This is a genomic window from Pseudoxanthomonas sp. SE1 (genome assembly GCF_029542205.1).
GTDB lineage: Bacteria > Pseudomonadota > Gammaproteobacteria > Xanthomonadales > Xanthomonadaceae > Pseudoxanthomonas_A.
This window is the reverse complement of the sequence record NZ_CP113783.1, coordinates 282,242-395,005: the sequence shown is the minus strand read 5'-3', so window position 1 is coordinate 395,005 and position 112,764 is coordinate 282,242. Positions and strand designations below refer to the sequence as shown.

Here is a 112,764-nt window from a genome sequence, read left to right as displayed (position 1 = left end):
CTTCAAGTCCGCGCTGCAGGCGGGGCTGGCGAAGCTGGACCTCGTCACGCGCGAGGAGTTCGACGTACAGCAGGCCGTGCTGCTGCGCACGCGCGAGAAGCTGGAAACACTGGAACGCACCGTGGCCGCGCTGGAAACCCAGCTGGCCGACAAGCCCGCGCAGTCCTGACCCCGCCGCCATGAGTCTGGCCCTGGTGAACAGCCGGGCACGGGCGGGCGTGTCCGCGCCACCCGTGCGCGTGGAAGTCCATCTGTCCGGCGGCCTGCCCTCCACGCAGATCGTCGGCCTGCCCGAAGCCGCGGTGCGCGAAGCGCGCGACCGCGTGCGCGCCGCCATCCTGTGCGCGCAGTTCGAGTTCCCGACACGCCGGATCACGGTGAACCTGGCACCGGCCGATCTGCCCAAGGACGGCGGCCGCTTCGACCTGCCCATCGCGCTGGGCATCCTCGCCGCCAGTGGCCAGATCCGCCGCGAGACGCTGGCCGACTATGAGTTTCTCGGCGAGTTGAGCCTCACCGGCGAACTGCGTGCCGTGGACGGCGTACTGCCGGCGGCATTGGCAGTCGCGGCCAGCGGGCGCACCCTGGTCGTGCCGGAGCCCAGCGGCGCCGAAGCGGCGCTCGCGCAACAGGGCCGGGCGATCACCGGGCGCACCCTGCTGGAAGTCTGCGCCATGCTTGAAGGACGCAAGACCCTGCCCACCGCCGAGGCGCCGCCCGCCCTTCCGCCCACGATCCCCGACATGGCGGACGTGCGCGGCCAGGCGCATGCGCGGCGGGCGCTGGAAGTCGCTGCGGCGGGCGGCCACCACCTGTTGCTGATCGGCTCGCCCGGGTGCGGCAAGACACTGCTGGCCTCGCGCCTGCCGGGCCTGTTGCCGGAGGCAAGCGACGTCGAAGCGATGGAGGCTGCGGCCATCGCTTCGGTCAGCGGGCGCGGACTTGACCCGGCCCGCTGGCGACAACGCCCGTATCGTGCACCCCACCACACCGCCAGCGCGGTAGCCCTGGTCGGCGGCGGCGCGCAACCGCGTCCCGGCGAGATCTCGCTGGCCCACCATGGCGTGCTGTTCCTCGACGAATTGCCCGAATGGAATCGCGCCGCACTGGAAGTGCTGCGCGAACCGCTGGAGTCCGGCACCGTCACCGTCTCGCGCGCGGCGCGGACGGCGGAATTCCCCGCGCGGTTCCAACTGGTCGCGGATAATTAATGTAGCTTTGGAAACGCGTACCTGATAGCAAAGCCGGAAAATTCCAGCTATTTGGCCCTCTTCACCATCAGGATCAGGGATGACAATGGGCAAGCGGCTGATTCGAATTGCTACCTGGCGCGGCAGGCATGGCCTGCGTGCGCCCGCCACCATTGAAATCGATGTTAGTAGGTGGCCGCGAAGGTCCATCGCTCATGAGGCACTCGTTACGGCACGGAGCCGAAGCTCTGTTGAACCGCTCTCTCACGCCATCCTTCACAAGATGAAGCGAGCGCTTCACTTCATTTCGGGCGACGGCGTCAACTTTCTGCAAGCACCAATCGGTGAAATCAGCCAGCAGCGCTTAATAGACTTCCTCGAAACCATGGACCGCTATTTCGCCGGCACTAGCCACGTCGAATCCACGAAGCATACGTACGCCACCGTAATCCGCGCGTTGCTTCAGTACGCGCCCGATCGCCTCTCCGACGGCGAAAGCGTAAGAGAGACATTGATTGAATTTGTCCCACGACAAAGGCGTCCCCGTAGACTTCGAATTGACAGAATCCCCGAAGAAATTGGTCACATTCGACACCTTGACCTCAAAGACCTAGAGAACAAAGCAAGCTCAGCACTCAAAACCAAACTGACCGCCATTGAGAACGCAGTCGAGCACGCCTTTGAGACCTATAACTTCGTCCGCGATTATCAACAATCAATACTACCCGACTCTATCGATGCAGTCGAAGAGACGAACCTCCGCAAGTGGATTTTTAACAACCGAAACTACGATTTTTTATTCCGCAAGATCGACAGGAGACCAACGCACCTCGCGGGCAACATCCTGCGGATACTGCATTCTTCCGAAATCGAATTTTCAAACAGCGGCTGGCCGCTCTTCAGGTTCCCCACCCACCGGCGCCTTAAGGGTGTACCCCAAGTGCGCGAATACATTTGTCACGACAGCGCCGCACCCTGGTTCTTCTCCAGCTTGCGATTACCGAATCCAGTACTTACAGCGATCTTTGTACAGCTTGCGGCCCACACAGCGTGGAACATCGCCTCGGTAGCCAACCTCACTGCCAGGGGCATAACGCTTGATGCAGACAAGAACGAATACCGCATTCAGTCATACAAGTCGAAATCGGACGACGATACACCTTTCATTGATGTACCGGCATCATCACGACTGACGCACAAAGCAATTACACTTCTTCTGTGGAACCAGAGCCAACTGAAGAGGCTAGGTCTCATAACGCCCAATGAAGAGCGCCTCTGGTTTGGATGGGGACACAATCAGCGCAAACCCCAAGATCCGGCAGACAAGTACAAGCTTCGTCGATTCTTTCAATCAGCCGGAGTAGAGAACTTTACGCTTGCTGAGCTGCGTCCGATAAAAGCGGCTCTCACATATCTCTCTCAAAAGGACATTGAGGCAGTTCGCGTACTGCTTGGACACACTCACCTCGCCGTTACAGATAGTTACCTTCGCGACTCGATCTTCTTCCGGCTCAATGAAGCCAACATACTTCGCTTTCAGCGCCAGATCGAGGCCACCATCATGTTCGTTGATGGCGGGGATGCAGCGTTAAGAAGAATCGGGCTCGATCAAGAAGACGTGGCCAATGCAAATCTTTGGAGCACTGGTGACGGCGGCACCTGTACAACGCCTATGGGGTCACACCCCTCCTCTCGCAACAAAGAGCCACAGCCTTGCGCCGGAGTGCTTTGCCAATATGAGGGAGGCTGTCCGTCCTACAAGCTCTACGTCAGCCCCACTTCAATTGAGATCGCACTAAGGACCGTTGAGTTCTACCGCGCCCGGTGGACTGACCTCTATCATCGCAACTCGGAGATGTTCTGCAAAGTTCATCTGCCCCGACTTCTTTACATCCGAGTACTCCTTGATGTCATACATGATCGGCGCCCCGACTTGCTCATGGAAGCAACGAGTCGACTCTCATGACACGCACTCATCGCACCACCATTGAGCGAGTTGAACTCGCAGCGTTGCAATCCCCTTACATTCCGTCTACTCGGGAGATCTACTGGGCGGACCCAGATCTCGTCTTCAGCGATGGTCGTTGCTCGCAGAAGATTGACCTCCGAGCATTCTTTCTACCGCCAACCCCAGCGCACCCGAAAGTCTCAACGCTCGCTGACCACGAATGCCACCTGCATACGCTCATCGCTTTAGTTGATCGATTAGCGAAGAAGTCCAGGTTGAACTCTCCAAATCGCATGCTTGTGGGCAGTCGCGCCATCGCCTTCCGGCACTTTGTGGATTGGTGCAGATCACACGGGATCTACAGACTGACCGACTTCGACTCAGATGCCGCAAGCAAACTTGCTCGTGCGTACGCAGCCGGAGGCTGGCCCGGCGCACTTCATGTAGAGGAAAGGTAATCCCCCCATTTTTAGCAGTCGCCAAAAGTGGAGCTATGCGGCCATCGCCAGCCTCATGGCTGGTGTGATGCCGCCGAGCGCCATGTTCGGGCGCTCATGGTTGTAAGTCCATAGCCAGCGCGTGGCCTTGTCCTGCACCTGCTCGATGGTGTCGAACAGGGTACGGGCCAGCCAGGCGTAGCGGACCGTGCGGTTGTAACGTTCAACGTAGGCGTTCTGCTGTGGCTTGCCCGGCTGGATGTGCTCGATCCGGATGCCGTTGCGTTCCGCCCACGCCAGCAGTGCCCCGCTGATGTATTCAGGTCCGTTATCGCAGCGAATGACACGCGGCTTGCCACGCCATTCGATGATCTGTTCCAACGATCGGATCACCCGGGCAGAGGGCAGCGACAAGTCCACCTCGATGGCCAGCCCCTCGCGATTGAAGTCGTCCAGGACGTTGAACAACCGGAAGCTGCGGCCATCGGCCAGCTGGTCGTGCATGAAGTCCATCGACCAGATCTGGTTGATCGACTCCGGCACGGCCAGCGCCTCGGGCCTCTCGCGCACAAGTCGCTTCCTTGGCTTGATCCGCAGATTCAATTCCAACTCCCGGTAGATGCGGTACACCCGCTTGTGGTTCCAGCCCAGGCCCTTCACGTTGCGCAGGTACAGGAAGCAAAGACCGAAGCCCCAGTCGCGATACGTCGTCGTCAATCGCACCAGCCAGTCCGCGATCCGGGCGTTCTCGTCCGAAGCCTTGGCCTGGTACCGGTAGCAGGTCTGACTCACCTCGAATGTCCGGCAGGCGTGCTGGATGTTCGTGCGTCCGCCTTCGACCGTTGTTCGGGCCATCTCCCGGCGTTGAGATGGCCTCACCATTTTTTTGACAGCGCCTCCTTCAGCAGGTCGGCGCTGAGCTGGGCGTCGGCGTACATCTTCTTCAGGCGCCGGTTCTCTTCCTCCAGCTCCTTCATCCGCGCGACCATGGACACCTCCATGCCGCCGAACTTGCTGCGCCACTTGTAGAACGTCGCCGAGCTGATGCCGTGCTCGCGGCACAGCTCAGGCACGGGCGTACCGCCTTCGGCCTGCTTGAGCACGGCAATGATCTGGCTGTCGGTGAATCGGGACTTCTTCATGGAACCTCCTCGGGAAAGCGTACGAGAAAATTCCACTTCTGGTGTCAGCTAATCCGCGGGGGGATTACCGAAAGATGGCACTCAGCGATCGATAGCGTCGTCTTGTCGTCCTTCGATCCCAGCCAAGCGTTCCACTTCTGCAAGCGAGCAGGGGGCATGAACTTTTTGGAATCAATACGCGCACCATTCTGGATACAACGCATTGGCTGGGGAGGACGCCTTCCCGTATCCAAGGCCATACGGGAGCGGCTCGAGCACATTGCAGGCGCGCCCATTGGGCCTACTTGGCTTGAACGTCGAGACTCAGAGGTCTCCGCTCCAACAGAGTTCTCATTGCGAAACACACTGAGTCACATCAATGACTACTGCAGCCTGCCGAAGTCCGTCGACCGACCCCTTGTACGAATCTCACAGTCTCCGAACATCGATGCTCGCCGCCTCGCTTCTACGCCTTCGGAAAGAACTCCGAACCTAAGCATCGAACACGCAGCTAGTCTAATTGGAAAAGCCATTAGAGTTCTTTACGAGCTTGCACCTGCACTGATAGAACTGCTCGCAGATGCGGCCGAAGCATGTGCAGGGAGGGCTAGTGATGAACCATTGCAGGGCGAGTGGCTTTCCCAACAGAAATCAACAATTCTGTTGGAGGCAATCCTGGGAAAGCCGCTACAGCGCTGGGTCGCCAGTGGTGTATATGGGAAGACTGACGAGAGCTGGACAGTCGATCAAGTTATTGGAATCGTTCAAGGCGGATGCGCGATCATCATAGCCGCAATGAACGCGCGGCGTAGTCGTGAGGTTTGCGATCCTATACTGGGAATTCGCGTTGGCGATTTGCTTGTTGTGGATGAGGCACTCTCTGTTTTCCGTGCGAACTTCTATATTGAGAAGACCTATTGCGCTCGACATGAGTTCTATGTCAACCGCACTACGGCGGATGCCTTCAGATGCCTGCAATCCATCAAGAACGTGTTGGCATCAACGACCGACGGAGAGCAAACCAATAGCCTGTTCGCGTGCGGCAGGCGTTCACCAGCGCGCCGAAACAAGAATGAGCATCACTTCTCATTCATCGTTGAGTCCTCCAAGACGCGCTCACTCGCAACCTTCCTTGCATTCGCTTACGGCGACAATCAAAGCCCTCACATCACTTCTCACATGTTTCGCCGCTTTTTTGCGATTCTCTACTACCATCAATACGATCAACCTGACCTTCGAGCATTGAAGCAGCACTTGCGCCATCTAGACGTAGCCATGACACGCGTGTACGTCACAGACAACTCCGCACGACCTCTCGCCGAGCGGATAAGGAGAAAGCTTGGCGGTGATCGCCTATCCATTGCCACAAGCTCTATGAAAGCGTCACTGGACGGCACTTTTGAAGACCTGCAGAGTATCGTCAGCGCGGTTGGAAGAGAGAAATTTCGGCTGACGGTAGAAGCAATAGTCTCGGGCAAGCCCTGCTCGGGGGGCTTTGGCCGTCTTGTGCGCTCTATGTATCGGCGGCTAGCGCTTTCAGCGACATTTGTAGCCGATGAGGCGAGCGAAGACATAGTCAAGCGGCTGGAGCACGGCGGCTATTCGATTCATCCAATGGAGCACGGCCAATGTCATTCCCCGGCGCACACCAGATCGCTCCGAGGAAAATGCGGCACAGGCAGATCGCCCGCCAGAGAGCATGCGTCATCGGTTTTGTGTAGCAGTTGTCCTTTCCATTACAGTGACGACAACTATTTTCCCAACATTCTTGCGGAACTTGCTCGTATGGAATCGGATGCGGCATCCAAGCTGCTTCCGGGGATGATGCACGCGCGCGCCGAGCATGATCTCAACAATCTCCGTGCGCTTGTTGCGATGCTGGAAAAGAATATGGGTGGATCAAAGTAGAGTGGCCAATTTGGAGATTAGGAAGAATGGTCAGCAGAACTCATCGATCAGTTGTTGCAAGGGACGCCGCGCAGAGGTCGATTGACAACAAGCTTATGATTCTTAAGGCGTGGGCGGAGAATGGCATTCCGACGTCCAGAGACTCCGACGGCCGTGAGCTTCTTGACCATCATGATCTCAAAGTTCTCGAGTTTTTCCCGACTAGCGTTAGACAATTCAAGTTGTGGGATGGATCTCAGAACTCGCCGTCGATCGTCGAGTCATTGCCTAAGTTCACTTCTACAGGCAATGACACTCTCTCCAAACGGCCTCAAAGCGTGGAACTTGTACTCAAAGCGCTAGCTGCGATTAGGGCGCGCGCAGAGGTTCAAAGGCTCTCTGGCCGTCCCGCTCGCCTTCGAGAACTTGAAGCAAGAATTCGGGCGCTGGAGTCGACACTAAAGACTCGGATTACTGAGATAAGAGAGCAACAGCGCGCTGTTCGCCAGCTTGTCCTTGAGCGCGATTCGCTGAGCACAAAGCTTGAGCGAGAGCGTAATGAGTTTGAACGTGTCTTTAGTTCCTTGTCCGAGCAACTTCACCTAGAGAAGGCTCGGTGCGCTGAGCTAACTGCCGCACTTTCGAAGGTGGCTCCGCTAGTTTCCGCGCGCAGTCCGTCCATCGGGAGCTAGCCGCCTGGAATTAGACAGAGAGACCCTTCGTGAAAATTGTCGATTCCCGCCAGCTGCCCAGTCTTGCCAAGGATGCCGACACCCGCGGCCGCGTCTATTGGCACCTCTTTGACGGATCGGGACGGTCTGTGTGGCATTTTCTAGACTTCATTATATTCAGTGTGGACGTAGCGCAGCTGAGCGCTAAGACGGTTGAAGGGCGTGCTTACGCGATCTTCAAGTACTACGAGTACTTGGAATGTAACCACATAGAGTTTTGGAAGTCGTCCGATCATGTACTCAAGTCTTACCGGGATTTCAGGGTTGGCGTTTTTGGCAAGAACTCAAGCGGCGATGAAAGAGCTCGACTAAGGTCTGTCAATCTCGAACTGCGCACTCTGTATATCTTCTTCGCTTGGCTGCAAAAGGATGTGCACTATGGACAATGCCGATCGCTGATCGGCGCACATGGGTACCCGATTACCAGCAGTCTCCTGCTAGACCGCTCTGGCCTAAAGCGATCACGTAGGCTAGGTCATGCCACCAGGTACCCCCTCTGCTTTCGGAACGCCGGGGAGGCCAGCAAGCATCGAATGGCGTTTGTTCCATCGAACAAGCATCGATCTGAGCTGGCGTCTTACTTTTACTCGATGCTTGATGAACCCACAGCACGGCGTAACTGTCTAATTTTCGAGCTCGCATGGAATGTAGGGTGGCGACGCGGATCAATCATGAGCCTTACAGTCGAGGACTTTGCGCAGGCGACAGACGATATGGAAGAGTTGTGGGTGAGGCCGCGCGAGCAAAAGTTTGGCTACAGCAATTCATTTTCCGTTCCGCAGCGTACGGCGGTGCAAGTTCTAGAGTTCATCGGAACAACTCGCCGTTCCTTCGTAAAGGATGGCGTGGAGCATGGTTCAGCACTCTTTTTAAGCAAGAAGACGGGCAGGCCTTTGTCGCCACATTCAGCATCGGCCATCTTCTGCAGGGCTGCGCGCGCCCTTGGTTGGCCGAGAGGCTCTGGCCTGCACTCTTGGCGACGTGGGTACACGAATGAGTTTATTGCTCGCGAGATTGATGCGAGACTTGAGCTTGGGCTCGACACTGGCGGCGATTCGATTGCGTTGTCTCTAGCAGCCGCCCTCGGCCATGCGAATGTCACGAGTCAAGCAGCATATATAAGAGACTCTCAGCGGCGAGTAACTTCGAGTCGCGCGTCGGCTGCGGCCGATGAGATTTCACGGCTTCACACCGAGAACCTCGAGCTAAGGCTTGAGGTGGAGCGACTGCGAAACAGATCTGATTGAGGTATCGCCGCGGCTAGCAGAGCAAGCAGAGAGGTAGGCCGAAACGAGAAGCTTAGGCCGTAGCCGCTGGGAGTTGTTGTAGCGTAGTTGAGTAACTGCCAGACGTTGCGCCTTGCATGTTTTTGCGACCGCTAAACCTGCAGGGGTGTCAACTTCATAGAGCCGGCCGCAATTGCCGTGGACAGAATGTGGTAGCTGTCCCGATCAAAGTCGCCGGCCTTTCCACTGATTCGACGGGCCTCACGAAGGTTTCCAGCCGTTGCCAAGTACGTCCACCGATCGATCACGTGGAGCTTGCGGAATGACCCGTCGCGCTCCTCAATCGCCACCCTGCCCTCATAGGGCCATCGCATAACCTCCATCGTTTGGAGGGCAGCAAAAACTCTTGCGTCATGTTCGGCGCCTTCCTCTTTGCCGGCGCACACACCCCCGCATCGGCCTATCGAGTGCCGGAAGCAGGGGCGGCCTCCAGGGGTCCTCTCCAAACCTAAGCGCGCATAGCAGAGCTCATGCTCGTCGGCCAGCGCTCGTAAAGCTTCCTGAGCAGTAGCCTTACTGCCGAATAGGCCGTACAGACTTGGTCGATGCCGGAAGTCTGGCTCATTGGAGAAGGCATAGCGGACTTCGCCCAGATCCAAGGCGATAGAGCATATCCGGTGAGTCCGCCGAAGCTTCTTGTTGTATAGGGGCTGCAGCGCCTTTATTTGCTGCGCCTCAAGCAGCCTTGCCCCGATGTCGCCCGCCATACGGACGTGCGTGATGGACCGCGTTTGAGCCAGCAGCCGAGCCTCGCGCGGCTCCCTCAGATGGCTCATCACCCGGGTCCGTATGTCGACGCTCTTACCGATGTACAGAGGGACGGACTGCCCATCGCCGTGGAATTGGTACACGCCGGGCGCCTTAGGCAGTCCTGCGACCATCTCAAGCAGATGTGTTGGGTACTCGTACGGAAACTTCTCTCGTTCCTGGCTGCGAAAGAGCATGTGTAACCTAGCAGGCGGCGCGGGGAAGGTCGCGGAATGACGTGGTGTAGTTGGGCGACAGCATCTGTTGGCGCATGCCCCAGGCAGGCTTAGGTTGCCATGCGCTCGCCCCGAACCCTGCAGCTCCACGGCCGAAGCGGCGATTGATCCTGTCGACCACGCTCATGAGCTCGTCGTCGCCGGCTATCGTTGGCGCGAACAGGTCACCCTGCAACTCACTTGGACGCCCCAAGTCCATTAGATTCACGCCAGCCTTCTTGTAGCCATAGCCAGGCCGGAGCATTCCCCTCAGCAATTGGCGGACGGTGGCCAGGACAATTCGGGTGTCTCCCGTGGACGTTGGAAGGTTCACGGTCCGCGCCGGATGGTGCTGCTTCAGTTCCGGGCGGAAGCTATCTGTACTGGCGAACACGCCTATGGCGGCGGTCACCAATCCTCGCCTTCGCATCTTCTCGCAGGCCCGCACGGCAAAGGTCGCCATGGCTTGAGCAACAGCTTCGTGGTCCTCTACCCGTGCTGCAAAGGAACGGCTCACCATGATCTGCTTGCGATCGGGCTCGATGTCCTCAAGGCCCACGCAGGGAGTTCCCCGTAGTTCTCGTTGAGTTCGGGTCATGACAACGCCGAACTTCTCCAGGATGAGGTCCGTGGGCGCATCCCGAAGGTGGCCAGCCGTCGTGATACCCAGCGGAGCTAGCTTGGCTGTCCACTGGTGTCCCACTCCCCACACGTCTGAGACGGGGAAGTCGTCCAATGCCGACCGCTGCGCCTCGCGGCTCGACAGCATGACCACGCCATCACCTTTCTTAGCCAACTTGTTGGCCAGCTTAGCCAGTGTCTTGGTAGGGGCGATACCAATGCAGTTAGGGATTCCCGTCCATCGTTGGACACGCTCCCGGAGATCCCGCGCGAATGCCTCGCGGTCACGTATCCCCGCCAGGTCGATAAAAGACTCGTCGATGGAGTACACCTCAACCCGCGGCGCAGACTCACGGAGAATGGCCACAACGCGATCGCTCATGTCGCCGTACAGGGCGAAGTTGGCCGAGCGCACGACCAGCTGCCTTCGCAGAGTCGGTGGTACCAAGTGGATCGGCTGCCCCATCTTGATGCCCAGCGCTTTAGCCTCAGCACTGCGAGCAATGGCACAGCCGTCGTTGTTGCTCAGGACAATAACGGGCTTTTGCCTAATGGCCGGATCGAAGACCCGTTCACAACTGGCGTAGAAGTTGTTGCCGTCAACCAGACCGAACACGCTGGCGGCCTCTCTGAATCTGCCGGGCCACGCTCACGACGGCGAAGACCTCGGCTTCTGTGCCCGGCGCAAGGACGATAGGCTGGAAGTGCGGGTTGCGGCTATGGAGCTCGAGGTGGTCTGCACAGACCTTCAGCACTTTGCAGGTCGGCTGGTTACCGTCCCAGGTGGCGATCACGAGATCCCCATCGCGCGGGGTCACCGAACGATCGACTACGAGAATGTCGCCATCGCAAATACCTGCATGCAGCATAGACCAACCTTCAGCCCGGTAGAGAAAGGTCGCGGGCGCGTTCTTCACCAGCAGGCCGTTGAGATCCAGCGCGTCGTCTTGGAAGTCTTCGGCCGGCGATGGGAAGCCGGCACGAGCCGCCACAGCCCCCATCGGCAAGAAGAGCGCGATCGGATCGATTGCGGCAGGACCCAACAGATGGGCGGTGGTCTCGGTGGCGATGAACATGGCGCGCATCCTCTGGCGACCTAGTCGCACGGGATGCGACCGGGCATAAAAGCCTAGTCCTGCAGCTGCTGCCCTCGCTATTAGTATTTCGCTGAACAGCCGAAACCCATTGATGCATCTGGCCTGGAGAAGTCGTGGAACGGCAGAGCGCATCGGTCCGCTTCTGTTTCACGCGCGGACATCCCGTCTAGAAGCTGAAGAATCGCGAGGGCTAGTAGCCGTCGTTGACGGGGTTTCGACAGGCAATCCGTAATCTTCGCGTCCGTTCGCCATCGAAGGGCGTGCGTACGACGAACTAGCAGGACCGATATGTCTTTCTCGATGCAGCAAGGCTTCCACTGGCGCGAAACACCGCACCAAAGTGATCTGTTTCAGATCAATCCGCACCGCAAGGTCTACAGCTACTTCTACGAAGATTACATACCGCCAGGCAGCTGCACGCCGTCGCCAGCGAAACTGACCAGCGTCGCCAGCTCAACTGATCACCGTTTTCAGAACTGCTCACCGTCGCCAGCCAGACCGGTGTTTTCAGAACTGCACAGCGTCGCCAGAACTGATCAGGACATTCAGGGTGGCCAGTGCTTCTTGACTGACCACCCTGGAGACCTTTAGCCGCTGGCTTTCTGCTTGCGCATGGACTCGCCCTTGAGGGCCAGCTTGTGGCTGCTGTGGATGAGGCGATCGAGGATGGCATCGGCCAGGGCCGGATCGTTGATGAAGGCATGCCATTCTTTCACCGGCATCTGGCCCGCCACGATGGTGGCGCCGCTGCCGACGCGATCATCCAGCACTTCCAGCAGGTCGGCGCGACCCCGCGAGTTCAGCGGCACCAAGCCGAAGTCATCGAGCACTAGCAACTGCATCTTGGCCAACTGGTTGCGCAGCTTGCCCAGGGAGCCGTCCGCGTGGGCGATCTCCATTTCCTCCAACAGGCGGCCGACACGCTTGTAGCCGACGGACATGCCCTTGCGCGCCGCCTGCATCGCCAAGGCGCAGGCCAGCCAAGTCTTGCCCGTGCCCGTCTGGCCGGTGATCAGCACGTTCTGCCGGCGCTCGACCCAGCCGCAGGTCAGCAGGTCGGCGACTACCGCGCGATCCAGGCCGCGGCCCGGCCGATAGTCGATCGCCTCCGGCTCGGCCTGCACCTTGAGCTTGGCGTTGTACAGCAGCCGCTTGAGCCGCTGGCTGTCGCGCTGACTGGCCTCGGCGTCCACCAGCTGGCCGAAGCGCTGCTCGAACGGCAGCTCGGCGTAGACCGGCTGCGTCAGCTGGTGTTCGAGTCCCGCGCGCATGCCCGTCAGGCGCAACTGGCCAAGCAGGTCCATGGTTTGTTCGATCGACATCGTTATTCTCCTTCGTCGGGGGTCTGGAAGTACTCGGCGCCGCGCACGTTGTCGTGCGTCGGCATGGGGGTGTCGTTGGCGGCCTGGTCGACGGCCACCGGGGCGTTTTCCAGGCCCCGCTGCAGCATCGATTCCACGGAGTGGACGCTGGGGGCGCCGATGGCGTTCGCGCGACCACAGGCGGCCTGCAGGCGCGCCATGCCGTACTGCTCCGCCATCCGGCGCAGGCCCTGGCAGGCCCGCACCGAGAGCGTCGGCTGCCGGTGGCGTTCGATGTGGTGCTGGATGAACGCATGCACGGCGCCGCCCTGGGCCGTCGCCCAGCTCAGCAGCGACGCCGGCTTGTTCTCGGCAAACACCCGATGCGCCGCCGGCCGGTGTTCGGCGAGAATGCTGTAACCACCTTTCTGGTGGGAACGCGGGTGCGTGGCTACGCGGCGATCGCGGTGAAGGACAGCCACTTCTCGCGGCGAGACGCGGACATTGACCTTCGCCCCGACCAGGTGGAACGGCACCGAGTAGAAGTGCTCGTCGACCATCACCAGGTAGTCCTGCCCCACCCGGACATTGAGCAGCCAGTCGGCGAACTCGTAGGGCTGGGGTGGCAGGGGCGTGAGCGCCGGCCGGTCCAGGTCGGCGAACAGCTGGTTGCGGGTCTTGCCGCCGGCCGAGCGCATCGGGCGGTCATTCAACGTGTCGAGCAAGGCGCGGATGGCGGCGTTGAGCTCCGTCAGCGAGTAGAAGACGCGGTTGCGCAGTCGGGCGAGGACCCAGCGCTGCGCCACCAGCACGCCGACCTCGACACTCGCCTTGTCCTTGGGCCGGCGCGGCCGGGTCGGCAGCACCAATACCTCGTAGTGCCGGGCGCATTCGCTGTAGGTGGCGTTGATCAGCGCGCCGTCGTCCTTCGAGCGCTTGGTGACGGCGGACTTGAGGTTGTCCGGCACCCAGTAACGCGTGCTGCCCCCGAAGAAGCGCATCGCCTGCGTGTGCGCCTCGATGAAGTCCGGCAGTTTCTGGCTGTCGGTGGCCAGGGCGAAGGTCTTGCGACTGGCCCCCATCACCGCGACGAACAACTCCACGGGCGTTGCGATGCCGGTGGCCGAGTCGGTGATCGACGGCCGCTTGCCCGAGTAGTCGATGAACAGCGATTCGCCCGGCGGGTGGATCTGCCGCATCACCAGGCCATGGGCCCGGCGGTGCTTCTCGTAGCGTCGGCGGAACTCCGATTCCGACATCGCGCCCGACGTCAGGCTCGCGGCGTATTCCTCGTGTAGCAATCGGATCGTGACGCCGACCTTGCGCAGCTCGCGGTCGATGTCGTTCCAGTCCGGCTCGATGAACGCCTTGAGCAACTGGCTGCGGCCCGTGTTGAGCCGCCGATCAATCTCCTGGTCATCGAGGGCGCCAATGGCCTCCCAGTCCAGCCCCTTTTCGCTCAAGACCTCGCGGTAGCGGCAGACCGTGTTCGGCGAGACATGAGTGGCGTCGGCGATGCGGCGATTCGACAGCGGCGTGGTCAAGATCAAACGACACACGTCTTTCAGGCTTTTCATCCTTCCTCCTGCAGTCCGTAGTGGCCCGACGGCGACGCTTCGGCCGAACGCAGGCAACGGTTCCCTCTGAACCGGGCTTGCGCGCCGGTCCGGCTTGACGGTCAGGGGAAAATCACGGAGGATGCAGGCACCAACTGCTTCTGCTTCCTCAGGCCCTCGGCGCTCGACACGTCGGGGGCTTGTGCTTTTCCCGCCTAGAATGTCTAGGTCATGGCGGGTACTCCCTCATTGGCTGGTGCCCGATGCCGTTCGGGCCAGAGCTGCTCGGCCGTCATGCCTAACTTGCCGGCGATGGCCAGCTCGATCCGCTGCGACCGACAGCGCCCCTGGCACACCGCGGTGACCGTGGTCCGCGTCACTCCCAGCTCCCGAGCGACTTCCGCCAAGGAGCTGCCGCGCAGCCGGAGCTGCATTTTTATGCGTTCGTGCTGTCGCTGGGCCCGGGTCATGTGGTAGCGTCCGCGTGACAAGTGAGGCCAACGCTAGCACAAATGAGTAAGCTGTCAAATAGCGATGACAATCTCGCCGTGGGCGAGCGCCTGGCGGCGGTTCGCGAAGACCAGCGCTTGTCCCAGATCGAGTTTGCCGAGCGACTCGGCCTGTCGCCGCGGGCCTATCAGAACTACGAGCGCGGCGAGCGCGAACTGCCGGCGGCCGTGCTCACCACGCTGCACGCCGTGTTCGGCCTCGACCCTCTGTGGGTATTGATCGGCCCTGGCCGCGATCCCCGCAAAGCCGGCGCCTCGGTCAAGCCCGATATTCTGGAGGCGGTGATCATCGGGGTCGAATCGCATCTGCAGCGCACCCACAAGAAGCTGGCGCCGGCCAAGAAAGCGCGGCTGATCAAGGTGCTGTACTTGCAGTTCAGGGACCGAGCCAAGGTCGATCCGGCGCAGATGGCTGATGTTTTGTCGCTGACGGCGTAGGCGGGCGCGGTGGACGAGTTCCGCGACGATCCGAAAATCACCCGCCTGCCGGTGCGCGGGCCCGTTCTGGAGCACGCATCTGCCGCCGCCGTTCGCAAGGAAGTGGAGGAATTGCTGGCCGAAGCCGAGCCGGAGACAGCGCCGGAGCCGCGTCCAGCGCCGAGGCTGCCCGATCCGGCACCGCCGGTCGTCGTCCTGGTGCCGGACACACCCAAGGGGCCGCCGCCGCATCATCGCAATGGTCGGATTTGTCCGCAATGCGACCGCTGGACTTGGCAGGCGACGCGAGAGTGCGTTCACTGCGACTACGACTTGTTTGCCCACGAACAGCGGTTGGTGCAGGAGCGGCAGCGGCAATGGCATGCGCATCGGCAGCGACAGCTGTTGCGCTGGGCGATGGGACTGATCGGCGGTGGCTTGGCGGCGATCTACTTTGCCCCGAGCTTGCCGTCGGCCCTGCGGCCGACACTGGCGGCCGGCGGTGTGATCGCCCTCTTCGCCGGCTACGTTTGCGGGAAGATGCTGGATTGATCAAAGTTGCGTGCGCTGGTTAACGTTGACCACAGTTCCGGCGAGAAGTGATCGGAATGCTGGTGTTGACCAGAGTCCGCTTTCATCCAAAGCGGACGTACGCGTGGGACCACCCCATTCGACCTCGAAGTGACGCACGGCCGACTCATGGCTGCGGCGGGTGATTCTTGCGTGTAGTGGCGTCGCGATAGCGATCCAGTTTCGTCATGCGGCTCAGTGCAGCGCGGCGATAAGCGGGCAGGACACTTGGCCCCGGCTCGTGCTGCACTCCTTCACCAGATTGGAGAGCGCCGACTCCATGCGCATGAGCATAGCCAGACGGGCGCGCACATCGACCAGACGCAGGGAGGCGAGTTCGGCCGCCTCGCTGCAATGCGTGCCGTCCTCCAGCTTGAGCAGTTGTGCGACTTCGTCCAAGCTGAAGCCTAACTGCTGCGCCGATTTCACGAATTTCACCCGCGCGACATCCGCCGCACCGTAGCGGCGGATGCCGCCATAGGGTTTCTCCGGTTCGAGCAGCAGCCCCTTGCGCTGGTAGAACCGGATCGTCTCGACGTTGACCCCGGCCGCCTTGGCGAAGGCGCCGATGGTCAGGCTTTCCGGATTGCTCGTCATGTCACTTGATTCCGTACCTGACTACGGAGGTAGCTTACGGCCATTCGGCCCGTCCGGAGAAGCCTATGCCCGCGTTCGTTGGTTTCTACTCAGCTCCCTTGGTGTGCGAGGCAGTCCCGCAGATCGGCTGCGGTTGCCGCGCCAAACCCGTGCTGGCGCGCTTGGAAGAGCAATTCGACATCGAGTGTGCTTGGCTGCACCGGCACGGTGACGTGATAGCGGTCGAATGGCGGCGCACACTCGACGTCGATCAGCAGGTCGGCCGGCTACGGACCGCCCTCGGTGGCATCAGCGACGTTGCAGCCGTCCCCGCGGCGCCGTCATCGGCGCTGCTCACGACCTTTCCGGACCCGCAGCACTGGTATCGACGCGAGACCGTCGATCAGCTCAGCGAGGAAGAGGCGCACACCATCGCGGCGCGGCTCGTACTGCTCCTGTCGCGTGAGCGCGTGCCGTTGCCCGACGGATCCGCGCTGCAATGCGATCTGGCGTGCGCGTTCCGGGATGTGCTCATCGCGGAGGAGGAAATTCCCATCGAAACCCGCCTCACTCGGCTGGTGGCTGGCGCGCGAGATGTGCTGCAACAGCATCTCGGATCGCAGGCGCAATGGGAGACCGTAGTGACCCCCGCCACGTTGCTGCCCGCGGGCGCAGTTCATCCCCACGCTGGGCAGGCCACCTCTGAGCAGGATGCTTGACTCCGTACTGAAGTACGGCAGTAAGGTGCAAGCGTTGAATCGTAATGGAGCTCGACATCTCGATGAAAAACACCAACAAAACGGGCTCTGGAGCCCTTCTCGCCGGGGGCATCACGGCAATCCTGGCCTCGGCGTGCTGCCTCGGCCCGCTGGTGCTGGTGGCCCTGGGATTCAGCGGCGCGTGGCTGGGCAACCTGGCTGCGCTCGAACCCTACCGTCCGATCTTCATCGGCGCGGCGCTGATCGCCATGTTCTTCGCCTGGCGCCGCATCTACCGGCCGGCGGCCGAGTGCGCGCCGGGCGACGTCTGCGCCGTGCCGCAGGTCAAGACCGCCTACAAAGTGTTGTTCTGGATCGTCGCCGCCTTGGTTCTGCTGGCGCTGACGTTCCCTTACCTCGCACCGTTGTTCTACTGACCCTTCTGGAGGATCCGCACATGAAGAAACTTGCCGCCGTTCTCGCCCTGGGCCTCGCGTTCACCGCTCCGGCTTGGGCCGCCATCAAGACCGTGACGCTCGCCGTGCCGGGCATGACCTGCGCGACCTGCCCGATCACCGTCAAGAAGGCGCTGCAGAAGGTGGATGGCGTGGTCGAAGTCAAGGTCACGTGGGAGCCCAAGGAGGCCGTCGTGACCTACGACGACACCAAGACCACGCTCAAGGCGCTCACCGACGCGACGACCAACGTGGGCTATCCGTCCACTGCCAAGAACTGAAGCTCTGGAGGCCGTCCTGATGCCCACCATCAATCCTGATCCCGTCACTCGCGCCGCCGATAAAGCGGGTGTCATCGGCGCCATCGTTGCGGCGATCGGTTGTGCCGCATGTTTTCCCGCCCTTGGCAGCCTCGGCGCCGCCATCGGCCTGGGTTTCTTGAGTCAGTACGAAGGGCTGTTTATCCGCTTCCTGCTCCCCCTGTTCGCCGGCATCGCGCTCCTGGCCAACGTGATCAGTTGGCGTCGTCACGGGCAATGGTTCCGGGGAGCACTGGGCGTGGCTGGCCCGCTCCTGGTGTTGGCCGCCGTGTTCGTGATGCGGGCTTTGGACCAGCGAAGCGGCTTCCTGCTGTATCCCGGCCTGGTGCTCATGATCGTGGTTGCGATCTGGGACTTGATTTCCCGGCCGCGCAAAGCCGGCAGCAATTCAAGCCATGACCAGACAGACTGCTGTTAATCCCTGTTAATCCGACGACGAGACGTTGCAACCCATGAAGGCGTGGCTGTTCTCAAAGAAAGACGATTTCTATGCGATTGGGATCATCGTCGGCATCGCGCTTTTGCTGATAGTGGCCGCGCCGTATTGCTGCTGATTACGAAGGCGTCTCCCGTGCCACGACAGGCGGCTCCTCTCATTTCGCCACGGCTCGCAGACGCCGTCGCCTCCGACATCGGACCCGATTCTTAGTTAGGAACACCATGAACGAACTCATCTTGAACGTGACCGGCATGACCTGCGCGGACTGCGCCAACCACGTGGAGAAGGCACTGCAATCGGTGCCGGAACTCATCGGGGTCACGGTCAGCTATCCCAAAAAGGAAGCCCGCGTGCGCAGCGCGCAGCCGCTGACGCTGGAGCAATTGAACGCAGCCTTGCCGCGCAACTACCGGCTCGCGGAGCCTGTGGAGCGCGAGGCCATAGCAACCTCAGATACGAAGCCCTCTGGCATCGGCAAGGTGCTGGGTTCCCTGGGCGGGCTGCTCAAGTCGCGCAGCCCATCGAACACTGCGGATTCGGCGGAAGCGCCGGCGCGCCTGCGGATCGCCGTCATCGGCAGCGGCGGCGGCGCCATGGCCGGCGCGCTCAAGGCCGCCGAATTGGGGGCCCAGGTCACGCTGATCGAACGTGGCACGATCGGCGGCACCTGCGTCAACGTCGGCTGCGTGCCCTCGAAGATCATGATCCGCGGGGCGCACGTCGCGCATGTGCGGCGGACCAGCCCCTTCGACGATGGCATTGCCGCGGGCGAACCCGCCGTTGATCGCACGCGTCTGTTCGCCCAACAGCAAGCCCGCGTCGACGAGCTGCGCCATGCCAAGTACGAAGCCATCCTGGATGGGAACCCGAACATCGAGCTGGTGCGGGGCGAAGCGCGCTTCCGCGACGGCCACACGCTGCTTGTGCAACTGGAGGATGGCGGTGAGCGCGAAGTGGCATTCGACCGTTGTCTGATCGCCACCGGCGCCAGCGCCGCGGTGCCGCCGATCCCGGGTCTGAAGGACACGCCGTATTGGACTTCGACCGAGGCGCTGGCCAGCGACACGATTCCCAAGCGGCTGGCGGTCATCGGCTCCTCGGTGGTGGCGGTGGAACTGGCGCAGGCCTTCGCTCGTCTGGGCAGCCACGTCAGCATCCTGGCGCGCAGCGCCTTGTTCTTCCACGAAGACCCAGCTATCGGCGAGGCCGTGACAGCGGCCTTCCGCGCCGAGGGCATCGACGTGCTGGAACAGACCCAGGCCAGTGAGGTGGCGTACCAGGACGAGGAGTTCGTGCTCGCCACGACCCACGGCGAACTGCGCGCCGACCGGCTGCTCATCGCCACCGGACGCTCGCCCAATACCCGCAGCTTGGACCTGGAGAATGCCGGCGTGACACTGGACGAACGCGGCGCGATCGTGGTCGATCGCACACTGCGCACCAGCGCAGCCGACATCTACGCGGCCGGCGACTGCACCAGCCAGCCCCAGTTCGTCTACGTGGCTGCCGCGGCCGGCACCCGTGCGGCGATCAACATGACCGGCGGCGCGGCGGCATTGGATCTGAATACCGTGCCGGCGGTGGTGTTCACCGATCCGCAGGTGGCCACCGTCGGCTACAGCGAGGCGGAGGCGCACCACGACGGGATCGAGACCGACAGCCGTACGCTGACGCTCGACAACGTGCCACGTGCGCTCGTCAACTTCGACACACACGGCTTCATCAAACTGGTTGCCGAGGCCGGCAGCGGCCGGCTCATCGGCGTGCAGGCGGTCACCCCGGAAGCGGGCGAACTCATCCAGACCGCGGCGCTCGCCATACGGGCGCGGATGACCGTTCAGGACCTTGCTGATCAACTGTTCCCCTACCTGACGATGGTCGAGGGATTGAAGCTTGCCGCGCAGACCTTTACCAAGGACGTGAAGCAACTGTCGTGCTGTGCGGGCTAGCCGCCGGGCGCAGATATGAACGCCTACACGATATCCAGATTGGCCGAAGACGCAGGCGTGAGCGTGCACGTGGTGCGCGACCACGTGCTGCGCGGTCTGCTGCACCCGACGCGGCGCACGGAAAGTGGCTACGGCATTTTCGACGAGCAATCGTTGGCGCGGCTGCGCTTCGTGCGAGCCGCCTTTGAGGCCGGTATTGGCCTGGACGAGTTGACGCACCTGTGCCGGGCGCTTGACACAAACGACAGGTCGGACGTGACCGGCTGCGCGCAGCGCCTACTCGCGCACGTTGCGGCGAGGCAAGCGACGTTGTCCGCGATCAAGGCCCAGTTGACTGAGCTGGCCTAACGAAGGAAGTTCCCCATGAACGCCGCCGGCACCACCCTTGCCAGTTGCTGTGTCTGCTGCAAGGAAATCCCGCTTGCCGCCGCGCTGACACCGGAAGGCGCCGAATACGTCGGGCACTTCTGCGGCCTGGAATGCCTGCAGCGCTTCAAGGCACGCGCCGAAGGCGAGGCCACAGCGACGACACCTTCCGCAGAAAGAGGCAAAGCAGACCAGGTCCAAGCGCCTCGTCGGCCATGAACCCTGGGACGCCCCGATTCCCACAGGCCGGCGCCCCAGCCGACACACCGCAGACACCGGTAAATTCACTCAGGAGGTTTCCAATGAGCACAGCACCCGTGGAGCAGTTCGACCTGATCGTGATCGGTGGTGGCATGGCGGGCGTCCCATTGGCCCAGAAAGCCGCGCTGAAAGGCCGAAAGACGGCGCTGGTCGAGAAAGAACTGCTTGGCGGCACGTGCCTCAACCGCGGCTGCATCCCGACCAAGACCATGATCCACTCGGCGAAGATCATGCACCAGGTTCGTCGCGCGGCCGAGTTCGGGATCGTGGTCGGAGAGCCGAAAGCGGATCTGCGGGCGATCGTCCAGCGCAAGGACGACGTGGTGAAGCCGATCCGGGACGGCGCGTACCACGGTGTCGGGAAGATCAAGCGCCTTCACTTGATCGAAGGCGATGCGCGGTTCAAAGCGCCTGGGCGAATGGCCGTCGGTGACCGATTGCTGGAGTCCGCGATGATCGTCATCAATACGGGCACGGAAGCGACGATCCCACCCTTCGACGGCCTGGCCGATGTCGACTATCTGACCAACCGGTCTGCACTCGACCTCACCGAACTGCCGGAATCCTTGATCATCGTCGGCGGCGGCTATGTCGGCGTCGAGTTCGCCCAGATGTACGCACGGTTTGGTTCGCGGGTCACGGTGCTTCAGCGCGCCGAACGCCTCGTGCCGAACGAGGAGCCGGACATCAGCGCGGTCCTCCTGGACGTGTTTCGACGTGAAGGGATTGAAGTTGTCACTGGCGCCGCGGTGGTGGGCGTCCAACAGTCAGGCGGCACCGTTGTGGTCAGCGCTCGGGTGGGCGCTGAAGAGAAGACCTTCCGCGGCACGCGTTTGCTGGTCGCCACTGGGCGCACGCCCAATACGGCGAGCTTAAACCTGGAGGCGGTCGGTGTGGAAACCGATCGTGCCGGTTTCATCAAGGTTGACAATCGATTCCAGACTTCGACTGCAGGCATCTGGGCGATGGGCGACGTGAAAGGTCCACCGATGTTCACGCACTCGGCGCGAGACGATGCGGAGATTCTCTATCGCGCCCTCATCAAGGGCGACGCCACCGCCACGGCGGATCACCGGCTCGTGCCACACGCCGTGTTCACCGACCCTGCCATTGGATCCGTCGGACTGACGGAGGCCGAAGCGAGGAAGCGGGGCTACGCGCTCAAGGTCGGCGTGCAGCCCTTCAAGGCGGTGGCGAAAGCCCGCGCCATCGGCGAAACGGATGGCTTCATCAAGATCATCGCCGACGACAAAACCGACCGAATCCTAGGCGCGCACATCATCGGCCCCGAAGGCGACAACCTGATCCACGAGCTGATCGCCGTCATGCAGGCGGGTGCCACCTTCCAGGATGTCGCCCGCGCCATCCACATCCATCCGACTCTGGCGGAAGGGGTGAATGTGGCGGCTGGCGGCGTGCATCGTGAGGAAGGGGCGGGTTGAGCTGCAAGAGGAGGCTTTCGGGGCTCAATGCATCGCCTCTGTCGGCGCATTCGTGCCGAAAGAAGGACGTCTTACAACACCGAACCCGGCTCAGGCGGGATACCAGACGCAGGGAGGCGAGTTCGGCCGCCTCGCTGCAATGCGTGCCGTCCTCCAGCTTGAGCAGTTGTGCGACTTCGTCCAGGCTGAAGCCTGGCTGCTGCGCCGATTTCACGAATTTCACCCGCGCGACGTCCGCCGCACCGTAGCGGCGAATGCCGCTATAGGGTCAAGCTCTTAGGGATCCTCTGAACAAGTCCGCGCCAATCGGCGACACTGTCGATCACTGATCGGATCCGCGAATCGATGACGCAACTGAGCTTCTCCGACGCCGAGCATGCCGGCAAGCGCAAGCAGACCCGGCGCGAGTTGTTTCTGGCCGAGATGGAACGCGTGGTGCCGTGGACGTCGCTGTTGGCGCAGATCGCGCCACACTATCCGAAGTCCGGGCGCGGCCGGCAGCCGTATGCGCTGGAGACGATGCTGCGCATCCACTTCCTTCAGCAGTGGTATGCGCTCAGTGATCCGGCGATGGAAGAGGCGTTGTACGAGATCGCCTCGATGCGGCAGTTCGCGAAGCTCTCGCTGTTGGCGGGGATTCCGGACGAGACGACGATCCTCAACTTCCGTCACCTGCTCGAGCGTCACGGCTTGGCAGCGAAGCTGTTGCAGGCGGTGAACCGGCATCTGCAAGACAACAGACTGCTGCTGCGTACGGGCACGATCGTGGACGCGACGATCATCGACGCACCGAGCTCGACGAAGAACAGCAGCGGTACGCGGGATCCGGAGATGCACCAGACGAAGAAGGGCAATCAATGGTTCTTCGGCATGAAGGCGCATATCGGCGTGGACCGTGATTCTGGCCTTGTGCACACGGTGGTTTCGACGGCGGCAAACGCGGCCGATGTGACGCAGACCGGCAAACTACTGCACGGAAAGGAAAAGACGGTGTATGCCGATGCCGGCTACACGGGCGCGGACAAGCGCGAAGAACTGAAAGACAAGAAGATCTACTGGAACATTGCTGAGCGGCGAAGCCGGATCAAGGCGCTGCCCGAGGGCGAGCTGAAGGATGTGAGCGAGTTCATCGAACACCTGGTGGCGAAGGTGCGCGCACGCGTCGAGCACCCGTTCCGGGTGATCAAGCGGCAGTTCGGTTACACGAAGGTGCGCTACCGCGGTCTGGCGAAGAATGGCGCACAGGTGGCCACGCTGTTCGCGTTGTCGAACCTGTGGATGGCGCGCAAGCGATTGCTGGCGATCGCAGGGAAGGTGCGTCCGCAGAACGGAAAGCAGGCAGTTGTTCAGGTGATTCCGGCCTGAAAAGGCCGAACTCACAAGGATTCATGTGTTCGGTTCGAGGCCAGTGGGTTGATTGCTGCGCATCATTCGGGCGGGGCTGTTGTTCAGAGGATCCCTAGGCACCATTTTTCGCAAAAGGGCTGCACCGCTGTGATGGTGGCGCGCGGCACGTTCGGCGTGCTCGGGAGCTACGGCCGGGTTCTACCCCACCTTTGCCGCAACCGTCTTGGCCGAGATGATCGGCTGCTAGCTGCCATCCTTGCGCAGCGGCCGCTGATGCGCCTCAACCTTCGTAATAAGCGGCGGAATCCGGGCCTAGCAAACCAATCAGCCAGTAGGCCTGCCGGGCAGATTCCCTTCGAAGCCAAGTGCCATGACTGTCACAGCTGCAGTGCTCGGTCGATGCTCAGATGTCAGGCTTCTGATCAGTTCTGGCGACGCTGTGCAGTTCTGAAAACGCCGGGCAGGCTGGCGACGGTGCGCAGTTCTGACAACGGCGATCAGTTTGACTGGCGACGCTGGTCAGCTCCGGTGAAAACGGTGTGCAGTTGGTTGGCTATACGCAAAGATCTGGTGATCGCCAAGATTGAGCCCGACGGCCGGGGGCTAGCAGTGCGCTTTGTGGCAGACGGGGTGGACGACCCTGGCCGCCCCGTCACTGTTCCGAGCGTACCGCGCGGCAAAACCTTCGTGCAGAACTGGATCCTGCCGCGCCAGATACAAGTGATCGCCTCGTGTCGCTTGGCGCAAATGATGGAGCACATGCCCGGCATTGGCCCCGGGGTCGTGCCATCACATCCGGAAAACACGGCGAGCCTATAGTCGGCTCATGCTCAGTCGGGACGAACTCCAGGCGCGTCTAAATGAAGCCGAGAATGCCATCCGCGATGGCCAGGTCGGCAGCAACCCGCGTGAGTTTCTGGACGCCCTCTGGGCTGAAGTGGAGGGGCAGGCCCCCCAAGACATGCGAAGTGAGGTCTATGAGCGTCTCCTCGACTTCGGCGGCCTGTTAGGCATCCGCCATACGACCGTGGCCCAAGAGCGCCTGAGTGGTCCCCGCTGGGACATGTTCCTGGCAGCCTTGGAGGAGTTGCCTGACGCCACCGAGGGTGAGCGGGCATTCTGGAGGGCAGTGGATGACGCCAAGGCCCCTCTATTCGATGGCTGCACGGAAGAATGCGGCGCTGAGATCGAGAGAGCTGTCCAAGCCGAGCTCAATCGCCGCGGCTTGGCTACCCCAGGGGACTTCGAACCCTAAGGCCGGAACAGGCCTGCAACCGCGGAAACCGCCTCGCCGCGCTCGATTCGCACGTAGGCGCTCTTCCGCTCCTTGCGGTCCAAGGGCCGTCCCAGTTCTGCTGCCACTTGGCGCACGCCGATAATCACGGCCATACGCCTGAGCAGGTGCTGGGCGTCTTCGCCCGTAAGGCCATGTTTGGCCATGAGGGCGGTCAGTTCGGCTTCGAACTCGGGCGTGAGGGCTGGCTGGCTCATGGAGTCAATGCACGCTTAGATGGGCACCAAGCGAATCAAATTCTGGTCGCGCAGGATCCACCAGCAGCGCAAGCGCCCCCTGCATCTGCTGGAGCGCCAAGCCCCACGGGCTGGCAGACCCGAACACCGCAGCCAGGCCAGAGTCCAGCACCGGAAGGGTGCCAATTGGCGGGTCGATGTCGTCACTTGGCTCGTTCATTCGTTGCAGGATAGCCTTAGCACGTAGACGCCGCGAGATTGCCCTCATGTGCTACTCCGCCCAGATCAAGTCTGACTACAACAAGTTCCTGCGCCACAACGGCCCAGTGATGGACCTGAAGGCCTTCGCCTTGCTCTGGCTACGAGAGAACGGGCTGGAGCGAGAGAAGGTCCCCAAGGGCGTGATCGATACGGTAGGACCCATGCTGCCACCTGAGGTGCGAGCGGTGTTTGACGAGAAGTTCGCCGAGGACGAGGCCCAGTGGCAAGCCGAAGTCTTCAAGCAGGCCAAGCGCAAGGCGGACAACGAGCGGAAGCTGCAGACCAAGGTCACGAAGGCCGCCAGCGAGCACGTCCGCATCGCCGGCAACAAGATTGAGCAGCTGAAAGGCTGGATCGCGGACCTTCACCGCACCGAGTTGAAGAGCCGCGATTGGCAGTTCTTCCCGCAGTGGTGGGTGCCACTGATCGTGCGCGATGGCGATGACTACGTGGTACGCCCGATGCGCTATCAGCTAAGGCAGCCCGGGATGCCGGCATCCAGCGACTTCACCCGGACCCGGGAGATGAGCGGAACCTACAACGCCCGCCGTGACAACCTCGAGCGCTTCTGGCGCAAGCAGTTCGGCTACACGCACGCGCTGATGGTGATTGACGAATTCTGGGAGAACGTCGACAAGCCGGGTGGCGGCAGTCAGCGCATCAAGTTCCGTCCGAAGACAGGCGAGCCCATGCTGGTGGCCTGCCTTTGGGCGAACTGGACCGATCCGGCCGGGATCGAGCCGGACCTGCCTTGCTTCGCCGCCATCACCGACGAGCCGGAGCCTGAGGTTGCCGCTGCCGGCCACGATCGCACGATCATCAATATCAAGCCGGAACACGTTGAGGCGTGGTTGAACCCGGATCCGAACAACCTGCAGGCCCTGTACGACATATTCGATGACAAGCAGCATCCGTACTACGAGCACCAGATTGCGAAGGCAGCATGAGCATGAATGAGATGCAGCAGAAGAGGTACGACAGATTAGGCGCTATGGATTAACCGCCACCTGATCTCGACTCAGCTGCGTACTTGCGGACCACAAGATATGGCCGAGACAGAACAGGCAGTAGGTTCGTCAAGGATCGAGGCGACGCGGCCTGCGGAGGCCCAAGCCATGGCTCAGTGCCATGAACCCTAAAGCGGTTGGAAGATTAACTGCGCCGCGAGGTGGCGGACTGCAGAGCTAGAGCTCTTTCTCGAGATCATCGAGGTTCGCCGACTCCCATCGGAAGCACCGCTTTGTGGGGCGATGGTTCGATGCTTAGGAGCCGCGTCGCCGCGGGACAGCCAGGAGAATGGCTTCTTCGGGCGTCAGTCCTAGCGCGTCAGTAAGGCTCAAGAACTCGATGACGTCGAGTCGACGCGCGCCAGCCTCTACAGCCGATAAGCGCTGCTGCGGCCATCCCAGGGCTTTGGCCAGGTCGGTCTGGGAAAGGCCTGCGTCTTCGCGAAGGGCACGCAAACGCGAGACGAGCTTGCGGTGCGAGGTAGAGTAGATCGTCTTGGCAGCCATGGTCGCGCCTTTGGAGCGACCTGAAATCTATGGCAGGGATACCGATTACATGAAAATCATGTGGAATGACGATAGGATCACGAGAGTCCGCTGCCTCGGGTCCTCCCATGACGTTCTACTTAGTCGCGCCATCGCTTGAGATGGCTATCGAACTGCCTCTGTCAGAGGATGTGCAAAGCGCGATCGTCCTCCAACTCACCCGGCTCCAAGACCGCCGTCAGATAGCTACCTTTGCCGAGCGATTGGCGCAAGAGATGGAAAGCGGCATTTCGGAAGTTTTGGATTGGGACATCAAGAAGCCCACCGCAGCGCAAGCCTCCTTCGCCCTTGCACTTTCCAAGGAGCTGGATGTTGCTATTCCGGCAGAAGCTATGAATTTCCGTGGCCAGATGCACGCTTTCATTAATGAGTACGCACCGTTAGCCAAGCGAAGGTGGGCTGCCAAGCCGAAGACTAGGCGATAGGGCTGAAATAGACTGGGTGAGCAATGAATGACAGTGGCTATATCCTCTACGAGCTGGCTTGCCATTGCATTGGCATCCGGATCTCGGAGCTTAGTGCTCAGCTTGCTGATGCTCGCCACGGAGCTGAACCCGATCTTCTACTGATCGGTGATCTGAAGCGAAGATCGTCCTTGCTCTGGGACGAGCGTAATGAGCTCTCTTGGCGCGACGATGCTGCCATTAAGGCATGTTTGCTTGCTTACAGTCCCCGCCCAGATCGGATATCTGAGTTGATCGCGAGTGTGAATCGTATGAAGACCGATAACGCCCAACTCCAAGTGCTGGGCGTGACCGCTGACTAGGCGGCCAGCAACCGAACGCTACGGTCCGGTGTAGTAGGGAATGAGGCTGGGCGCTTCCGTCTCCCCGGCCAAATGTTCATGCCTAAAGTCCAAAGCCCCATCTTGGGGCATGACGAGGTCAGAGTCGATCAACAAGAACTGGATCTCCCCCTCCCTCATCGATGCCAGTCGATAGATCTGATGGTAGAGCGACTCGACAAGTTCAGGGTTCTCGTCATCACTTATGTTCTTCGTCGGGCTGTCGATCACCAATAGATTCGGCACTGGCAGGTTTCGCTCAAGTGCAACTTCGTGGACGGCAAGTGCGTAACAGACATTGAATAGCGTCTTCTTACCGCCGCTCCCCGCATCCCAGAACGTCCACTCTTGCCCCCGATGGTGGATGGTGGGTTTCCAAGTGCGAGGGTCTAGCTCCACCGTGTCGTCTGCTGAAACGCCCGGAAAACCGACGGCGATCAATATCGTCCTGAATCGGTCTGCTATGGCAGCCACGTTTCCGTCAGCCCTCTTCAAGCGACCGACTTCTAGATCAACTGCTTCGCGAATTCTCTCAATCTTCGCCTGGAGCTCAGCAGCTTGATCCTCAAGTTCAGCAATCGCCTTTGGCATCTCACGAAGCTTTTCCAAAGACTTTATGCGCTCAACAAGCGTTGCCTGATGGCGATCTATCGACCTTATCTTCTCGATGAACGCGGAGTCGTACCTTGCCAGCTCGTCTTGCAGCAAGCTGTCCGCCTTTGACTTCTCAACGCGAAGTCGTTCCAGCAATCGCTGGCCTTTTTCCAAAGCTCTTTCCCTTCTTTGAATCGAATCCCCAATAAGATCAATCCTATCGTTAAGCTCCCTCCGCATAGACTCGAGCTCAAGGCTAGGGACGTGCTCAGTTTTCCTGAGATTAGAGCAGCACAAACTGCATGCGCCGACGACATGCGGTCGCGCAGAGATATCAGACGAGCACTGCGGGCATCGCTCGTAGCTCACTCCCGAAAGAACCACCGCGGCCTGTTCGGCACGACTAGCTTTGACTTTCGCAGTAATGAGTTCCGCCTTGAGTGCGCGCTGCTGAGATATTGCAGAAGCAGTATCTTCAATCGATGACTCTAGCGCTGCAACTTCGGAGCTCAGTTCGCGTAAACGCGTTCGCAGCTGATCTGTAGGATGCAGTATGACCTCACGATCACGCTCGATCTCTCGCCGCTGCGAATTAGCGGTCTCTAAGTCACGACGAGCTGCCTCTATCCTACTTCCGACGTCGAGTTCCGTGCCGAGTTCGAAGCGACTCATGAATATCTTGATCTGATTTGCCGCCTCGCGCTTACCCTTCTGTTCGTCAATCCCCCGATACAGATCCGCCTCAAGTTGACTTAAGCGCTCAGAGTGCAGGCCCGTAAAGAAGCGCATTGCATCCTGGCTCTTTCGCCCTTTGAAAGGCTCTTCAAGCTTGAAGAATGATGAGTCGAGGTGGGTCTGCTCTAGATAGCAGTACCACCAGATATCTCTAAAGCTAAGCCGAATCATGGGCGAATCTGGATCACGCACACGCTGTCGAACTTTGATCGGGCGGACGCCCGATAGATGGAAAAGGAGATCACTAAGGTTGTAGACATCCTCGCCAAAGATCGGCTCGTCAGTTGCATCCAGTGGAGCATTGACCGACTCTGTCTCTATCAACTCCTCAGTAGCCGCTTCGTCATCACGACGATCGCCCGAATCATCTCCGACGTCTTTCAGCTGTTCTCTTGACCACGATACCCTTACGCTTTGGGTATCTGTCGCAGATCGCTCCAAGGTACAACTGTACTGCCCAATTCTAAGGTTCAACTGCACAGCAACGAACTCTTGCCGGACGGCTGGCGTACGCTCAAGATCACCCCCAAGACAATAGTCGACAAGTCGCGCAACTGTCGACTTTCCCGTTCCAACTGGACCATATAGAAACGTCACCGAGCGGGAGAAGCGCAGCTCCTCGACTGACTTCCTGAAAGTGATCTGGAGTTTTTCTAGCTTGAGCCTCACGTGGGAATAGCCTCATTCGTGCGGAGCGATATAACCTCGGGAAACGTCTGGTAGATGAACTTCATGAGATTCGTAGCGGTCAGATTGAAGTTCCTCTTAAGTAGCCCTGCGCGCCGCGAGTACTGCTCGAATTCAGGTTCACTCGCCAGTCTTCCCGCAACATCGCGACCGCGCGGAGTAAGGAAGATGACCACTTTTCGCCCCTCTACTGAAACTTTGGCAAGTCCTTTCGCTACTAGCACATTGAGGATTTCTCGATACCTATGGTCCCATGGCCCGAACCTGTATCTCACCATCTCAGACTCGACGCTTTGCCGCTCGTGATCTTCAAGCAGGACCTCGCGAGTCGTCTTTCCCTTGGTTGCGAGTGCCCGATCGAGCATGACTGGGTAGCGCAACAAGAAATCTAACTTCGCAAGCTTCGTCAGCCCTTCAATCGCGCCCTGTTCAGCCGTGTCGAACGCGTTCAGCAGCAGGAGAATGCGCGCCTCATGAAGCTCAGAATACTCGTCGAGGTCGGCAATGGCTTTGACAATGTCCATTATTCCTCCTCCCATGGCCTAGCGTTGCTCCATTGCACCTGGCACTCAGCAGTGAGCGAGTACGCGACCCCTTCAAGGTGGTCGTCTGAGCAGTCGAATAGTTGCTCACCTCCGGCTCGCCTCGCACTTATTCGCTGACGTAGGTTTTCTCGCATTGCTGGCCCAAAGTCATCCTCTGGCGTAGTGGTGTCCTCAAATGCGCGGGCAGCTTCGCTCAACGCAAGGGAACGGACATGGTCATAACGCTCCAGACCGACTTCCCTTCCATGCTTCTTCGTCCAGCTCAAAGCAAGGTAGTCTGCCTTGTCACGAAGATTCACTGCGGAATTGAGCGAGACTGAGGAGAAGCCGCCAGCATCGAGCTTCCTATACAGAAGCTCAGAGCTACCTTGACCTGGCGGAACCTGCTTTGCTGGCTCACCAGAGAGGATGGCTGTCGACACAAGCCCTTCCTCAAGAACTTCCAAGATCCGGGCTATCGAGAGTCTCTTCCCCTCAACCCGAACTATGATTTCTTGCTTTAGATCATTAATGGCCTGGAGATATGCGGGCAGCACCTGCTCATGATGTAGTGATGACGCACGGCCGCACTCGTCAGCAAGTCGTATCGCGGCCTTCAGGACGCGCGCATGGGTATGCTCTGATGACTTCTCCCAAGATGAGCTCAACGCGTGTACTAGCCGCATCGTGGCGTCCTGCAGCTTGGGCAACTCGTCTGTAGCCGAGCACTTCCTCAGCGTGCTCAAAACACCAGCTTCACTGACTTTCGCCAGCTTGGCCAATCGGGAAATCCATCTCCGCTCGGGTGCGGACAGATCCGCTGGGCTGGACGCTTGCTTTACAGCTGCAAGGATGTGCCGCACGCACTGCGAATTCTTCGCAGAGTAGAGCGCGTGGTTGGATGCGAATCGAAACGCTCTGAAGCGCTGCGGATAATCGACATCAAGTTTGACGAATCTAACGAACGAAGCGACTACAGCTTGATCGCCAGCCTTCCAAGGAGGTTGATCTATTTCTCGCGTTTTGACTTGTTCGCCGGTGAATGTCCCGTCCGAGTGCTTGATCAAAATATCTTCGTGGTGCTCGCAAAACACCTCTATGATCTCGTGCGTCTCGTCCAGGATGGCGCAACAGATGATTGCCGCCCACAAGTACTGGAATCGGAATCGGCGCCCTACCTCATCTCCTGGGTCCGAAGCCGCGAGAACGGCTTCGGGTGATGGAGTGACACTCATGTTCACCGACATCGCCTCGCTCAGCATCATGCCGGATGGCTGCATCCGGCAGCACGGATCCCATTCGATCCCCAGTCTCAGGATAGTCGCCCCCTATCCCCGCCTCACCCTACGCCCTGGAGGCATACCTATTTAACTCCAAAGCCACGTCTTGACAAGCACCGGCAATAAGTCGCGCGGTGGCGACGCTCACAGAACCGACGTGGATGTCGACTCAACTACAATCGGCCGCATGCGGGTATGCCCGCCCCCATATGCTTTCGGCTTGATGGCCCGAATAGGCCGCCCTAAGATCAATGCGATGGGGACCTACCACCCCAGATTTGTTGGCTAGGCGGCGGACTTGAGGCTGCCAGCAATCAGCGGACCTACTGGGGATAGAACGTGGTCAATTTGCGCAGAGCATCGATCGTGGTGATTCTTGGCGTGACCGTCACGGTGGCTGCCTATGGGGGGCTCGTACTAATTTTGACGTGGCCCGTGACCGAATTTTCCATCGCGAAGGCCGGAACGTTTGGCGACAGCTTCGGAATTGTTACTTCTCTATTCTCTGGACTTGCTTTCGCAGGCGTAATTCTAACGCTCATCCTGCAAAGACAAGAACTTACAGAGTCTCGAGAGATCTTTCGAACACAAAGATTTGAGGGATCGTTCTATCGACTTCTGGAGTTGTATCGACGCAACTTGGAGGACATTCGCATAGTCGAATCGACCACGGACGTCCAGTACGTGGGAGTGCATGCTTTGAGCTTCATCTGCAAGAAGCTGAACTCGACGATGCAGAAGTACAATCGATTTCTCGAATCTGAAGAAGATCGAATGGTCTATGAGGTTCAGCTTTTCATCGAGGTGCAGAAGCTCTTGCGAAGGCAAGCGAGATATCTTGGAACACTTCAGAATCTCCTAGAACTTATAGAGCGCGACCTTAACACTGAGGATGATCGAGCCCCCTACTTGGAGATCATTGCTAGTCAGATTACGTCCGTAGAGGCAAAGTACATCTTCTACTGCTGTCTAGTATCAGAGGAGAATGATCGGTTCCGCGAACTAATGCATCGGTCAGGGATGATCAGTACTCGAATCCGGAATGGAAGTCTAAGCACCACCCACCGTGAGCTCTACAAGCGTATACACGGCGTCGATGTAGCCCGCACGAAGACTCAGCTTGTCATGCCATATCCCCGCAAGCAGTTTAGGAAGATCAAGAGAAGAGCGCGAGAAGAAGTGCGCGCCTAGAGTTCTTAGTTCGACCTGGGACATGACGAGCTTCAGCGAAGATTCTTATCCGACCGCACAAGGGCTGTTGTGACATCAAATGAACTAGTTGGTCGCGTTGAGTCGGCGGCCATTGAATGGGCAGGCACGTTGGCACCCTTTTTTGGAAACTCAATCAGATCGTTTGTCGATGCAGAGGGCTTCGGCACTGGGTTCGTAGCAAAGCACCAAGGTGAGTTTTTCCTCATCACTGCTGATCATGTCGTCGACGACATAGATCGATACGAAGCCTGTGTTGCAAACGTTCTCGGCAGATCGCTCGACGTGAAAGCCCTTCGATTTAAGCGAGATGCTAGTAGAGACATAGCCTTCGCAAGGCTCACCGAAGATTACTTGGCGCGTTCCGAGATCGACTCTGTTAGATACTTCGACCTAGGAAGGAGCTGGACGGCCTGGCAGGGTACCGGGATCTATGTTGTATCTGGCTACCCCGCATCGCAGAATCAGCTGAAGCTCAAGTTCGGAAAGACAGATCGACATGGATTGAACATATTCTGTTCAGCGTCGTCTGCAAAGCCAAAGAGCGCGCTGACCAGCTATCTGGCGTTCTCCTACGACAGGAAGAAGTTGAAGAACGCTCAAGGCTGTAGCTTCAACTCACCTAAGTTGAACGGTATTAGTGGCGGACCATGCATGGAGCTAATGGTCGATACCCGTAGGACCCTTTCTTTCCGACTGGTCGGCCTGGTGTCGGAATTTCATGCCAAAGAGGCCGTCATCCTTGTCTCTCCACTCGTTGGGCTCGTATGAGAGCTCAGCGATATCAAACGATTGGCGAGGATGCTCTGCCGGAATCCGTGCCACCGTCCGTAGCTCATGTGCTTCAACGCTATCGTGACGTCTGGGTTCCGATGGTAATCCCCCCGCGGATTAGCTGACACCAGAAGTGGAATTTTCTCGTACGCTTTCCCGAGGAGGTTCCATGAAGAAGTCCCGATTCACCGACAGCCAGATCATTGCCGTGCTCAAGCAGGCCGAAGGCGGTACGCCCGTGCCTGAGCTGTGCCGCGAGCACGGCATCAGCTCGGCGACGTTCTACAAGTGGCGCAGCAAGTTCGGCGGCATGGAGGTGTCCATGGTCGCGCGGATGAAGGAGCTGGAGGAAGAGAACCGGCGCCTGAAGAAGATGTACGCCGACGCCCAGCTCAGCGCCGACCTGCTGAAGGAGGCGCTGTCAAAAAAATGGTGAGGCCATCTCAACGCCGGGAGATGGCCCGAACAACGGTCGAAGGCGGACGCACGAACATCCAGCACGCCTGCCGGACATTCGAGGTGAGTCAGACCTGCTACCGGTACCAGGCCAAGGCTTCGGACGAGAACGCCCGGATCGCGGACTGGCTGGTGCGATTGACGACGACGTATCGCGACTGGGGCTTCGGTCTTTGCTTCCTGTACCTGCGCAACGTGAAGGGCCTGGGCTGGAACCACAAGCGGGTGTACCGCATCTACCGGGAGTTGGAATTGAATCTGCGGATCAAGCCAAGGAAGCGACTTGTGCGCGAGAGGCCCGAGGCGCTGGCCGTGCCGGAGTCGATCAACCAGATCTGGTCGATGGACTTCATGCACGACCAGCTGGCCGATGGCCGCAGCTTCCGGTTGTTCAACGTCCTGGACGACTTCAATCGCGAGGGGCTGGCCATCGAGGTGGACTTGTCGCTGCCCTCTGCCCGGGTGATCCGATCGTTGGAACAGATCATCGAATGGCGTGGCAAGCCGCGTGTCATTCGCTGCGATAACGGACCTGAATACATCAGCGGGGCACTGCTGGCGTGGGCGGAACGCAACGGCATCCGGATCGAGCACATCCAGCCGGGCAAGCCACAGCAGAACGCCTACGTTGAACGTTACAACCGCACGGTCCGCTACGCCTGGCTGGCCCGTACCCTGTTCGACACCATCGAGCAGGTGCAGGACAAGGCCACGCGCTGGCTATGGACTTACAACCATGAGCGCCCGAACATGGCGCTCGGCGGCATCACACCAGCCATGAGGCTGGCGATGGCCGCATAGCTCCACTTTTGGCGACTGCTAAAAATGGGGGGATTACCCGATCAGGAGTTTTCCTTACCTTGCTGTAGACTTTGCGAGAGTTCTGGAGTATTGCGATGCTCTAGGCGAGTTCACAGTGTTTTCAACTGGTCGCCTGGTACAGAACCTTAAGCCAGACGAGGGCACGAGGATGATGTCTGCGCTGCTTGGCCCCGGGATTGATGCCGGTATGTCGCCGGACGCCAGGGTCGTTGTGGAAGGAAGGGCCAATCCACGTGCGAACTGGATCATGAACTTCAACGATCCTCTCGCCATCGGAATGCATCCATTTGCGGCGCTGCAGACACACTACATCCATGTTGACAGCATTGGCATCTATCAGCGGAGGTTCGCCGAGCTAGTCGTTGTTGACCGGAACAGTCGTCCGCGCTGTTCATTTGTTGACTTCGATCCTCTAGCCGACATGGCACTCAGATTCCATGTTGAATACATTGATGGACTTGGCGGAGCTCCCTGCAATACTGGAGCTTTGACAGACCTTCTCGATGCGATTTTCGCGGAGAATGAGAAGGTACTAGCTGCCGCTACGGCGCACCACAAGGAGCGTGCGCCTTTTGAGAAGCCATTCGACTATGTTGCACCCACCCTATCGCGCTATGGACGATTGGTCCACGACGCTAGTGGCGCACCACGAATAGAGCTTTCATTCGCCCTCGCGCACTATGAAAAGGCGCTACACGAATTTGACAAGCTGAAAGCTGCCGTAGTCTGTAAGAACGTCGAAGCCGCCTTTCTACACGGCATCTATTGCGTGGTCGCCGTGGCTGCATGCGTCGAGGCAGTGGGAAATCGACTAGTGTTCCTACATGTCGGCGCTCACCCAGACTACCGAGATAGGCGCCCCCCTCTGCAAAAGATCAATGAAGCTGGAGTCGCGCTAGCTCACGCGACCGGCAAGATGTTCGCTCCACTTGTGAAGGGTCAGCCGACATATGACGCGCTGGAGCGTGTTCGTAGCCTTCGGAATGCGTTTATGCATGCGAATGAGCGCGATGAGGAAGTTGACCCGATCGCTCAGACATCCGCCTTGTTGTCCGCCGTGGACGAGACCCATTGCCGAGGCTACTTGCGCAATCTGCGCCTGAGCGTAGGTCACGTATTTGAGCAGCTGGCTCCCCAGTATGCGGCACCCATCGTCACCAGAAGCAACGTGAAGTGGCTTGGGGAAATTGAGGTCCCGTAACATAAGAGCGCAACCTGACTACGGGATATGTATGCTGAAGTTACAGATCCACCCCGAGTGGAGGGCCGTACATATGTGCATCTATCGCTCTTAAGGCCTTTCTCGCTGCCGTTGACGGCGCTGCTGCAGCACGGTCGCGTGCAATTTGGGTGAGGAATGCGCGGTCATTCGGCTGATACGACGCTTCGGCGAGCAGTCGCGTCCAGTACCTCAGCGTTGCCGATCTACGTGACTCAGGAATTAGTGCTGCGTAGTCGGCGAGAATCTGCCGAGTCTCGCTCGCGTCGGACAGCCCAATAGAGTAGGAAGCAATCCAACTTCCTAGCGATTCTGGCAGCTCGCGCTGGCCTCCTACATTTCTCCTAACCACCTCAGCTAGATCAGATCTGGCCTGCTGAGCGGCAAGTAGGGCTCTTGTGATCTCCACCACCCACGGTGAGTTCGAAGGCGGGGATGTGCCATTTGCAATGTGAGCGATTCCAGAGATAGCTTCAGCAAGTTTCTCTGTAAACGAAGGCCTGGCCGCTACGGAAGATGCACGATTGAGGTAGCCGACCAGATGTAGGAGTTGTTCTCGCGGCACCAGCCTGGTCAAGAACCAGTATGGACGGGGGGTTGCCCTTGGGTCGGCTAGCGCGGCAGCTATAAAGGGCCAAGCTTGCTGGCCCGTTAAGAACTGATAACCGAGTTGCTCTTGTAGCTGTGGCGCAGGCAGCTGGAACATCTCCATCAAGAAGTCAGCGGGTGGTAGATGGAGAGTTCCATCGTTTAGCCGCCCATTTGCGGAAGCCGAGTCATGGGCGAACTGGTCTGTCAGAGAATTGAATTCACGCCTGAGATGAACTGCCGCAACTGGGATTGCCCCGGGCGTTTGCGGACGAATTGCTATCCCGATTGCGGCACCACCGCCTGCCACACGCCGCAGTCGGGCGGGTATAGCTTGCTGCAGAGTAGTCATTAGTAAGGCGATGTCCCCTGCGGTAGGCACTACTGACACCTTATTGAGTGCCGACACCCAGTCGGGCTGCTCCTCGGGTACGTCTGGTAATACGAGGAATATTGATCGAAGGTAATGCGCTTGCTCAGGAACAGTCTGCGCTTCATTTAGCTTTGAGATTAGGTCCTGAAGTAGAACTTCTGTCTGCTGAGCGCGAGACGGCAAGGCTGGCATCGTTTCGAGGTATGGCTTTATGCGGTTGGACTTAGCCAACAAACACATGAAATCGTGAACACGAGATACCATGGAAACGGCAACGTCCAAGCTGATGCCGCGTCCACCATGTAGCCCTGCCGCCCTTAGTGACATCAGTGTTGTGAACCACCTAGTAGCCTCAAGAAGCTCAGCCCGATGACTCTCACTATCGGGTAAGCCCGCTACAAGAAACGAAGCCCGTGAAACTGGACGCCGAAGTAGATCTTTTACCTCAGCTAGAACTTGAGAGGCGGACTTGAACAGGGATGCACTAGCGTATGCCGCTTCGTCTCCATGCACTTGAATCAGAATGGAAACCAGCGCTTGCTCAGCAGCGGTACCAACTATGCCGATTACTGAGGCGTGCTTTGCATCGTTAGACCTTGATTCATGCCGCACGGGCAGCGCTAAAGCGACGATAGCTAAAGCGAGACTATCCATGCTTGCTTCGAGAAGACGAACGCTGCTTTTGCTCAAATACTGTGGCATTGCTTGCTCCCCCTTCTGGGCCCGCATGGCGCACCTTTGCAACTTGGGAGTGCAGCCTCAGTTCATTCTGTAGCATGGTGTTTACACCTAGCAACGGGATAGGGTGCTGAGTCCTTCTCGCCCTTTCCTGAAACGGGGTTTCCCCACCTCTCGTCAGGAACATTTTCGGCCCTGCTTGCCTTGACAACCCTTGCGATGAATCCCTGCCCCTGTGGGTGGGCCGGCGATCCCAGCGGGCGGTGCCGCTGCGGCCCCGATCTCGTCCGGCGGTACCGCAGCCGCGTTTCCGGTCCGCTGCTGGACCGCATCGACCTGCATGTGCACGTGCCCCGGCTGCCGCCGCAGGACTTGCGCCCGGATGCGCCGGACGGCGAGGGAACCGCCGTGATGCAGGCACGCGTGGTCGCCGCGCGCACCCGCCAGCATGGGCGCTGCGGCAAACCGAATGCACGGATGGGCCAGGCCGAGACGATGGCGCATTGCCGCCTGTCAGCACGCGACCAGGCGCTGCTGGAGCGCGCGGTCGAGCGCCTGCAACTGTCCGCGCGCAGCCTGCACCGGATCCTGCGGGTCGCGCGCACCATCGCCGATCTCGCGGGCAGCGACGCCATCACCACCCCGCATCTGACCGAAGCGCTGGGCTACCGGGGCATGGACCGCGGCAACCCCGCATGACCTCTGGCCACGGCGGGCGAAGGAACGGTGTGGTCTACTCGGGTCACACCTACGGCTGGCGGACGTCCTGTCCGCTGTCCTTCCTTGCATCCAGGAGTCTTCCCATGCGTCATGCCGCATTCCGTCTCACGCTGTTGGCCTCGACCGTCGCCGTCGCGCTTGCCGCGCAGGCGGCACCGTCTGCCGCCGATCGCATCGCCGGCACCGAACTGATCGCGCGCGACGCCCTGTTCGGCAATCCCGAGCGCGCCAACGTGCAGACCAGCCCCGACGGCAAGTACCTCAGCTGGGTCGCCGCGGTCGATGGCGTGCTCAATGTCTGGGTCGCCCCGGCCGACAATCCGGCGCAGGCCAAGGCCGTCACGCAGGACAAGGCCCGCGGCATCCGCAGCTACTTCTGGTCCTACCAGCCCGACACGCTGCTGTATCTGCGCGACAGCGGTGGCGACGAGGATTTCCACCTGTACGCGGTCGACCTGAAGACGGGCCAGGCGAAGGACCTGACGCCCTTCCCGAAGACCACCGCCCAGGTCGCCGGCGTCAGCCCCAAGCATCCCGGCACCATCCTGGTCGGAATGAACGACCGTGACGCGCAGTGGCACGACATCTACAAGGTCGATCTCGCCACCGGCGCCCGCACGCTGCTGGAGAAGAACGACGCCAAGATCGCCGGCTACATCGCCGACGCCGATTACACCCTCAAGTACGCACAGCGCTCGCGCCCGGACGGCGGCGCGGACGTGCTGAAGCGCGGGGCCAACGGCGGCTGGGAGAAGTTCGACGACATCCCGTTCGAGGACGTGCTGACCACCGGTCCCGGCGGCCTGACGCTGGACGGCAAGACGCTGTACTTCACCGATTCGCGCGGCCGCAACACTGCCGCGCTGTTTGCCGTCGACGTGGCCAGCGGCAAGCGCACGCTGGTGCTGGAAGACGCACGCGCCGATGTCGGCGGCACGCTCGCTGATCCGGCAACCGGCAAGGTCCAGGCGGTGTCGGTGGACTACCTGCGCGATGAGTGGAAGGTGGTCGATCCGTCGATCCGCGCCGACCTGGAGAAGCTGGAGGCGATCGGCCCGGGCGATGTGTCCGTCAATACGCGCACGCTGGACGACAAGACCTGGATCATCGCCTACTCGGCGGCCGAGGCGCCGCTGGTCTACTACCGCTACGACCGCCCGGCGGGCACGCTGACCAAGCTGTTCTCCGCGCGACCGAAGCTGGAAGGCAAGCCGCTGGTCCCGCAGTGGCCGGTGGAGATCACATCGCGTGACGACAAGACGCTGGTCAGCTACCTGACCCTGCCGCGCAGCGCCGACGCGAACAACGACGGCAAGGCCGATGCGCCGGTGCCGCTGGTGCTGCTGGTCCACGGCGGCCCGTGGGCGCGCGATTCCTACGGCTACGGGGGTTACAACCAGTGGCTGGCCAACCGCGGCTACGCGGTGCTGTCGGTCAACTTCCGCGGCTCGACCGGCTTCGGCAAGGCCTTCACCAACGCCGGCAACGGCGAGTGGGCCGGCAAGATGCACGACGACCTGATCGACGCCGTGCAGTGGGCGGTTAAGCAGGGCGTCACCACGCAGGACCAGGTCGCGATCATGGGCGGCAGCTACGGCGGTTACGCCACGCTCGCCGGCCTGACCTTCACGCCGGACGCGTTCGCCTGCGGCGTGGACATCGTCGGCCCGTCCAACCTCAACACCTTGCTCAGCACGGTGCCGCCCTACTGGGCCAGCTTCTTCGAACAGTTGGCCAAGCGCATGGGCGACCCGCGCACCGACGCCGGCAAGGCGTGGCTGACCGAACGCTCGCCGCTGACCCGCGCCGACCAGATCAAGAAGCCGCTGCTGATCGGACAGGGCGCGAACGACCCACGCGTGAAGCAGGACGAGAGCGACCAGATCGTCAAGGCGATGACGGCGAAGAACATCCCGGTGACCTACGTGCTGTTCCCCGACGAGGGCCACGGCTTCGCGCGGCCGGAGAACAACAAGGCGTTCAACGCGGTGACGGAAGGCTTCCTCGCGCAGTGCTTGGGCGGTCGTGCCGAACCGATCGGCAAGGACTTCACCGGTTCGAGCATCAGCGTGCCCACGGGGGCGGACGGCGTGCCGGGCCTGGCCGAGGCGCTGAAGGGGCATACGCAGGAAGTGAAGAAGTAAGCGCGCTGCTTCCCGCAACGCTGAAAGACGAAACGCCGGCGAAAGCCGGCGTTTCCTTTTGTGCACCCTTGCGAGCAGCGATCAGGCCGCCTTTTCCTTCTCGTAGAACTGCTCTTCCTCGGTCGATCCCTTCAGCGCGGTGACGCTGGAGCTGCCGCCCTGGATGACCGTGGTGACATCGTCGAAGTAGCCCGCGCCCACTTCCTGCTGGTGGGACACGAACGTGTACCCCTTCTCGCGCGCGGCGAACTCCCGCTCCTGCACCTGCTCGACGTAGTGCTTCATGCCTTCGCCCCGCGCGTAGTCGTGGGCGAACTGAAAACTGTTGAACCAGTTGATGTGGATGCCGGCCAGGGTGATGAACTGGAACTTGTAGCCCAGCGCCGACAGGTCGTCCTGGAAGCGGGCGATCTGCGCGTCGTCCAGGTTCTTCTTCCAGTTGAAGCTGGGCGAGCAGTTGTACGACAGCAGCTTGCCCGGGTGCTTCGCGTGCACGGCCTGCGCGAACTCTCTGGCGAAGCCGATGTCCGGCGTGCCGGTCTCGCACCACACCAGGTCGGCATACGGCGCGTAGGCGATGCCGCGGCTGATCGCCTGCTCCAGGCCGTTCTTCACGCGGTAGAAACCCTCCGCCGTGCGCTGGCCGGTGACGAAGGGCTGGTCGTTGGCGTCGAAGTCGGAAGTCAACAGATTGGCGGCTTCGGCATCGGTGCGCGCCAGCACGATGGTCGGCACGCCCAGCACGTCGGCGGCCAGGCGCGCGGCCTGCAGCTTCTGCACCGCTTCCTGCGTGGGCACCAGCACCTTGCCGCCCATGTGCCCGCACTTCTTCACTGCGGCCAGCTGGTCCTCGAAGTGCACGCCCGCGGCACCGGCGACGATCATGTTCTTCATCAGCTCGTAGGCGTTCAGCACGCCGCCGAAGCCGGCCTCGCCATCGGCGACGATCGGCAGGAAGAAGTCGATGGCGTCGGCCTCGTTCGCCTTGCCGTCGCAGAGGTTCTTCCACTGGATCTCGTCGGCGCGCTGGAACGTGTTGTTGATGCGGCGGACCATCGTCGGCACCGAGTCGTACGCGTACAGGGACTGATCGGGGTACATGGTCTCAGAGGTGTTGCCGTCGGCGGCGACCTGCCAGCCGGACAGGTAGACGGCTTCCAGGCCGGCCTTGGCCTGTTGCATCGCCTGGCCGGCGCTGATCGCACCGAAGGCATTGACGTAGCCCTTCTTCGCTTCGCCGTTGACGAGCTTCCACAGCTTCTCGGCGCCGCGGCGCGCCAGCGTGTACTCCGGCTGCAGGCTGCCGCGCAGGCGGACGACATCGGCGGCGGCGTAGTCGCGCTTGATGCCGGTCCAGCGCGGATTGCTGTCCCAATCTTTCTGGATGGCGTCGATCTGCTGTTGCTTGGTGCTCATGGCGGACTCTCTTTTCGTCGTGGGGCGTCGTGGGTGGGGGCGGGGTCAGTCGATGCGTTCGTAGGCGGGCAGGGTCAGGAAGTCGGCCAGCTCCTCGGCACGGCTCAGGGCGTCGAGCAGGGCGATGGCTTCGGAGATCCGCTCGCCGCCCGGCAGCCGGCTGTGGTCGCCCAGCTTCGCGGGCAGTGCGGCCAGCGTGCGCTGCAGCAGCGCGTAGTCGATCTGGGTGCCATCGCACAGGTGCACGTCGGGCGTGTGCAGCCACTGCCAGATCTGCGTGCGCGAGATCTCGGCGGTGGCGGCGTCTTCCATCAGCCAGTGGATCGGCACGCAGCCGTTGCCATCCAGCCATGCCGCCAGGTAGCGCACGCAGACTTCCACGTTGCCTTCGAAGCCGGCGCGCGTGATGGTGCCGGTGGACGGACGGATCAGGTCGTCGCGCGTCACCGCCACGTCCTCGCGCAGCACGCCGCGCTGGTTGGTCTGCGGCATGTGCTCGTCGAAGATCGCCTTCGCCACCGGGATCAGCGCCGGATGCGCGACCCAGGTGCCGTCGTGGCCGGCGGTGACTTCGCGCAGCTTGTCGGCGCGCACGCGGGCCAGCGCCTGTTCGTTGGCGCCTTCGTCGTTGCTGATCGGGATCTGCGCGGCCATGCCGCCCATCGCATGCGCGCCACGGCGGTGGCAGGTCTGGATCAGCAGTTCCGAATACGCCTTCAGGAACGGCTGCGTCATCGTCACCTGGCCACGTTCCGGCAACACCTTGTCGGCGTGGCGGCGGAAGGTCTTCAGGTACGAAAAGATGTAGTCCCAGCGGCCGCAGTTCAGGCCGACGATGCGCTCGCGCAGCGCATGCAGGATCTCGTGCATCTCGAACACGGCCGGCAGTGTCTCGATCAGCACGGTGACCTTCATCTGTCCGTGCGGCAGGCCCAATGCGGCTTCGATGTGCGACAGCGCGGTTTCCCACAGCGCGGCCTCTTCCATGCTCTGCAGCTTGGGCAGGTAGAAGTACGGACCGCGGTCGCGGGCCTGCAGCGCGCGGGCGTTGTGCCAGGCGAACACCGCCACGTCGAACAGGCCGCCCGCGATCGGCGCACCGTCGATCAGCACGTGCTTCTCGTCCAGGTGCCAGCCGCGCGGGCGGACCAGCAGCACGGCCTGCTCGTTCTGCGGCTTCAGCGCGTAGTGCTTGCCGGCGTCGGAGGTGAAGGCCAGATCGCCCTGCACGGCGCCGATCAGCGCGCGCTGGCCGGTCAGCAGGTTCTGCCAGGTCGGCGAGGTGGAATCCTCGAAGTCGGCCATGAACACCTTGGCGCCGGAGTTCAGCGCGTTGATGACCATCTTCGGATCGACCGGGCCGGTGATCTCGACGCGACGGTCCTGCAATGCGGTCGGCACGGGGGCGACCGTCCAGTCGCTGTCGCGGATCGAGCGCGTATCGGTGCGGAAGTCCGGCAGGCCACCGGCATCGAAGAAGGCCTGGCGCTCGCGGCGAGCCTTCAGCCGAGCCTGGCGTTCCGGCTCGATCGCACGGTGCAGCGAGACGAGCAGGGCCAAGGCGCCGGGGGGCAGCAGATCGTCCTGACCCACCACATTGGCGGTCAGGGCGATGCCGGGGGTGGGACGGTCGCCGCGCGAATCGCGTGGCGGCAGGGCGAAAGCGGTGGCGGACATGGCGGTCTCCTAGCGTCTTGCTGGAAACGCACAGTGCTCCCGGCCGCAATTATTTGACAAAACAGTTTTGGCAATGCATTAAATAAGTTCTGCTTATATTTGATTAGAACGTGAGCTCTAAAGAAGCGCCAACCCCCAGATTTCCCTACAAATCCGACCGGATGAAGCCGCTGCGCGCCTTCTGCCAGACGGTACGGTTGGGGTCGGTTTCGCGGGCGGCGGAGGCGCTTTTCGTCAGCCAGCCGGCCATCACCCTGCAGTTGCAGGCGCTGGAACGGGAGCTGGGGGTCACCTTGTTCGAACGCAGCGGGCGCCGCCTGTCGCCCAGCCGCGAGGGCCAGGTGCTGTACGAGATGGCCCAGCCTCTGGTCGCCGGACTGGACGGGCTGGATGCCAGCTTCCGCGAGAAGGTCAGCGGGCTGGAAGCTGGCGAACTGAACGTGGCCGCCAACAGCTCCACCATCCTCTACCTGCTGCCGAAGATCGTGGAGCACTTCCGCCAGGAACATCCCGATGTGAAGCTGACCCTGCACAACGCCGCCAGCGCCGACGGCACCGACCTGCTGCGCTCGGATGCGGTGGACCTGGCGGTCGGCTCGGTGCTCGATGTGCCGGCCGACCTCAGCTACGCGCCGGTCTACCGCTTCGAACCGATGCTGATCACGCCGCCGGACCATCCACTGGCGAAGAAGCGGGACTTGCGGCTGGAAGATCTCTCGCCCTACGGCCTGATCCTGCCGCCCAAGCGGCTGGTCACCTACCGGCTGGTGGACCTGGTGTTCCAGCAGGCGCGCGTGCCCTACACCGTCGCGCTGGAGGTGGGCGGCTGGGAGGTCATCAAGCAGTACGTCAGCATGGGCATGGGCATCTCCGTCATCGCCTCCATCTGCCTGACCGACAGCGACCGCGACCGGCTGGCCGCGCGCTCTCTGAGCCAATGGTTCCCTTCGCGCAGCTATGGCGTGGTGGTGCGCAAGGGCAAGTTCCTGTCACCGCAGGCGCGCGCCTTCATCGAACTGATCCAGCCCCATCTGTTCGAGCGCCGCGATTACGATGAGAGCGGGCATTCCGAGCGCTGACGCCACGCCACGATGAGCGGCCGCTACCGACAACACGACCTCGCACCCGGCCAGTCGCTGCTCTGTCGCTGGGACTACGTGCAGGGAACGGAGGCGAGCGCCGCGCTCGTACTGCCCGATGCCTGCGTCGATCTGCTGTGGGACGGCGTGCGGCTGAGCATCGCCGGGCCGGACACGCGGGCGCAGTACGCCCACATCGCGCCCGGTCGCCGGGTGCAGGGCCTGAGGTTCGCGCCCGGCGCGGCAACGCGTTGGCTGGGTGTTCCATTGCATGCGCTCGCCGACCAGCGCGTGGACCTCCGTGATCTCGGCATTCCGCGCCTGGCGACGCTGGCCGACCGGATGGCGGAGCGCGATGCCGATGCGACGGCGTGGCTCGCCGACCGGATCCTGACCGACACACCGCTGCGTCGCGACGCGATGTCGGCCGTACATGCACGGCTGTCGCGCGCACGACCCGAGACGGTCGCGCACCTGGCGCGCGACCTCGGCATCACCGAGCGCACCCTGCTGCGCCGGTGCGATGAGACATTCGGCTACGGGCCGAAGCTGCTGGCGCGCATCCTGCGGCTGCAGCGCTTCCTGCGACGGCGGCACCACCGCGTCAACCTCCTGGAAGCCGCGCTCGACGCGGGCTACTACGACGCCGCCCAACTGGCCGGCGACACGCGCCGGCTCACCGGCCTCACGCCCACCCAGCTGATCGCACGCGTCGCGGACTGACTGTCCGATTTCGCCAAGACAGGCCGCGAGGACTTCGCCAGACTGGCGGCCTCTTCCACGGACACCCGCCATGAGCACCGCCGAAAAGCACCACCGCATCGACTACATCGAGTTCACCGTCGCGTCCATCGCCGCCTCCAAGGCGTTCTACGGCGGGGCGTTCGGCTGGACGTTCCAGGACTACGGCCCGGACTACTGCGAGTTCCGCGATGGCCGGCTGACGGGCGGCTTCGCACACGGCATGCCACAGCCGGGCGGCGCGCTGGTGGTGCTGTACTCGACGGCACTGGAAGACAGCCTGGCGAACGTCGAAGCCGCGGGCGGGAAGATCACCAGGCCGATCTTCGCCTTCCCCGGTGGGCGCCGCTTCCAGTTCACCGATCCGGACGGCTACGAACTCGCCGTCTGGTCCACCCCCTGAGTCAGCGCGCGTCGTAGCGCGCGAGCAGGGCGCGGTGGCCGGATTGCCAGCGTGCCAGCTCGGCGGTGGATCGGCCGTAAGCCGTGTCGATGAACGCCAGCGACAACGCTTCGGTCGCCTGCTTGACCTGCTCGCTGACCTCGCGCGAATCGAAGTAGCGGTGATCGGTGAACACGTTGTGGGTGCCGTGCCGGTACACGGCCAGCACCTTGTGTGCGCCACCAATGGCGTCGAACACCTTCAGCCGGTCGTCCACGCCGGAACCGAAGCCGGGGATGCGGATGATGTCGTCGGCCGTGGTCACGTGCAGGGTGGGGATGGTGATGCCGGAAAGGATGGGGCGGAAATCGTCGTCGCCGTAGAACGGTGGCGCGGAGATCACGATGGCGGCACTGAAGCGCGGATCGCGGAGATCGATCGCCTTGCCATCGCGCACCACCCGCGCGCCGGCCGACATCAGCGTGGTATTGGCGCCGTAGGAATGGCCGGCGGCGACGATGCGTGCGCGATCGACATGCGTGCCCCATTCGCCCGCGAGCAGTTGGTCGAGCGCGAACCGCTGGTCGCGCACGCGCGCCACGGCTTCGGCTTCGCCTGCGGCCTGCTGGAAGCGCGACACCAGCGTGAGCGGATTGCCCTGCCACAGCGCGCGGTCGCTGCCGACGTGCTGCACGTGGATGCTGGCGATGCCATGCCGCGCCCAGTAGTGGCCCAGGTAGGTGTAACCGTCGCGCGCGCTGCCGATGCCGTGCGAGAACACCACCAGCGGCACCTTGCCGCTGCGCGCCGCGTCTGGCCAGAACAGCTTCACCGGCACGGCGCGACCGCGCCCGGCATCCGTCCATTCCAGGTCGCGCACGCTGTAACCCGGCTGCGCCTCCTGCGTCTCCACGCGCACCGGCGCATGCGTCGACGCCACCAGCACCGGGGCCAGCAGCAACACGGACAACAGGACCACCCAGCGGTGGCGGCGGAGGATCGCGGCAAGGTTCATCGATGGCACTTCAGGCAGGAACGGGAGGACGGCACGCCGACTGGCGGATGCCGTGATCAGGTCAACGCACGCCGCGCGGAGGCGGCGTCTACTTCTTCTTCGGACGACCGGCCTTGACCGGCGCCAGCGCATCCAGCGCCTTGGCCAGCGCCTGCGGCGACAGCGCGGACAGCGCATGCAACCCCGCTCGCAGCAACTCGCTCTTTTTCGCCGGCCGCTGCATCTGCAGCGCACGACCTTTCAGCACGGCCACCAGCGCGAAATCGCCGGCCGGCATGGTGAAGCTGTCGCGCACCAGCTTGGCGGGCGCTCCGGCGCCGTCGGAGCGGTCGTCGGCAGCACCGGCGTCGCGCGTCTTGCGGGACTTGACCATGGCACGCCCTTTAATCGTATAAACGATTTATACCTTTTCCGTCGTCCGCCGCCAAGTACGTGCGGACCGACGAACGGTAGACGTTCAGGCAGCGCGAGGGGGATGGCGGGCGGCGACACGGCCGTAGACTGGCCGTCCCCGCCATGGATGCCGCCCATGAGCCCCCGCGCCACCTCCCGCACCGGCGAACGTGCCGCCGCGCTCGCGACCGACGAAGCGCGGGCGCTGGTCGCGGCCCTGGCCATCGCGCCCGGTGACCCGGCCGGCGTGCACGAAGCGCGCAAGAGCCTTCGCCGCCTGCGCTCTTTGCTGGCGCTCGCGCGCAGCGCGCTCGGCAAGGAGGTGGTGGACCCGGTCGACAGCGAACTCCGTGCATTGACCAAGAGCCTCTCCGCGCTCCGCGACGGGCAGGTGGTGCTCGACACGGCACAGCGCATGGCGCGCGATGCCCGCGCCGCCGACGAAGCGGCGAGCTGGGACGCGTTGCTGCCGCTGTTGTCGCAGCAACAGGAGCACCGCCTGGCCGACGCCCTGCACGACGACCCCGGCTTCATGCGCCGGCAGGCGCAGGCGCACCGGCAGGCGGAACGCCTGCAGCAGTTGCCGTGGCACCGGCTGCATGGCGGCGACCTGCGCAATGCGCTTGCCCGCTCGGTCCGCCGACAGGAACGCTCCCAGGCAGTGGCACTGGCCAGCGGACGCGTCGATGACCTGCACGTCTGGCGCCGCCGGTCGCGCCGGCTGCGGATGCAGCTGGCCGCGTTCCGCAAACTCCACCTCCGCCTCCAGATGAACGGGCATGCCCTGGCCATCGCACCCCGACACATCGCCGAACTGGTCGATCAACTCGGCGTGCTGCAGGACCTCGCCTTGCTGCAGCAGGCACTCGCCATGCTGGAGCGGACACAGGCACGCGCGGCCCCTGTCGCGAAGCGCCGGCGCCCGGCCATTCCGTCGCCCATTCATCCGCTGACGTAATCCGCTTTACTTCCGCTTCCCGCCGTCGACCACGTCCGTCAAGTCCGCCCCGCCGGGGCCGATAGTGACCCATACGGTCCCTTTGATCGGCGTATGGAATGCCGAGCAAGGCCGGAAGCCCCGGAAATCCGGTATTGCCGCACGCGGGACGCTTGGCACGAAGTCTGCATTCCTTTCGTGGATCGATCCCGTCGCAGCTGGAACACCCTCTCATCACGCAGGATCAAGGCCCGCAGGTGGACTCCCTCCACGCAGCAGACTCCGGAGACGCCATGGCGGCTCCGGGTTCGAATTCCCGCCGCGTCGGCCTGCCGCCGCTGGTGTGGGCATCGGCCGTCCTGCTGGTGGGCCTGCTGTGCACGGTGCTCGTCGCCCACCGGGAGTGGCGCGGGCTGCAGGAGAGCGCGGAAGCATCCCGGCGCGCGCTGGCGGATGCCGGCGCCACGCGCCTGCGGGTGCCGCTGGAACAGGCCGCCTCCACGCTGCGTGCGATGCAGACCGTGTTCCTGTCCAACGACCAGATGGACCAGGCACGCTTCAGCCAGTACCACGCCAGCCTGCGCAGCCCGCTGCCGCCGACCGCCTATACCTCGGTCGCGTTCGCACGCCGCTCGCCCGCCGGACAGCCGCTGGCCGACCATGTCTCCTATCGGTACGAGTTCGTTACGCCCTACGAGAGCAACTCGGCGCTGGTCGGCTTCGACATGGTCACGCAGCGGGCAAACCTGAGCGCCCTGCTGCGCGCACGCGACACCGATACCGTGGTGATCTCCGCGCCGTTCGCATTGCGCCAGACCACGCCAGTGGGCCAGAACCCGCTGGGCATCACCCTGCGCCTGCCGGTGTACTCCGACGGCCCCACGCCCACGTCGCCGAACCAGCGGCGTGCACGCGAGATCGGCGCGCTGGCCATCGGCATGCGCCTGCAACCGCTGGTCGAAAGCGCCCTGGCGGGGTCGGTGCTGGAAGGCTTCCGCGTGCGCATCTACGACGCGACGGCGCAGGCGCACCCGTTCTACGACTCCGGGACGCCGGTCGAGCCCGGTCTGCCGGTGCAGGTGCGACGGCTGGACTTCGGTGGACGGCAATGGCGCATGGAAATGGAGCCGCGCCCGCGCCCGATGGATCTCGGACGACTGCAGACCATCCTCGTCGGGGGCTTCGTCATCAGCCTGCTGCTGGCTGCACTGGTGTGGTCGCTGGCCACCACGCGGCGGCGGGCGATGGCGCTGGGCGAACAGATGAGCCGGCGCTACCGCGAGAGCGAACTGCGCTTCCGCGCGCTCAACGAACTGTTGCCCGCGCTGGTGCTGCTCGCCGACGCTCGCGACGGCCGCATCGTCTACGCCAACCAGGCGGCGCGCCTGCGCCTGGGCGATCCCACCGGCCTGCCGCTGTCGGCCCTGTTCTCCGATCCGCAACTCCAGCACCGTGCCCGCGACGCCGATGCCATCGGCAACGACTGGGGCAACCTGGAAGCCGTGTTGATGAGCCCTGCCGGCGACGCGTTCTGGGCGAGCGCCTCGATCGCGCAGGTGGACATGGACGGTGAGGCGCACCTGCTGATGGTGGCCACCGACATCTCCGAGCAGCGCGAGCTGACCGAACGCCTGAGCTACCAGGCCACGCACGACGCCCTGACGGAACTGTGCAACCGGCGCGAGTTCGAGCGGCGCGTGGAAGAAGCGCTGCACGAACGCAAGGGCCGTGCGACCAGCGACCCCTGCGCCCTGCTCTACATCGACCTGGACCAGTTCAAGCTGATCAACGACGTCTCCGGCCACATGGCCGGCGACCAGCTGCTCGCACAGCTCGCGCTCGCCATGCGCCAGCAACTGCGCGGCGGCGACGTGCTCGCGCGGCTGGGCGGCGACGAGTTCGGCCTGATGGCGTTCCACGTGGATGCCGAAGGCGCGCGCGCACTGGCCGAGCGCCTGCGCGAATGCATCGAGGCGTTGATGTTCGTCTGGCAGGACCGCACCTACACCGTCAGCGCCAGCATCGGCGTGGTGGTGGTGGACCAGCAGGAGCCCACCCTGAAGGACCTGCTGGCATGGGCGGACACCGCCTGCTACCTGGCCAAGGAAAACGGCCGCAACCGCGTGCACCTGTACCGCGAGGACAACGAGACCACGCGCCGCCACGGCGAAATGGAATGGGCCAGCCGCCTGCGCTGGGCGGTCGAGCAGGACCGCCTGCTGCTCGACTACCAGGAGATCGTGCCGCTGGATGGCAGCGACACCGCGACCAGCATCGAACTGCTGCTGCGCCTGCGCGACGAGGATGGCGGCGTGGTGCCGCCCGGCGCCTTCCTGCCCGCCGCCGAGCGCTACGGGCTGATGCCCGCGATCGACCGCTGGGTGATCCGCAACGCGCTTGCCCATTTCAGCCTGCTGCACGAATCCGGCATGCGCCTGGGCACCTGCGCGATCAACCTGTCCGGCGCTAGCATCGAGGACGAAGGCCTGGCCGACTTCATCCTCGCCCGCATCACCGAGTACGCGGTGCCCGCGCACACGCTGTGCTTCGAGATCACCGAAACCGTCGCGGTGCGCAACCTGCTGAAGGTCGTCAGCGTGATCGAGCGGCTGCGCCGCGCAGGGTGCCGCATCGCGCTGGACGACTTCGGCGCCGGCATGTCGTCCTTCGGTTACCTCAAGAACCTGCCGGTGGACCTGATCAAGATCGACGGCAGCTTCATCCGCGATCTGGAAACCGATCCGATGAGCCGCACCATCGTCAGCGCGATCGCGCAGATCGGTCACCAGCGCGGCCTCAAGGTGGTCGCCGAATGGGTCAGCAGCCCGCGGATGTGCGAGGCGCTGCGTGCGCTGGGCGTGGACTACGGCCAGGGCTATGCCCTGCACCGCCCGGAACGTGTGCTGTTCCAGCGCGAAGAGCCGCCGCCGCGCCGGCTGGCCGTGGTGCGCTGACGTCCCACCCAGGGGAAGCGACACCCGTCGTCGTCATGGGGCCCGGTTCCATCCGGTTCACGGCGTCACCTCGCGACCGGCATCGCTCCTCCACGACGTGGCCCGCATGGATGATGTCGGCAGCGAGACCCGCGCCCGCCCGCGCACTCCTCGTCAATGCGACGTGCGATCGCCCTCCACCGCCAACGGCCGCACGTGCTCCAGCAGGCTGACGAGCGTCCTGCCCGGCTCCTCCCACGGGATCATGTGGGCGGAACGCTCGAACCACACGCCCTGCTTGTATGGAGCGCGCACCTTCGCCAACCATGCCGCGGTGGGTTCCGAGGGCGTGGTGTAGTCGTGGCGTCCCATGAACATCACCACCGGGATGGGGAATGCCTCCACGCCGGTGAAGTCCACCCGCAGGAACTCGTCCAGCAACCGCCCCAGCGTGAACACGCTGCCGGCATTGATCGCACAGCGCGCGGCATCGTCGTAATCGGGTGACAGGCGCGGGCCCTGGAAGTAGTAAGTCGACGCGTCCCGGTACGCAGTCAGACCACCATAGAACTGCGGCCACTTGCGGGCGATGATGATGCGCTCGCGCGTGATCGGCTTGTCGCCGGGATACGGCGCGATGGATTCCATCTCGCGCACCGCCTCGGCATTGCCCTGCGCACGCGCGGTGCGCAGGCCGTAGTCGAAGCTCACCTGCTCGTTGGTGCGCACGTTGATGACCTGGCCGATGCCGACATAGGCATGGAACAGGTCCGGCCGCTGCAACGCCGCGTGCATCGCCACCACCGTGCCCCAGCTGTGCGCCATCAGCACCAGCTTGCGCTTGTGGTAGCGCGTGCGCAGGTACTCGGCGAGCGCGATCGCGTCGTCCACGTAGCGCTGCACGTGCAGGGTGTCGGCGACGGCCTCCTGCGGGTTCAACGTCAGCGTCTTTCCCGCGCCGCGCTGGTCGTAGTTGACGACGGTGAAGTATTCCTCCAGCGGGCGCTGGAACTGCCACAGCGTGGGGATGACTGGCGACGCCGGCCCCCCGTGCACGAACAACACCATCGGATTGTCGCGATCCTGTCCGCGCACGTTCACCCACTGGCGGATGCCGCCTATCTCGACGGCGTAGTCTTCCTGCACGCCGGTGGGCGCGACGATGCGACCGAGGTCGGCGACGATCTCCCGCGCAGGCGCATACGCCGAGCGATCCGGACAGGCGTCCTGCGCGCGCGCGGCGTGCGGCGCGCACAGCGCGGCGACCATCACCAGCGCGGACACGGTGTTCCTCACAGGCATTTCTCCAAGCATCACGGGGACATGACCAGTTTCATCGCGCCCGCACGCACCGGCGTGTGTCTTTGGTCCTGCCCGGGTGGCGCGCCGTCACGCTTCCTGCGCGGACGTGGCGCACGCGCGGATTCCGCCGCCCGCCCGATTGCGCTCTAATGCCCATGGGAGCAATGGGGGCATGGGTGCGGATGAAGGCGTGGATAGGGGCGGTCCTCCTGGTGGCCGCAAATCATGGCGTGCTGGCGCAATCCGCCACCTCCACGGCCGCACACGACGCGCATCATCAGCAGCCCCCCTCGCCGTCGACCCTCGGCAAGCACGGCCCGGCGCCGCGCGAGAAGCGCAAGCAGGGCGTGTCGCCCGGTTACGCGCGCCAGTGGCGTGCGGCGCTGGCGATGGGCGACCAGGGCGACGCAGCCGATGCGGACCGCGCACTCGCCCGGGTGATGGCGCATCGGGAGTTCACCACCCTGGTTGCGGGCGACCAGCGGGCGACCTGGTCGCGCGCGGCGTGGATGGCGACGCGCCTGGGCGACAACACGCGTGCGCGCCGCTGGGTCACGCGCGCCGTGGAGGCCGGCTCCGATGATCCCGACGACGTCTACCTGCTCGCGCAACTGGACGACCGCGACGGCGCGCACGAAGCTGCGGCGCGCCACCTGCGTGACTTCGCGGTGCGCTGGCCGCGCATGCTCCGCTATCTGGATACGGACTTCGTGCTGGGCGTCGCCCGGCAGGCGCCGCAGGATGCGCCCATCCGTCTGCACCTGCTGGAGGCGCTGCTGCAGTCCGGCTGGGATGCCAATGGGTTGGGTATCGGCGATCTGGGGTACCAGCTCGCCCTGCTGTACCAGGCGCGCAACGACATCGCGGGCGTCCGCCGCGCCATCGCCCTCACCACCTCGCCCGACGTACTGGTGAAGTTCCGCGTGGACCGGCGCTTCGATGGCGTCGTCGACCGCGACACCGAGGCACTCGACATCGAAGCCGCCGCGCGCCGGCGCGTGGCATCCCTGCGCACGCTGGCCGACAGGCGGCCACGCAGTCTCGAAATCCGCATGGAGCTCGGTTACGCGCTGTTGGCGACGGGCCAGCATGCAGAGACGGTCACGCTGGCGAACCAGACCCTGGCCGCACTGTCGGCCGCACCGGCGGACGCGCCCGCGTTCGAGGATCCGCACTACGCCGTGTGGGTGCTCAACAACCGTGCCATCGCACAGCGGCGGCTCGGCAAGCTGTACGACGCGCAGGCCGACCTGTTCCGCGGCACGCTGATGGCCGAATCGGGCGGCGCCAACGTCAGCCAGGTACTCAACCTGGGCCAGTTCCTCTGCCAGCGCGGCCGTCCTGACGAAGCCCTCGCCGCGGTCGGGCGGGTCGGCAACATGAGCGGTTACGGTCGCATGGTGCAGGCCTCCGTCGAACACTGCGCCGCCATCCAGCAACAGGATGGCACCGCCGCACGACGCGCACTCGACTACCTGCGCGACCATCGCGACGACGCGCAGGAGATCTGGATCCGGGCGCTGGTCGAAGCCGATCGCATGGACGACGCGGCGCAGGCCCTGATCGCCGCCCTTGCGGCACCCGCGACCCGCGGCGACATGCTGGCGGCCGTGCAGGACTGGCGCGAACCCGCCGCACTGCCCGCGTTCGTCTCCGTGCAGGACCGCTGGCGTGCCCTGCTGTCCCGCGAAGACGTGCGCCGGGCGGTGGCGGCCGTCGGCCGCATCGAACGCCAACCGATCTTCACCCACGGCGGCATCTGACGCGACGCGCCCGCTTCAGACGTGCGCCATCCATTGCCGCAGCACGGCCTGCAGCGCCGCAGCGCGCGTGTCCACGTCCTGTGTGCCGACGAACGAAACCGTTGCGCGGTCGGCGGCCATCCAGGTCAGCAGTCCGTCGGGATCGTGGATGGCGCCCTCGGGCATCGTGCGCTTCGCCGCGCCCAGGTGCAGCACCAGCAGCACGCTGTCCCGCCGGCGCAGCTGCATCGTGGCGAAATGACGACCGTCCACGTGGAAACTCGGCGCGTTCCACTTGATGCCTTCGCCGATGCGCGGATCGGCCGCCTGGATCACGGCGCGCAGTCGGCGGATCGCGGCGTCCTGCGGATGCTCCAGTTCCCTCAGGAAGGTATCCACATCGGTCGATGGCGTGCGTGCGGGCATGGGGAATGGCCTTGCTGTCGTCGCCGCGCGGATGGCGCCAGGACGACCGTACAGCGTGTTGCAGCGGATGCCCAGCGGGATTCCCGTCCGACGGGCGGCGGCGGATGCGCCAGTGGAATTGATCGGAATCAACGTACCCGTCTCGCCGCCGGCGTACGGTGAAGCTTCATCAGGTACGGGAGCATCGATATGGACAGCACCATGAAGGCCGCCGTCGTGCGGGAATTCGGCAAGCCGCTGGTGATCGAGGAAGTGCCGGTGCCACGCCCTGCGGCAGGCGACATCCTGGTGAAGATCGAAGCCTGCGGCGTCTGCCACACCGACCTGCATGCGGCCGAAGGCGACTGGCCGGTGAAGCCCAGCCCGCCCTTCATTCCCGGACACGAAGGCGTGGGCCACGTGGTCGCGGTCGGCGCCGGCGTCAGCCACGTGAAGGAAGGCGACCGCGTCGGCATTCCGTGGCTGTATTCCGCGTGCGGGTATTGCGAGCACTGCCTCGGCGGCTGGGAGACGCTGTGCGAAGCGCAACAGAACACCGGCTATTCGATCAACGGCGGCTTCGCCGAATACGCATTGGCCAACGCCGGCTACGTCGGCCACCTGCCGGAGAACATCAGCTTCGTCGAGATCGCGCCGATCCTGTGCGCCGGTGTCACCGTGTACAAGGGCCTGAAGGTCACCGACACCAAGCCGGGCGACTGGGTGGTGATCTCCGGCATCGGTGGACTCGGCCACATGGCCGTGCAGTACGCGAAAGCGATGGGACTGAACGTGGCCGCCGTGGACGTGGACGACAGCAAGCTCGATCTCGCACGCCGGCTCGGCGCGACCGTCACGGTCAACGCGATGACCGTCGATCCGGCCGCCTTCCTGAAGAAGGAGATCGGCGGCGCGCACGGCGCGCTGGTCACCGCGGTGTCGCCGAAGGCCTTCGAACAGGCCATCGGCATGGTCCGTCGCGGCGGCACCGTCTCGCTCAACGGGCTGCCGCCGGGGCAGTTCCCGCTCGACATCTTCGGCATGGTGCTCAACGGCATCACCGTGCGCGGTTCCATCGTCGGCACGCGGCTGGACCTGCAGGAGTCGCTGGACTTCGCCGCGAGGGGCAAGGTGGCGGCGACGGTGGCGACCGAACGGCTGGAGAACATCAACGACGTGTTCGCGCGCATGCATGCCGGCACCATCGAAGGCCGCATCGTGCTGGACATGGCGGCCTGAAGCACGCGGCATTCACTCCGCCGGTGGCACCACGCTGGCGGGCTCCGCCTCGCTGCGCGTGGCGACGGCGGTGCTGCCCTGCCGTGCCGCCGGCAAGGGCTGGATGCGCAGGCCGCGATGACGGCACACGTCAACCGCCTGATACAGCGCGCGCCGGCCGTTGGCGAATTCCACCCGCACGTCGTGCAGGCACTGGTCGCTGGCCAGCTGCACCGTCACCGCGCCCCCACCGCCGGCAACAGGCTCGCCCTGCAGCAGTTCTTCCCAGGCCGTGCCTCCGGCGGGCGCGGCCGAGACCGATACCAACCGGTCGTGCGCGCGGTTGATGAGGTCCAGGTAGTGCATGCGTTCGCCTGCGAAGGCGGACGTGGCGGAACAGGCAGCGATGACGGGGACGATGACGGACAAGCGGCGCATGGCGTGATCTCCGAGGGGATGGGTGCCATCGGACATGCGGGTCACGCGCGCCGGGGCCACGCCATCACGCGCCGCGTCGGCCCGCGCGACAACGGATCCGTGACGGATCGTCGTGCCGGCGGGGCGAATCGTAGTCCGTGACGTTCGCGCCTTTCCGGCCGTCGCGGCGGGGCCTACGATGCCCGCACCTTCCGGGAACACGTGCATGAAGATCCGACTCGGCAGCATGGAGGTGCGACTGTCCCGCTACCTGGGTCTCTGGGCGGTCGTGGTTGTCGTGTTCGCTGCGCAGGGCTGCGTCAACGATGCCGTCAACGGCCATCTGTGGTCGCCCGGCGACTACCTGCGCTGGTGGTCGATCCAGTGGCTGACCTGGGCGGGACTCGCGCCGCTGGTGTTCCGCCTGGGCGAACGCCATCCCATTCCGTTCCCGCCCCGGCTGAGCGCGCTGGTCCGGCACGTGGGCTACAGCCTGGCCGTGACCCTGCTGGCGGTGGTCATCGGCGCCCTGGTCTCGACGCTGTTCGAACCCAGCAGCTTCGGCCAGCAACTCATACAGTTCATCAGCAAGCATTACGCCATCGGCCTGCTCGCCTACTGGACCCTGTTGGCCGTGCAGCAGCTGCTGCATTTCCAGGCCGAGAAGGCACGGCGCGAGATCGAGGCCACGCGCCTGGCCACCGAGCTGGCGCAGTCGCGGCTGCAGGTGCTGAAGACCCAGCTGCAGCCGCACTTCCTCTTCAATACGCTGCACGCCATCATCACCCTGCTCGACGAGGACACGCTGTCGGCGGAAGACATGCTGCTGCGGTTGAGCGAACTGCTGCGCGCATTCCTGGAGGACTACGACGGCCAGGAAATCCCGCTGCGGCGCGAACTGGAACTGCTCGAGCTGTATCTCGGCATCCAGCGGCGACGCTTCAAGGACCGCCTGACCACGCGCATCCACGTGGCGCCGGACGTGCTGGACGCGGCCGTGCCCAGCCTGGTGCTGCAGCCGATCGTGGAGAACGCGATCCGTTACGGCATCGGCCAGCACGTCGGCGACGATTGCGTCGAGATCGACTGCCGGCGCGAAGGCGACGCGCTGTGCATCGACGTACGCAACTACAACAGCACGCTGGACGAAGGCGGCCATGCCGGCGGCCATGGCATCGGCCTGTCCAACACGCGGCTGCGCATGCGCGAACTCTACGGCGATGCCGCGAGCCTGCGCCTGGACCTGATCGTGCCGCGCGGCGTGGCCTGCCGCCTGCGCGTGCCGTTCCACGAGATGGACGAAGATCCGTTGCCGGAGCATGTGCCCGCATGAGCCTGACCGCGCTGGTGATCGATGACGAACCGATCGCGCGGCACGCGGTGCTGCGGCTGCTGCGCGAAGACCCGGACATCGAGGTGGCGGGCGAATGCGGGGACGGCGTTTCCGCGGTGGCGGCGATCCGCGACCTGTCGCCGGACCTGGTGTTCCTGGACATCCAGATGCCGGCGATCACCGGCCTGGACGTAGTCGCCACCATCGGTGCGTCGCGCATGCCGGCGACGGTGTTCGTGACGGCATACGAGCAGTTCGCGGTGCGCGCCTTCGAGGCGAACGCGGTGGATTACCTGGTCAAACCGTTCAGCCGCGACCGCTTCGCCGACACACTGCGCCGTGCGAAGCAGCGGCTGGCCACCGCGCGCGGCGCCGATGCCGACGCCACCGCCCGCATCATGCAGGCCCTCGCATCGCTGCAGCAGCGCGATGCCTACCTGGAGCGGATCCCCGTGCGCGAGGACGAGCGCGTGGTGCTGGTCGACGTGGACGACATCGTCTGGATCAAGGCCAGTGGCAACACCGTGCGCCTGCACCTGGCCGACCGCGTGCACGAACTGCGCGAGACCATGGCCGCGCTGGCCACGCGACTGGACCCGCGCCGCTTCGCGCGTGTGCACCGCTCGGCCATCATCAACATCCGCCGGGTGAAGGACATCCATCCGTGGTTCAACGGGTATCACGTGGTCACCATGGATACCGGCCAGCAGTTGCGCATGAGCCGCTACCAGCACGACGCCTTCCTGAAACTGGCTACCCTCCGGCGCGAGGACTGACCGGCGCATCGCCGTCGATCATGCGTGCTGCCTGCGCCTTCCCCGCGGCCAGCGCGTCATGGCAGGTGAAGTAGCCGCGGCTTCCATCCACCCAGGCATCGCTCCATGCACCGCCCTGCACGGCGCGCACGCGCACCGCGAGCGACCATGGCTGGCGGTCGTCGGGCCGCTCGATCACCACTTCCACCAGATGCCCGCGAAGGGTCGACAGGTCCACCTTCTTCTGCATGCGCGTGTTTCCGGCAACGTGAGGTTCCGCCCTGCCTGGCCTGCGCTCCGGTCCACCCTGGTTCATCGGGACCAACGCGGAAACCCGGCGCCGCGGGCCAGCTATTCCGATGCCACGCCCGCCAGCGCCAGCACCCACCCGGACACCACTGGCTCGCCGGCATAGAACTCCTTGGGTTTCTTCTCGGCCATCGCCCAGCGGTGCAGCCAGCTGGGGCCGAAGCGGCCGTTGTAGCCCTCCTCGCCGCGGGCGTACGCGGGGTCGCGCAGCGCTTCGTCCAGCGTCACCACCCGGTAGCCGCGCCGTTGCACGCCGGCCACGAGTTCGGCGTAGGCCACCGCGTTGAGCTCGTTGGCATGCAGCAGCCACACCTGCGGCAACGCATGGCCCAGCAACGCCTGCGATTGCCGTTCGTAGTAGTCGACCTTGTTGAGCATGTAGGGGATGTAGCCGCGGCGCAGGCGCTCCAGCGTGGCGGCGCGCGCCGGCGTATCCGGCTGGCCGTCCAGCACGTTGGCATAGGCGAAGGCCCAGACCCATTCGCCGTTGTCCACCGTCACCGGCGCGATGCGGTAGCCGTGTTCGCCGAGGAACGCGGACAGCGTGGCACGGTCTTCCGGCGTGCGTCCCGCGCGCAGATAGGGATGGCGGAACCAGCGCGGCACCTGTCCGCGTTCCGCCAGCAGCGGGCGCAGCACGCGCTCGCCATCCAGGATGTCCTGCTGGAACGCAGGCAGGCCGACCGCATGCAGGTCGAGGTGGCCATGGGTGTGGTTGCCCAGTTCGAAGCCCGCCTCCAGCCAGTCGCGCAGCATCGCCACGCGCGCGGGCTGCACCTGGCCATCGATCTCCAGCTTGCCTTCGTTGACGAACCCCACCACCGGCACGCCGGCCTGCTCCAGCTGCGCCATCAACTGCGCGTGCCTTGCCGGCAATTCGGCTTCCGGCGTCTTGCCCATGCGCTGCCATGGCAGGTCGTCGATGGTGATGGCGATGCGGCGATCAGGTTCGGCGGCGTGCGCGCTCAACGCAAACGCAGACACCAGCAGTACACGCAGGAGGAAGGACACGCACGATCCAGGGCAGCCGGCGGAGCGGCGAGCTTACCGTCCGCCATGGCCCTACCGCCAGACGGCTCAGGACGTGACCGTTGATTCCGCCCGCAGTCGCGCATCGAGGGCGGCACGCAGGCCGGGATGGTCCGGCACGCGGATGCCGAACTCATCCTGCAGCACCGCGATCACGGCATCGGCATCCGGCAGGCTGCGCCGTTCGCTCGCATGGCCGAGGCGATGGAGCGCGAAGCTGCCGTTGTTGAGCGTCCTGCGCCAGCCCGGCCCGGTGCGCGCGGCGCGCAGCTGGCCCAGGAACGGCGAGTCCGGATGCGTGCTGACGTACCAGTTGCCGACGATGTAGTCGATCTCGGCCTGCGGTTGCAGGTCGAACACGTACATCGCCCGCCACTCGCCGGCCACCTGGGCGCGCAGGGTGTGCAGACCGTCATGCCGGGTGATGCGGTATGGCTCGTGCGGCGTGGTCTGCACGTCCTCGGTGTCCAGCCGCAGCGGTGCGGTGGGCACCATGCCGCCGAAGCCGACATCGGCGATATGGCGCTGGCCGTCCACGGTGACCAGCACCAGCAGATGGGTACGCGCGGTCAGTTCGTCCTCCGGCCCTCCCATCACCACGCGCGCCGTCAGGCCGCGTGCGTCGAACCCCAGGTGTTGCAGCAACGCCAGGAAAACGCGGTTGAGTTCATAGCAGTAGCCGCCGCGACCTTCGTGCAGCAGCTTGTGCTGGATGGCCGGCAGGTCGAGCGGCACGGGCAGGTGCAGCAGGGTGGACAGGGTTTCGAACGGGAACGTGGCGGTATGCCGCTGCTGCAGCGCGCGCAGGGTTTCCAGCGTGGGCGGCGGCGCGCGGTCATGACCCAGGCGTTGCAGGTACAGCGCGATGTCGGTGAGGGTGTCGGTCACGGCGGTCTCCTTGTTCGGCAGGCGGCCACTGTGCGACCTCAAGCGCGATTGAGGTCAAGGCGTTCCGCCGGACGCATCCTCCACGGCGTCCATCGCCGACCATTTCCATACCTTCATGCCGCGTGATGACGCCGTGTCCTGCGGATGCGGCATCATGCGTAGGTAAGGATCACCGACTCTCAGGATCATCTGATGCGTGCATGGCTGTTGCTGCCCTTCCTGCTGCTGACCTCCGGTGCCGTGTATGCGGCCGATGCCTGCCCGCAGTTGGCGCAACAGACACCGTCGGACGTCGCCACCCGCATCGCCGCGGTCGCTTGCCGCGAGCACCTGATGTGGTACCGCCCCTTCATCGACCGCGAGGGCAAACTGGCGAACGCGCCGATGGCGGAGGCGGAGTCCTCGTTGTTGTCGCTCGGCGATGACCGCGCCTGGCAACGCGTCGCGCGCTACTGGCGCGACAGCGGCCTGCTCGGCGCCATCGGCCACCGCCGCGGTGCGACCGAGTGCCTGTACGCCTCCGCCACCGGTCCGCAGGCCGAAGCCTGCCGCGGCTTCGTGGTGGACACGCCGTGGTCGGCCGCCTTCATCTCGTGGGTGATGCGCGAAGCCCGGGTGCCGGGCTTCCGCGGTTCCAGCCGCCACTTCACCTATGTGCAGGCGGCGTTCCAGGACCCGTCGACCAACGCCTTCGACGTCATCGACGTGGCGAAGGCCAAGCCGATGGTCGGCGACATGATCTGCTACGTGCGCCAGTCCGGCCGCCTGTTCGGCCATGAGGGTCTGCTGCCGGTGCTGCGCAGCGGCGGTCCGCTGGACATGCATTGCGACATCGTGGTGGCGGTGAACCCGAACAACGACAGCACGGCGTACGCGATCGGCGGCAACGTGCAGCAGGCCGTGACCATGCGGATGCTGCCGCTGAACCGCAATGGCGAGTTCTGGGGTGGCCTGCCGCTGCGGATCGGCGACGGCACGCTGTGCGCGCCGGACAACGAGGCCGCATGCAGCATGAACCGCCAGGACTGGGCGGCGATCCTGCGGCTCAAGCCGCCGGCGGAACTGGCGAAGCTGCCGAGTGCGCTGCCGCCGGTGCAGGACGCGCCGGGCAGTGGATCACCCGAGAAGGCGGAATGCTGCATTCACTGCGTCGTCGGGTCGGGCGTGCCAAGGTGCCCGGCGGAAGCCACCTCGCCCGCCACCACGGACACCCCATGAAGACCCTGCCCCGCCTCCCCGTCGCTCGTCTCGCGACCCTCGCCGCGACCGTGATGCTGGCCGCCTGCACGACCACGCCACCCACCTCCAGCCCCACGCTCGCGGCCGGCCAGCAGGCCACCGTCAACGGCACCGTCGTCAGCGTGGACACCACGCCATGGACCTACGACGGCAGCGCCGTGGTGAAGATCGCGGCGACCAATGGTCAAGTCGATGTGCATCTGCCCGCCCGCTGGAACCTGTGCAAGGCTCCGCCGCCGGACGATGTGCAAGCGTTGAAAGCGGGCGATCGCGTGCAGGCCACCGGTACCGTTACCGGGGATGGCGCGCTGGTGGTCTGCGAGAACGCGGAACACGTGCTGCGCAAGGTGCCATGATTCCGTAGGGCGGGCCCCGGCCCGCCACTCCGGGATATCAAACTGGCTGAGCAACCCGATCCGGCGGAACCACATTTCCAGCGGCACGGTCACCAGCCGCCGCTCAGTAGGTCGTCTGCTGTCGCTGCAATCCCGCGCCAATGACGGGTGCAAACAGATCCACTATCCTGGAAAGCGGGGTCGGGAGTGGACGCATGGCAATCGAAGACGGTGTAGCTGGGGAGTCGTGGTCGGCGGCTGAGGTCGAGATCACGGTCCTTGCCTACTTGCGCATGCTTCGAATGCAAGAACTGGGACAGACCTTCGTCAAGGCTGAGGTCATTCGACAGCTTGCCAGCCAGATCCCGGCACGGAACACGGGCGCCATCGAGTACAAGTTCCGCAACATCAGCGCTGTCCTTCATGCACTGGGCGTGCAGTCCGTGTCGGGCTACAAACCGCTCGCAAACGTTCAGAAGCTTCTGATCGATGTGGTCGGCGAGCTATTGCCGCGGGATGCTGTGTTAGACCAAGCCGCCATCCGAAGCGTTGAAACCGCTGCCGAACCACCCTTGATAACTGATTTCTCAGATTTCGTGGTCGGGGTTCCGGCGCCGAGGTATCGCGTCAACGATGCAGCCGCCGCAGCCATTCAACGCATTGCGATCAAGCGGGATTACCTGGAGCGAGAGGCAAGGAATCGTTCACTTGGGCATGCAGGCGAACTACTTGTCATGGAGTTTGAAGCCCGCAGACTCTTCGATGAGGGCGCCAAGCAACTCGTCGACCGGATTGAACATACGTCCAAGGTGAAGGGCGACGGGCTCGGCTTCGACATACTTTCATACGATGTCGACGGCCGCGAAAGGTTCATTGAGGTAAAGACCACGTCCTATGACCCGGAAACGCCCTTCTTCGTGAGTTCAAACGAGGTTGGCTTTTCGGAAGAGGCTGTTGACCAGTTCTACCTCTACCGCTTGTTCAACTTCCGCAAGAGTCCAAGCATGTTCTCGCTCAACGGTCCAATTTCGGCAAGTTGCCTGCTCGATCCGGTGAGCTACCGCGCAACGCTCGTGGGCAATTGAGCGCGGCAGCGACGTAGGGCGGGCCCCGGCCCGCCGCTTGGGGACATCACGTACGCACGCTGAGCAACCCGATCCGCCGGAACCACATCTCCAGCGGCACGGTCACCAGCGGCGGCACGGCGGCGATGACGGCCAGCAGCGTGGCCCACCACGGCCAGCGCAGGCGCAGCGCCGACAGCACGGTGACCACGACGTAGAACAGGAAGGCGCCACCATGCAACGGGCCGAAGATCTTCACGCCCAGTTCGTTGCCCACCGGGCCGTACTTGAGCCACATGCCGATCAGCAGACCGGCCCAGGTGAAGCCTTCGATGAAAGCAGCGACAGCGAACAGGCGCCCGGCGGGCGCGAGGGGACGGGACATGCAGAGCTCCAGTGAGGGGTGCCGGATGCGATGGCGGCTGCGACGCTCGCTGGCGGTTGGGATTTTAAAGGCTTGAGTCCGAGACATGCATGAAAGCCAGAACTATCCGCTTGATCAGTATTGCGATGCCCATAAATTGAGCACGAGGTGCACTCATTGATAGTTCTGTCATTGGCTAAATCAACCTCGAAGACTCAGAGCGATCTTGGCATGACGGCGCTCGACTTCTTTCCGCCTTTCATGAACCAGCTAAACATGCAGACAACTTCAAGGACTCAACATGAAGTTGGACAAACTTCTCGTAAGTACGTTTACGTAAGCCTTGCCGTGTAGAGTGGCCTTGTTGCAAGAGCAACGAGCGAAATTACTCTTCAAAGCATTACGATAAGTGATCTTTCCACTAAAGCAAGGAGAGCCAACAATGAATCCAAAAAAACTTCCCGGCCTCGCAGCCGCACTGCTTTGTCTGGCGCAATTCTCTATGGCGCCCACGGCGACGGCGGCCAATTCAGTTGCAACCTGCGACACATGCCAAACCATTAACGATTGGCAATGGAAAGCTATAAGTCTTGGGTCTGGCTATCACTACATAATAAACAACAACAGTTTAAGCGTTCGCCTTTTTCATGTTTACCCACAAGCAGGGGAAGGCGGCACACTAGTTGCTTCTCGACAGACTGTTCCCGCAGGAATTACTTACTTCTATTTGACCGTAACCGACTATAGAACTCAAGGCTTGGGCAACGTAACTATTGTTAGCTCCCCTCGAGACACGGGATATCCACGTGGGATTTTCTATGCAAACCCGTATGGTGGCTTTACTGGCTCTAACGCATACGAAGTCGCGAGCTCAAATACTGTAAGGACCAGACTCGGCCAGAACATCGCGTATGCCATGACAGGAGGAACTGGAAATGCGGAACTTGACGCACTTGGCCTAACGTTTATGTCCGCAGTGCTTTCGGCACCCCAGCTCTTTGGTGACTTCGGCATAAATGTTGTAATTACCTGGAATGACGGAACCTCAAGTACGTTCACGCTAACTGCGAACAACGTTAACGAAGCACAGCTCGTCCCCGGCACAAGTCGAGATGCCGAGGGAAATAGAATTCCAGACGTATCTGTGAACACTTCAGCCGGCGGACCTGATTTCAGCGGTCAGTACTTCTTCAGCAACTCGGACAGCCTTCTGAATTGGATTAGAGCTTTGCAAGCGCAGGGCATTCCCGTGACGGGTTCAAATACGAGCAATCGCCTTGAATGCACCTGGGATGGACAAACGCTCAAATGCAAGTACGTCTCCAATTCGCAGCCCAACGGCTAGGGAATGCTCGAGTTTCAGATAAACCTGTTTGATGGTGGTGCTTAGCTCGATAGAAAACGCGCGACAGCTAGCTACCGAAATGCGGAGGGACGGGCGACCGAAAGGTTGCCCGTCCCTCTCAATACTTAGAGGCATCACTTCATCTGCCCGACATTAAGAAGGCGCGCATTCGACCCAACTCGGTTTCAAGTGCAATGCGAAAGGCGATACATCTCGGCCAACGCCCATCGGTAATCCCCCCATTTTTAGCAGTCGCCAAAAGTGGAGCTATGCGGCCATCGCCAGCCTCATGGCTGGTGTGATGCCGCCGAGCGCCATGTTCGGGCGCTCATGGTTGTAAGTCCATAGCCAGCGCGTGGCCTTGTCCTGCACCTGCTCGATGGTGTCGAACAGGGTACGGGCCAGCCAGGCGTAGCGGACCGTGCGGTTGTAACGTTCAACGTAGGCGTTCTGCTGTGGCTTGCCCGGCTGGATGTGCTCGATCCGGATGCCGTTGCGTTCCGCCCACGCCAGCAGTGCCCCGCTGATGTATTCAGGTCCGTTATCGCAGCGAATGACACGCGGCTTGCCACGCCATTCGATGATCTGTTCCAACGATCGGATCACCCGGGCAGAGGGCAGCGACAAGTCCACCTCGATGGCCAGCCCCTCGCGATTGAAGTCGTCCAGGACGTTGAACAACCGGAAGCTGCGGCCATCGGCCAGCTGGTCGTGCATGAAGTCCATCGACCAGATCTGGTTGATCGACTCCGGCACGGCCAGCGCCTCGGGCCTCTCGCGCACAAGTCGCTTCCTTGGCTTGATCCGCAGATTCAATTCCAACTCCCGGTAGATGCGGTACACCCGCTTGTGGTTCCAGCCCAGGCCCTTCACGTTGCGCAGGTACAGGAAGCAAAGACCGAAGCCCCAGTCGCGATACGTCGTCGTCAATCGCACCAGCCAGTCCGCGATCCGGGCGTTCTCGTCCGAAGCCTTGGCCTGGTACCGGTAGCAGGTCTGACTCACCTCGAATGTCCGGCAGGCGTGCTGGATGTTCGTGCGTCCGCCTTCGACCGTTGTTCGGGCCATCTCCCGGCGTTGAGATGGCCTCACCATTTTTTTGACAGCGCCTCCTTCAGCAGGTCGGCGCTGAGCTGGGCGTCGGCGTACATCTTCTTCAGGCGCCGGTTCTCTTCCTCCAGCTCCTTCATCCGCGCGACCATGGACACCTCCATGCCGCCGAACTTGCTGCGCCACTTGTAGAACGTCGCCGAGCTGATGCCGTGCTCGCGGCACAGCTCAGGCACGGGCGTACCGCCTTCGGCCTGCTTGAGCACGGCAATGATCTGGCTGTCGGTGAATCGGGACTTCTTCATGGAACCTCCTCGGGAAAGCGTACGAGAAAATTCCACTTCTGGTGTCAGCTAATCCGCGGGGGGATTACCCATCCACATACCCAAACGTCGACCGCAACTCCCCATCCACCACACTGAGATTCGCCCACCCAATCACCCGGTCACCCCACAGCACCGGCAGCGCGTAATACCCCAGTTTTCGCTTCGGCGCTGGCGTGTACGCCTCGAACCGATACGTCCACCCCCAGAACAACTCGAACCGCCGCCGGTCCCAGACCACAGGATCAAACGGCGTCAGCAACCGCACCTGGTCATCCGGCCTCCAGCGTCGCGAGCACGGATCCTCGTCCGCCGGCCAGTACCAGTCCACCCCATCGACCCGCGCCGTGCCCAACCGCTGGCGTGCCCGCTTCAACGCCCCCGCACGCAGGCCTTCCCACTGCGGCACACCGCGACGCAGATAGGCCAGCAACTGGCCCAGACTCGCCGCCGGCAACGGCGCGTACTTGCGCACGATGATGTCGAGCAACGCATCCAGCCGCGCCTCCGCATCAGACATCGCGACAGGTGTCGCATCACCGATGCGCGGCGCATAGACCCGCGTACCGCCCTCGCGGCGCGCCACCCGCAGCAGCCCGCGGTAATGCATGCCGTCCAGCAATTGCGTGCTCGCGTTCGACGAACCCCCGAACCAGTTGGTCGTCTTGCCATGCCCGAAGTGCGCATCCACGTCGCGCGGATGCGCCGTGCCGCGCTCGCTGACGAAGGCCAGCACCGCCTGCGCCTGCTTCCAGCGCGCAGGCGTCCACGCCTCGCGTGCCTTGCGCGGGTGCATCAGTTGGTGATGCTCGCGTGGCAGGAAACCGTAGTTGACGAAGAAGTCTTCTTCCAGCGGCAGGCGCGGGTACCGCCGTTCCAGATCACCGGCACGATAGCCGGCGACACGATGGCGCAGCGTCAGGTCCTGCGCGCGCGCCGGCGCCCGGATCGGGTCCGCCTGCACGAACCCCAGCCGCTGGATCGCACGCGGCAGGGTGGTCGGCTTGAACAGGCTGCGCGCGACGGCATACCGGCGCAGGTGATCGAGGGTGAGCATCATGCGGAACGGATACGCTGCCGGACGGTATTCGCGCTCATCCCTGCTTGGCCTGCGCGACACGCCGCTTGCGTGCGCCGGTCGGCGCGTCCTGCGCCACGGCCCGCTTGCCCGCCCTGAGGCTTGGTTTTGACCGCTTGCTGACCAGTGCAAACCGATAGCCCATCGCATCGGCCACTTTCAGTACCGTGCCGAAGCTGGGATTGCCGTCGCTGGACAGCGCCTTGTACAGGCCTTCGCGCGTCAGTCCCGTGTCGCGCGCCAGCTGACTCATGTTGCGTGCGCGCGCCGCCACACCCAGCGCATGCACCAGGAAGGCTGGATCATCGCCAGCCTCTTCGAAGCACGCGTCCAGATAGGCGGTGATGTCCGATTCGGTTTTCAGATACTCCGCCGAATGCCAGAGCGTGGTCTTCAGTGCCATGTCAGGTCTCCAACTTTCTCGCCAGCGCTAGCGCCGCCCCGATGTCCGCGCGTTGCGATGCCTTGTCGCCGCCGCACAACAGCAGCAGCACCCACGCGTCGCCATGCCGGCTGTAGTAGATGCGATAGCCCGGGCCACAATCGATCTTCATCTCGCCTATGCCACCCGCCAGCACGCGATGCTGACCCGGGTTGCCGAATGCGAGCCGATCGATCCTCGCCTGGATGCGCATCCTCGCGTGCCGGTCGCGCAGCGAAACAAACCAGTCCTCGAATATCCGCGTCTTCCTGACCTCGATCATGCAGCGTCATCCATGACGTCGACCTCGCGGGAACTGTGAACCTTGGTTCACAACGTGTCAACCGGTCGGCCAACAAAAAAAGCGGCCGAAGCCGCTTGCGTGATCGAGGGCGCGCTGGCCGTGCCGGCCGCCTTGCCTCACTTCGTCAGGGCGCACTCACGCCGCGACGTCGATGTACTCCACCTGGCTCGACGGTACCGGTATCGCCAACCCATCCTCGCGCATTCCCGCGAGGTGCAAGGCGATAGCATCGTGGATCAACGCTTCCACCTCGGCCTTGGTCGCGCCGGTGGCCACGCAGCCGGGCAGGTCCGGCACATAGGCGGAGTAGTTGTCGCCCGCTTGCTCGATGACGATGGCGTAGCGCATGGAAGTCACCTTTTGATGGCCCGGCTCACGGCACGGAGTACCTAACTTAGAGTCGAGCTTGCTCGACTCCGCGATGGCGTCCCGGACGCTGAGGGATCGCGAAGCAGCGGAGCAAGCTCCGCTCTACGACAGCGAGCCGGCGGCATGTTCGCATTCCGTGCGAAGGGCTTGCATCATCCTGACCAACCACCTTCCACTCCTCCCTCTCCCGCATGCGGGAGAGGGAGTGCGCGACATCACACGGTGACCGGGTTCGCCTTGTCCACGTCGATCTTGTACTGCTTGATCGCGCGGGACACATCCTTGCCGGTCATCTTGCCTTCCTTCGCCAGGGCGGCGATGGCGGCGTGGGCGATGTAGTAGCGGTCCACTTCGAAGTGGCGGCGCAGGTTGGCGCGGGTGTCGCTGCGGCCGAAGCCGTCCGTGCCCAGCACCGTGTACGACCCCGGCACGAACGCGCGGATCTGGTCCGCGTACGCACGCACATAGTCGGTCGCCGCGACCACCGGGCCCTGGCGGCCTTCCAGCAGCTCCGTCACGTACGCCTTGCGCGGCGACTTCGCTTCCGGGTTCAGGCGGTTCCAGCGCTCGGCGTCGAAACCGTCGCGACGTAGCTCGTTGAAGCTGGGGCACGACCAGATGTCGGCGGTCACGCCGAAATCCTTGTCCAGCAACTCGGCCGCCGCGATCGCCTCGCGCAGGATGGTGCCGCTGCCCAGCAGCTGCACGCGCAGCTCGCCCTTCTTCGGCTTGCCCGCGTCGGTGAGCAGGTACATGCCCTTGATGATCCCCGCCGCCGCGCCTTCCGGCATCTCCGGGTGGGTGTAGTTCTCGTTCATCAGGGTGACGTAGTAGTACTCGTCCACCTGCTCCTGCAGCATCTTCTGCATGCCGTGCTGCAGCACCACCGCCACCTCGAAACCGAAGGTCGGGTCGTAGCTGCGCACGTTCGGGATACTGCCGGCGATGACGTGGCTGAAACCGTCCTCGTGCTGCAGGCCTTCACCGTTGAGCGTCGTGCGGCCCGCGGTGCCGCCCAGCAGGAAGCCGCGCGTACGCATGTCGGCCGCCTGCCACGCGATGTCGCCGATGCGCTGGAAGCCGAACATCGAGTAGTAGATGTAGAACGGCAGCATCGGCACGTTGCTGACCGAATAGCTGGTGCCCGCCGCCATCCACGACGACATCGCGCCCGGCTCGCTGATGCCCTGCTGCAGCACCTGGCCGGACTGGTCTTCGCGGTAGTACATCAACTGGTCGGCGTCGACCGGCTTGTACTTCTGGCCGAACGGCGCGTAGATGCCGATCTGGCGGAACATGCCTTCCATGCCGAACGTGCGCGCCTCGTCGGCGACGATCGGCACCAGGCGCGGGCCGACCTGCTTGTCGCGCAGTGCGATGTTCAGGCCCTGCACGAACGCCATGGTGGTGGAGATCTCGCGCTCGCCGGTGCTCTTCAGCAGGCGGTCGAAGGCTTCCAGCTTCGGCGTCTCGAACGACTCGCTGGCCTTGCGGCGACGCTGCGGCAGGTAGCCGCCCAGCGCGGCGCGGCGCGCCTTCAGGTACTGGATTTCCGGCGAGTCCTCGCCCGGGTGATAGAACGGCACCTGCGCCGATTCTTCCAGCTGCTTGTCGCTGACCGGGATGTTGAAGCGGTCGCGGAACGTGCGGATGGCTTCGTCGTCCAGCTTCTTGGTCTGGTGGGTCGGGTTGAGCGACTCGCCCGCCGAGCCCATGCCGTAGCCCTTCACTGTCTTGGCCAGGATCACCGTGGGCATGCCCTGGGTGTTCACCGCCTCGTGGTAGGCCGCGTAGACCTTGTGCGGATCGTGGCCACCGCGGTTGAGGCGCCAGATGTCGTCGTCGGACAGGTTGGCGACCATGGCCGCCGTCTCCGGATACTTGCCGAAGAAGTTGTCGCGCGTGTACTTGCCGCCGAACGCCTTGCAGTTCTGGTACTCGCCGTCGACGGTTTCCATCATCAGCTTCTTCAGCACGCCGTCGGTGTCGCGCGCGAGGAGCGGATCCCAGTAGCTGCCCCACAGCAGCTTGATGACGTTCCAGCCGCCGCCGCGGAACACGCCTTCCAGTTCCTGGATGATCTTGCCGTTGCCGCGCACCGGGCCATCGAGGCGCTGCAGGTTGCAGTTGACCACGAAGATCAGGTTGTCCAGGCCTTCGCGGCCGGCCAGCGCGATGGCGCCCAGGGTTTCCGGCTCGTCGCTCTCGCCGTCGCCGATGAAGCACCACACCTTGCGGTCGGACTTCTCGATCAGGCCGCGATGCTCCAGGTACTTCATGAACTGCGCCTGGTAGATCGCCGCCAGCGGGCCCAGGCCCATCGACACGGTCGGGGTCTGCCAGTAGTCCGGCATCAGCCACGGATGCGGGTAGGACGAGATGCCCTGGCCGTCGACTTCCATGCGGAAGTTGTCGAGCTGCTGCTCGCTGATGCGGCCTTCCAGGAACGAACGTGCGTAGATGCCCGGCGCGCTGTGGCCCTGGATGAAGAGCAGGTCGCCCGGATGGTTGTCGCTCGGCGCGCGCCAGAAGTGGTTGAAGCCCACGTCGTACAGCGTGGCGCCGGAGGCGAAGCTGGCGATGTGGCCGCCGAGGTCGCCGGGCTTGCGGTTGGCGCGCACGACGGTGGCCATCGCGTTCCAGCGGATGATCGACCGGATGCGCCATTCCAGCGCGGCGTCACCGGGGCTCTTGGCCTCGTTCTGCGGGGCGATGGTGTTGACGTATTCGGTGGTGGGCGAGAACGGCAGGTAGGCGCCGGCGCGGCGGGTGACTTCCACCATGCCTTCGAGCAACTGGTGAGCACGCAGGGCGCCGTTCTTCTCGATCACCGCCTGCATGGAATCGATCCATTCGCGGGATTCCTGCGGATCCGGATCGCTCTGCAACATCTCGTTCAACCAGTTCATTCCCACTCCTGTTGCGCCGCGCGTGGGGCACGGCATTGCCGATACTTTCAGAGCGTTGAAGTGTAACGCACGCACCCGCCGCGGGACCTGGCTACGCAGGCGTATGGAGCGGATGCAGCGTGTCTGTCCCGGGACAATGACCACACCAAAATCAGACCTTTGCCGTATTGCAATGCAGCAAGCAAAAGTGAGCTTATGATCCGCTTCCGGGGGGAACGCGACGATCAGGGTCGGCATGCGCAACGCAGTGCCCAGCAGTGTCGTGCCAGAGGATGTCGCCGGTGCCGCGCACTGGCGCAGCAGCTTGCGCACGCGCATCGCCCTGTGGGCCGGCCTGGTCAACGTGGTGCTGGTGTTGCTGCTGGTGCTGGGGACGGCATGGTTCGCGCGCCGGCTGATCCTGGACGACGCGCGCCGCGACACGCATGCCACCGCACAGGAAGCCGCGCAGCGGCTGGACAACGCGCTGCACGTGGTGACGATCACCACGCATGGCATCTCCGACCTGGTCGGCAACGCGCAGCTGTCGCCGGACGAACTGACCACCACCCTGCGCGCGATGGTGAACGCCACGCCCGGGTGCGTAGGCGGATTGCTGATCCTGGAGCCGCGCACGCGCGATGACGCGCCGTTCGCACGCTACGTGGCCGGCAATGGCCGCGACCGCGACTTCGTCGCCGACGGGTATCCGTTCCGCGACCAGGGCTGGTACCAGCGCACCGTGGCATCGCCGGGCGGCTGGTGGTCCGAGCCCTACCTCAACCGGACCGCGGGCGGCGTGTGGATGGTCACCTACAACATGCCGCTGCGCGAACCCGGGCGCGGCGCGCGCACCCGCGGCATGGTCAGCCTGGACCTGCCGCTGGCCAACCTGACCGACCTGGTGGATGCGCTGGCGCACCTGCCGGGATGGCGGGTGACGCTGGTGGCGCCGGCCGGCACGCTGGCGTTGAATCCGGAAGTGGGCGTCGCGCAGTTGGAAACCCTAGACGAGTACATCCAGCGCGTCGGTCGCACCGACCTGCACGAAGCTGCGCAGGCCGTGCGCGTCCGACAGCCCCTGCAGTACGCACACGTGGATGCCGTCAGCGGCGAGCGGCGCTATACCGTGGTGGAGCCGGTCGGCGGCAGCGGCTGGACCCTGCTGGTCGCGCAGTCCTACGAGCTGATCATGGCCCGCCTGACCGAGGCGCTGTGGATGCTGGCGGCGGTGGGGGCGTTGCTCGCGCTGCTGTGCATGCTGGTGGTGCGCAAGCTGGCGCGCCACATCAGCCAGCCGGTGGAAGGGCTTTCGTCGTCGGCGGCGCGGCTGGCGCAGGGCGACTACAGCGCACCGGTACCGTTCCTGCAGCGGCGCGACGAGGTCGGCCAGATGGCACGCACGCTGGAGCATGCGCGCGGCTCGATCCGGCAGCAGCTCAGTGAAATCGAGGACATGACGGCGGCCCGGCAGAAGCTGGAGAGCGAACTGTCGATCGCGCGCGAGATCCAGCAGGCCATGCTGCCGCCGGGTCGGGTGATCGACCGCGAGCACGCGCACCTGGAGGCGTATGCACGGCTGGAGCCGGCCAAGGCCGTGGGCGGCGACTTCTACTGCTTCATCGAAACCGACGCCGATGGCCTGTGGTTCGCCATCGGGGACGTGTCCGACAAGGGCGTGCCGGCGGCGCTGTTCATGGCGCGCACGGTCACCGTGCTGGAAGTGGCAGCCAGCACGCACGCTTCGCCGGAGCGCGTGCTCGCCGAGGCGTCGCGCCGTCTGGTGCAGGGCAACGATGCGTGCATGTTCGCCACGGTGCTGTGCGGGCGCGTGGACGTGCGCAGCGGCGCCTGCGTGCTCGCCAGCGCCGGCCACGACGCGCCGCTGATGCTGCTGGCCGATGGCCGCCACGAAGAGCTGCCACTGCAGCCCGGGCCCCCGCTGGGGTTCGAGGTGGGCGACGCCTTCCCGCTGTGGTCCGGGCAACTGCCCGCGGGCGCCACCCTGCTGGCGTGGACCGACGGCATCACCGAAGCCTTCGATGCCGCGAACCAGGCGTTCGGCGTGGAGCGCATCCCCGATGCGCTGCTGCCGGGCGCGACCGCGCGCGACCAGTGCGAAGGACTGATCTCGCAGGTTCACGCGTTTACCGGTGCCGCCCCGCAATCGGACGACATCACCGTGCTGGCCATCCGTCGCCGGCTGGACAGCGGCACCGCTTCGTCCGAAGCTCCGCCATCACAGGAGGCCCTGCATGCAGATGCGACTGTTCATTCCACGTGAGCACGCCCGCGTGGACGATCTCAACGCGTCGTTGGAGGCCGTGCTGGCCAACAACGGGGTCAGCCGCGCGATCCAGTGCGACGTGCGGCTGATCGTGGAGGAGTTGGCGAGCAACGCGATCGAGCATGGCGATGTGGCGCGCGTGGGTGCCGAGGAGCACGAGCTGTGCGTGGACATCGGCATCCGTGCGAACCGGCTGACCCTGGAGTTCCGCGAAAGCGGCGCCGCGTTCAATCCGCTCGACCAGCCGCCCCCGGATCTCGACGCCGACATCCTCGACCGGCCCACCGGCGGACTGGGCCTGCACCTGGTGCGCCAGGTGGCGGAAGAAGCCGTGTACCAGCGGATCGGCAACTACAACGTGCTGCGCCTGACCCTGCGCATCCCGACCGAGGAGAACGACGCATGAGCCTCAGCATCGATATCCACCCGACCGGCAAGGGCAGCCAGCGCGTCGCGCTCGTCGGCCGGCTGGACACGCACACCTACGAAGACCTCGACGAAGCCCTGGCGCCGCTGCTGACCCGCCAGCTGCACTCGCTGGTGCTGGACCTGTCCGGGCTGGAGTACATCAGCAGCGCGGGGATCCGTTCCATCTTCAAGGCACGCAAGACGCTGGCGCCGCACAGCGGCAAGGTGCTGCTCGTCAATCCGCAGCCGCAGATCCAGAAGGTGCTGGACATGGTCAAGGCCGTGCCGTTGAACGAGATCTTCTCGTCCACCGCCGAAGCCGATGCCTACCTGGACATGATGCAGCGCAAGGTGCTGCGCGCCGGCGAAGAAGACGACGACTGACGCCGCCACGCGCGGGTCATACGCCCGGCGCGCGATTGATTTACGATCCAGCGTCCCTCCCCTCCCTCCCGGGCTCCCCCACCCGGCATATCCGGATTACCGAGATGCCCGATGACGCTGGAGATTGAGATCTATCCGCCGGTCAACGGCAACCAGTACGTGCTGCTCAGCGGCCGCCTGGATACCGTCAGCCACGCACAGCTGGACGAACAGCTGGCGCCGATGCTGGCTGCCCGCCCGCAGGCGCTGGTGCTGGACCTGGCCCACCTGGACTACATCAGCAGCGCCGGCGTGCGCAGCATCCTGAAGGCCCGCAAGGCCCTGGCCCCGCATGAAGGCCGCCTGCTGGTGGTGCACCCGCAGGAGCAGATCCGCAAGGTCATCGAGATCGTGCAGGCCGTGCCGATGGACGAGATCTTCGAATCCACCGCCGACGCCGACGCCTATCTGGATGCGCTGCAGCGGCGGATCCTGGATGGCGAGGAAGAAGCCTGACGGCGTCTGTAGGAGCGACGTGAGTCGCGACCGCATGCCATCAGATACCTTGGACACGTGATTCATGCGGTCGCGACTTACGTCGCTCCTACAGGAGCCACAACACAAAAACGCCCCGCATGCGGGGCGTTTTATTTCCGGGCATCGCAGGCCGATCAACCCGGCCCGTTGCGCTCGGCTTCGCGCTGCTGGCGGATCTGCGCGTCCACGGCGGCGATGGCGGTCATGTTGATCACGCGGCGCGGCGTGGCGCTGGTGGTCAGGATGTGCACCGGCTTGGAGATGCCCATCAGGATCGGGCCGATGGCCACGCCGTCGGTGACCACGCGCACCATGTTGTAGGTGATGTTGGCGGCGTCCAGGTTGGGCAGCACGAACAGGTTGGCGCGCCCGGTCAGCGTGCTGCCCGGCATGATGCGGTTGCGCAGCACTTCATCCCAGGCAGTGTCGCCCTGCATCTCGCCGTCCACATTGAGGTCCGGCTTGCGTTTGAGCAGCAGTTCGCGCACGTGCCGCATCTTCACCGCACTGGCGGTCTCGTGGCTGCCGAAGTTGGCGTGCGACAGCAGCGCGATGCGCGGCTCGATGCCGAACAGCTTCAGGCGATAAGCCGCCTGCAGCGTGGCTTCGGCGATCTGCTCGGCGGTCGGGTTGTCCTGCACGTGCGTATCCAGGAAGAAGTACGCCCCCTGGTTGTTGATCACGCCGGTCATCGCCGAGGTCGACTGTACGCCCGGGTCCAGCGGGATCACGCTGCGCACGTAGCCGAGCTTCTTGTGGAAGCGCCCGACGATGCCGCTCACCAGCGCATCGGCCTCGCCGCGCGCCACCATCACCGCGGCGATCAGCGTGGGGCGCGAACGCATCAGGTTCTTCGCCGCCGCCGGCGTCACGCCACGGCGTGCGGTCAGTGCGTGGTAGTGCTGCCAGTAGTCGTTGAAGCGGGGATCGTCGTTCTGGTTGGTCAGTTCGAAATCCACGCCCGCGCGCATGCGCAGGCCCAGGCGCTCGATGCGCGCATCGATCACCTCGGGGCGGCCGATCAGGATCGGGAAGGCCAGGCCTTCGTCGATCACGGTCTGCACGGCGCGCAGCACGGTCTCCTCTTCGCCCTCGGCATAGACCACGCGCTTCTTGTCGGCACGCGCGCGGTCGTAGACCGGTTTCATCATCAGGCTGGTGCGGTAGACGAACTGGCCCAGCTTCTCGCGGTAGGCCCACATGTCCGGGATCGGGCGCAGTGCCACGCCGGAATCCATCGCGGCCTGTGCCACCGCCGCGGCCACTTCCACCAGCAGGCGCGGGTCGAACGGGCGCGGGATCAGGTACTCGGGGCCGAAGCACGGCACGTCGTCGCCGTAGGCGCTGCCCAGGTCGGAGGCTTCGCGCCGCGCGAGCTTGGCGATGGCATGCACGCACGCGACCTTCATCTCCTCGTTGATGACCGTGGCGCCCACGTCCAGTGCGCCGCGGAAGATGTACGGGAAGCAGAGCGCGTTGTTGACCTGGTTCGGGTAATCGCTGCGGCCGGTGCCGATGATGACGTCCGGGCGCACGGCCTTGGCATCGGCCGGGGAGATCTCGGGATTCGGATTGGCCAGCGCCAGGATGACCGGCTTGTCGGCCATCGTGGCGACCATCTCCGGCTTGAGGATGCCGCCGGCCGACAGGCCCAGGAAGATATCCGCGCCGTCCACGATCTCGGCCAGCGTGCGCTTGTCGGTGGGGCGGGCGTAACGCGCCTTGTCCGGGTCGAGGTTCGGGCGACCCGTGTAGATCACGCCGTCGCGGTCGAAGGCCAGGATGTTCTCTGGCTTCAGGCCCAGCGCCACCAGCATGTCCAGGCAGGCGATGCCGGCGGCGCCGGCGCCGCTGGTGGCCAGCTTCACGTCGCCGATCTTCTTGCCGACCACTTCCAGCGCATTGACCACTGCCGCGCCGACGATGATCGCCGTGCCATGCTGGTCGTCATGGAACACCGGGATGCTCATCCGCTCGCGCAGCTTGCGCTCGACGATGAAGCACTCCGGCGCCTTGATGTCTTCCAGGTTGATGCCGCCGAAGGTCGGTTCGAGCGAGGCGATGATGTCGACCAGCTTGTCCGGGTCGGTCTCGTTGATCTCGATGTCGAACACGTCGATGCCGGCGAACTTCTGGAACAGCACGCCCTTGCCTTCCATCACCGGCTTGCCGGCCAGCGGGCCGATGTTGCCCAGGCCCAGCACGGCGGTGCCGTTGGTGACCACGGCCACCAGGTTGCCGCGCGCGGTGAGCTCGCTGGCGGTGTTGGGATCCTCGACGATGGCCTCGCAGGCGTAGGCCACGCCAGGCGAGTACGCCAGCGCCAGGTCGCGCTGGGTGAGCATCGGCTTGGTCGGCGCGACCTTGATCTTGCCGGGCGGAGACAGGCGGTGGTATTCCAGCGCGGCCTGCTTGAAATCGTCGTTCGTCATTGCGGAAACGGTGCCTGTGGTGAAGGCGGGGGAGCGGCGATTCTACTCCTTCCCCGTGATGGCCGGACCCGGCCGATTGCGGCGCTGCGTCACGCGTGGCGCGTGCAGGCACGCCTCAGGGCGCGATGAAGCGGCAGGCGTCGCGCGTCTGCGACAGGCGGCCGCAGGTCTCGCGGAATGCATCGGCCGGTGGTCGCACACTGCTGTCCAGCCAGGTTTCCAGCACCTGCAATGCGGTGAGATACGTCGCATCCTGCAGGCGGCTGTGGTCGCGTTCGTCCGTGAGTGCCTGCAAGAGCAGATGGCCGCGGCCGGCCGCATCGACGGTGGCCGCGTAGGCGGCATCGGCTTGGTACGACACCGTGGGATCGTGGCGCGCGTGCACGGTGACGGTGGGCAGCACGATCAGCCCGGAGAGATCGGCGTCGTAGGCCAGCGCGGCGACGGCGGCGGGGTCGGCGGTGAAGCGCTCGACGCCGGCGTTCAGCGCCGTGTCGTCATGCGAGCCGCGGTAGACCGTCTTCGCGTTGTCGAACGGATTGCGTCCACCCAGGCGCTTGTGCACCAGGTCCTGGAAGTGGAACGTGCCCCATGCCAGGTGGGAAACGAGCTGTTTTTCCGCGACACCGGTCACCGCGAGGATGTCGCGCAGCCTGGCCGACTGATCGGGCGAACGCTTCGCCTCGGCGAGATCGACGCCGGTACAGGCGTTGACGCGTGCGCGCAGATCGTCGCGCGTCATCCGCGCATCGGCAGGCAGGCCCTGCCAGAGCGGATACTGCGTTTCCTCCGCTGCCGGATGGTTGCGGCAGTAGTACTGGTAGACCGCGCGCAGGTCGGCGCGGAAGCCGTAACCGCGCGTGCCGCCGAACAGCATGCCGTTGGTGGTCAACACGCCGTCGTAGTTGGCGCGCCCGTCGATGTCGAGCGCATGCAGCTCGGCTGCCTTCGCCGCCACGTTGCCGCCCCACGACTGTCCATGCAGCAGCGTGCGCTGCGGGCGGCCCCAGTGCGCCCAGAACGCACGGCGGCTCGTCTCCACATCGGCGGCCGCCATGCGCACGCCATAGCCGCCGCGGCGGTAGGTGCTGCCGATCCACGCATAGCCGGCACGCACCATCACCGCGAAGCGATCCAGGTCCTCGGCGGAATCCCCCGCTTCCGGTGCACCGAGCCGTGGACCGCCGTGCGCATGCACGATCAGCCTGCGGTTCCAGGTGCGTGGCATCGCCACCATCATCCAGGCCCCGTTCGCGTCCTGCGCCTCATGGCAGTCGACCTGCGGGCCGACCGAGGCCGGACACGTGACCGGCGCGAACGTCGCCTCTGAATCGGCGGCCACCGCGCCGTCTGGCAGCGCACTGGCCGCCAGCAGGGCGAACGCGACGGTGATCCAGTGACGGCTCAGGCGCATCGAAAGGGCTTCCTCAGAACGAACGGCTGATGTTGACGTACCAGTACCGGCCCCACGGATTGTGCAGCGAACCGCGATAGCCACCGTCGGCCAGCGACGGGCCCTCGTCGGTCAGGTCGCGCACGCCCAGGCGCACCGCGGTGCCATCGACGAAGCGGTACTGGCCGTAGAGATTGTGCGTCAACCGGTCCTCGACGACCCACGGATCGCCGGAGATACCGAGCAGCTGCGGCTGTTCGAACGAACTCATGTACTGCGCGGAGTAGCCCACGCGCCATGCGGCCTTGTTCCACGTCAGCGAACCGGTCGCACGCCATTCCGGCCGGCCGTTCTGTCCGATCAGCTGGGTGGAGTCGGGGAGCGGCGTGAGCGGATCGATCGTGCCGGCCGCACGCGCCGCGTACAGCGCATTGACGATATCGCCCGGATCGCGGGTGAACTCCAGCAGGCGGGTCGCGTTGAGGTTGACCGAGAACGAGCCGAAGCGCGTGCGCCGCAGCGACCAGTCCACGCCGAAGTCCAGCCCGCCCGCGGTCTGCGGCTGCAGGTTGATGAAGCGGTCGTTGATGGCGATGACCTGGCCGACCGGGTCGATGCCGGTGCCGGCGAAGGCGTCGATGTCCTCCTGCGTGGGCGCGTCACGCACCACAAGCGGGTTGCTGCCGCCGCCCACGCGCGCCAGATAGTCCACCGTCAGCGCGGTCTGCGCGCCGAGCAGGCCGACGATCTTTTCCTGCTTGATCTTCCAGCGGTCGACGGTGAAGGTGAAGCTGCCGAAGCGCTCGGGGATGAAGGCCGGCTGGAACACCACGCCGAACGAGGTGTTGGTGCTTTCCTCCGGCTCCAGGTCCGGGTTGCCGGCCACCAGCAGCGAGGCACCGGACGTGCTCTGGCCGCACTCGCTGAACGACGCGATACGACCGGCGCGAAGGTCGGCTTCGCAACGGATGTGGTCCACGCCGCTGGCCAGGCGCGCGTACTGGGTGGCGTTGGTCTGCTCCAGGTTGGGCGCACGGAAGCCTTCGGAGTACGAGCCGCGCAGGCGCAGGCCTTCCACCAGATCCCAGGCCAGCGCGACCTTGGGCTTGGCGACGGAACCGAAGTCGGAGTAGTGCTCGTAGCGACCCGCCAACTGCATGTCCAGGCGATGCACCAGCGGAATGCCCATGTCCTCCGACACCAGCGGCACGGCGAACTCGACGTACGCGGAGCCGACATTGCGCGAGCCGCGCGTGTCGGGATTGGGGCTGACCGCCGCGACGTTGCTGAGGTTGGTCTCGCCGGTGACCATGTCGGTGAAGGTGTTGGTGCCGTCGAGGTTGGCGTCGCGGTCGTCGCGTTGCGTCTCGCGGCGCGCTTCGGCGCCGAAGGCCACGCCGACATTGCCGGCAGGCAGCGCGAACAGATCGCCGCGGCTCATCTTGAAATCGGCCATGGTCAGCGTGGTACGCGACTCGCGCACCAGGTCGAACACGATGCCGTCGACAGCCGCCTGCGAACTCGGCGAGCAATCGCCGTAGGTCGGCGTGGATACGCAGCCGCCACTGAACGGGTTGTAGGCATCCGGCGTGGACAGCGCCAGCTGCTGCTGCAACAGGGTCATGTTGATGTTGGGCGAACGGTCCTCGGCCTCGGCTTCGGAATACAGCAACGCGGTCTCCCAGTTCCAGCCGCTCCATTCGCCGCGCAGGCCGGCGAGGAAGCGCGCCTGGTAGTTTTCCACCCGCACGCGCTGGAAGCCGGTGTCGACGTAGCGGTAGTTGCTCATCTGCACCGGCAGACCGGCGGCGGGTACGTTGGTCAGGCCGGGCAGGCGGTTCGGATTCGGCGTGCCGTCGGGCAGCGTGGCCGCGCCGAACGGATTCCAGTAGTTGCTGGCCGGGATCCACAGGCTGTTGAGGTTGACCACCGGCGGCTGCAGGGCCTCGCTGACCGCGTGGTAGAAGCCGACTTCGCCGAAGGCCTCCACGCTGTCGCTGATCGCGTGGTGACCGGTGAGGAACAGGTTGATGCGCTCCACCGACGGCCGCACCGTGGTGCCATGGCGCGTGTCGTAGCGCATCTCCCGATTGGTGGTGTTGAAGTTGTGGTTGCCGCTGGACAGGCACAGGTCGTTGCCGAGGCTGACGCCGCAGCCGAAGTCCGACGGCTGGATGCGGAAGGCGCCGGAACTGTTGGTCACCGCCGTCCCGTTGGAGCGGATCACCGCGCGCGGGCCGACGCTCAGGCGCGCCCATGGCGTGTGCGAGGAGCGGCCGTCGAGCGAGGACAGGCCGGCGAAATCCGGATAGTCCGCGAACAGTCCGCGCAGATCGTCCGTCTCGGTGAAGTCCTGGTCGGCCGCCATCAGTTCCGAGCGGTCGGTGTAGTTGAGGAACGCCGACACGTTGCCGCGATCGTAGTTGTGGCCCGCGAACAGGTTGACCTCGAACTCGTGCATGCCGGTGCCTTCGGCGCTGCCGTAGCGCGTGCTGCCACTGACCCCGTCGAAGTCGGTCTGCAGCACGGTGTTCACCACGCCGGCCACGGCATCGGCGCCGTAGATCGCGGCCGCACCGTCCAGCAGGATCTCCATGCGGTCCAGGCCCGATACCGGCAGCGCGTTCGAGTTGAAACTCTGTACGGGCACGGTGCCCGTGTCCGACGTGCCCTGGCTGGTCGGGTGCTGCACCAGCCGGCGGCCGTTGAGCAGCACCAGGGTGTTGCCGACGCCCAGCGAACGCAGATTGACCGAATTGACGTCACCGCGCGCCGCATTGCTGGTCTGCGGATTGTTGGACGAATCGAACAGCACGTCGCCCATCTGCGGGATGGTGCGCATCAGTTCGTCGCCGGAGATCGCACCGGCGGCATCGATCTGCTCCGCGCCGACCACCATCACCGGCAGCGCATCGGTGGTGGACGCGCCCTGGATGTGCGAGCCGACCACGACCACCGTGTCGAGGTTGGTCGTCTCTTCCGTGGACGCCGACTGCGGTACGGGCTCGGCCGGGGGCGTGGTGTCCTGCGCCGCGGCGGCGTGGATCACCGCCAACAGGGCCAGGGTCAGGCTGCTCCGCAACGGGGCGGCGCGTCGGTTGAAGTTGTGCATCGTTCAGTCCCTCCTCTGAAGACGTGGTGTGGCCGGTGTCAGTCGGCCGTGAGTCGTGTCGGGTCGCCCGGGCCTGCGGCCGGATCCGGCGCGGCGGCGATCGGTGCGGACGGACCGCCCAGTGCGCGCGCCAGCGCGTCGCGGTCGAGCGCGTTCTCCCAGCGCGCGACCACCAGCGTGGCCACCGCGTTACCGGTGAAATTGGTCAGCGAGCGGCACTCGCTCATGAAGCGGTCGATGCCGAGGATCAGCGCCATGCCGGCGACGGGTACTTCGGGCACCACGGCGAGCGTGGCCGCCAGCGTGATGAAGCCGGCGCCGGTCACGCCCGCGGCGCCCTTCGAGCTCAGCATCGCCACCAGCAGCAGCATGATCTGGTGGCCCAGGCTCAGTTCGGTGTTGGTGGCCTGCGCGATGAACAACGCAGCCAGCGTCATGTAGATGTTGGTGCCGTCGAGGTTGAACGAGTAACCCGTCGGCACGACCAGCCCGACCACCGATTTGGACGCACCGGCGCGCTCCATCTTCTCCATCAGCGAGGGCAGCGCGGATTCGGACGAGGACGTGCCCAGCACCAGCAGCAGTTCGGCCTTGAGGTAGCGGATCAGGCGGAAGATCGAGAACCCGCACCACCACGACACCAGGCCGAGGATGACGATCACGAACAGCAGCGAAGTCAGATAGAACGAGCCCACCAGCCACGCCAGGTTGACCAGCATGCCCACGCCGTATTTGCCGATGGTGAAGGCGATGGCGCCGAACGCACCGATCGGCGCCGCACGCATCAGGATGTGCACCAGCCGGAACACCGGCGCGGTCAGCGCTTCCAGCAGGTTCAGCACCGGCCGGCCCTTCTCGCCCACCAGCGCCAGCGACAGGCCGAACAGTACCGCCACGAACAGCACCTGCAGGATGTTGTCGCCCACCAGCGGGCTGACCAGCGTCTTCGGGATGATGTCCATCAGGAAGCCGACCAGCGACAGCTCGTGCGATTTCTGCACGTAGTTCTGCACCGCGGACTGGTCCAGGTCGGCCGGATTGATGTTCATGCCGGCGCCGGGCTGCACCACGTGCGCCACGATCATGCCGATCACCAGCGCGAGCGTGGAGAAGAACAGGAAGTACGCCATCGCCTTGGCGAACACGCGGCCCACCGTGCGCAGATGGGTCATGCCGGCGATGCCGGTGACGATGGTCAGGAAGATCACCGGCGCGATGATCATCTTCACCAGCTTGATGAAGGCATCGCCCAGCGGCTTCATCGATTCGGCGAACGCGGGCTCGAAGTGCCCCAGCAGCGCGCCCAGCACGATGGCCACGATCACCTGGAAGTACAGCTGCCTGTACAGCGGCTGGCGCGGCGGCGGCGTGTAGGGCGTATCGGCCAGGTGCATGGGTCAACTCCGAACGGATGGCGACGCCACCCGGATCGGTGGCCGGCATGTTGTACCCCCGCATCGCCGCCGCACCGATAACCTATTGGTACTAGCCCACACTCCGGCGGCGGCGCCGCCCGTAGACTTGCCCCATGCTGCGCGCCCGCCGCCACCGCCGGATCCTGCTGGTACTGCTGTCGATCCTGGGCGGTGCGTTGCTGGTGATGGCGCTGGCCTACCACTGGGCGGGCACCCGCGCGCAGCGGGCGGAGACCGCACAGCTCGACCGCCAGCTCGACCTGCATGCGCAGGCGCTGCAGCAGCGCATCGACCGCTACCGCACGCTGCCGCAGGTGCTGGCGCAGGACCCGGATCTCCGCGACGCACTCGCCGGGCCGGTGGACGATGCCCGTCGCAACGCGTTGAACCAGCGCCTGGAAGACGCCAACAGCGTCACCCGTTCGTCCACGCTCACGCTGATCGACCGTCGCGGCATCGCGCTGGCGGCCAGCAACTGGCGCGAGCCCACCAGCAACGTGGGCGAGGACTACAGTTTCCGGCCCTACGTGAAACAGGCGCTGCGCAACGGGCGGGGCCAGTTCTACGGCATCGGCCTGACCACCGGCGAGCCGGGTTACTTCCTGTCGCAGGCGATCGACGGCCCGGCCGGCGACGTCGCCGGCCTGGTGGTGATCAAGATCGAACTGGATGCGCTGGAGCAGGAGTGGTTGCAGACGCCGGACATCGTGCTGGTCAGCGACGCGCACGGCGTGATCTTCCTCGCCAGCCGCGACGGATGGCGCTATCGCACGCTGACCGCGCTCAGCGATGCCGACCGCCGTGAACTGGCCGCCACCCGCCAGTACGCGCGGCAACGGCTCACGCCCCTGCAATCGCAGGACCTGTCCACCCCCGACGATGGCGCGCGGCGCGTGCAGTTCACCGACCCCGCGCTGGCCGGCACCGTGCTGTGGCAGTCGATGTCGTTGCCGGGGGAGGGGTGGCAGCTGCATCTGCTGCACGACGCCTCGGCGATCACCGCCGCAGGCCGCACCGCCGCACTCGCGGCCGGCGGAGGCTGGCTGGCGCTAGCGTTCCTGGCGCTGTTCATGCAGCAGCGACGACGCACCGCGCTGCTGCAGCAACGCAGCCGCGAGGAACTCGAAGCCGTGCTGCAGCAGCACGCGCAGGAGCTGCGCACCGCGCAGGACGGCATCGTCGAAGCCGCGCGCCAGGCCGATGCCGGCCTCAGCCGCAGCCTGGAACACCTGCCGCAGGGCGTGGTGATCATCGATGCCGACCTGCGGCTGGTGGCATGGAATTCGCGCTACATGGACCTGTTCCGCTTCCCGCCCGACCTGATCCACGTCGGCCGCCCGATCGAGGACGTGTTCCGCTACAACGCACGCCGCGGCCTGCTGGGGCCGGGCCCGGTGGAGGACGCGATCCAGCGGCGCCTGGACCATCTTCGCAGCGGCAAGCCGCACATGCGCGAGAGCGAGAAGGACGACGGCGTGGTGCTGGAGATCCGCGGCAACCCGTTGCCGGATGGCGGCTTCGTCACCAGCTACGCCGACATCACCAGCTACAAGAACGCCGCGCGCGAACTGCGCTCACTGGCCGATGCGCTGGAACGCCGCGTCGAGGAACGCACCCGCGCGCTCGCCGCCGCCACGCAGGCGGCGGAGAACGCCAACCGCTACAAGACCCGCTTCGTCGCCTCGGCCGTGCACGACCTGCTGCAACCGCTGAACGCCGCGCGCATGTTCGTGTCGGCGCTGCGCGGACGCCTGCACGACGACGAGGCCAGGAGGATCGCCGACCACGTGGACAACGCCCTGACCGCGCAGGACGCCATCCTCAACAGCCTGCTGGACATCGCCCGGCTGGAGTCGGGCACGCTGCCGACGCGCGTGCGCGATTTCGCCCTGGCGCCGCTGCTGGAAACGCTGGCGCGCGAGTTCGGCATGCTCGCGGAGGAGCGCGGCCTGTCGCTGGCATGCGTGCCGACCGGCGCCATCGTGCGCAGCGACGAAGCCCTGCTGCGCCGCATCCTGCAGAACTTCCTGTCCAATGCGATCCGCTACACGCCGCGCGGCCGCGTGCTGCTGGGCGTCCGCCGGCGCGGCGGGCAGGTCCGCATCGAAGTGCACGACCAGGGACCCGGCATCCCGGAAAGCCTGCAGTCGGAGATCTTCGAGGAATTCCGCCGCCTCAACGACGGCGTGGTGAACGATCGCGGCGCCGGCCTCGGGCTGGCCATCGTGGAACGCATCGGCCGCGTGCTCGGCCACCGCATCGGCCTGCGCTCGCGTTTGGGCCATGGCAGCGTGTTCTGGGTGGAGGTGCCGCGCGGCGTCGCCAATGCCGCGACAACGCAAGCGTCGCCAGTACTCGACGACATCGACGATGGCTCGCCGTTACGCGGTCGCCGCGTGTGGTGCGTGGACGACGATCCGCGCGTCTGCGAAGCCACGCGCGCCCTGCTGCTGCGCTGGGAGTGCGACGTGGACCTTGCGTCCGGTCCCGACGACGCGGTGGCAGCGGCCGTGCGGGACCAGGCACCTGACCTTCTGCTGCTCGACGTGCGACTGGGCGACACCGACGGGCCGACGCTGTACGCGCGCTTGTGCGAACGCTGGGGCCACGCGCCGCCGGTGATCCTGGTGACCGCCGAGCGCGACGAGGCACTGCGCGCGCTGGCGCTGGAGCGCGGCTGGGGCTTCCTCGCCAAACCGGTGAAACCCGCGGCGCTGCGCGCACTGATGACCCAACTGCACGTGCGCCGGGCTCGCTGAGCCGGTTCACTCGACCGGCGGCCCTTCCGGTTCCAGCGATTTCACCAGCACCGCCGCCTGCGTGCGGCTGTGGCATTCCAGTTTTTTGAGGATCGCGGTGACGTGCACCTTCACCGTGTTTTCCGCCAGGCTCAGTTCGTGCGCGATCTGCTTGTTGAGCAGGCCATCGGCCAGGCACAGCAGCACGCGGAACTGCTGCGGGGTGATCTGCGCCAGCCGGGCGGCCAACGCCGCATCCTGTTCCGAGCGCTCCACCGTCAGCGGCGGAAACCAGGCGCCCCCGTCCAGCACGGCGATCACCGCCTCGCCGATGGTCTCGGCCGGCGACGACTTGGGAATGAAGCCGGCCGCGCCGAACTGCTGCGCGCGGCGGATCACGCGCGGGTGCTCGTTCGACGAGATCACCACCACCGGCACCTCGGGATGCTCGCCGCGCACATGCAGCAGCGCCGAGAAGCCGTGCGCGCCCGGCATGCTCAGGTCCAGCAGCACCAAGTCGGTGTCCGGCCGTGCGTCCAGCGCCTGGCCCAGGCTGGCCGCGCTGGCGGCCTCGGACACCATGGCGCCGGGCAGCGCTTCACGCAGCGCATGGATCACCGCATTGCGGAACAGCGGATGGTCGTCGGCGACAAGGATGGCGGGCGCACTCATGCCGCCAGTGTGCCATCGGCGGGCGACGGCGCGGTTAGCACTTTGTGGCTAGGTGTCGTCCGACAACCGGTCCAGGCGGATGCGGTTGGCGAACAGCGAGAACGCCAGCATGCCGGCCAGGCCGTTGGCGCGGCTGACCCAGCTCGGCAGCCAGCGCGGCGGCACCAGCACGCCGGCATCGAACATCGGCTCGAACATCGTCACGTCCTCCAGCGTCATCTTGCCGGCGAACAGCCGCCGGCACAGCCGCAGCCGGTCCTGCTGCAGCGAGCGGCGGAAGAACGTGTGCACGCCGATCAGACCGCGTAGGTACACGGTGTCCTTGGTGAAGGCCGCACCGCCGGATGTCGGCACGCCACGGAACACGCGCTGTGCGGATGAAAAACTTTCCGCCGGGTTCTGGCCCGCGTCGGTGAAGTAGCGGAACACCTCGATGAAGTCCGCGCCGGCCAGCGCCATCGCCACCGCTTCGATGCGCAGGCTGATCCGCTTCATCCGCTCGATGTCGATGCTGCCGGTGATCTGCTCGGCGAACGTCGCCAGCCCTTCCTGCGTGGCGGTGACGCGCGGCGACGCCAGCGCCAGGCTGGGCAGCACCGTCTGCTCGCGGCCGTTCAACGCGGTCAGCGAATGCACCAGCGCCTCGTGCTGCAGCAGCTGGCGGCGGTCGTAGTCGCTGAAGGCCGCGCCGTGGCGCAGGCGGATGCGGGTGGCGCCTGCCGCAGCCTTCGCGATCAGGTTGCGGTCCAGCTCCACGGTGATGACGCGGCCATCGAAGAAGTCGTCCAGGTCTGCCTGCAACTGCAGCTGCAATGCCGTCGCCGACACCGGGATCTGTTCCTCCGGCGCGAGCAGTTCGTGGTCCAGTTCATTGGCGATCGCGATGAAGTGGCCGGCGGCGTCGCGCGTGGTGGGGCCGTCGCCGGGCAGGCAGGCCGAAGGCGTGCCAAACAGCGCGACCGAATGCGTGGTCACCGCCGGCGTGCCCAGCGACTCCAGCAACTGCGCCGCGATGTCCCAGCTGTGCACGGATTCGCGCAGGTAGCGACCGAACGGATGCGCATCGTCGGCGGCCGCCGCGACATCCGCGAGTTCGCGGCGCGCCTCGCTGAAATCCAGCCGCGGATAGGCGATCACCGGCAGCTGCGGCTGTCCGCGCGCCATGCCGTCCAGGAACGGCGCCTGCACATCGGCCGGCCAGCTGGCCAGGCTGAGCAGCTTGATGCCGCGCACGGCCCTGACCAGGCGTGCGTCGAGCGCGGCGTGATGGGCGATGTCGGCCGGCATGCGTCCTCCTTGCGTCACACTTTAGCCCAGTGCACGCGGCAGCCGGCACAAGCGCCCGCGCCTCGACTATGCTCGACCCTCTTCCATCGGTTGCGGGGGCAGCATGCTGGAGCTCGATGCGGTACAGACACTGGCCTTCGCCGGCCTGGCCCTTTTCCTCGGGTATGCGCTCTGTCGCGTCGTCCCGTTGTTCTCCCGCTACAACCTGCCCCCACCGGTGATCGGCGGCCTGGTCGTCGCGTTGGCGGTGCTGTTGGCACGCAAGCACGACATCACGCTGTTCACGCTGGATACCAGCCTGCAGACGCCGCTGATGATCGCGTTCTTCACCACCATCGGCGTCAATGCCAGCGTGGCGCTGCTGAAGATCAGCGGCCGGCAGGTGGTGGTATTCCTGCTGCTCGCCACCGGGTTCGCCATCGTGCAAAACCTGTTGGGCGTGGCCGTGGCGATGGGCTTCGGCCTGCATCCGTTGTTCGGCGTGCTGGCGGGCTCCACGACACTGACCGGCGGTCCGGCGACCGGGCTCGCGTTCGCGCCGCTGTTCGAACAGGCCGGCGTGGCCGGGGCGGAATCCATCGCGGTCGCCGCGGCGATGGCGGGCATCCTGTGCGGTGGCCTGATCGGTGGCCCGGTGGCCACCGTGCTGATCCGCCGCCACAAGCTCTACGGCGGCGTGCGCCTGGGCGCGCCGGACGAATCGGCGGCGGAACCCGCCGGTGCACGCGATACGCCCGACTTCGCCACGCGCGAGCACGCCGCCCTGAAGAGCATCGTGGTGATCCTGGTGGCGATGTGGCTGGGCGCCGGCGTCAGCAACGGGCTGGAGGCCATCGGCATGACCCTGCCGGCCACCGTCGGCGCGATGATGGTCGGCGCCATGATCCGCTACATCGACGATCGCACCCACTGGATCGGCCTGCCGGTGGCGACGACCGATCTGGTCGGCAACGTGTGCCTGTCGCTGTTCCTGGCCGTGGCGCTGATGAACCTCAAACTCTGGGAACTGGCCGGGCTGGCTGCGCCGCTGCTGGTCAACCTGGCGCTGCAGGTGGCGCTGGTGGCGTTGTTCTGCGGCGTGGTGTTCCGCGTGATGGGCCGCGACTACGACGCCGCGGTGATGGGCGGCGGTTTCATCGGCTTCATGCTGGGTACCACCGCCAATGCGATGGCGGTGATGCGCACGCTGGTCGAACGCTATGGCATGGCGCCGCGCGCGTTCCTGGTGGCGCCGCTGGTGGGCGCGTTCTTCATCGACTTCACCAACGCACTGATCATCACCGGCTTCATCAATCTGTGGGATTGATGCAGGAGGGCCTTCAGGCCCGACCAGAAACATCACAATTCGCATCAGCATGGCGATGCAGAAGCATCGGGGCTGAAGCCCCTCCTACAGGAAGCCTCAGCGCTTACCGTACTTGTCCGTAAGCCGCTTGTTCAACGCCTTGCCCTGCACGCGGGCATTGGCCTTGTCGGCCAGGCGGCTGGCGAGCTTGTCGGCCGCCGCTGCCACTTCGTCACGCAGCTTGAGGTAGTTCAGGAAGCGGCCTTCGTCCAGTTCTTCGCGTTCGATTGCCGCGCGCACGGCGCAGCCCGGTTCGCGGTCGTGCGAGCAGTCGCGGAATTTGCACTGCGCCGCCAGCGCCTCGATGTCGGCGAAGCCGCCATCGGCCAGGTCTTCCTCGCCGGTCGGCTTCAGCTCGCGCATGCCGGGCGTGTCGATCAGGCACGCACCCGCCGGCAGCGGGATGAGGGCGCGGAAGGTGGTGGTGTGGCGTCCGCGCGAATCGTTTTCGCGCACTTCGCCGGTCTTCATCCGCTCGTCGCCGAGCAGCGTGTTGGTCAGCGTGGACTTGCCCGCGCCCGACGAGCCGACCAGTACCACGGTGTGACCCGGATCCAGCCACGGCGCCAACTGCGCCACGCTGGCGGGATCCTTCGCATTGACGGTGAACACCGGCACGCCCTGCGCGGTGAGGTCGGCCAGCACCTCGACCGCGTCGTCGGCGTACTCGGTGCGGTCGGCCTTGGTCAGCACCACCACCGGCTGCGCGCCACCGCCGCCGACCAGCAGCAGGTAACGTTCGATGCGGCGCGGATTGAAGTCGGCATCCAGGCCGCAGACGATGAACACCGTGTCGATGTTCGCCGCGATCACCTGCTGGTGGTAATGCTCGCCGGCCGCACCGCGCTTGATGCCGGTGTGGCGCGGCAGCAGGGCGACAATGCGCGGGCGCTTCGACGCCGCGTCTTCCAGCAGCACCCAGTCGCCGACGGCGGGGCGCTCATGCGCGGGAAACCGCGGGCGCTGCCATTCAGGCAGCGATTCGGCCTTCACGCCCACGCCGCGCGCATCGGCGACCACGTAACCGGAGCGGTGCTGTTCGATCACCCGCGCCGGGGTGGCCTGCGGATGCGCGGCCAGGGCGTCCCGCCATGCCTCATCGGTCGGTTCCCCCGTGTACGGCCAGCCGATGGCGCGCAGAAGGGTGACGTCGGACACGCTGGGGGCGGGGGTTTCGGGCATGGCGCGCATTCTAGACGGGGGCTGAAGCCGGCGGGGCCGGGCAGGCTAAATATCCGTTAAGCTGCCCTTCCTTCCCGCTTTCGCCCTTTCGCGGCCGCCGCCATGTCCACCCCTCCCGTCAAACCGCTCGCCACGCGCGAACGCCTGTCCGAAGTCCGCTACGAGATCCGGGGCGAACTGGCACGGCGAGCCCGGGAGCTGGAAGCGCAGGGGCAGAAGCTGATCAAGCTCAACATCGGCAACCCGGGCGCATTCGGTTTCCGTGCGCCGGAACACCTGCAGCGCGCGATTGCCGACGACATGGGCCGCACCGATCCTTACACGCACCAGCAGGGCCTGCCCTCGGCGCGCGAGGCCATCTCTGCCGCCTACGCCAAGCGCGGCACGCCCGATGCGCACCCGGACCGCGTGTTCATCGGCAACGGTGTGTCGGAACTGATCGACCTCTCGCTGCGCGCCCTGCTCAACCCTGGCGACGAAGTGCTGGTACCCTCGCCCGACTATCCGCTGTGGTCGGCCGCCACCATCCTCAACGACGGGCGCCCGGTGTACTACCGCTGCGATCCGGAGAACGACTTCCAGCCCGATCCTAACGAGATCGAGCAACTGATCAGTTCGCGCACCCGCGCCATCGTGCTGATCAACCCGAACAATCCCACCGGCGCGACGTACCCGCGCGAGCTGCTGGAGCGCATCGTCGCCATCGCAGCCAAGCACCGCCTGCTGCTGATGGTCGACGAGATCTACGACCAGGTGCTGTACGACGGCGCCACGTTCGTGCCCGTCGCGCCGCTGGCCGGCGACGTGCCGTGCATCACCTTCAGCGGCCTGAGCAAGGTGCACCGCGCCTGCGGCTGGCGCGTGGGCTGGGGCGTGGTGTCCGGCCACGGCGACGTGGTGCGCGACTTCCTGCACGCGATGGACCTGCTGAGCGCGCTGCGCCTGTGCGCCAACGTGCCGGGCCAGTACGCCATCGACGCGGCCGTCAATGGCCCGGACACCATCAGCGAACTGTGCGCGCCGGGTGGCCGCCTGTACGAAACCCGCCGCGCGGTGATCGAGGCCTGCGAAGCCAGCCCGCACCTGGACCTGGTGAATCCGGCCGGTGCGCTGTACGCGTTCCCGGCGGTGGTCGGCGATGCCGCCAAGGGCTTCGACGACCACGCGTTCGCGCTGGAACTGATGGAAACCGAAGGCGTGCTGGTCGTGCCGGGCTCGAGCTTCAACGTCCCCTACCGCCACCACTTCCGCGTCACCCTGCTACCGGAAGCGGCCACGATGCGCGAAGTCTTCGCCCGCATCGACCGCGCCCTGTCGCGCCGCGCCGAAGCCGCCACCAAAGTGGTGCCGATCAAGGGCAAGTCGCGGCCGGCGGCGGCGTAAGCCCCCGCGCCGCTGTTGCCCGAATGTAGGAGCGACGTGAGTCGCGACCGCACGCCACGCCGCAACCGTTGATACCTGCTCGGGCGAGAACCGCGGTTTCTCGCTCCGGATGATCGATGTTGCGCTGGCGGCCCGAGCTCACGGTCGCGACTCACGTCGCTCCTACAACAGGCCGGATGAGCGCATCATGCGCCCATGACGACGATCTCCGCCCCCCACACCACCGCCCTCACCACCGAGCTGCGCTACCTCGCGCTTGGCGACTCCTACACCATCGGCGAAGCGGTGGACGAAGCCGGCCGCTGGCCGATGCAGCTGGCGCGCCTGCTGCGCATGGAAGGCGTACTGCTCGGCGATCCGCGCATCATCGCCACCACCGGCTGGACCACCGACGAACTGGACGCCGCGATCACCGCGGCCGAGCCGCTGGGCGAGCACGACTTCGTCAGCCTGCTGATCGGCGTCAACAACCAGTACCGCGGGCGGGACGTTGAGGAGTACCGCACGCAGTTCGCTGCGCTGCTGTGGCGCGCCATCGGCTTCGCCCGCAACCGCCCCGACCGCGTGCTGGTGCTGTCCATCCCCGACTGGGGCGTCACCCCGTTCGCCGCACAATCCGGCCGCGATGTCGCGCAGATCGCGCGCGAGCTGGATGCTTACAACCTCGCCGCGCGCGAGGCCTGCGCGCAGCGCGGTGTCGCGTTCGTCGACATCACGGCCATCAGCCGCGCGCGCGGCAGCGAAGCGGCGATGGTCGCCGAGGACGGCCTGCATCCTTCGGCCGCGATGTACACCGAATGGACGCGGCTGGCATTTCCCGTCGCGCATCACCTGCTGGCCTGAGCCCCTCTCCCACCGGGAGAGGGGTTGGGGTGAGGGTCGGCGGAGTGGCGATGGTTCGGCGGCCCGCACACCCTCATCCGGCGCTGCGCGCCACCTTCTCCCGGAGGGAGAAGGATTCAAGCGGTCTCGATCAGAGCCCCTCTCCCGCCGGGAGAGGGGTTGGGGTGAGGGTCGGAGCATCGGGCAGTTTCCTGCATCGCCGACCCTCATCCGACGCTGGGCGTCACCTTCTCCCGGAGGGAGAAGGATTCAGACCCACCGGCTGCGCGGTCGCCAGCGTAGCGTTCGCCATGCCCACGACGCGTGGCGACAGATCCATGCGTCGTGCGCACAGCGCACGCTACGCGGCGGCGGCTACCAGCGGCCGCGCATCCGATTCCGGCAACACAGCGCGATAGCCCTCCGCATCCAGCCATGCCAGCAGCCGCGCCAGGATCGCCACGTTGTGGCCGTGCGCCGCGCCTTCGTGCAGCAACACGATGGCGCCGGGTTGGATGTCGCGGGTGATGCGCGCCAGCACCTGCTCCAGCTGGCAATCGACGCCATCGAAACCCCGTGCACTCCACGCCACCCTCGCCAGGCCGTGGCGCTTCAGCGACAGGCCGACGAAGGGGTTGGTCATGCCCACCACGCTGCGGTACCAGCGCGGCGTGTCGCCGGTGATCGCAGTCAGGATGGACTGGTTCTGGCCGATCTCATACTCCAGCGCGCCCGGCCCCAGCCGCCAGAACCGTGTGTCCGGATGCGTGGCACTGTGGTTGCCGATCCCGTGGCCACGGTCGCGGATGGCCTGCACCATCGCCGGCTGCGCCAACGCGCGCTCACCCACCACGAAGAAGGTCGCCTTCGCGCCGTGCCTGTCCAGCAAGTCCAGCAGAGCGGGGGTGTCGATGGAGGGACCGTCATCGATGGTCAGCCACACCACGCGCGCATGTGTGGGCAGTCGCGACAGCGCGGGGCAGAAGAGGGTGGCACGCGGGTAAAGGGTGGCCCAGACCACCAGCAGGTGCGTCGCCAGCATCGCGGGCAGGCCGGCGGTCCAGCCGAAGCGCCACCACAGCCAGGCCACGCCCACTTGCGACAGCGCCAGCAGGCCCAATATCAGGCCGGGACGGCGTGGCGGACGATGCAGTGTTCCCGGCGTGGTCATGCCCCATGATGCCACGGGGCGTAAAATCCCCTTCCGCTCGTCCTTCACGCTTACCGGTGCCTGTCCATGTCCCTTGATCCCGCCCTGCGCTCGCGCATCGAATCCCTCCTGCAGTCCAACCGCGTGGTGCTGTTCATGAAGGGCCAGCCGACCATGCCGCAGTGCGGCTTCTCGGCCAAGGCGGTGGGCGCGCTGTCGGCGCTGGGCGTGGACTATGCCCACGTCAACGTGCTGGCCGACCAGGAGATCCGCGAAGGCATCAAGGTCTACGGCGACTGGCCGACCATCCCGCAGCTGTACATCGACGGCGAACTGGTCGGCGGCAGCGACATCATCGAGCAGATGACCAACTCCGGCGAATTGGCCACCGTGCTGGGCCTGCAGGCCCCCGACCGCACGCCTCCGGCGATCACCATCACCGCGGCCGCCGCCGAGATGCTGCAGAACGCGGTGGCCGACGCCGGCCCGGGCGCCGCGCTGGCGCTGTCGATCAATGCGCAATTCCAGCCGAACTTCCAGCTGGCGCAGTTCGACGCCAACGCCATCGCCAGCGAATCCAACGGCGTGCGCGTTCAATTCGACCTGGCCAGCGCGCGCCGCGCCGACGGCATCACCATCGACTGGGTGGACGACATCCGCGGCAAGGGCCTGGCCATCGACAACCCCAACGCGCCCAAGCCGGTGCAGGCACTGTCGCCGATGGACGCCGATGCGAAGGTCCGCGCCAGCGAAGTGCTGCTGGTCGATGTCCGCCCGGCCGACGAACGCGCCATCGCCTCGGTGAAGCTGCCGTTCAAGACTTTCGACGGCAACGGCCGCGCCGAGCTGGAAGCGTTGCCGAAGGACACGGCCATCGCGTTCCTGTGCCGCAGCGGTGGCCGCAGCCAGCAGGCTGCTGAAGAATTCCGTGCCCTCGGCTTCGCCAACGTCAGCAACATCACCGGCGGCATCAACGCGTGGGCCGACGACGTGGACGGCACGCTCAGCAAGTACTGAGCGGCGTCTTCGCAGACACAGAAAAGGCGGGCTTCGGCCCGCCTTTTTCGTGGGAAATGTAGGGGAGCGACCCTGTAGGGTGGGCCCCGGCCCACCACCACGGAAGGTCAAAACCTTGGCAGGGTCATGCTGTCACGCTGCGTCGCGACGGTGGGCCGGGGCCCACCCTACGTCACCCGGCGAACCCACCCGTCGCCAGGTAGTCACGCTCTTCCTGCGTCGATGTGCGCCCCATCGCCTCGTTGCGGTGCGGGAAACGGCCGAACCGTGCGATCAGGTCGTAGTGCAGCTGCGCGTACTTCATGTACTCGTCGTTGCCATGGGCGCGGAACAGGTCGAGCGACCGCTGCTGGTCATCGAGCGATTCCGAGTGCTCGAACGGCATGTAGAAGAAGATCTTCAGCGCGGGATCGACCTGGGTGTCGAAGCCGGCCCCGACGGCACGGTCGGCGTAGTGCCGCGCCAGGCCGTCGGTGGCGTAGGAATGCGCACTCTGCCGGAAGCAGTTGCGCGGGAACTGGTCCAGCAGCAGCACCAGCGCCAGCGCGCCTTCGGCATCGCCCATCCAGCCTTCCAGCTCCCGTCGCGCCGCGCGGAAATGCAGCCCGCGGAAACGCTGGTCGAACTCGGCGTCGAACGTATCGTCGCGCGAGAACCATTTCTCGTAGCCGGCGTTCTTCCAGAAGGTGATGACGTCCTGCGACGGCATGTCGGGGGTCATTTCGCTTTGCTCCCTTGCTGCATGACTTGCAGTGTCGCAAAGAATTCGGCGTGCTGGCGGTAGTCGTAGGCGCCTTCCCCGGTGGCCGCCGCGATACGCGCACACGCCGCCTGGGTCACCCCACCGTCGGGAAACATCTCCAGCAGCGCCTTGCGCGCGGCACCGGTGAACTCCGCCCTGCGTGCATCGGCGAACGCCTTGCCTTCCGCTTCTCCCCCGGCCGCCGTGACGGCATCGGTCAGCATCAGCACGCGCTGCAGTGAGGGCTCCAGGTAGCGGTGATTGCGCTGCTGCCAGCCCTGCAGCGCGGCCCGCGCCTGGCTGCCGGTCTCGCCTTCGTACGTGCCGCACTGCTGGCCCAGCGCTTCCAGCAACGTGAGGCTGGTGGTGATGGCGAATCCGGCGGCGGCGTTGCGGGCTTCGGTGTCGGCGGGCGACTCGGCCGCCGCGGCCACGCCTGCCAGTGACATCGCCAACGCCACTCCTAACCATCGCTTGCACATGATGCTGTCCTCCGCGCTTGTCTCTTCAGGGATCTTCCAGGGCGTCCATCTGAGCGAAGGCCTGATGAAGCTCACGTGCACGGCCTTCCTTCGGCCAACCCGTGACGGTCGCGACGACGCGTCCTTCGCGCATGAAATAGAACACCGGTGTCGCCCAGCTGTCGAACTGCGGCCAGTCGTGCATGGCCACCGCATAACTCAATCGGGCGCCAGGATGCACGCGGTTCCACGCCTGTACGTCGGCCAGGTCAAGCGAGCCATTGGGTGGCGCCAGCCACAAGGCGTCATGCAACCGTGCGGACAGTGCGGGATCGGCTTCGATCGCGGCGATGGCGCGCTGCGAGAATCCACAGCGTGGATGCGACAGCACGACCACCCGCGTTGGCGCGTCCAGGTCGACGGTCTGCGCCGACAGCGTTTCGGCATCGTCTGCCGGTCGCCACACCACGACCTGCCCGGCGGCAGCACTACCGGCCATGGGGACGGGCGGCAACACCGGCAGTTGCAGCGCGGGATGCGCACGCGCCAGCGCATTGGCCTGCTCGAAGCGCCGCGTCACCACCCAGCCGCGGTAGAGGTCGCGGCGGTGCTTGTCGGTCAGCAACGAGCGCGTCTCCAGCATGTCGGCCGTGTGCGCAAGCAGCGTTGCATGGCGCGGCTCGTGGGCATAGAAGACCACCCGGTTGGCGGCCTGGAACAGTTGTTCCACCTCCTCGTCGGTCGCGGTTGCCAGTCGCGCTGGCGCGTAGACGGCCGCGAGATCGCGATCGAAAGTCTCCGCCATTTGCCGTGCGCGCTCGCGGGCATCGTCTGCCGTCTGCTTCTCCACCTCCTGGAGACGGGCGTGGACTGCTGTGATCCACGTCAGCGGGCGGTCGTTCCCGATCAGGGTGCTCCACGACGCCTTGGCGGGCACCAGCCAGTAGTCCTCGCATGTCCAGTTCCGGTTGTCCCAGCACACATGGACGGCGGGATGATCGCGGCGCAATGCACCCATCGCGGGCGTGACCATGTACTCGCGCGATTCCCCCGCACCAAGGCGCGCATCGTGCGTCAGCACGATGGCGTCGTCGCCGAAATCCAGGTTCGGTCGTGGCACGCGCCGGATCGTCGCGTCACCCTGCCATACCAGGTCATTGGTGCGTATCAGTACGCGCCTTCGAGCATGATTGGTGACGACTACCGTGCCGCTGCCGGATGCCGCATCGACGGCTATGGCGCTGATTTCGATGTCGGGCGGTACTGTGCTGTCGTGCCGGAGCGATGCGCACCCGGCAAGTGCGATGGTGCCGGCGAGCATCATCGTCAACGAAACAGACGGCACGCGCATCGCCGCGACCATCCCGTCACTCATCAAACCGCAAATGCCGCACCGACTTGCCATTCCGCCGGATCAGCTTCAGCGCTTCGATGCCCACGGTGATGTGGTTCTCGACGAATGACGAGCTGACCTTGGCATCGCTGGCTTCGGTCTTCACGCCTTCGGGGATCATCGGCTGGTCGCTGACCAGCAGCAGCGCGCCGCAGGGGATGCGGTTGGCGAAGCCGGCGGCGAAGACGGTGGCGGTTTCCATGTCGATGGCCATGCAACGCATCGCGCGCAGGCGTTCCTTGAAGGCGACGTCGTGTTCCCACACACGGCGATTGGTGGTGTACACCGTGCCGGTCCAGTAGTCGTGGCCGAGGTCGCGGATCATCGTGGAGACCGCACGCTGCAATGCGAACGCCGGCAGCGCCGGCACTTCCGGCAGCAGGTAATCGTTGCTCGTGCCTTCGCCGCGGATGGCCGCGATGGGCAGCACCAGGTCGCCCAGCTGGTTCTTGCGCTTCAGGCCGCCGCACTTGCCCAGGAACAGCACCGCCTTGGGCATGGTGGCCGACAGCAGGTCCATCATCGTCGCGGCATTGGGGCTGCCCATGCCGAAGTTGATCATGGTGATGCCGTCGGCGGTGGCGCTGGCCATCGGCCGGTCCAGGCCGACGATGGGCGCGCCGGTGAGCTGCGAGAACACATTGAGGTAGCCGCCGAAGTTGGTCAGCAGCACATGCTCGCCGAACTGGTCCAGCGGCACGCCGGTGTAGCGCGGCAGCCAGTTTTCGACGATTTCGCTCTTGTCTTTCATGGGGTTCCTCTTCTTCTTGTTGTTTGCGGCGATTCTGGCACGACTGCGACGCGCGCACTTGGCAGAGTGCGCCCGGGCCGGTTAGGTTTCGCTTCTCTTCCAGGGGATACACCATGCGAATGACCTTGTTGGCCGGGCTGGTCCTGGCTGCGTTGGGCAGCGGCGCGCATGCCGCCACGCCCGCCTCCCGCTTCACCCAGGACCCCTACCCCAGCACCTACCGCGCGATCGGTTCCGGGCCCGTGCTGCTGGCCAACGCGACCGTGCTGACCGGCACTGGCGAGCGCCTGGACGGTGCGGACGTGCTGCTGGCCGATGGGAAGGTGGCGGCGGTCGGCCGTGGCCTGTCCGCACCGGAAGGCACCACGCGCGTCGACGCGACGGGCAAGTGGATAACGCCGGGCCTGATCGACGTGCATTCGCACCTGGGCGTGTATCCCAGCCCGGGCGTGAAGGCACACAGCGACGGCAACGAGATGACGGCACCTGTGACGGCGAACGTGTGGGCCGAGCATTCGATCTGGGCGCAGGACCCGGGCTTCCACACCGCACTCGCCGGCGGCGTGACGTCGCTGCAGATCCTGCCCGGCTCGGCCAACCTGGTCGGCGGCCGCGGGGTGACGCTGAAGAACGTGCCGTCCACCAGCTACCAGGGCATGAAGTTCCCGGGCGCGCCGTGGGGCCTGAAGATGGCCTGCGGCGAGAACCCCAAGCGCGTGTACGGCGGCAAGGCCGGCCCGGCCACGCGCATGGGCAACGTGGCCGGCTACCGCGCGGCCTTCATCGACGCCAGCGAGTATCTGAAGAAGAACGCGCCCAAGCCGCAGCAGCCGAAGAAGAAGCGCTGGTGGGAGCGCGCCAGCGGCGACGACAAGGCGGACAGCAGCGGCGACAGCGGCGGCAAGCGCGACCTGAAGCTGGACACGCTGGCGGGCGCGATCAACGGCGAGATCCTGGTGCACATCCACTGCTACCGCGCCGACGAGATGACCACGATGCTGGACCTGGCGAAGGAATTCGGCTTCAAGGTCGCCGCGTTCCACCACGGCGTCGAGGCCTACAAGCTGGCCGATCGGCTGGCGCAGGACGGCGTATGCGGCGCGCTGTGGGCCGACTGGTGGGGCTTCAAGATGGAGGCCTTCGACGGCATCCAGGAGAACATCGCGCTGGTGGATCGTCCGGCCAACAGCTGCGCCATCGTGCACTCGGATTCGGACGAGGGCATCCAGCGGTTGAACCAGGAAGCGGCGAAGGTGATGGCCAACGCGCGCCGCGCCGGCATGGGCGACATCGCGCCGGAGCGCGCGATCCGCTGGGTGACCAGCAACGCCGCGAAGTCGCTGGGCATCGCCGAGCGCACCGGCACGCTGGAGGCCGGCAAGATGGCCGACGTGGTGCTGTGGAACCAGAACCCCTTCAGCGTGTACGCCAAGGCCGAGCAGGTCTACATCGACGGCGCGCGCATCTACGACCGCAACGACCGCAGCCGGCAACCGGTGTCGGACTTCATGCTGGGCCAGGAGGTGATGCCGTGAGTCCCGTCCGTCGTAGTTTTCCGCCGTCATCCCAGCGAACACTGGGATCCATGTGGCTCCTGCCCTTCGGATCGAAGGGAAGAGCAGCATCAAGAGCAAAAGCAGAATGGATCCCGGCATTCGCTGGGGTGACGGCGAGGGTGGCGGTGCTGACGGCTGCACTGGCGTCCACATCCTTCGCTGCCCTCGCCCAGGATGTGCTGATCCGCAACGCCACCGTGCACACCGCCGGGGCACAGGGCACACTGAAGAATGCCGATGTGCTGGTGCGGAACGGCGTGGTGCAGTCGGTCGGCAGTGGCATCGCAGCGCCCGCTGGCGCGACGGTGGTGGATGCCAATGGCCGTCCGCTGACGCCGGCGTTTTTCGGTGGCATCACCGAGATCGGTCTCGAAGAGGTGTCGGGCGAGTCGTCCACGGTCGATGCGGCCGTGACGTTGACCGATCAGCCGATGCGGCCGGAGTTCGACGTGACGCTGGCCTACAACCCGGCATCGGTGGTGATCCCGGTGACGCGCGTGGAAGGCATCGGCTTCACCGTGTTGGCGGCATCGACGGGCGGCTCGTTCATCGCCGGACAGGGTGGCGTGGTGCGGCTGGACGGCAGTGCCGACCCGGTCGGCCCGCGTGCGCTGTTCGTGCGCCTGGGCGGCGGTGCGACGGACCTGAGCGGCAAGTCGCGCGCGGCGCAGTGGATGCTGCTGGACCAGATGGTGGCCGAGGCGCGCGGTCGCGTGCCGGCGGATTCGCCGCATGCGTTGTTGACGCCTGCCGGCCGCGCCACGCTGGCGCGCTATCTCGCCGGCAACGGCCGCATCGTCGTGCAGGTGAACCGTGCGGCGGACATCCGCCAGCTGCTGCGCTGGGCGCAGCGCGAGAACGTGCGGATCGCCATCGCCGGTGGTGCAGAGGCGTGGAAGCTGGCGCCCCAACTCGCGCAGGCGAAGGTGCCGGTGTTCGTCGATGCACTTGCGGACCTGCCGGCCGACTTCGACCAGATCGGCGCCACGCTGGAGAACGCGGCGCGGCTGGACGCGGCAGGCGTGGGTGTCAGCTTCTCGCAGGCCGGCGATGCTTCGCACAACGCGCGCAAGATCCGCCAGCTGGCGGGCAATGCGGTGGCCAACGGCCTGCCGTGGGAAGACGGGCTGGCCGGCCTGACCCGCGTGCCGGCGGAGGCGTTCGGCGTGGGCGATCGTGTGGGCACCATCGCGCCGGGCAAGCTGGCCGACCTGGTGTTGTGGAGCGGCGATCCGCTCGATGTGGCGCACACCGCCGAGCAGGTGTGGCTGGGTGGCCGTTCGATCCCGATGAAGTCGCGCCAGACCGAACTGCGTGACCGCTACCTGCAGCAGGCCGGCCCGCTGCCGCGCGCGTATTCGAAGTAGGCCACGCTGCGCGGCATCACTCCACGGGGGCGCCTTCGGGCGCCTTCGTGCTGTATGAAGGGGCGGAGAGGGCGTTTTCGCCCACCACGCGGTCGCCGCCCGCGCGCTTGGCCGCGTACATGGCATGGTCCGCACGCGCAATCAGCGAGGTCACCGTATCGCCGTCGCGTGCCTGCGCCGCGCCGATGCTGGCGGTCACGCCAACGGGTACGCCTTCCACGCTTGCACAGTCACGACGGATGCGCTCGCTGACTTCTTCACCGAACCGGATCGCGGCCAGCAGCTCCACGCCGGCCAGCACCAGGACGAATTCCTCGCCGCCCAGCCGGCCCAGCTGGTCGCCGTACTGGAAGCGCTGGCTGACCACGCGCGTCACGGCACGCAGGCAAGCATCGCCCAAGGCGTGCCCGTGACGGTCGTTGACCTGCTTGAAGTGGTCCAGGTCGATGAACAGCAGCGAGACCGGGATGCCTTCGCGCTGCCGCTCGATCAGCGCCCAATCCAGGCGGTGCTCGATGCCGCCCCGGTTGAGCACGCCCGTCAGCCCGTCGCGCTCGGCGTGCGCCTTGGCGCGATCGCGCTCGCGGCGGAAGGTCAGCATGCGGTCGGCCAGGCCCAGCGCCAGCACCACGGCAGTGAAGGCGAGCACCCAGGGCAGGCCGTATTCCAGCCACGGCTCGGCGCGCTCGCCGGCACTGAATCGCAGGGCGCGCGCCATGGTGAACACCAGCAGCGGCACCCATGCGATCAGCACGTAGGCCGCGTGCCGCTGGCCGCGACGCCAGGCCACCACCAGCGTGGCCAGCGCGATGGCGTTGGTGAGCAGGAAAAGCGCGTTGGCGATGTCCGGGAACCATGCCTTGTCGGCAGGCCACGGCGACAGCAACAGCAGCAGGGTCAGGCCACAGCCGTAAGCGCCGACGATGCGCATCAGCCATGCCAGGCGCGGTGCGACCTGGCGCAGGCCTGCGTAGTCGAGCCACAGATAGACGAGCAGGATGGTCGCAAACGTGCCCGTGCCCCAGATGCCCTGCGCACCGAAGCGCGCCAGCACGGACAGGCCCGGCCATGCGTAAGCTTCGCCATACGAGCACAAGGCGTACAACAGCTGGAACAGCATGGCGCCGGCATAGAGCAGGTAGACGCGCTCGCGCAGCACGGCCCAGAACAGCAGCACCGCCAGCGAGACACCCAGCACAACGCCGATCGCGGGCAACACCAGCCGCACGTGCCACAGGTCGGCGACGGCATAGGACGGGCCGGACTCCACGGCCACGCGCAGCGGATAACGCGCGTCCTCCACCTTCACGTACACCGGGCCGTCGCCCTGCAAGGGGAACACCAGCGCACGCCGGCTGTACTGCGGATCGAGATCGGCGCTGAAGATATCGCGCCGGCGTGGCGTGCCCTCCGCTTCGTCCAGCACCGTCACGCGGGCGGTATAGGGGTGATAGAACACCAGCAGTGGCTGACGCACGCCCGGCGCGGGTTCCACGCGCCATTCACCGTTGCCGATCACGCGCACGGTCGCGCCACCGTCGTCGAAGCGGCGTTCCGAGAACAATCCGGCGCGCTGTCCGGCCTGCTGCTCCAGCGCCAGTGGCTGGATGCGATCAATGCGCGCGATGTTCTCCCCTCGCACATCCATCGTCGGCAGCAGGGCCAGAAGCAGCAGTAGCGACCACCACCCCTGTTTCATGTTGCCCCATCGCGTTCAAGGCGAGTGTCGGGCCGGGCCCCGCCACCGACAAGCCAGAATCTGATAATTATGTGACACCTATCACATAAACAATGGGTCGCGCGCCTCAGCCGTTGGCGGACGCAGCCCACGTTTCTTCCTGTGCCACAGGGGCGTAAAAGGTGACGCAACTCACACTTCACGCGTTTACGCGACGACGAGCCGGTGGATGTCCGCTAGTTTTGCGGAGATAAGAGCAGATGCGATGGATGCCGGGAGGGGCTGAGATGCGCATTGGAATAGTCGTCGATTCGGCGTGCGACCTGCCGCTGGAATACCTTGAACAACACAACATCGTGATCCTGCCGATCACGGTGCGCATCGGCGAAGCCGTACTCGCAGACCATCGCGACGAACAGGCGACGCTGAGCTTCCTGCACGCGCACGTGGCCGAGCGCGGGCATGAGGCGGAGACCACGCCGTTCACCGTCAACCAGATCCGCGACCTGTTCCTGGGCCGGCTGGTGATCGACTACGACCACGTCTTCTGCATGACGATCACCAAGACGCGCTCGCCGATCCACGAGAACGCGATGCAGGCCAGCTTCGCCATCCTCAACGACTACAAGCCGGTGCGGCAGGCCGCGGGCCACAACTCGCCGTTCGCGTTGCGGGTGATCGATACGCAGAACCTGTTCGCCGCACAGGGCATCACCGCCGTGGAAGCGGTGCGCATGCGCGATGCCGGCGCCAACGTGCAGCAGATCCGCGTGCGCCTGGAGGAACTGGCGCAGAACACGCACGGCTACATGATCCCGCGCGACCTGTACTACCTGCGCAACCGCGCCCGCACCAAGGGCGACCGCAGCGTCGGCCTGCTCAGCGCCGCGCTGGGCAGCGCGCTGGACATCAAGCCTGTGCTGTATGGCCACGCCGGCAACACCGAGCCGGTGGCGAAGATCAAGGGCTTCGATAACGCCGTGGAACAGATGTTCAAGTTCACCGGCAACCGGGTGATGGCCGGCCTGATGACGCCCACCGTCTGCCTGAGCTACGGCGGCGAACTGTCGGAACTGCGCGCCCTGCCGGGCTACCAGCGCCTGCGCGACATCTGCGAGAACAACAAGGTCGAGGTGTTCGAAAGCGTCATGAGCCTGACCGGCATGGTCAACGTGGGCAAGGGCGCCGTGGTGGCCGCCTTCGCCGCGCCGCCCGCACCGTTCAAGGCGACATAACGACGGCCTAACGCGGCGGGGCTACGCTATGCCCCTGGCTTGAACCGGGGGCGCCATGGCGGTCCGTTACTACATCAGTCTGCCCAATCCCGCCCGCGCACGCGGCGGCGATCCGGCTTTCAGTTTCGATGCCCACGGCGCAGACGAATTCGCCGCGCAGTTGCAGCACGCGCTGCGCACCAGCAGCCTGTTCGAGCGCTGGCGTGCACGCCAGGAAGAACCCGATGAAGTCGATCCCGGCCTTGGTGTCACCGACGACGCCGCGACGGTGCGCGGCCAGCAGGACGATCTCAGCATCCTGCTGGTGGCGACCTCTTCCATCCCGGGGCAGGTCCTCAAGCACCGCCTGCGGCTGCTGGCGGGCCATGCGTGGGAACTGCGCGACGTCTCGGCCGCGTAGCGCGCGGCCTGTGCGCGGACCCACCATCCGATGACAGTGCGTCGCACGCCTGCATTGCTGGCCTGGAGCGGTGGCAAGGATGCGGCGTGGACGCTGCATGTCCTGCGCACGCGGAACGACGTGGACGTCGTCGGCCTGCTGACCACGGTGACGGAAGCGTATGGCCGGGTGTCGATGCAGGGCATCCGGCGCAGCGTCCTGCATGCACAGGCGGATGCGACCGGATTGCCCGTGATCGAGGCCATGATTCCGGCGGCCTGCACCAACCAGGACTACGAAATCGCCATGACGAAAGCGCTGGCGGACGCCACCCGGCGCTGGCCCGGGCTGCGCACGATGGCCTTCGGTGACCTGTTCCTGGAGGACATCCGCGCATACCGCGTGCAGAACCTGGCGCGCATCGGCTGGGACGTACTGACGCCACTGTTCGGCAGCGACACGGCGACGCTTGCGCGCGAGATGATCGACGGTGGCCTGCGCGCGCACCTGTGCTGCGTGGACACGCAACAACTCGATGCTTCATTCGCCGGGCGTGCATTCGATGCCGCGCTGCTCGATGCACTGCCGGTGGGCGTGGACCCGTGCGGCGAGAACGGCGAGTTCCACACCTGCGTCTCGGCCGGCCCGATGTTCACCGCGCCCCTCGGAGTGACGAAGGGCGATACCGAACTGCGTGACGGGCGCTTCGCGTTCACCGACTACGCGCTCGCCGACGCGCCCACGTAGGGTGGGCCCTGGCCCACCATCGCGGTGACCCGATGGCCACGGGACGGCGGGCTTGAGCCCGCCCCGCGCCTTCGATGCAGCGCCTCTCCGCCGGCACGATGTTCGACGTCACCGACTACGCACTGCCGACCCAGTCAGGTTATGGCCAGCTGGCCAACGGCACGAGTACCTGCGGTTCGCGCGGTCCCTGCAGCAACTCGGGCAACCGCGCCTCGTAGTCGCGACGGTAGGGTTTGTCCTGCCGCTCGAGGAAGGTGGCCACGTCGGGTTCGGCCCAGCGTTCATAGAGGGTGAACAGCGTGGGATCGTTGGCATCTCGATGCAGTGCGCACGACAGGAACGTGTCCTCCTTCGACATCGCATCGACGATAGCGTGCACCGCACGCAGCCATTCGTCGACGCGCTCAGGCTTCACGCGCAGACGGACGTAGAACACCAGCGGTACGGACGACACTGCAGTGTGGTCGAGACTCATCGGAACAGGGCCTTGGCGTGGTGTGCGATGTGGTCGCCGATGAAACTGGCGATGAAGTAGTAGCTGTGGTCGTAGCCGGGTTGCAGGCGCAGCGTCAGCGGATGGCCGGCGGCTTCGGCGGCGGCCCGCAGCAGTTCCGGCTTCAGCTGCGTGTGCAGGAATTCATCCGCATCGCCCTGGTCGACCAGCAGCGGCAGCCGTTCCTGTGCGCCCGCGACCAGTGCGACGGCGTCGTGCGCCGTCCACGCCGCACGGTCTTCGCCGAGATAGGCGGCGAATGCCTTCTCGCCCCACGGCACCTGCGAGGGCGCGACGATCGGCGAGAACGCCGACACGCTGCGGTAGCGGCCGGGGTTCTTCAACGCGATGGTCAATGCGCCATGCCCGCCCATCGAATGCCCGCTGATCGCGCGTCGATCGCTCGCCGCCGGATCGGCTTCGACCCAGGCCGGCAGTTCGTCGACGATGTAGTCGTACATGCGGTAGTGCGGGGCCCACGGCACCTGCGTCGCGTTGACGTAGAAGCCCGCGCCCTTGCCCAGGTCGTAGCCGTCGGCATCGGCCACGCCGTCGCCGCGCGGACTGGTGTCCGGTGCCACCAGGATGATGCCGTGCTCGGCGGCGTACCGCTGCGCGCCGGCCTTGGTGATGAAGTTCTGCTCGGTGCAGGTCAGGCCGCTGAGCCAGTAAAGCACCGGGCACGGCCCGTGCTCGGCCTGTGGCGGAAAGTAGACGCCGACCGTCATGTCGCAACCGAGTACGGCAGAGCGATGGCGGTAGACGTCCTGCCAGCCGCCGAAGCAGGCGCGGTGTTCGATGCGTTCGAGTGTCATGGTGATTCCCGGTTTTCCTTCTCCCTCCGGGAGAAGGTGGCGCGAAGCGCCGGATGAGGGTTCGGCGAAGCGGGGTAGGCTACCGGATGCGGATGCGGCAAGAAGCGCAGCGTCCGACCATCCGGATGTCGCCGCACCCTCACCCCAACCCCTCTCCCGGCGGGAGAGGGGCTTGAACATCAGTAATGCACCACGCTGCGGATCGACTTGCCTTCATGCATGAGGTCGAAGGCGTCGTTGATGTCGTCCAGCGGCATCGTATGCGTGACGAATGGCGCGAGTTCGATGTCGCCCTTCATCGCATCCTCGACCATGCCCGGCAGCTGCGAGCGGCCCTTCACGCCGCCGAACGCCGTGCCCATCCATTTGCGACCCGTCACCAGTTGGAACGGACGCGTGGAAATCTCCTGGCCGGCACCGGCGACGCCGATGATCACGCTCTGGCCCCAGCCACGATGCGCGCATTCCAGCGCGGCACGCATCACGTTGACGTTGCCGATGCATTCGAACGAATGGTCCACGCCCCAACCCGTCATCTCGACGATCACCTGCTGGATCGGCTTGTCGAAGTCCTTGGGATTGACGCAGTCGGTGGCGCCGAACTGCTTGGCCATGTCGAACTTGGACGGATTGGTGTCGATGGCGATGATGCGGCCGGCCTTCGCCTGTCGCGCACCCTGGATCACCGCCAAGCCGATACCACCCAGGCCGAATACGGCGACCGAATCGCCGGCCTGCACCTTGGCGGTGTTGTGCACGGCACCGATGCCGGTGGTCACGCCGCAGCCGAGCAGGCAGACATGTTCCGGATTCGCGTCGGGGTTGATCTTCGCCAGCGAGACTTCGGCGACGACGGTGTACTCGCTGAAGGTCGAGCAGCCCATGTAGTGGTACAGCGGTTGGCCTTCGTACGAGAAGCGCGAGGTGCCGTCCGGCATCACGCCCTTGCCCTGGGTCGCGCGCACCGAGGTGCAGAGGTTGGTCTTGCCGCTCGTGCAGAACAGGCACTCGCCGCACTCGGCGGTGTACAGCGGAATCACGTGGTCGCCCGGCTTCACGCTGGTCACGCCTTCGCCGACCTCGACCACGATGCCAGCGCCTTCGTGGCCCAGCACGACGGGAAACAGGCCTTCCGGATCATCGCCGGACAGCGTGAACGCGTCGGTGTGGCAGACGCCGGTGTGGGTGATCTTCACCAGCACCTCGCCCTTCTGCGGCGGGGCGATGTCGATCTCGACGATCTTCAGCGGTTCGCCAGCGGCGAAGGCGACGGCGGCACGGGATTTCATGGCGGCACTCCTGCGGGAAGGGGGATTTTCTGTAGGAGCGGGCCATGCCCGCGATGCGTTTCCCGTCCTTGGCCGAGGAGCATCGCGGGCATGGCCCGCTCCTACCTCAGATAGGAACGGACCAGCGCGACGGCAGCATCGATGCCGGCCTCGCGTTGTTTGGGGGTGGCGGCGGGCTGCGCGAATTCCTCGCGCAGGTGGCTTTCCAGGATCTCCGACATCAGCCCATTGACGGCTCCACGCACCGCAGCGAGTTGCTGCAACACGGGCGCGCAGTCCGCACCCTCCTCCAGCGCGCGCTCAAGCGCATCCAACTGGCCACGGATGCGACGGACGCGGGTGAGCGCCTTCTTCTTGTCGGCAGGGGAATGGGGCATGTCGGCCACGCACCTTGATAGTGGGGGGGAGTATACGTGGCCCGCCCCCGCACATGAAGCCCCGTTTGTCCGGATATCGCTACCTGGCTGCGCAGCAGGCAGGCCCGCAGCAGGCCTTCTCAGGGGCGACGGTGGCCCCATCCTGTCGTGAGACGGCAGGCAAGGGCGCAACAGGCGGGGCCCGCTCGACCACCCCGGACGCTTCCGTCGCGGCGCGCGACGCCAGATCGCCCTTGCGTTCGCTGTAACGGCTGGTCAGGTAGTCGCTGCGGTCGCGCACCATCAGGGTGAACTTCACCAGTTCCTCCATCACGTCCACCACGCGGTCGTAGTACGGCGAGGGCTTCATGCGGCCTTCGTCATCGAATTCCTGCCAGGCCTTCGGCACGGACGACTGGTTGGGGATGGTGACCATGCGCATCCAGCGACCCAGCACGCGCAACGCATTGACCACGTTGAACGATTGCGAACCGCCGCACACCTGCATGACCGCGAGCGTGCGGCCCTGCGTGGGGCGCACGCTGCCCTCGGACAGCGGCAGCCAGTCGATCTGGTTCTTGAACACCGCCGACAGGGTGCCGTGGCGCTCCGGACTGACCCACACCTGGCCCTCGGACCACTGCGACCACGCGCGCAGCCGCTGCACCTCGGCATGGTCCGCACCCACGCTGTCCAGGATGGGCAGGTCGTGCGGATGGAACACGCGCGTCTCTGCACCGAAATGCTGCAGCAGGCGCTCGGCTTCCAGGGCCAGTTTTCGGCTGAAGGATTGCGGACGCAGCGAGCCGTACAGGATCAGGATGCGCGGCGGGTGCGTGGAGCCGCCAATGGCGAGCTTGCCGGTATCGGGGATGTCGAGGGCTTCGGGCGCCACATGCAGCAGGCGTGGTTGGTTCATGGCGTTCTTTTCGCTCGTTGAGTCGGGGGTCATCAGGCCGGGCGCGAGGCGCGGCAGCATCGGGGCACGCATGCGCTGCCCTGGCAGGGCAGGATTTTCAGGAAAGGCCACGCCAGCAGAGCGCCGATCTGCCATTCGCTGGGATAGCGTGAGGGCTCAAACACGCCTATCCGGGTCGGCGCTTCGCCGCGGCGGTAAGTACCGAACACCTGGTCCCACAGGGGCAGCGCCGTACCGTAGTTTCCGGCCTCCTCTGCACGCGCGCTGTGATGCAGACGATGCAGTTCCGCGCTGCCTACCAGCCGGTTGAGCGGTCCGATACTTCCCGCCACGTTGGCGTGGACGGCCAGGGTCTGGGTCAAACCGAACAGCGCGATGCCCACCATGGCCTCGGGCGCGAGACCGAGGGCCAGCAGCGGCAGCGTCCGAACGAGCTTGTCGTATACGGCATTGATCGGATGCGCGGTGATGGCGTTGGCGACGTTGAGCCGGTCGGGCCGGTGGTGAAGCAGATGCACACGCCACAACCAGTGCCCGCTGTGACTCCAGCGGTGCATCCAGTAGGCGCCGAACTCCGCTACCAGCAGGCCGACCACGATCTGGACCGCCATCGGCCACGTGCTGTGCCCGGGGAGATAGGCGACGACCAGCGCGGTCAAGGCAGCGGACGCGGCGGCATCGGCGGCCAGGTTCAACACCCCTATCGCGCCATCACGCCGCACGTGACGCGGGGTGGCCTGCCATTCCGGGCGGAACGGTCGCCAGCGCTCGGCCAACGCCTGCACCGCCAGGTTGAATACCAGCCAGCCGAACAAGGCGCTGGACGTCGACCACTGCAGGCGCTGCGTGGTGGTGGCCATCAGCGGAATCCCGGCGAGCAGCAGCAGATGGGGCCAGTGCCAACGGACGTGTCGTCGTTCTGTCATGCGCGATTGATAGGCTGGTTTCGTTCGACTATTCTAGAAACATGGAAATAAAGAACGCAACCACTGCCCTGGCCGCCCTGGGCCAGACCACCCGCCTGGCGGTCTTCCGCCTGCTGGTCGAGGCCGGCCCGTCCGGCCGCATGGCGGGCGAGATCGCCGAAGCCTTGGCATTGCCGGGCGCCACGCTGTCGTTCCACCTGAAGGAACTGGTGGCCGCAGGGCTGGTGCAGAGCGAGGCGCGCGGCCGGCACGTCTGCTACCGGGCCGACTTCGCGGCGATGAACGCGCTGCTCGAATTCCTGACCCGCAACTGCTGCGGTGGCGACACGGCGCAGTGCGCGCCCGCCGCGCCGTGCGGTCCGGAAGGTTGTGCATGACGACAGCCGGCACGCCGCCGTTGTCGCGCCGCATGGGCGGTTTCGAGCGCCACCTGACCTGGTGGGTACTGGGCTGCATCGGAGTGGGCACGGCACTGGGCTATCTGCTGCCGGGCGCGTTCGCCACCTTGGGGGCGGCCGAAATCGCCAAGGTGAACCTGCCGGTGGCGGTGCTGATCTGGCTGATGATCATCCCGATGCTGCTGAAGATCGACTTCCGCGCGATGGGCGACGTGAAGCGGCACTGGAAGGGCATCGGCGTCACCGTGTTCGTGAACTGGGCGATCAAGCCGTTCTCGATGGCATTGCTGGCGTGGCTGTTCGTGCGCCATGTGTTCGCCGGTCACCTGCCTGCAGCGCAGATCGATTCGTACGTGGCCGGGCTTATCCTTTTGGCGGCAGCGCCGTGCACCGCGATGGTGTTCGTGTGGAGCCACCTGTGCGATGGCGAGCCGCGCTTCACGCTCAGCCAGGTCGCGCTGAACGACGCGATCATGGTGGTGGCCTTCGCGCCCATCGTCGGCCTGCTGCTGGGCATCTCGTCCATCACCGTGCCGTGGGCGACGCTGATGCTGTCGGTGGCGCTGTACATCGTGGTGCCGGTCATCGTCGCGGCGATACTGCGCGGCTGGATACTGCACCGCGGCGGCGAGGTCGCGCTGCAGGCGCTGCTCAGGCGACTGGGGCCGGTGTCGCTGGGCGCGCTGCTGCTCACGCTGGTGCTGCTGTTCGGTTTCCAGGGCCGCCAGATCGTCGACCAGCCGCTGATCATCGCGATCCTCGCAGTGCCCATCGTGATCCAGGTGTACTTCAACGCCGGCGTGTCCTACTGGCTCAACCGCAGGCTGGGCGTGGCCCATTGCGTGGCGGGCCCGTCGGCGCTGATCGGCGCCAGCAATTTCTTCGAGCTCGCCGTGGCGACGGCCGTTGGCGTGTTCGGCGTGCATTCCGGCGCGGCGCTGGCCACGGTGGTCGGCGTGCTGGTGGAGGTGCCCGTGATGTTGTCCGTCGTCCGCATCGTCAACGCGTCGAAGCCCTGGTACGAACGCCGCGCCTGATTCCTTCCTCCGTACCCACTCCCCTTCCTTCAGGACTCGCCCATGGACCGCCCCTATAACCTGCTGTTCCTGTGCACCGGCAATTCCGCCCGCAGCATCATGGCCGAGGCCATGGCCAACCACCTGGGCAAAGGCCGGTTCCATGCCTACAGCGCGGGCAGCCACCCGCGCGGTCGCGTGCACCCGGTCGCGTTGCAGATCCTGCAGGAAGCCGGCCTGCCGACGGCATCGCTGCGCAGCAAGCCATGGGACGAATTCGCGGGCGCGGATGCGCCACCGATGGACCTGATCATCACCGTCTGCGACAAGGCGGCTGGCGAAGCGTGCCCGGTTTGGCCTGGCCATCCGGTCACCGCGCATTGGGGCGTCGAAGATCCCGCCGCCATCGCCGGCTCCGCGGAGCAGGTCCGCCAGGCCTTCGCCCACGCCCTGCACCTGCTGCAGCACCGCATCACGTTGCTGCTGGCGCTCAAGCCCGAGGCGCTGGATCGCCTGGCGCTGGAGACGCGGGTGCGCGAGATCGGCGCCTCGTCCTGAACGCTACATCCACCCGTCATTCCTTCTCCATCCAAGAACCTTCCATGAGCATTCGCGTTGGCATCAACGGCTTCGGCCGCATGGGCCGCCTCACCTTGCGTGCGGCCTGGGACACTCCCGACCTGCAGTTCGTCCAGATCAATGACCCCGCCGGCGACGCCGCCACGCTGGCGCATCTGCTGGAGTTCGATTCGATCCACGGCCGCTGGAACCGCGGGATCACTGCCGATGGCGATGCGCTGGTGATCGACGGCACACGCATTCCGGTGACGCGGAACAAGGACATCGCGGCGACCGACTGGTCGGGCTGCGACGTGGTGATCGAATCCTCGGGCAAGTTCCGCAAGCCCGACGTGCTGCAGCCCTACCTGGACCAGGGCGTGAAGCGCGTCGTCGTGACGGCGCCGGTGAAGTCGCCGGGCGTCCTGGACGTGGTGGTGGGCGTGAACCATCACCGCTTCGATCCCGCGCAGCACCGCATCGTGTCCGCCGCCTCGTGCACGACCAACTGCTTCGCACCGGTGGTGAAGGTGATCCATGAAGGCATCGGCATCCGCCACGGCAGCCTGACCACGATCCACAGCCTGACCAACACGCAGGTGATCGTGGATGCGCCGCACAAGGACCTGCGCCGTGCGCGTGCGTGCGGCAGCAGCCTGATCCCGACCTCGACGGGCTCGGCGACGGCCATCGCGGAAATCTTCCCCGAGTTGAAGGGGCGACTGAACGGCCATGCCGTGCGGGTGCCGCTGACCAATGCGTCGCTGACCGACTGCGTATTCGAAGTGGAGCGCGCAACCACGGTGGAGGAAGTGAACGCGCTGCTGAAGACCGCCGCCGACGGCGCGCTGGCCGGCATCCTGGGCTACGAAACGCGACCACTGGTGTCGATCGACTACCGGACCGATCCGCGCTCCAGCATCGTCGATGCGCTGTCCACCATGGTGATCAACGGCACGCAGGTGAAGCTGTATGCCTGGTACGACAACGAGTGGGGTTACGTGAACCGCACCGCAGAGCTCGTGCGACTGGTC

The 112,764-nt window shown here is 64.9% G+C and carries 102 protein-coding genes and 4 pseudogenes (2 of these 106 only partly in view); 57 read left to right on the top strand and 49 right to left on the bottom strand.

Annotation, left to right across the window (positions count from 1 at the left end; genetic code table 11):
* From OY559_RS01855 to OY559_RS01845, 3 genes and pseudogenes are all read left to right on the top strand, one after another.
* Positions 1–169, top strand: partial view of a ubiquinone biosynthesis accessory factor UbiK gene (locus OY559_RS01855; protein WP_142123142.1) — the 3' portion only. It extends 95 nt beyond the left edge of the window; 169 of the gene's 264 nt are visible here — the last part of the coding sequence; its start codon lies beyond the left edge, outside the window; its stop codon occupies positions 167–169.
* A gap of 10 nt (positions 170–179) precedes the next feature.
* Positions 180–1,202 (top strand): annotated as a pseudogene (locus tag OY559_RS01850) (YifB family Mg chelatase-like AAA ATPase); the annotation flags it as partial.
* An 88-nt stretch (positions 1,203–1,290) separates the two neighbouring features.
* Positions 1,291–3,156, top strand: coding sequence for a hypothetical protein (locus OY559_RS01845; RefSeq protein ID WP_277728454.1), 1,866 nt, complete (start codon positions 1,291–1,293; stop codon positions 3,154–3,156).
* A gap of 473 nt (positions 3,157–3,629) precedes the next feature.
* Here the strand turns inward: OY559_RS01845 and OY559_RS01840 are convergent.
* A protein-coding gene (locus tag OY559_RS01840) for an IS3 family transposase (protein ID WP_277727764.1) occupies positions 3,630–4,717 on the bottom strand; the annotation gives its coding sequence in 2 pieces (ribosomal slippage) (positions 3,630–4,465 and positions 4,465–4,717; 1,089 coding nt in all).
* 642 nt (positions 4,718–5,359) lie between these two features.
* Here OY559_RS01840 and OY559_RS01835 point away from each other — a divergent pair.
* Positions 5,360–6,604, top strand: coding sequence for a tyrosine-type recombinase/integrase (locus OY559_RS01835; protein ID WP_277728453.1), 1,245 nt, complete (start codon positions 5,360–5,362; stop codon positions 6,602–6,604).
* 2,947 nt (positions 6,605–9,551) lie between these two features.
* Here the strand turns inward: OY559_RS01835 and OY559_RS01830 are convergent.
* Together OY559_RS01830 and OY559_RS01825 are read right to left on the bottom strand one after the other, a co-directional pair.
* Positions 9,552–10,799: a Y-family DNA polymerase gene (locus tag OY559_RS01830; protein ID WP_277728452.1), complete on the bottom strand. Its 1,248-nt coding sequence runs from the start codon at positions 10,797–10,799 to the stop codon at positions 9,552–9,554.
* A complete protein-coding gene (locus OY559_RS01825) occupies positions 10,783–11,259 on the bottom strand; it encodes a LexA family protein (RefSeq protein ID WP_343228746.1) in 477 nt (158 codons plus the stop codon). The genes OY559_RS01830 and OY559_RS01825 overlap by 17 nt, the downstream gene beginning before the upstream one ends.
* Positions 11,260–11,568: 309 nt before the next feature.
* On the opposite strand from OY559_RS01825, the gene OY559_RS01820 reads away from it, so the two are divergent.
* Positions 11,569–11,871, top strand: a complete 303-nt coding sequence (locus tag OY559_RS01820; RefSeq protein ID WP_277728450.1) for a hypothetical protein — start codon at positions 11,569–11,571, stop codon at positions 11,869–11,871.
* Here the strand turns inward: OY559_RS01820 and istB are convergent.
* Together istB and istA are read right to left on the bottom strand one after the other, a co-directional pair.
* Entirely contained in the window at positions 11,868–12,602 is a 735-nt protein-coding gene (gene istB / locus OY559_RS01815) for an IS21-like element helper ATPase IstB (protein ID WP_277728449.1), read from the bottom strand. The genes OY559_RS01820 and istB overlap by 4 nt on opposite strands.
* A gap of 2 nt (positions 12,603–12,604) precedes the next feature.
* A complete protein-coding gene (gene istA / locus OY559_RS01810) occupies positions 12,605–14,158 on the bottom strand; it encodes an IS21 family transposase (protein WP_277728448.1) in 1,554 nt (517 codons plus the stop codon).
* A 491-nt stretch (positions 14,159–14,649) separates the two neighbouring features.
* Here istA and OY559_RS01805 point away from each other — a divergent pair, with 491 nt between their 5' ends.
* Both OY559_RS01805 and OY559_RS01800 read left to right on the top strand, forming a co-directional pair.
* Complete coding sequence (locus OY559_RS01805) at positions 14,650–15,084, top strand: helix-turn-helix domain-containing protein (protein ID WP_277728447.1); 435 nt, start codon at positions 14,650–14,652, stop codon at positions 15,082–15,084.
* Between the two features lie 9 nt (positions 15,085–15,093).
* Positions 15,094–15,615, top strand: a complete 522-nt coding sequence (locus tag OY559_RS01800; RefSeq protein WP_277728446.1) for a YheV family putative zinc ribbon protein — start codon at positions 15,094–15,096, stop codon at positions 15,613–15,615.
* A 213-nt stretch (positions 15,616–15,828) separates the two neighbouring features.
* On the opposite strand, the gene merR is transcribed toward OY559_RS01800, so the two are convergent.
* Positions 15,829–16,230 carry a mercury resistance transcriptional regulator MerR gene (gene merR / locus OY559_RS01795; RefSeq protein WP_277728445.1) on the bottom strand — a complete coding sequence of 134 codons (402 nt, stop codon included), beginning with the start codon at positions 16,228–16,230 and terminating at the stop codon, positions 15,829–15,831.
* A gap of 65 nt (positions 16,231–16,295) precedes the next feature.
* On the opposite strand from merR, the gene OY559_RS01790 reads away from it, so the two are divergent.
* The 8 genes from OY559_RS01790 (at position 16,296) to lpdA (ending at position 22,139) form a co-directional block, all read left to right on the top strand.
* Positions 16,296–16,928 (top strand): hypothetical protein, encoded by a 633-nt coding sequence (locus OY559_RS01790; protein WP_277728444.1) that lies wholly within the window; start codon positions 16,296–16,298, stop codon positions 16,926–16,928.
* A 62-nt stretch (positions 16,929–16,990) separates the two neighbouring features.
* Complete coding sequence (merT, locus tag OY559_RS01785) at positions 16,991–17,344, top strand: mercuric ion transporter MerT (protein WP_277729884.1); 354 nt, start codon at positions 16,991–16,993, stop codon at positions 17,342–17,344.
* A gap of 20 nt (positions 17,345–17,364) precedes the next feature.
* Complete coding sequence (gene merP, locus OY559_RS01780) at positions 17,365–17,643, top strand: mercury resistance system periplasmic binding protein MerP (RefSeq protein ID WP_277728443.1); 279 nt, start codon at positions 17,365–17,367, stop codon at positions 17,641–17,643.
* Between the two features lie 19 nt (positions 17,644–17,662).
* On the top strand, positions 17,663–18,100 hold the full coding sequence (gene merC / locus OY559_RS01775) for an organomercurial transporter MerC (protein ID WP_277728442.1): 438 nt from the start codon (positions 17,663–17,665) through the stop codon (positions 18,098–18,100).
* Between the two features lie 242 nt (positions 18,101–18,342).
* On the top strand, positions 18,343–20,070 hold the full coding sequence (gene merA / locus OY559_RS01770) for a mercury(II) reductase (RefSeq protein WP_277728441.1): 1,728 nt from the start codon (positions 18,343–18,345) through the stop codon (positions 20,068–20,070).
* Between the two features lie 15 nt (positions 20,071–20,085).
* Entirely contained in the window at positions 20,086–20,418 is a 333-nt protein-coding gene (merD, locus tag OY559_RS01765) for a mercuric resistance transcriptional repressor MerD (protein WP_277728440.1), read from the top strand.
* A gap of 15 nt (positions 20,419–20,433) precedes the next feature.
* Complete coding sequence (locus OY559_RS01760) at positions 20,434–20,655, top strand: DUF3330 domain-containing protein (RefSeq protein WP_277728439.1); 222 nt, start codon at positions 20,434–20,436, stop codon at positions 20,653–20,655.
* 83 nt (positions 20,656–20,738) lie between these two features.
* Complete coding sequence (gene lpdA / locus OY559_RS01755; protein ID WP_277728438.1) at positions 20,739–22,139, top strand: dihydrolipoyl dehydrogenase; 1,401 nt, start codon at positions 20,739–20,741, stop codon at positions 22,137–22,139.
* A gap of 103 nt (positions 22,140–22,242) precedes the next feature.
* On the opposite strand, the pseudogene OY559_RS01750 reads toward lpdA, so the two are convergent.
* Positions 22,243–22,407 (bottom strand): annotated as a pseudogene (locus OY559_RS01750) (MerR family DNA-binding protein); the annotation flags it as partial.
* A 77-nt stretch (positions 22,408–22,484) separates the two neighbouring features.
* Between OY559_RS01750 and OY559_RS01745 the strand changes: the two are divergent.
* The 3 genes from OY559_RS01745 (at position 22,485) to OY559_RS01735 (ending at position 24,741) form a co-directional block, all read left to right on the top strand.
* The gene (locus tag OY559_RS01745; RefSeq protein WP_277728437.1) at positions 22,485–23,504 is read left to right on the top strand and encodes an IS5 family transposase; all 1,020 of its coding nucleotides are present in this window, start codon (positions 22,485–22,487) and stop codon (positions 23,502–23,504) included.
* 456 nt (positions 23,505–23,960) lie between these two features.
* Entirely contained in the window at positions 23,961–24,305 is a 345-nt protein-coding gene (locus OY559_RS01740) for a hypothetical protein (protein ID WP_277728436.1), read from the top strand.
* Positions 24,306–24,312: 7 nt separating this feature from the next.
* On the top strand, positions 24,313–24,741 hold the full coding sequence (locus OY559_RS01735) for a hypothetical protein (RefSeq protein WP_277728435.1): 429 nt from the start codon (positions 24,313–24,315) through the stop codon (positions 24,739–24,741).
* Here the strand turns inward: OY559_RS01735 and OY559_RS01730 are convergent.
* Positions 24,738–24,977 (bottom strand): hypothetical protein, encoded by a 240-nt coding sequence (locus tag OY559_RS01730; protein ID WP_277728434.1) that lies wholly within the window; start codon positions 24,975–24,977, stop codon positions 24,738–24,740. The two genes, OY559_RS01735 and OY559_RS01730, sit on opposite strands and share 4 nt — an antisense overlap.
* A 4-nt stretch (positions 24,978–24,981) precedes the next feature.
* The gene (locus OY559_RS01725) at positions 24,982–25,224 is read right to left on the bottom strand and encodes a hypothetical protein (protein WP_277728433.1); all 243 of its coding nucleotides are present in this window, start codon (positions 25,222–25,224) and stop codon (positions 24,982–24,984) included.
* On the opposite strand from OY559_RS01725, the gene OY559_RS01720 reads away from it, so the two are divergent.
* Complete coding sequence (locus tag OY559_RS01720; protein WP_277728432.1) at positions 25,223–26,164, top strand: SOS response-associated peptidase family protein; 942 nt, start codon at positions 25,223–25,225, stop codon at positions 26,162–26,164. The two genes, OY559_RS01725 and OY559_RS01720, sit on opposite strands and share 2 nt — an antisense overlap.
* A gap of 315 nt (positions 26,165–26,479) precedes the next feature.
* Here OY559_RS01720 and OY559_RS01715 read toward each other — a convergent pair whose 3' ends face one another.
* A complete protein-coding gene (locus tag OY559_RS01715; protein ID WP_277728431.1) occupies positions 26,480–26,731 on the bottom strand; it encodes a type II toxin-antitoxin system RelB family anti-toxin in 252 nt (83 codons plus the stop codon).
* 107 nt (positions 26,732–26,838) lie between these two features.
* On the opposite strand from OY559_RS01715, the gene OY559_RS01710 reads away from it, so the two are divergent.
* Positions 26,839–27,195, top strand: a complete 357-nt coding sequence (locus OY559_RS01710) for a hypothetical protein (protein WP_277728430.1) — start codon at positions 26,839–26,841, stop codon at positions 27,193–27,195.
* A 359-nt stretch (positions 27,196–27,554) separates the two neighbouring features.
* On the opposite strand, the gene OY559_RS01705 is transcribed toward OY559_RS01710, so the two are convergent.
* The 3 genes from OY559_RS01705 to OY559_RS01695 are packed head-to-tail and all read right to left on the bottom strand — an operon-like array spanning position 27,555 to position 31,359.
* The gene (locus tag OY559_RS01705) at positions 27,555–29,552 is read right to left on the bottom strand and encodes a DUF3732 domain-containing protein (protein ID WP_277728429.1); all 1,998 of its coding nucleotides are present in this window, start codon (positions 29,550–29,552) and stop codon (positions 27,555–27,557) included.
* Positions 29,549–30,094 (bottom strand): hypothetical protein, encoded by a 546-nt coding sequence (locus tag OY559_RS01700; protein WP_277728428.1) that lies wholly within the window; start codon positions 30,092–30,094, stop codon positions 29,549–29,551. The genes OY559_RS01705 and OY559_RS01700 overlap by 4 nt, the downstream gene beginning before the upstream one ends.
* Positions 30,094–31,359 carry a dsDNA nuclease domain-containing protein gene (locus OY559_RS01695; protein WP_277728427.1) on the bottom strand — a complete coding sequence of 422 codons (1,266 nt, stop codon included), beginning with the start codon at positions 31,357–31,359 and terminating at the stop codon, positions 30,094–30,096. The genes OY559_RS01700 and OY559_RS01695 overlap by 1 nt, the downstream gene beginning before the upstream one ends.
* 354 nt (positions 31,360–31,713) lie before the next feature.
* Between OY559_RS01695 and OY559_RS01690 the strand changes: the two genes are divergently transcribed.
* From OY559_RS01690 to OY559_RS01665, 6 genes and pseudogenes are all read left to right on the top strand, one after another.
* Positions 31,714–32,565, top strand: coding sequence for a putative phage abortive infection protein (locus tag OY559_RS01690; protein WP_277728426.1), 852 nt, complete (start codon positions 31,714–31,716; stop codon positions 32,563–32,565).
* 69 nt (positions 32,566–32,634) lie between these two features.
* Positions 32,635–33,354 carry a S1 family peptidase gene (locus tag OY559_RS01685; RefSeq protein WP_277728425.1) on the top strand — a complete coding sequence of 240 codons (720 nt, stop codon included), beginning with the start codon at positions 32,635–32,637 and terminating at the stop codon, positions 33,352–33,354.
* Positions 33,355–33,526: 172 nt separating this feature from the next.
* Positions 33,527–34,614, top strand: a protein-coding gene (locus OY559_RS01680; protein ID WP_277727764.1) for an IS3 family transposase whose coding sequence is annotated in 2 segments (ribosomal slippage) — positions 33,527–33,779 and positions 33,779–34,614 — 1,089 coding nt in all. Because the reading frame shifts where the segments join, the coding sequence is not laid out codon by codon here.
* A 169-nt stretch (positions 34,615–34,783) separates the two neighbouring features.
* Entirely contained in the window at positions 34,784–35,836 is a 1,053-nt protein-coding gene (locus OY559_RS01675) for a hypothetical protein (protein ID WP_277728424.1), read from the top strand.
* A 1,873-nt stretch (positions 35,837–37,709) separates the two neighbouring features.
* Positions 37,710–38,192 (top strand): annotated as a pseudogene (locus tag OY559_RS01670) (ATP-binding protein); the annotation flags it as partial.
* Between the two features lie 104 nt (positions 38,193–38,296).
* Positions 38,297–40,357 carry a S9 family peptidase gene (locus OY559_RS01665; protein WP_277728423.1) on the top strand — a complete coding sequence of 687 codons (2,061 nt, stop codon included), beginning with the start codon at positions 38,297–38,299 and terminating at the stop codon, positions 40,355–40,357.
* A gap of 81 nt (positions 40,358–40,438) precedes the next feature.
* Here the strand turns inward: OY559_RS01665 and aceA are convergent, their stop codons facing one another.
* Both aceA and aceB read right to left on the bottom strand, forming a co-directional pair.
* Entirely contained in the window at positions 40,439–41,773 is a 1,335-nt protein-coding gene (aceA, locus tag OY559_RS01660) for an isocitrate lyase (protein WP_277728422.1), read from the bottom strand.
* A 45-nt stretch (positions 41,774–41,818) separates the two neighbouring features.
* Positions 41,819–43,450 (bottom strand): malate synthase A, encoded by a 1,632-nt coding sequence (gene aceB, locus OY559_RS01655; RefSeq protein ID WP_277728421.1) that lies wholly within the window; start codon positions 43,448–43,450, stop codon positions 41,819–41,821.
* A gap of 161 nt (positions 43,451–43,611) precedes the next feature.
* Between aceB and OY559_RS01650 the strand changes: the two genes are divergently transcribed.
* The 3 genes from OY559_RS01650 to OY559_RS01640 all read left to right on the top strand — a co-directional run bounded on the left by OY559_RS01650 (position 43,612) and on the right by OY559_RS01640 (position 45,673).
* The gene (locus OY559_RS01650; protein ID WP_277728420.1) at positions 43,612–44,529 is read left to right on the top strand and encodes a LysR family transcriptional regulator; all 918 of its coding nucleotides are present in this window, start codon (positions 43,612–43,614) and stop codon (positions 44,527–44,529) included.
* Positions 44,530–44,541: 12 nt separating this feature from the next.
* Complete coding sequence (locus OY559_RS01645) at positions 44,542–45,252, top strand: helix-turn-helix domain-containing protein (protein WP_277728419.1); 711 nt, start codon at positions 44,542–44,544, stop codon at positions 45,250–45,252.
* 70 nt (positions 45,253–45,322) lie between these two features.
* On the top strand, positions 45,323–45,673 hold the full coding sequence (locus OY559_RS01640) for a VOC family protein (protein WP_277728418.1): 351 nt from the start codon (positions 45,323–45,325) through the stop codon (positions 45,671–45,673).
* 1 nt (position 45,674) lies between these two features.
* On the opposite strand, the gene OY559_RS01635 is transcribed toward OY559_RS01640, so the two are convergent.
* Positions 45,675–46,667 carry an alpha/beta hydrolase family protein gene (locus OY559_RS01635; RefSeq protein WP_277728417.1) on the bottom strand — a complete coding sequence of 331 codons (993 nt, stop codon included), beginning with the start codon at positions 46,665–46,667 and terminating at the stop codon, positions 45,675–45,677.
* 88 nt (positions 46,668–46,755) lie between these two features.
* On the bottom strand, positions 46,756–47,040 hold the full coding sequence (locus OY559_RS01630) for a hypothetical protein (RefSeq protein ID WP_277728416.1): 285 nt from the start codon (positions 47,038–47,040) through the stop codon (positions 46,756–46,758).
* 156 nt (positions 47,041–47,196) lie between these two features.
* Between OY559_RS01630 and OY559_RS01625 the strand changes: the two genes are divergently transcribed.
* On the top strand, positions 47,197–48,018 hold the full coding sequence (locus OY559_RS01625; protein ID WP_277728415.1) for a CHAD domain-containing protein: 822 nt from the start codon (positions 47,197–47,199) through the stop codon (positions 48,016–48,018).
* Positions 48,019–48,290: 272 nt separating this feature from the next.
* Positions 48,291–50,951, top strand: a complete 2,661-nt coding sequence (locus OY559_RS01620; RefSeq protein WP_277728414.1) for a bifunctional diguanylate cyclase/phosphodiesterase — start codon at positions 48,291–48,293, stop codon at positions 50,949–50,951.
* A gap of 153 nt (positions 50,952–51,104) precedes the next feature.
* Here OY559_RS01620 and OY559_RS01615 read toward each other — a convergent pair whose 3' ends face one another.
* Positions 51,105–52,226: an alpha/beta fold hydrolase gene (locus tag OY559_RS01615; RefSeq protein ID WP_277728413.1), complete on the bottom strand. Its 1,122-nt coding sequence runs from the start codon at positions 52,224–52,226 to the stop codon at positions 51,105–51,107.
* A gap of 218 nt (positions 52,227–52,444) precedes the next feature.
* Between OY559_RS01615 and OY559_RS01610 the strand changes: the two genes are divergently transcribed.
* Entirely contained in the window at positions 52,445–53,995 is a 1,551-nt protein-coding gene (locus OY559_RS01610; protein ID WP_277728412.1) for a tetratricopeptide repeat protein, read from the top strand.
* Positions 53,996–54,010: 15 nt separating this feature from the next.
* Here OY559_RS01610 and OY559_RS01605 read toward each other — a convergent pair whose 3' ends face one another.
* On the bottom strand, positions 54,011–54,400 hold the full coding sequence (locus OY559_RS01605; protein WP_277728411.1) for a DUF1801 domain-containing protein: 390 nt from the start codon (positions 54,398–54,400) through the stop codon (positions 54,011–54,013).
* Between the two features lie 189 nt (positions 54,401–54,589).
* On the opposite strand from OY559_RS01605, the gene adhP reads away from it, so the two are divergent.
* Complete coding sequence (gene adhP / locus OY559_RS01600; RefSeq protein WP_277728410.1) at positions 54,590–55,618, top strand: alcohol dehydrogenase AdhP; 1,029 nt, start codon at positions 54,590–54,592, stop codon at positions 55,616–55,618.
* Between the two features lie 12 nt (positions 55,619–55,630).
* Here the strand turns inward: adhP and OY559_RS01595 are convergent, their stop codons facing one another.
* A complete protein-coding gene (locus tag OY559_RS01595; RefSeq protein ID WP_277728409.1) occupies positions 55,631–56,035 on the bottom strand; it encodes a hypothetical protein in 405 nt (134 codons plus the stop codon).
* A 205-nt stretch (positions 56,036–56,240) separates the two neighbouring features.
* On the opposite strand from OY559_RS01595, the gene OY559_RS01590 reads away from it, so the two are divergent.
* Together OY559_RS01590 and OY559_RS01585 are read left to right on the top strand one after the other, a co-directional pair.
* On the top strand, positions 56,241–57,347 hold the full coding sequence (locus tag OY559_RS01590; RefSeq protein WP_277728408.1) for a sensor histidine kinase: 1,107 nt from the start codon (positions 56,241–56,243) through the stop codon (positions 57,345–57,347).
* The gene (locus OY559_RS01585; protein WP_277728407.1) at positions 57,344–58,123 is read left to right on the top strand and encodes a LytR/AlgR family response regulator transcription factor; all 780 of its coding nucleotides are present in this window, start codon (positions 57,344–57,346) and stop codon (positions 58,121–58,123) included. Before OY559_RS01590 ends, OY559_RS01585 begins: the two co-directional genes overlap by 4 nt.
* Here OY559_RS01585 and OY559_RS01580 read toward each other — a convergent pair.
* From OY559_RS01580 to OY559_RS01570, 3 genes are all read right to left on the bottom strand, one after another.
* Positions 58,101–58,352: a hypothetical protein gene (locus OY559_RS01580; protein WP_277728406.1), complete on the bottom strand. Its 252-nt coding sequence runs from the start codon at positions 58,350–58,352 to the stop codon at positions 58,101–58,103. The two genes, OY559_RS01585 and OY559_RS01580, sit on opposite strands and share 23 nt — an antisense overlap.
* A 101-nt stretch (positions 58,353–58,453) precedes the next feature.
* Positions 58,454–59,422, bottom strand: coding sequence for a polysaccharide deacetylase family protein (locus OY559_RS01575; protein WP_277728405.1), 969 nt, complete (start codon positions 59,420–59,422; stop codon positions 58,454–58,456).
* Between the two features lie 66 nt (positions 59,423–59,488).
* On the bottom strand, positions 59,489–60,328 hold the full coding sequence (locus OY559_RS01570) for an arylamine N-acetyltransferase family protein (protein WP_277728404.1): 840 nt from the start codon (positions 60,326–60,328) through the stop codon (positions 59,489–59,491).
* Between the two features lie 192 nt (positions 60,329–60,520).
* Between OY559_RS01570 and OY559_RS01565 the strand changes: the two genes are divergently transcribed.
* From OY559_RS01565 to OY559_RS01555, 3 genes are all read left to right on the top strand, one after another.
* The gene (locus OY559_RS01565) at positions 60,521–61,546 is read left to right on the top strand and encodes a DUF2272 domain-containing protein (protein ID WP_277728403.1); all 1,026 of its coding nucleotides are present in this window, start codon (positions 60,521–60,523) and stop codon (positions 61,544–61,546) included.
* Positions 61,543–61,923, top strand: coding sequence for a hypothetical protein (locus tag OY559_RS01560; protein ID WP_277728402.1), 381 nt, complete (start codon positions 61,543–61,545; stop codon positions 61,921–61,923). Before OY559_RS01565 ends, OY559_RS01560 begins: the two co-directional genes overlap by 4 nt.
* Positions 61,924–62,117: 194 nt before the next feature.
* Entirely contained in the window at positions 62,118–62,987 is an 870-nt protein-coding gene (locus OY559_RS01555) for a protein NO VEIN domain-containing protein (protein ID WP_277728401.1), read from the top strand.
* Positions 62,988–63,033: 46 nt separating this feature from the next.
* On the opposite strand, the gene OY559_RS01550 is transcribed toward OY559_RS01555, so the two are convergent.
* Entirely contained in the window at positions 63,034–63,351 is a 318-nt protein-coding gene (locus tag OY559_RS01550; RefSeq protein ID WP_277728400.1) for a DUF3817 domain-containing protein, read from the bottom strand.
* Between the two features lie 421 nt (positions 63,352–63,772).
* Between OY559_RS01550 and OY559_RS01545 the strand changes: the two genes are divergently transcribed.
* Positions 63,773–64,675: a hypothetical protein gene (locus tag OY559_RS01545; RefSeq protein ID WP_277728399.1), complete on the top strand. Its 903-nt coding sequence runs from the start codon at positions 63,773–63,775 to the stop codon at positions 64,673–64,675.
* Between the two features lie 267 nt (positions 64,676–64,942).
* Here OY559_RS01545 and OY559_RS01540 read toward each other — a convergent pair.
* From OY559_RS01540 to aceE, 6 genes and pseudogenes are all read right to left on the bottom strand, one after another.
* Positions 64,943–66,030, bottom strand: a protein-coding gene (locus OY559_RS01540; RefSeq protein WP_277727764.1) for an IS3 family transposase whose coding sequence is annotated in 2 segments (ribosomal slippage) — positions 64,943–65,778 and positions 65,778–66,030 — 1,089 coding nt in all. Because the reading frame shifts where the segments join, the coding sequence is not laid out codon by codon here.
* 64 nt (positions 66,031–66,094) lie between these two features.
* Entirely contained in the window at positions 66,095–67,108 is a 1,014-nt protein-coding gene (locus tag OY559_RS01535; protein WP_277728398.1) for a DNA glycosylase AlkZ-like family protein, read from the bottom strand.
* A gap of 142 nt (positions 67,109–67,250) precedes the next feature.
* Positions 67,251–67,529, bottom strand: a pseudogene (locus OY559_RS01530) (addiction module antidote protein); the annotation flags it as partial.
* 1 nt (position 67,530) lies between these two features.
* The gene (locus OY559_RS01525; RefSeq protein WP_277728397.1) at positions 67,531–67,830 is read right to left on the bottom strand and encodes a type II toxin-antitoxin system RelE/ParE family toxin; all 300 of its coding nucleotides are present in this window, start codon (positions 67,828–67,830) and stop codon (positions 67,531–67,533) included.
* A gap of 156 nt (positions 67,831–67,986) precedes the next feature.
* The gene (locus OY559_RS01520; RefSeq protein WP_277728396.1) at positions 67,987–68,199 is read right to left on the bottom strand and encodes a type II toxin-antitoxin system HicB family antitoxin; all 213 of its coding nucleotides are present in this window, start codon (positions 68,197–68,199) and stop codon (positions 67,987–67,989) included.
* A gap of 236 nt (positions 68,200–68,435) precedes the next feature.
* On the bottom strand, positions 68,436–71,129 hold the full coding sequence (gene aceE / locus OY559_RS01515) for a pyruvate dehydrogenase (acetyl-transferring), homodimeric type (RefSeq protein WP_277728395.1): 2,694 nt from the start codon (positions 71,127–71,129) through the stop codon (positions 68,436–68,438).
* A gap of 235 nt (positions 71,130–71,364) precedes the next feature.
* On the opposite strand from aceE, the gene OY559_RS01510 reads away from it, so the two are divergent.
* The 4 genes from OY559_RS01510 to OY559_RS01495 all read left to right on the top strand — a co-directional run bounded on the left by OY559_RS01510 (position 71,365) and on the right by OY559_RS01495 (position 74,682).
* Complete coding sequence (locus OY559_RS01510) at positions 71,365–73,392, top strand: SpoIIE family protein phosphatase (RefSeq protein ID WP_277728394.1); 2,028 nt, start codon at positions 71,365–71,367, stop codon at positions 73,390–73,392.
* Positions 73,364–73,801, top strand: coding sequence for an ATP-binding protein (locus OY559_RS01505; protein ID WP_277728393.1), 438 nt, complete (start codon positions 73,364–73,366; stop codon positions 73,799–73,801). Before OY559_RS01510 ends, OY559_RS01505 begins: the two co-directional genes overlap by 29 nt.
* Positions 73,798–74,187: an STAS domain-containing protein gene (locus tag OY559_RS01500; RefSeq protein ID WP_277728392.1), complete on the top strand. Its 390-nt coding sequence runs from the start codon at positions 73,798–73,800 to the stop codon at positions 74,185–74,187. The genes OY559_RS01505 and OY559_RS01500 overlap by 4 nt, the downstream gene beginning before the upstream one ends.
* A gap of 111 nt (positions 74,188–74,298) precedes the next feature.
* Positions 74,299–74,682, top strand: coding sequence for an STAS domain-containing protein (locus OY559_RS01495; protein WP_277728390.1), 384 nt, complete (start codon positions 74,299–74,301; stop codon positions 74,680–74,682).
* A gap of 155 nt (positions 74,683–74,837) precedes the next feature.
* Here the strand turns inward: OY559_RS01495 and OY559_RS01490 are convergent, their stop codons facing one another.
* The 4 genes from OY559_RS01490 to OY559_RS01475 all read right to left on the bottom strand — a co-directional run bounded on the left by OY559_RS01490 (position 74,838) and on the right by OY559_RS01475 (position 83,034).
* Entirely contained in the window at positions 74,838–77,135 is a 2,298-nt protein-coding gene (locus OY559_RS01490) for an NADP-dependent malic enzyme (RefSeq protein ID WP_277728388.1), read from the bottom strand.
* Between the two features lie 115 nt (positions 77,136–77,250).
* On the bottom strand, positions 77,251–78,549 hold the full coding sequence (locus OY559_RS01485; RefSeq protein ID WP_277728385.1) for a hypothetical protein: 1,299 nt from the start codon (positions 78,547–78,549) through the stop codon (positions 77,251–77,253).
* 13 nt (positions 78,550–78,562) lie between these two features.
* Positions 78,563–81,640, bottom strand: a complete 3,078-nt coding sequence (locus OY559_RS01480) for a TonB-dependent receptor plug domain-containing protein (protein ID WP_277728383.1) — start codon at positions 81,638–81,640, stop codon at positions 78,563–78,565.
* A 38-nt stretch (positions 81,641–81,678) separates the two neighbouring features.
* Positions 81,679–83,034 (bottom strand): dicarboxylate/amino acid:cation symporter, encoded by a 1,356-nt coding sequence (locus OY559_RS01475; protein WP_277728381.1) that lies wholly within the window; start codon positions 83,032–83,034, stop codon positions 81,679–81,681.
* A 137-nt stretch (positions 83,035–83,171) separates the two neighbouring features.
* Between OY559_RS01475 and OY559_RS01470 the strand changes: the two genes are divergently transcribed.
* The gene (locus tag OY559_RS01470; protein WP_277729883.1) at positions 83,172–85,814 is read left to right on the top strand and encodes a hybrid sensor histidine kinase/response regulator; all 2,643 of its coding nucleotides are present in this window, start codon (positions 83,172–83,174) and stop codon (positions 85,812–85,814) included.
* 6 nt (positions 85,815–85,820) lie between these two features.
* Here the strand turns inward: OY559_RS01470 and OY559_RS01465 are convergent, their stop codons facing one another.
* Both OY559_RS01465 and OY559_RS01460 read right to left on the bottom strand, forming a co-directional pair.
* On the bottom strand, positions 85,821–86,465 hold the full coding sequence (locus OY559_RS01465; RefSeq protein ID WP_277728379.1) for a response regulator: 645 nt from the start codon (positions 86,463–86,465) through the stop codon (positions 85,821–85,823).
* Between the two features lie 48 nt (positions 86,466–86,513).
* On the bottom strand, positions 86,514–87,752 hold the full coding sequence (locus OY559_RS01460) for a flavohemoglobin expression-modulating QEGLA motif protein (protein WP_277728377.1): 1,239 nt from the start codon (positions 87,750–87,752) through the stop codon (positions 86,514–86,516).
* A gap of 103 nt (positions 87,753–87,855) precedes the next feature.
* Between OY559_RS01460 and gltS the strand changes: the two genes are divergently transcribed.
* Entirely contained in the window at positions 87,856–89,058 is a 1,203-nt protein-coding gene (gene gltS, locus OY559_RS01455) for a sodium/glutamate symporter (RefSeq protein ID WP_277728375.1), read from the top strand.
* A 96-nt stretch (positions 89,059–89,154) separates the two neighbouring features.
* Here gltS and rsgA read toward each other — a convergent pair whose 3' ends face one another.
* On the bottom strand, positions 89,155–90,279 hold the full coding sequence (gene rsgA, locus OY559_RS01450) for a ribosome small subunit-dependent GTPase A (RefSeq protein WP_277728373.1): 1,125 nt from the start codon (positions 90,277–90,279) through the stop codon (positions 89,155–89,157).
* Positions 90,280–90,381: 102 nt separating this feature from the next.
* Here rsgA and OY559_RS01445 point away from each other — a divergent pair, with 102 nt between their 5' ends.
* Positions 90,382–91,662: a pyridoxal phosphate-dependent aminotransferase gene (locus OY559_RS01445; protein WP_277728371.1), complete on the top strand. Its 1,281-nt coding sequence runs from the start codon at positions 90,382–90,384 to the stop codon at positions 91,660–91,662.
* Between the two features lie 195 nt (positions 91,663–91,857).
* On the top strand, positions 91,858–92,505 hold the full coding sequence (locus OY559_RS01440) for an SGNH/GDSL hydrolase family protein (protein ID WP_277728369.1): 648 nt from the start codon (positions 91,858–91,860) through the stop codon (positions 92,503–92,505).
* Positions 92,506–92,845: 340 nt separating this feature from the next.
* Here the strand turns inward: OY559_RS01440 and OY559_RS01435 are convergent, their stop codons facing one another.
* Positions 92,846–93,670 carry a polysaccharide deacetylase family protein gene (locus OY559_RS01435; RefSeq protein ID WP_277728367.1) on the bottom strand — a complete coding sequence of 275 codons (825 nt, stop codon included), beginning with the start codon at positions 93,668–93,670 and terminating at the stop codon, positions 92,846–92,848.
* 51 nt (positions 93,671–93,721) lie between these two features.
* Between OY559_RS01435 and grxD the strand changes: the two genes are divergently transcribed.
* Positions 93,722–94,651, top strand: a complete 930-nt coding sequence (grxD, locus tag OY559_RS01430; protein WP_277728365.1) for a Grx4 family monothiol glutaredoxin — start codon at positions 93,722–93,724, stop codon at positions 94,649–94,651.
* A 172-nt stretch (positions 94,652–94,823) separates the two neighbouring features.
* Here the strand turns inward: grxD and OY559_RS01425 are convergent, their stop codons facing one another.
* Genes OY559_RS01425 through OY559_RS01410 form a run of 4 tightly spaced genes read right to left on the bottom strand, consistent with a single transcriptional unit; the run spans position 94,824 to position 97,998 of the window.
* Positions 94,824–95,372, bottom strand: a complete 549-nt coding sequence (locus tag OY559_RS01425) for a DUF924 family protein (protein ID WP_277728363.1) — start codon at positions 95,370–95,372, stop codon at positions 94,824–94,826.
* Positions 95,369–95,842: a hypothetical protein gene (locus tag OY559_RS01420; protein WP_277728361.1), complete on the bottom strand. Its 474-nt coding sequence runs from the start codon at positions 95,840–95,842 to the stop codon at positions 95,369–95,371. Before OY559_RS01420 ends, OY559_RS01425 begins: the two co-directional genes overlap by 4 nt.
* A gap of 58 nt (positions 95,843–95,900) precedes the next feature.
* Complete coding sequence (locus tag OY559_RS01415; RefSeq protein ID WP_277728359.1) at positions 95,901–97,229, bottom strand: hypothetical protein; 1,329 nt, start codon at positions 97,227–97,229, stop codon at positions 95,901–95,903.
* Positions 97,222–97,998, bottom strand: coding sequence for an AMP nucleosidase (locus OY559_RS01410; RefSeq protein ID WP_277728358.1), 777 nt, complete (start codon positions 97,996–97,998; stop codon positions 97,222–97,224). Before OY559_RS01410 ends, OY559_RS01415 begins: the two co-directional genes overlap by 8 nt.
* Positions 97,999–98,111: 113 nt before the next feature.
* Here OY559_RS01410 and OY559_RS01405 point away from each other — a divergent pair, with 113 nt between their 5' ends.
* Both OY559_RS01405 and OY559_RS01400 read left to right on the top strand, forming a co-directional pair.
* Positions 98,112–99,533 carry an amidohydrolase gene (locus OY559_RS01405; protein ID WP_277728356.1) on the top strand — a complete coding sequence of 474 codons (1,422 nt, stop codon included), beginning with the start codon at positions 98,112–98,114 and terminating at the stop codon, positions 99,531–99,533.
* 50 nt (positions 99,534–99,583) lie between these two features.
* Positions 99,584–100,921, top strand: a complete 1,338-nt coding sequence (locus OY559_RS01400; protein WP_277728355.1) for an amidohydrolase family protein — start codon at positions 99,584–99,586, stop codon at positions 100,919–100,921.
* A gap of 16 nt (positions 100,922–100,937) precedes the next feature.
* Here the strand turns inward: OY559_RS01400 and OY559_RS01395 are convergent, their stop codons facing one another.
* Entirely contained in the window at positions 100,938–102,620 is a 1,683-nt protein-coding gene (locus tag OY559_RS01395) for a sensor domain-containing diguanylate cyclase (protein ID WP_277728354.1), read from the bottom strand.
* Between the two features lie 266 nt (positions 102,621–102,886).
* Here OY559_RS01395 and OY559_RS01390 point away from each other — a divergent pair, with 266 nt between their 5' ends.
* From OY559_RS01390 to OY559_RS01380, 3 genes are read left to right on the top strand one after another with little or no spacing between them, the layout of a single operon-like run.
* Complete coding sequence (locus OY559_RS01390) at positions 102,887–103,834, top strand: DegV family protein (protein ID WP_277728352.1); 948 nt, start codon at positions 102,887–102,889, stop codon at positions 103,832–103,834.
* A 55-nt stretch (positions 103,835–103,889) separates the two neighbouring features.
* On the top strand, positions 103,890–104,234 hold the full coding sequence (locus tag OY559_RS01385) for a hypothetical protein (protein WP_142123079.1): 345 nt from the start codon (positions 103,890–103,892) through the stop codon (positions 104,232–104,234).
* A 30-nt stretch (positions 104,235–104,264) separates the two neighbouring features.
* Positions 104,265–104,960: a Dph6-related ATP pyrophosphatase gene (locus OY559_RS01380; protein WP_277728350.1), complete on the top strand. Its 696-nt coding sequence runs from the start codon at positions 104,265–104,267 to the stop codon at positions 104,958–104,960.
* Between the two features lie 139 nt (positions 104,961–105,099).
* On the opposite strand, the gene OY559_RS01375 is transcribed toward OY559_RS01380, so the two are convergent.
* From OY559_RS01375 to OY559_RS01350, 6 genes are all read right to left on the bottom strand, one after another.
* Complete coding sequence (locus tag OY559_RS01375; protein WP_277728348.1) at positions 105,100–105,435, bottom strand: putative quinol monooxygenase; 336 nt, start codon at positions 105,433–105,435, stop codon at positions 105,100–105,102.
* Positions 105,432–106,268 (bottom strand): S-formylglutathione hydrolase, encoded by an 837-nt coding sequence (fghA, locus tag OY559_RS01370; RefSeq protein ID WP_277728346.1) that lies wholly within the window; start codon positions 106,266–106,268, stop codon positions 105,432–105,434. Before fghA ends, OY559_RS01375 begins: the two co-directional genes overlap by 4 nt.
* Positions 106,269–106,447: 179 nt before the next feature.
* On the bottom strand, positions 106,448–107,557 hold the full coding sequence (locus OY559_RS01365) for an S-(hydroxymethyl)glutathione dehydrogenase/class III alcohol dehydrogenase (protein ID WP_277728344.1): 1,110 nt from the start codon (positions 107,555–107,557) through the stop codon (positions 106,448–106,450).
* Between the two features lie 101 nt (positions 107,558–107,658).
* Complete coding sequence (frmR, locus tag OY559_RS01360; protein WP_277728342.1) at positions 107,659–107,934, bottom strand: formaldehyde-responsive transcriptional repressor FrmR; 276 nt, start codon at positions 107,932–107,934, stop codon at positions 107,659–107,661.
* A 79-nt stretch (positions 107,935–108,013) separates the two neighbouring features.
* Positions 108,014–108,832 carry an arsenical resistance protein ArsH gene (arsH, locus tag OY559_RS01355; RefSeq protein ID WP_277728340.1) on the bottom strand — a complete coding sequence of 273 codons (819 nt, stop codon included), beginning with the start codon at positions 108,830–108,832 and terminating at the stop codon, positions 108,014–108,016.
* A gap of 32 nt (positions 108,833–108,864) precedes the next feature.
* Entirely contained in the window at positions 108,865–109,758 is an 894-nt protein-coding gene (locus tag OY559_RS01350) for a sterol desaturase family protein (RefSeq protein ID WP_277728338.1), read from the bottom strand.
* Positions 109,759–109,799: 41 nt separating this feature from the next.
* Between OY559_RS01350 and OY559_RS01345 the strand changes: the two genes are divergently transcribed.
* The 4 genes in view from OY559_RS01345 to OY559_RS01330 are tightly spaced (at most 44 nt apart) and all read left to right on the top strand, a layout consistent with a single transcriptional unit that may run on beyond the window.
* The gene (locus tag OY559_RS01345; RefSeq protein WP_277728337.1) at positions 109,800–110,135 is read left to right on the top strand and encodes an ArsR/SmtB family transcription factor; all 336 of its coding nucleotides are present in this window, start codon (positions 109,800–109,802) and stop codon (positions 110,133–110,135) included.
* 32 nt (positions 110,136–110,167) lie between these two features.
* Positions 110,168–111,193: an ACR3 family arsenite efflux transporter gene (gene arsB, locus OY559_RS01340; protein ID WP_277729882.1), complete on the top strand. Its 1,026-nt coding sequence runs from the start codon at positions 110,168–110,170 to the stop codon at positions 111,191–111,193.
* Positions 111,194–111,235: 42 nt separating this feature from the next.
* Complete coding sequence (locus OY559_RS01335) at positions 111,236–111,730, top strand: arsenate reductase ArsC (RefSeq protein WP_277728335.1); 495 nt, start codon at positions 111,236–111,238, stop codon at positions 111,728–111,730.
* 44 nt (positions 111,731–111,774) lie between these two features.
* Positions 111,775–112,764, top strand: the 5' portion of a protein-coding gene (locus OY559_RS01330; RefSeq protein ID WP_277728334.1) for an ArsJ-associated glyceraldehyde-3-phosphate dehydrogenase. The gene runs 15 nt beyond the window's last position; only the first 990 of its 1,005 coding nucleotides appear in the window; it begins with the start codon at positions 111,775–111,777; its stop codon lies off the right edge, out of view.

What these genes read in the sequence shown, in the direction of transcription:
- OY559_RS01845 (WP_277728454.1), top strand. Translation starts at nt 1,291, where the DNA reads ATGACAATGGGCAAGCGGCTGATTCGAATTGCTACCTGGCGCGGCAGG.
- OY559_RS01825 (WP_343228746.1), bottom strand. Translation starts at nt 11,259, where the DNA reads ATGTTCATCGCCACCGAGACCACCGCCCATCTGTTGGGTCCTGCCGCA.
- OY559_RS01820 (WP_277728450.1), top strand. Translation starts at nt 11,569, where the DNA reads ATGTCTTTCTCGATGCAGCAAGGCTTCCACTGGCGCGAAACACCGCAC.
- istB (WP_277728449.1), bottom strand. Translation starts at nt 12,602, where the DNA reads ATGTCGATCGAACAAACCATGGACCTGCTTGGCCAGTTGCGCCTGACG.
- istA (WP_277728448.1), bottom strand. Translation starts at nt 14,158, where the DNA reads ATGAAAAGCCTGAAAGACGTGTGTCGTTTGATCTTGACCACGCCGCTG.
- OY559_RS01805 (WP_277728447.1), top strand. Translation starts at nt 14,650, where the DNA reads ATGAGTAAGCTGTCAAATAGCGATGACAATCTCGCCGTGGGCGAGCGC.
- merR (WP_277728445.1), bottom strand. Translation starts at nt 16,230, where the DNA reads ATGACGAGCAATCCGGAAAGCCTGACCATCGGCGCCTTCGCCAAGGCG.
- OY559_RS01790 (WP_277728444.1), top strand. Translation starts at nt 16,296, where the DNA reads ATGCCCGCGTTCGTTGGTTTCTACTCAGCTCCCTTGGTGTGCGAGGCA.
- merT (WP_277729884.1), top strand. Translation starts at nt 16,991, where the DNA reads ATGAAAAACACCAACAAAACGGGCTCTGGAGCCCTTCTCGCCGGGGGC.
- merP (WP_277728443.1), top strand. Translation starts at nt 17,365, where the DNA reads ATGAAGAAACTTGCCGCCGTTCTCGCCCTGGGCCTCGCGTTCACCGCT.
- merC (WP_277728442.1), top strand. Translation starts at nt 17,663, where the DNA reads ATGCCCACCATCAATCCTGATCCCGTCACTCGCGCCGCCGATAAAGCG.
- merA (WP_277728441.1), top strand. Translation starts at nt 18,343, where the DNA reads ATGAACGAACTCATCTTGAACGTGACCGGCATGACCTGCGCGGACTGC.
- merD (WP_277728440.1), top strand. Translation starts at nt 20,086, where the DNA reads ATGAACGCCTACACGATATCCAGATTGGCCGAAGACGCAGGCGTGAGC.
- OY559_RS01760 (WP_277728439.1), top strand. Translation starts at nt 20,434, where the DNA reads ATGAACGCCGCCGGCACCACCCTTGCCAGTTGCTGTGTCTGCTGCAAG.
- lpdA (WP_277728438.1), top strand. Translation starts at nt 20,739, where the DNA reads ATGAGCACAGCACCCGTGGAGCAGTTCGACCTGATCGTGATCGGTGGT.
- OY559_RS01745 (WP_277728437.1), top strand. Translation starts at nt 22,485, where the DNA reads ATGACGCAACTGAGCTTCTCCGACGCCGAGCATGCCGGCAAGCGCAAG.
- OY559_RS01735 (WP_277728435.1), top strand. Translation starts at nt 24,313, where the DNA reads ATGCTCAGTCGGGACGAACTCCAGGCGCGTCTAAATGAAGCCGAGAAT.
- OY559_RS01730 (WP_277728434.1), bottom strand. Translation starts at nt 24,977, where the DNA reads ATGAGCCAGCCAGCCCTCACGCCCGAGTTCGAAGCCGAACTGACCGCC.
- OY559_RS01720 (WP_277728432.1), top strand. Translation starts at nt 25,223, where the DNA reads ATGTGCTACTCCGCCCAGATCAAGTCTGACTACAACAAGTTCCTGCGC.
- OY559_RS01725 (WP_277728433.1), bottom strand. Translation starts at nt 25,224, where the DNA reads ATGAGGGCAATCTCGCGGCGTCTACGTGCTAAGGCTATCCTGCAACGA.
- OY559_RS01715 (WP_277728431.1), bottom strand. Translation starts at nt 26,731, where the DNA reads ATGGCTGCCAAGACGATCTACTCTACCTCGCACCGCAAGCTCGTCTCG.
- OY559_RS01710 (WP_277728430.1), top strand. Translation starts at nt 26,839, where the DNA reads ATGACGTTCTACTTAGTCGCGCCATCGCTTGAGATGGCTATCGAACTG.
- OY559_RS01700 (WP_277728428.1), bottom strand. Translation starts at nt 30,094, where the DNA reads ATGGACATTGTCAAAGCCATTGCCGACCTCGACGAGTATTCTGAGCTT.
- OY559_RS01695 (WP_277728427.1), bottom strand. Translation starts at nt 31,359, where the DNA reads ATGATGCTGAGCGAGGCGATGTCGGTGAACATGAGTGTCACTCCATCA.
- OY559_RS01675 (WP_277728424.1), top strand. Translation starts at nt 34,784, where the DNA reads ATGATGTCTGCGCTGCTTGGCCCCGGGATTGATGCCGGTATGTCGCCG.
- OY559_RS01665 (WP_277728423.1), top strand. Translation starts at nt 38,297, where the DNA reads ATGCGTCATGCCGCATTCCGTCTCACGCTGTTGGCCTCGACCGTCGCC.
- aceA (WP_277728422.1), bottom strand. Translation starts at nt 41,773, where the DNA reads ATGAGCACCAAGCAACAGCAGATCGACGCCATCCAGAAAGATTGGGAC.
- aceB (WP_277728421.1), bottom strand. Translation starts at nt 43,450, where the DNA reads ATGTCCGCCACCGCTTTCGCCCTGCCGCCACGCGATTCGCGCGGCGAC.
- OY559_RS01650 (WP_277728420.1), top strand. Translation starts at nt 43,612, where the DNA reads ATGAAGCCGCTGCGCGCCTTCTGCCAGACGGTACGGTTGGGGTCGGTT.
- OY559_RS01645 (WP_277728419.1), top strand. Translation starts at nt 44,542, where the DNA reads ATGAGCGGCCGCTACCGACAACACGACCTCGCACCCGGCCAGTCGCTG.
- OY559_RS01640 (WP_277728418.1), top strand. Translation starts at nt 45,323, where the DNA reads ATGAGCACCGCCGAAAAGCACCACCGCATCGACTACATCGAGTTCACC.
- OY559_RS01635 (WP_277728417.1), bottom strand. Translation starts at nt 46,667, where the DNA reads ATGAACCTTGCCGCGATCCTCCGCCGCCACCGCTGGGTGGTCCTGTTG.
- OY559_RS01630 (WP_277728416.1), bottom strand. Translation starts at nt 47,040, where the DNA reads ATGGTCAAGTCCCGCAAGACGCGCGACGCCGGTGCTGCCGACGACCGC.
- OY559_RS01625 (WP_277728415.1), top strand. Translation starts at nt 47,197, where the DNA reads ATGAGCCCCCGCGCCACCTCCCGCACCGGCGAACGTGCCGCCGCGCTC.
- OY559_RS01620 (WP_277728414.1), top strand. Translation starts at nt 48,291, where the DNA reads ATGGCGGCTCCGGGTTCGAATTCCCGCCGCGTCGGCCTGCCGCCGCTG.
- OY559_RS01605 (WP_277728411.1), bottom strand. Translation starts at nt 54,400, where the DNA reads ATGCCCGCACGCACGCCATCGACCGATGTGGATACCTTCCTGAGGGAA.
- adhP (WP_277728410.1), top strand. Translation starts at nt 54,590, where the DNA reads ATGGACAGCACCATGAAGGCCGCCGTCGTGCGGGAATTCGGCAAGCCG.
- OY559_RS01595 (WP_277728409.1), bottom strand. Translation starts at nt 56,035, where the DNA reads ATGCGCCGCTTGTCCGTCATCGTCCCCGTCATCGCTGCCTGTTCCGCC.
- OY559_RS01590 (WP_277728408.1), top strand. Translation starts at nt 56,241, where the DNA reads ATGAAGATCCGACTCGGCAGCATGGAGGTGCGACTGTCCCGCTACCTG.
- OY559_RS01585 (WP_277728407.1), top strand. Translation starts at nt 57,344, where the DNA reads ATGAGCCTGACCGCGCTGGTGATCGATGACGAACCGATCGCGCGGCAC.
- OY559_RS01580 (WP_277728406.1), bottom strand. Translation starts at nt 58,352, where the DNA reads ATGCAGAAGAAGGTGGACCTGTCGACCCTTCGCGGGCATCTGGTGGAA.
- OY559_RS01565 (WP_277728403.1), top strand. Translation starts at nt 60,521, where the DNA reads ATGCGTGCATGGCTGTTGCTGCCCTTCCTGCTGCTGACCTCCGGTGCC.
- OY559_RS01560 (WP_277728402.1), top strand. Translation starts at nt 61,543, where the DNA reads ATGAAGACCCTGCCCCGCCTCCCCGTCGCTCGTCTCGCGACCCTCGCC.
- OY559_RS01555 (WP_277728401.1), top strand. Translation starts at nt 62,118, where the DNA reads ATGGCAATCGAAGACGGTGTAGCTGGGGAGTCGTGGTCGGCGGCTGAG.
- OY559_RS01550 (WP_277728400.1), bottom strand. Translation starts at nt 63,351, where the DNA reads ATGTCCCGTCCCCTCGCGCCCGCCGGGCGCCTGTTCGCTGTCGCTGCT.
- OY559_RS01545 (WP_277728399.1), top strand. Translation starts at nt 63,773, where the DNA reads ATGAATCCAAAAAAACTTCCCGGCCTCGCAGCCGCACTGCTTTGTCTG.
- OY559_RS01535 (WP_277728398.1), bottom strand. Translation starts at nt 67,108, where the DNA reads ATGATGCTCACCCTCGATCACCTGCGCCGGTATGCCGTCGCGCGCAGC.
- OY559_RS01525 (WP_277728397.1), bottom strand. Translation starts at nt 67,830, where the DNA reads ATGATCGAGGTCAGGAAGACGCGGATATTCGAGGACTGGTTTGTTTCG.
- OY559_RS01520 (WP_277728396.1), bottom strand. Translation starts at nt 68,199, where the DNA reads ATGCGCTACGCCATCGTCATCGAGCAAGCGGGCGACAACTACTCCGCC.
- aceE (WP_277728395.1), bottom strand. Translation starts at nt 71,129, where the DNA reads ATGAACTGGTTGAACGAGATGTTGCAGAGCGATCCGGATCCGCAGGAA.
- OY559_RS01510 (WP_277728394.1), top strand. Translation starts at nt 71,365, where the DNA reads ATGCGCAACGCAGTGCCCAGCAGTGTCGTGCCAGAGGATGTCGCCGGT.
- OY559_RS01505 (WP_277728393.1), top strand. Translation starts at nt 73,364, where the DNA reads ATGCAGATGCGACTGTTCATTCCACGTGAGCACGCCCGCGTGGACGAT.
- OY559_RS01500 (WP_277728392.1), top strand. Translation starts at nt 73,798, where the DNA reads ATGAGCCTCAGCATCGATATCCACCCGACCGGCAAGGGCAGCCAGCGC.
- OY559_RS01495 (WP_277728390.1), top strand. Translation starts at nt 74,299, where the DNA reads ATGACGCTGGAGATTGAGATCTATCCGCCGGTCAACGGCAACCAGTAC.
- OY559_RS01490 (WP_277728388.1), bottom strand. Translation starts at nt 77,135, where the DNA reads ATGACGAACGACGATTTCAAGCAGGCCGCGCTGGAATACCACCGCCTG.
- OY559_RS01485 (WP_277728385.1), bottom strand. Translation starts at nt 78,549, where the DNA reads ATGCGCCTGAGCCGTCACTGGATCACCGTCGCGTTCGCCCTGCTGGCG.
- OY559_RS01480 (WP_277728383.1), bottom strand. Translation starts at nt 81,640, where the DNA reads ATGCACAACTTCAACCGACGCGCCGCCCCGTTGCGGAGCAGCCTGACC.
- OY559_RS01475 (WP_277728381.1), bottom strand. Translation starts at nt 83,034, where the DNA reads ATGCACCTGGCCGATACGCCCTACACGCCGCCGCCGCGCCAGCCGCTG.
- OY559_RS01465 (WP_277728379.1), bottom strand. Translation starts at nt 86,465, where the DNA reads ATGAGTGCGCCCGCCATCCTTGTCGCCGACGACCATCCGCTGTTCCGC.
- OY559_RS01460 (WP_277728377.1), bottom strand. Translation starts at nt 87,752, where the DNA reads ATGCCGGCCGACATCGCCCATCACGCCGCGCTCGACGCACGCCTGGTC.
- gltS (WP_277728375.1), top strand. Translation starts at nt 87,856, where the DNA reads ATGCTGGAGCTCGATGCGGTACAGACACTGGCCTTCGCCGGCCTGGCC.
- rsgA (WP_277728373.1), bottom strand. Translation starts at nt 90,279, where the DNA reads ATGCCCGAAACCCCCGCCCCCAGCGTGTCCGACGTCACCCTTCTGCGC.
- OY559_RS01445 (WP_277728371.1), top strand. Translation starts at nt 90,382, where the DNA reads ATGTCCACCCCTCCCGTCAAACCGCTCGCCACGCGCGAACGCCTGTCC.
- OY559_RS01440 (WP_277728369.1), top strand. Translation starts at nt 91,858, where the DNA reads ATGACGACGATCTCCGCCCCCCACACCACCGCCCTCACCACCGAGCTG.
- grxD (WP_277728365.1), top strand. Translation starts at nt 93,722, where the DNA reads ATGTCCCTTGATCCCGCCCTGCGCTCGCGCATCGAATCCCTCCTGCAG.
- OY559_RS01425 (WP_277728363.1), bottom strand. Translation starts at nt 95,372, where the DNA reads ATGACCCCCGACATGCCGTCGCAGGACGTCATCACCTTCTGGAAGAAC.
- OY559_RS01420 (WP_277728361.1), bottom strand. Translation starts at nt 95,842, where the DNA reads ATGTCACTGGCAGGCGTGGCCGCGGCGGCCGAGTCGCCCGCCGACACC.
- OY559_RS01415 (WP_277728359.1), bottom strand. Translation starts at nt 97,229, where the DNA reads ATGAGTGACGGGATGGTCGCGGCGATGCGCGTGCCGTCTGTTTCGTTG.
- OY559_RS01410 (WP_277728358.1), bottom strand. Translation starts at nt 97,998, where the DNA reads ATGAAAGACAAGAGCGAAATCGTCGAAAACTGGCTGCCGCGCTACACC.
- OY559_RS01405 (WP_277728356.1), top strand. Translation starts at nt 98,112, where the DNA reads ATGCGAATGACCTTGTTGGCCGGGCTGGTCCTGGCTGCGTTGGGCAGC.
- OY559_RS01400 (WP_277728355.1), top strand. Translation starts at nt 99,584, where the DNA reads ATGTGGCTCCTGCCCTTCGGATCGAAGGGAAGAGCAGCATCAAGAGCA.
- OY559_RS01395 (WP_277728354.1), bottom strand. Translation starts at nt 102,620, where the DNA reads ATGAAACAGGGGTGGTGGTCGCTACTGCTGCTTCTGGCCCTGCTGCCG.
- OY559_RS01390 (WP_277728352.1), top strand. Translation starts at nt 102,887, where the DNA reads ATGCGCATTGGAATAGTCGTCGATTCGGCGTGCGACCTGCCGCTGGAA.
- OY559_RS01385 (WP_142123079.1), top strand. Translation starts at nt 103,890, where the DNA reads ATGGCGGTCCGTTACTACATCAGTCTGCCCAATCCCGCCCGCGCACGC.
- OY559_RS01380 (WP_277728350.1), top strand. Translation starts at nt 104,265, where the DNA reads ATGACAGTGCGTCGCACGCCTGCATTGCTGGCCTGGAGCGGTGGCAAG.
- OY559_RS01375 (WP_277728348.1), bottom strand. Translation starts at nt 105,435, where the DNA reads ATGAGTCTCGACCACACTGCAGTGTCGTCCGTACCGCTGGTGTTCTAC.
- fghA (WP_277728346.1), bottom strand. Translation starts at nt 106,268, where the DNA reads ATGACACTCGAACGCATCGAACACCGCGCCTGCTTCGGCGGCTGGCAG.
- OY559_RS01365 (WP_277728344.1), bottom strand. Translation starts at nt 107,557, where the DNA reads ATGAAATCCCGTGCCGCCGTCGCCTTCGCCGCTGGCGAACCGCTGAAG.
- frmR (WP_277728342.1), bottom strand. Translation starts at nt 107,934, where the DNA reads ATGCCCCATTCCCCTGCCGACAAGAAGAAGGCGCTCACCCGCGTCCGT.
- arsH (WP_277728340.1), bottom strand. Translation starts at nt 108,832, where the DNA reads ATGAACCAACCACGCCTGCTGCATGTGGCGCCCGAAGCCCTCGACATC.
- OY559_RS01350 (WP_277728338.1), bottom strand. Translation starts at nt 109,758, where the DNA reads ATGACAGAACGACGACACGTCCGTTGGCACTGGCCCCATCTGCTGCTG.
- OY559_RS01345 (WP_277728337.1), top strand. Translation starts at nt 109,800, where the DNA reads ATGGAAATAAAGAACGCAACCACTGCCCTGGCCGCCCTGGGCCAGACC.
- arsB (WP_277729882.1), top strand. Translation starts at nt 110,168, where the DNA reads ATGGGCGGTTTCGAGCGCCACCTGACCTGGTGGGTACTGGGCTGCATC.
- OY559_RS01335 (WP_277728335.1), top strand. Translation starts at nt 111,236, where the DNA reads ATGGACCGCCCCTATAACCTGCTGTTCCTGTGCACCGGCAATTCCGCC.